The sequence below is a fragment of the Pseudomonas sp. LF020 genome (genome assembly GCF_053456425.1).
In genome coordinates, this window is sequence record NZ_JBRFIX010000009.1 from 111,574 (window position 1) to 224,290 (window position 112,717).

The following is a 112,717-nucleotide window of genomic DNA, read 5'->3' on the forward strand; positions in this document are numbered from 1 at the left end:
CGACATCGTCAAGAAACACGCGACCATCAATGATGAGCGCATCGACGAGCGTCAAAGCAGCAACGGCAAGTACACCACCATCCAGCTGCACATCGTCGCGACAGACCAGGATCAGCTGTACAACATCAACAGCGAACTGCGGGCTTCCGGTTTCGTGCACATGGTGTTGTGATGCCGGGCACGCTGGGCTTTCGCGAACTTGGCCAGATGGCTTACGAGCCGGTCTGGCATGCCATGCAACGCTTCACCAACGAACGCGGCAACGATGCCGCCGACGAGATCTGGCTGGTCGAGCACCCTCCGGTGTTCACCCAGGGCCAGGCCGGCAAGGCCGAACACCTGTTGCTGCCGGGGGATATCCCGGTGGTACAGGTCGATCGCGGCGGGCAGGTGACTTATCATGGCCCCGGCCAATTGGTGGCTTACCTGTTGCTGGACGTACGCAAGCTGGGTTTTGGCGTGCGTGATCTGGTCACGCGCATGGAACACTGCCTGATCGAACTGCTGGCCAGCTACGGCGTGACCGCTGTAGCCAAGCCAGATGCTCCCGGCGTCTACGTCGACGGAGCGAAAATCGCTTCTCTGGGTTTGCGGATTCGCCACGGTTGTTCCTTTCATGGCCTGGCCCTGAACGTGGATATGAACCTGGAGCCGTTTCGACGGATTAATCCCTGCGGCTATGCCGGGCTGGCGATGACCCAGCTGAGCGATCACGCAGGATCGATTGAATTTGCCGAGGTAAGTGCCCGGCTGCGCGCGCAGCTCGTCAAACACCTCGACTATGCTGAGCAGACGACCCTGACGGGCGGAATCGACTGATATGACTACTGATGCAGTGCAAACCATGATCCCGACGCTCGACGTGACCGAGCGCCCGGCCCCGCGTCCCAAGGTTGAAGCCGGCGTCAAGCTGCGCGGCGCCGAGAAGGTTGCACGCATCCCGGTAAAGATCATTCCGACCACCGAACTGCCGAAGAAACCCGACTGGATTCGCGTGCGCATCCCGGTTTCGCCGGAAGTCGACCGGATCAAGAGCCTGCTGCGCAAGCACAAGCTGCACAGCGTCTGCGAAGAAGCGTCCTGCCCGAACCTGGGCGAGTGCTTCTCCGGCGGCACCGCGACCTTCATGATCATGGGCGACATCTGCACCCGTCGTTGCCCGTTCTGCGACGTTGGCCACGGTCGTCCGAAACCACTGGACGTCAACGAGCCGGAAAGCCTGGCGATCGCCATTGCCGACCTCAAGCTCAAGTACGTGGTGATCACTTCGGTTGACCGCGACGACCTGCGTGACGGCGGTGCCCAGCACTTTGCCGATTGCATCCGCGAGATCCGCAAGCTGTCGCCGAATGTGCAGCTGGAAACCCTGGTCCCGGACTACCGTGGCCGCATGGACATCGCCCTGGAAATCACCGCCGCCGAGCCGCCGGATGTGTTCAACCACAACCTGGAGACCGTGCCGCGCCTGTACAAGGCTGCGCGTCCGGGTTCGGACTACCAGTGGTCGCTGACCCTGCTGCAACGCTTCAAGCAGATGATGCCGCACATCCCGACCAAATCCGGCCTGATGCTGGGGCTGGGCGAGACTGACGAAGAAGTCATCGAAGTCATGAAGCGCATGCGCGAACACGACATCGACATGCTGACCCTCGGCCAGTACCTGCAACCGTCCCGCAGCCACTTGCCGGTGCAGCGTTTCGTGCACCCGGACACCTTCGCCTGGTTCGCCGAAGAAGGCTACAAAATGGGCTTCAAGAACGTTGCTTCCGGCCCGCTGGTACGTTCCTCGTATCACGCCGACGAGCAGGCGAAACTGGTCAAGGCCGAGTTGCTCGGTTCCTGATCCGGCGCTGACAGCCTGCAAAAAATACCCGCTTCGGCGGGTATTTTTGTTTCGGCCTGCGAAAACCTGTGGCGAGGGAGCTTGCTTCCGCCAGGGTGCGACTCAGCCTCAAAAAACTTGGGGTCGCTGCGCAACCCGGCGGGAGCAAGCTCCCTCGCCACGGGTTATTGGGTAGTTTCACCTCTTTTGTTTATTGCTGTTCCTGACTACTGTGTCTGCACGACTTCACACAGGGAGACCCATGGATGACCGTTCGACCAACCCACAGCCTTTTTCCGCATAAGCCTGTGCCGGCGCTGCCGTCCGAAGGGCTGATCGGCGTGATCGCCCCCGCCGGCCCCGGCGCGCTGGACACGGAAAAGGCTGTGCAGTGGATGCGCGCCCGCGGCTATGCGCTGAAAGTGTTCCCGGGTGTCTACGCGAAGGACGGCTATCTGGCCGGCAGCGATGACGTACGCCTCAACGACCTGCATGCCGCTTTCGCCGATCCCGAAGTCGACGCGATCATCTGCCTGCGCGGCGGCTACGGTACGCCGCGCCTGCTGGATCGGATCGATTACGACCTGCTGGCCCGTCATGCCAAGCCATTTGTCGGCTACAGCGACATCACCGCACTGCATCTGGCGATCAGTCGCTACGCCGGGTTCGTGACCTTCCACGGCCCGCTGCTCAACGCTGACTTGCTGGGCGACAAGGAGCCGCCGACCGTCAGCTCATTCTTCGCCATGCTGCGCGGTCAGGTGAAGGCCGGCAGCGTGCTTAGCCATCCGATGGCTTATCCATTGACCACGGTCGAACCGGGCATCGCCCATGGGCGGCTGCTGGGCGGCAATCTGGCAATGATTGCCTCGACATTGGGTACGCCTTACGAGATCGACGTGGAAGGCGTAATCCTGTTAATCGAGGATGTCAACGAGCCGCTGTACAGGATCGACCGCTTGCTCACGCAGATGCGTCTGGCCGGCAAACTGGCGAGATTGCGGGGCGTGCTGGTCGGGGATGTGGCGGGAGTGGATGTCGATGCACTGAATCGTTTGCTCAAACAGACCTTCGAACCGTTACGGATTCCGGTGCTGTCGGGATGGCGCAGCGGCCATTGCGACCCGAACCTGACGCTGCCGATGGGCGCGCTGGTGCGGCTGGATGCGGGAAAGAAGGAGTTGATGCTGGAGCAGGATGTAGTCACCCGATAAGAAAGCAAAAAAGATCGCAGCCTGCGGCAGCTCCTACATGGGGTGGGTGTTTACCCTGTAGGAGCTGCCGAAGGCTGCGATCTTTTGATCTTGCTTTATTGAGTACGCAGGCTCTCAAGCAATTTATGCGTCGGATACCCGTCCGCCGGCCAGCCAAACGCTTGCTGCGCGCTGCGAATCGCCTTGCGCGTATTGGCGCCGATAATCCCGTCCGCCGTGCCCGCATCGTAGTTACGCGCGCTCAGCAGGTTCTGCAATTCAATACGCTCGGTGCGGCTCAATGGCAGGTCGTCTTTCGGCCAGGTGCCGTTGATCAGGCCTGCGCCGTTGAAGCGCTCGGACAACAGGCTCACCGCCAGTGCATAGGACGACGAGTTGTTGTACTTGAGGATCGCCCGGAAGTTATCGAGGATCAGGAACGCCGGGCCACGGTAGCCGGCCGGCAGCAGCAGGGCGGCGGACAGTTGATCCGAGCCGACCGGGGCCTGACCGCCATTCGGCAAAATCACCCCCAGTTGACGCCATTCGGCAACGGTCTTGCGCATCGCGCCATCGGCCAGGGTGTAGTTGAAGCCGCTCGGCAGCTGCACTTCAAAGCCCCACGGCTGGCCACGCTGCCAGCCCGAGCTTTGCAGGTAGTGCGCGGTGGAGGCCAAGGCATCGGCCGGGCTGCCCCAGATGTCGCGGCGCCCATCACCGTCGAAGTCTACGGCGTGGGTGTTGTAGGTGGTCGGAATGAACTGGGTCTGGCCCATCGCGCCGGCCCACGAGCCCAGCATCTTCTCAGGCGTGATGTCGCCCTGTTGCAGGATCTGCAGCGCCGCGATCAATTGCGCATGGGCAAAGCCCGGACGCCGGCCTTCGTAGGCCAGGGTCGCCAATGAGTTGATCACCGACTTGGTGCCCTGGAACTGACCGAAGTTGCTTTCCATGCCCCACACCGACACCAAGGCCTGGCGATCCACACCATAACGCTGCTCGATGCTTTGCAGGATGTCGGCGTACTGACTGATCAGCGCCTGACCCTTGCGCACCCGCAGCGGTGACAGGGCGCCATCGAGGTATTCCCACACCGGACGGGAGAACTCCGGCTGGCTGCGGTCGGCTTTGATCACGCTGGCATCGAAGCTGACATTGGCAAACGCGCGGTCGAACAGATCGGCGCGGATCCCGGCTGCCAAGGCATCCTTGCGAAAACCCGCCTGCCATTCGGCAAAGGTCTGGGTGGGCTGAAGATCAAGCGGGTCGGCGGACGGCACTACCGGCGGGATGATTGCCGGGGCTGTTGCGACAGGGGCGGCTTGAAGAGGTTGCGCATCGGCAGCGGTAGGTTTTTCCGCGCAGGCGACAAGCAGAATGAAGCTGGAGGCAGCGATCAGTTGGCGAACGGGCCAACGACGGGAAAGACTGAAGGGCATGCACAGTTCCAGGGGATACGAATCAGGTGCAGACCTTAACATGACCAGGGGGTGCTGTGCTTCAGGCAGCCAGAAAGTAAGAAGCCTCCCAGCTATTAGACTGGAAGGCTTCGCGGCGGTAGCTGCCTTTACCCTTGGTTGGTCGTTCCTGGCGACTGCGGAACAGGGGTTGGGCGATGATGGATTTGGCCTTGTTCGGGCCATGTTTCGATGGCTTTTTGCTCATGATGGATCTCTCGGTGGGTGGGTGTTGCGGGGGCAATAATCTGCCGATGTCGGGCATCTGTCTATAGGACAGTTGGCGAGGCGATGTGTGGGAAAAAAGATCAAAAGATCGCAGCGTGCCGCAGCTCCTACAAGGATCGGTGTAGGAGCTGCGGCACGCTGCGATCTTTTGCTTTTATTCGGCGGGAAGAGTCAGGCGCTGCCCAGCCATCAACAACGCCAATCGGCTCAGGCTCATCCACGGCGAACCGGCGGCCTGGCCTTTGATCTGCGCATCGATGCGCTGGGCTTCGAGCAGCAACTGTGCCCAGCGTTGCGCTGTGTAGCGCTGAAGGGCTTTGCTCATCAACGGTTTGCGCTTGTCCCAGACCGGCGGTTTCGCCTGGCTGAAGCACTTGTCTAGCGGTGTGCCCTGGCTGTACTGCAGCGAGATGTTGGCCAGCAGGCGCAACTCCCGCGCCAGTGCCCAGAGGATCACTGGTGGCTCGACGCCTTCACCACGCAGGCCTTCGAGCATGCGCAGCGCATGAGCCGGTTCGCCGTTGAGCACGGCATCGGTCAGGCCGAACACGTCGAAGCGCGCACTGTCGGCCACGGCGGCCTGCACGGTTTCGACGGTGATCTGCCCGCCTTCGGCCATCAGCTTGAGCTTTTCGATTTCCTGCGCGGCGGCGAGCAGGTTGCCCTCCACGCGTGCGGCGATCAGTTCGACCGCGTCCTGGCTTGCCGACAGCCCGGCCTGTGAGAGACGCTGACGAATCCAGCTTGGCAGCTGGTTGGCATCCACCGGCCAGATCTGGATGAACTGGGTCTGCTGCCCTTCGACCAGCGCCTTGCCCCACTTGGTCTTCTGCGCACTGCCGTCGAGCTTGGGCAAGCTGATCAGCAGTACCGTGTCTTCAGCGGGGCGCGAGCAATATTCGATCAGCGCGGCAGCGCCCTTGTCACCGGGTTTGCCAGAAGGCAACCGCAGTTCCAGCAGGCGCTTTTCAGCGAACAACGACATGCTGGCGCCGGCCTGCAACAAGGTACCCCAATCGAAATTGGCGTCGGCGGCGAACACCTGGCGTTCGTCGAAACCTTGCTGGCGGGCAGCGCTGCGGATAGCGTCGGCGGCTTCCTGGCACAACAGCGGGTCATCGCCGCTGATGATATAGACGGGCGCGAGCGCGCCTTGCAGGTGTTTGCCGAGTTGAGCGGGAGCGAGCTTCATAAGAGAGGGCGAACGGGGCGCCTGAGCGCCCCGTGCGTCTTACTGCTGCGGCAGTTCGAGCGGCGACTGACGCGGGGTTTCCGCTTCAGCCTTCTGTGCCGCCTTCAGCGCGTCGGCTTCAGCCCGGGCACGGTCGTTGGCCGCTTGCTGCAATTGCTGCAGTTGGCCCGGCGTCAGCTGTTGCAGGCGCAGCATCATGCGCTGAACCAGTTCGCGACGGGTTTCGCGACGGGCGTCGTTGGCTTCCTGATCGGAGCCGATGAGGTTGTTGCCGTCGTGAATGAACACTTTCTGTACTTCAAGCTTGTCGCTCAACAGGTTCAGATTGTGTTCGCCTACGATGTCGTAGTTCAGCACGGTGGTCACTTGGTACTCGCCCGTACGACCGGCACCGGCGTAGCTGAGGATGCGCTGGTTTTCCTGCTCGTCAGCCAGATACAGCTTGTACGGTGCACCGCTGTAAACCTTGACGCCGCTGGACTCGAGCACCTGACGCAGCTGGGTGACGGTCTCGCCATAAGCGTTACGGGCGCTCAGATCGAGCTCCTTGATCGACAGTTCGTTGGTGCCGGTGCCACGCAGCTGGAAACCGCAGGCGCTCAGCAGAACGGCGAGGCCCATCACCAGCAGATTGCGTTTGATCATTGTGTTGCTCCCCTTGAAACCATGTGGTCCGACCCTGCGGCCCGAAAGGTTTTACAGGGCGTCAGGCGAACCTGACGCCCAATCCAATTTAGCTGGCGACGATGTTGACCAGTTTCCCCGGTACAACGATCACTTTGCGAATGGTCAGACCGTCGACGAAACGCAGCACGTTTTCGTTGGCGCGGGCAGCCGCTTCGACTTCTTCGCGGGTGGCGCTGGCCGGCATTTCGATCTGGCCACGCAACTTGCCGTTCACTTGAATGACCAGTTGCAGGCTGTCCTGTACCAGTGCGCTCTCATCGACCGCTGGCCAGCCAGCATCGATCACCGGGTCAGCGTGGCCCAATTGGCTCCACAGCTCATGGCTGATGTGCGGCGTGATCGGAGCCAGCAGCAGCGTAACGGCTTCCAGGCCTTCGTGAATCAGTGCGCGATCCTGCTCGGTGCCTTGCGCGGCTTTTTCCAGCACGTTCATCAGCGTCATCACCTGAGCGATGGCGGTGTTGAATTTGTGGTTCTGGCCGACGTCGTGGCTGGCCTGCTTGATGGCCAGGTGGATGGCGCGGCGCACGGCTTTCTGCTCGTCGTTCAGGCCGGCGATGTCCAGTTTGCCCGGCAGGCCCTGGGTGACGTGGGCCTGAGCCAGACGCCAGACGCGCTTGAGGAAGCGGTGCGAGCCTTCTACGCCGGAGTCGGACCATTCGGCGCTCATGTCCGGCGGCGAAGCGAACATCATGAACAGGCGGCAGGTGTCGGCGCCGAACTGATCGATCATCGACTGTGGGTCGACGCCGTTGTTCTTGGACTTGGCCATTTTCTCGGTGCCACCGATTTCCACCGGCAGGCCGTCGGATTTCAACTTGGCGCTGATGACCTTGGCCTTGCTGTCACGCTCCAGTTCCACGTCCGCCGGGTTAAACCAGGTGTAGGCACCATTGGCTTCGCGGCGATAGTAAGTCTCGGCGATCACCATGCCCTGGGTCAGCAGGTTCTTGAACGGCTCGTTGGAGCTGACCAGGCCTTCATCACGCATCAGCTTGTGGAAGAAGCGCGCGTACAGCAGGTGAAGAATGGCGTGTTCGATACCGCCGATGTACTGATCCACCGGCAGCCAGTGGTCGGCCGCGGATTTCTCCACCAGGCCACCTTCGAAGTGCGGCGAGGCGTAACGGGCGTAGTACCACGAGGACTCGACGAAGGTGTCCATGGTGTCGGTTTCACGCTTGGCCGGCTGGCCGCATTTCGGGCAGCTGCATTCGTAGAATTCCGGCATGCGCGCCAGCGGCGAACCGGCGCCGTCCGGCACCACGTCTTCCGGCAGTACCACAGGCAGTTGATCTTCCGGCACCGGCACGTCGCCGCACGTCGCGCAGTGGATGATCGGGATCGGACAGCCCCAGTAGCGTTGACGGCTGATGCCCCAGTCGCGCAGGCGGAACTGGGTGCGCGAGGCACCGAGGTTTTTCTCGATCAGGGCGACTTCCATGGCGTCGAAGGCGCCGCTGAAGTCCAGGCCGTCGAACTCGCCGGAATTGATCAGCGTGCCGTGCTCGCCGTAGGCGTCTTGCCACGGAGCCGGGTTGCTGTCACCGGAGCTGGTGCGCACCACCGATTTGACCGGCAGGTCGTACTTGTGGGCGAATTCGAAATCGCGCTCGTCGTGCGCCGGGACCGCCATTACGGCGCCGTCGCCGTAGTGCATCAGCACGTAGTTGGCGACCCACACCGGGAGTTTTTCGCCGGTCAGCGGGTGCTCGACGAACAGGCCGGTCGGCAGGCCTTTCTTTTCTTGAGTGGCGACGTCGGCTTCAGCCACGCTGCCGCCCTTGCATTCGGCGATGAACGCTTGCAGCTCAGGGTTGTTCTGTGCGGCCTGGGTCGCCAGCGGGTGCTCGGCGGCGACGGCAACGTAGGTCGCGCCCATCAGGGTGTCCGGACGGGTGGTGAAAACCTTGAGGGTGCCTGCTTCGCCGATCGAGTCGACGTTGTACGGGAACTGCACTTCCATGCCGCGGGATTTGCCGATCCAGTTGCGTTGCATGGTCTTGACCTGTTCCGGCCAGCCAGTCAGTTCGTCGAGGCTCTCCAGCAGCTCATCCGCGTAGGCGGTGATCTTGAAGTAGTACATCGGGATTTCGCGCTTTTCGATCAGCGCGCCGGAACGCCAGCCGCGGCCGTCGATCACCTGTTCGTTGGCCAGTACGGTCTGGTCGACCGGGTCCCAGTTCACGGTGCCGTTCTTGCGGTAGATCACGCCTTTTTCGAACAAGCGAGTGAACAGCCATTGTTCCCAGCGGTAGTAGTCCGGCTTGCAGGTGGTCACTTCACGGGACCAGTCCACCGCGAGGCCCAGGCTGCGCAGCTGGGACTTCATGTAGGCGATGTTTTCGTAGGTCCACTTGGCGGGCGCCACGTTGTTCTTCATCGCGGCGTTTTCCGCCGGCATGCCGAAGGCGTCCCAACCCATCGGTTGCAGAACGTTCTTGCCTTGCATGCGCTGGTAGCGGGAGATCACGTCGCCGATGGTGTAGTTGCGCACGTGCCCCATGTGTAGCTTGCCGCTGGGGTAAGGGAACATCGACAGGCAGTAGTAGGTTTCCTTGCCTGGCTGTTCACTGACTTCAAAGGACTTTTGCTCGTCCCAGAACGACTGGGCGGCGGCTTCGATTTCACGGGGCTGATATTGTTCGTGCATGGCTACTTTTGTACTGGATAGGGGTGGCCTAATCCTCTTCAACGCGCCTTCCGGGATGCTCCGGACAAGCTGGAAGTGGAATGACAGGAAGCGCCGTAGCATACATGACCGCGCTTGGCCTAGGGAAACCCTGATTACAGCTGTCTGGCCCCGGAAACCCGTGGCGAGGGCCGTTGGTCGCGGCGTTCAGCCGGTTTGTGCAGCGAAGCTAAGCTCTTATTGGGGAGTGAGTCTTATCTTCAATGAGGTGAGGGATGGTGGAGCAACGGCAGAAAAACGTGACGAAACCCGAGTTGTACGAACGGTTGATGGATCGTCTGGGCATGGCGCTCGACGCTGCAAAAACCGCTGGCCGGCTGCGCGACGAGCGCCCCGTGGAACTGGAATTGCGTGGCTTGAGCCCCGCCGAGTTCAAACTGGTCAAGGCCTATCTGGATCGTAGTGAACGTGAGTCGCATGGCAGCTTGTCACAGGCAGTGAAGCAGCTCGATGCACCACAATCGGCCAAGGTCATCTGGCTCAAGGACAAGGCGCCCGGCAAAGACACCGTCAAGGTTCGCTCTTTGCAGGCCAAATAAGCGCAAGGCGGCAAGAAACGGATCTTTTTCAACAGGATCCGACCCTATCGGTTGTAACGCTCTATTAACACTCTTAGGCTTCGGGCATCTCTGGAGATGCCCCGATGCCTTTGCGTTACTTCATCAAACAACTTCTATTGCCGCCTGGCATTCTTTTACTGCTGTTACTGGTCGCCTGGTGGCTGCGCCGCTCCCGGCCACGGCTGGCCGGTCTGTGTTTTGCCCTTGGCCTGGGTGGTTTCTGGCTGATGAGCTTGCCGGTGGTGGTGCAATGGGGCGCCAAAGCGCTGGAGCGCGAGCCGCCGCTGCCCCGTGACGCCTGGTCGATGCTGGCGCAGCGCGCCGATGCCATTGTGGTGCTGGGTTCCGGGCGCGAGCGCGGTGACCTGGCCTGGGGCGAAGATCAGCCGACCGGCGTGGGGCTGGAGCGTCAGCGCTATGCCGCGCGGCTGGCCAAGGCGTCCGGGTTGCCGATCCTGACCAGCGGCGGCTTGCATTACGGCACACCGCCGACGGAAGCGAAGCTTATGGCTGATTCACTGCGCGATGATTTCGGCGTGACCACGCGCTGGCAGGAAGGCGAAAGCCGTACCACCTGGGAAAACGCCAAACTCAGCGCCGACATTTTGTTGCCGCAAGGCATCAAGCGCGTCGTGGTGGTGACGCAGGCCTGGCACATGCCGCGTGCCGTGTGGTGTTTCGAGCAGGCAGGGTTTGAAGTGGTGCCGGCGCCCGTGGGTTTTCTCGGGACCGACAATGCACGACCGTTTGGTGGCTGGCTGCCGGAATTCAAATCGATCTGGCAGAGCGGGCAGTTGCTGAATGAGGCGGTGGGGCAGGTGGGGTATTCGTTGTTTTACCGCTAAATCACTCAGTGGCAGTGCGGCCTTTTGTGGCGAGGGAGCTTGCTCCCGCTGGCCTGCGCAGCAGGCCTGATCCAGGTAAACGCACTGTCTTGGACAGATCGCGTGCGCTGGATTTACGACTGCTTCGCAGCCGAGCGGGAGCAAGCTCCCTCGCCACAAGGTCAGTGACCTGCTTTTAAAGGGTTTTCGACATCCGGCTCGCCATCAGCGCCCAGCCAAACAGCAGCACACAGACGATGATCAGCGGCCACGAACGCCATTCAAGATAAGGCGTCAGGTTGTGCATCGGCACCACTTCGCCATACAGGATGCCTTGCTCGAACTGCGGAATCTGCTCGGTGATCTGCCCGAACGGGTTGATCAGTCCGGTCACGCCGTTGTTGGTGGCGCGGATCATCCAGCGGCCCGCTTCAAGCGCGCGCATCTGCGCCATTTGCAGGTGTTGCAACGGGCCGATCGAGGTGCCGAACCAGGTGTCGTTGCTGATCGTCAGCAACAGATCGCTGCGCGCCGACAGCCCAGCGGCGAATTCCGGGTACACCACTTCGTAGCAGATGAACGGCGCGATCTGATAACCCTTGGCCTGCAGCAACGCTTGATCCGCCGGCCCACGAGCGAAGTCGGACATTGGCAAGTCAAAGAACGCGATCAAGCCGCGCAACAGATCCTGCAAAGGCACGTACTCACCGAACGGCACCAATTTCTGCTTGAGGTAGGTGCCATCGCCTTCGCCGACCACGGTGATGCCGTTGAAGAAGCGTTTTTCATGGCGGACCGTCTCGCGGATCGGCACGCCGGTGATCAGCGCCGATTTACGCTCGGCGGCGAAGTTGCCCATCATGTTCAGGTAGCCCTCGGCGGACTCCTTGAGCACCGGCACGGCGGTTTCCGGCCAGATCAGCAGATCCACCGGCTTGGAGCGAAAACTCAGATCGCGATACAGCGCCAGTTGCGCATTGAGCTGCGCCGGATCCCATTTCATGCTTTGTTCGACGTTACCCTGAATCGCGGCGACGCTCAGTGCCGGGCCGGACGGACTGGTCCAGGCATGGCCCTTGAGCGCAATACCGGCTACCCAAGGCCCGACCAGTAACACCAAACCGGCCGCGATAAAGCCCTTGCGACCGGATTGCAGCAAGCGCGGCGCGTTATAGATCAGTGCCGCAGTCAGCGCCAGAACGAAGGACACCAACCACATGCCACCGACCGGCGCGAGCCCGGCCAACGGGCCGTCGAGCTGGCTGTAGCCGGAGTAGAGCCACGGAAAACCGGTGAGGAACCAGCCGCGAAACGCTTCCTGACCGACCCACAGCGCGGCGAACGCCAGTGCATCGGCCAGCGGTGCTTCATTTCGGCGCAACCAGCGCGCCCAGACCCAGGCGGGCAGGGCGAAGAAAAACGCGATCGCTGCGGTGAACAGCAGCATCAGGAACCCGGCCAGCAGCACCGAGGCGCCACCGAAGTGGTGAATGCTGTAGTAGATCCAGCTGGTCCCTGCGCCGAACAGGCCGAAACCGAAACACCAGCCACGCCCCAGCGCCTGACGCGGTTTCAGTTCGCGCAGACCAGCATAGAACAGGCCGACCGCGAGCAAAGCCAGCGGCCAGATGTTGAACGGAGCGAGGGCGAAGGTGGTGATTGCACCGGCCGCCACGGCCAGCAGGTTACCGGGCCAGCCGGGGCGGGTTGTCCAGCGCATTTCAGTCCTTAAATTTACCGGGCGATAGGGGTCAGTCGCAGCAAATGAATCCGACGGCTGTCGGCGTTCAGGATGCGGAAACGATAGGCGCCGATTTCAGTGATTTCGTTGCGTTTTGGCAAGTGCCCGAACGCGCTCATCACCAGACCGCCAACGGTGTCGAACTCGTCGTCGGAGAATTCGCTGTCGAAGAACTCGTTGAAGTTCTCGATCGGCGTCAGGGCCTTGATCAGGAAGTCACCGCTGGGCAGCGGCTTGATGTAGCTGTCTTCTTCGACGTCGTGCTCGTCTTCGATGTCGCCGACGATCTGTTCCAGCACGTCTTCGATCGTCACCAGACCGGCCACGCCGCCGTACTCGTCGATGACGATGGCCATGTGGTTGTGGTTGGCGCGAAATTCACGCAGCAACACGTTCAGACGCTTGGACTCCGGCACGAAGGTGGCCGGGCGCAGCAGGTCCTTGATGTTGAAGCTGTCGCCGTTCTCCTTGAGGATCAGCGGCAGCAGATCCTTGGCCAGCAGCACGCCCATCACGTCGTCGTGGCTTTCGCCGATGACCGGGTAGCGCGAGTGGGCCGAGTCGAGCACGGCCGGGAGGAATTCACGAGGGGTCTGGGTCGCCTTGATGCTGATCATCTGCGAGCGCGGGACCATGATGTCGCGCACTTGCAGGTCAGCCACCTGAATGGCGCCTTCGACGATGGCCAGCGCTTCGCTGTCCAGCAGTTTGTTCTGATGTGCATCACGCAGCAGCTCAAGCAGCTCCTGACGGTTCTTCGGCTCGTGGGCAAAAGCCTGGGTCAGTTTACCCAGCCATGACTTCTGCCCGTTGCTCGATCGATCTTCGCTCATAGCGATTACTCTGAATCCTTTGTTGTAACGATAGGGGATGTTTCGGTTTCGTCGTCCGCGTACGGATCGGGATAGCCCAGTTCGGCAAGCAACTCGCGTTCCAGCGCTTCCATTTCTTCGGCTTCGTCGTCATCTATATGGTCGTAACCGAGCAGATGCAAGCAGCCGTGAATGACTAGATGTGCCCAATGGGCCTGGAGTTCCTTGCCTTGTTCGGCAGCTTCGCGCTCGACCACCGCGACGCAGATCACCAGATCGCCGAGCAGCGGGATGTCGAGAAACTCGTCCGGGACTTCCGCCGGGAACGACAGGACGTTGGTCGCGTAATCCTTGTGGCGCCAGGTGTGATTGAGTTCGCGACCTTCTTCCTCGTCGACCAGGCGAATGGTCATTTCCGAGTCGGCGCTGCGCTGGCGCAGAGCCAGTTCGCACCATTGGCGGAAGTCGGCTTCACTCGGGGCGTTCGCTTCGGTAGCGATTTGCAGATCCAGCTCAAGCATCGCGCGAGGTTTCCTTGGCAGCTTCGGCACGGGTCTCGAAGCGCTCGTAGGCCTCGACGATCCGTTGCACCAACGGGTGACGCACAACGTCTTTGGGCTGGAAATGGGTGAAGCTGATGCCCGGAACGTCCTTGAGCACTTCGATCACATGATGCAGGCCGGACTTGGTCCCGCGCGGCAGGTCGACCTGGGTGATGTCGCCAGTGATGACTGCAGTCGAGCCAAAGCCGATCCGGGTCAGGAACATTTTCATCTGCTCGACGGTGGTGTTCTGGCTTTCGTCGAGAATGATGAAGCTGTTGTTCAGCGTACGACCACGCATGTAGGCCAGCGGCGCGACTTCGATCACCTGGCGCTCGATCAGCTTGGCCACGTATTCGAAGCCGAGCATTTCGTAGAGGGCGTCGTACAGCGGGCGCAGGTACGGGTCGATCTTCTGGCTCAGGTCGCCGGGCAGGAAGCCGAGTTTTTCACCCGCTTCGACCGCCGGACGCACCAGCAGGATGCGGCGGATCTGCTCGCGCTCCAGGGCATCGACGGCGCAAGCCACGGCCAGATAGGTCTTGCCGGTACCGGCCGGACCAATGCCGAAGTTGATGTCGTTACCAAGGATTTCCTTCACGTAGCGCAGCTGATTCAGGCCGCGTGGGCGAATCATGCCTTTCTTGGTGCGCAGAGCGACGGAGGCTTCGGCGGGAGCGTGGTTGTCCAGTTCGACGACGGCCGATTCCTGGAGGAACAGGTGCACCATGTCCGGCGACAGCTCGGTACCCTTGGTTTCCCGGTACAGGCGGCGCAGCAGGTTTTCCGCAGACGTGGTGTGCTTGGGGTCGCCGATCAGTTCGAACTGGTTTCCGCGGTTGCGGATCTCGATGGCCAGGCGCTGTTCGATCAAGCGCAGATGCTCGTCGAATTGCCCGCACAGATTGGCGAAGCGGCGAGCCTCAAAGGGCTCGAGGATAAAACGATGTGGTTCTATGGGTGCGTTCAAGGTCGTATTTAGCCGCCCTGGGGCAATTAAGATGAAATCAAGGATAACGCCAGTGGCGTGGGTGCGAAAGCTCTTAAATGGATGAGTACATTCTGAAGAACAATGCTGTCCACTGTGGGAGCTGGCTTGCCAGCGATAGCGGTGCAGCAGGCGACATATTTGTCGGGGCTGATGGCCTCATCGCTGGCAAGCCAGCTCCCACAGGTTTCTCTGTGCTTCTGATATCTATTACTGGACCAGCGAGCCGCGCAGCGAATGCGGTTGCGCCGCGTCGATGTGCACGTCAGCGAACTGGCCGATCAGGATCGGATTATCGCAGCGGAAGTTGACGATACGATTATTCTCGGTGCGCCCTTGCAGCTCGCCCGGGTCTTTCTTCGAGTAATCGGTGACCAGAATGCGCTGGATCGAACCGACCATTTGTCGGCTGATCTCGAACCCTTGCTGATTCAGACGATGTTGCAGCGCGTTCAGGCGTTCTTTCTTCAGCTCTTCCGGGGTGTCGTCGGCCAGATCGGCCGCCGGGGTGCCCGGGCGCTGGCTGTAGACGAACGAGTAGGAGAAGTCGAAGCCGACATCGGCAATCAGCTTCATGGTCTGTTCGAAGTCTTTTTCGGTCTCGCCAGGGAAGCCGACGATGAAGTCCGAACTGATGCAGATGCCCGGCACGGCAGCGCGGAGTTTGCGCAACTTGGATTTGTACTCCAGCGCGGTGTGGTTGCGCTTCATCGCCGCCAGAATCCGGTCAGAACCCGACTGCACCGGCAAGTGCAGGTGTTTGACCAGCTCCGGCACTTCGGCGTGGGCCTGGATCAGGCTGTCGGAGAACTCCAGCGGGTGCGAAGTGGTATAGCGAATACGGTCGATGCCATCGACGGCGGCGACCACGCGGATCAGCTCGGCCAGATCGGCCAGGCGACCGTCATGAGTCGTACCGCGATAACCGTTGACGTTCTGCCCGAGCAAGGTCACTTCACGCACGCCGTTCTCGGCGAGGTGGATGATCTCGGCAATCACGTCATCGAACGGCCGGCTGACCTCTTCGCCACGGGTATAAGGCACTACGCAGAACGTGCAGTACTTGCTGCAACCTTCCATCACCGACACGTAGGCGCTCGGGCCATCGATGCGCGGCTCGGGCAAATGGTCGAATTTTTCGATTTCCGGGAATGAGACATCGACTTGCGGCAGCTTGCTGCTGCGCGCGGCGTCGATCATTTCCGGCAGGCGGTGCAGGGTTTGCGGGCCGAAGACCACATCGACGTACGGCGCGCGATCACGGATCGCCGCGCCTTCCTGGCTGGCCACGCAACCACCGACGGCGATCACCATGTCCGGGTTGGCCAGTTTCAGTTCGCGCCAGCGGCCGAGCTGCGAGTACACCCGGTCCTGAGCGCGTTCGCGGATCGAGCAGGTGTTGAGCAGAATCACGTCGGCGTCTTCGGCGCGGGCGGTGACTTCCAGGGCCTGATGTTCGCCCAGCAGATCGACCATGCGCGAGCTGTCGTACTCGTTCATCTGGCAACCGTGGGTTTCGATGTAAAGCTTCTTGGCCATGGAGTAAGGTCGTCACCTGATTCAAAGAACCGCGCATTATAGGGAACAAGCCCTCAGGTTCCTACCGCTGTGCGTCCGGCGGCTATGCTATAGTTTGCGCCCTCATTTTTATCCCCGATGTTATCCCCCCGCCATGACCAAACGCGAAGCTCCAATCTATAAGGTGATTTTCCTCAACCAGGGCCAGGTGTTCGAAATGTACGCCAAGCAGATCTATCAAAGTGATCTGTGGGGTTTTCTGGAAGTGGAAGAGTTCGTCTTTGGCGAGCGCACGCAAGTGGTGGTCGATCCGAGCGAAGAGAAGCTCAAGGCGCAGTTCGAAGGTGTGGTGCGCAGCTTTGTGCCGATGCATTCGATCGTGCGCATCGACGAGGTGGAGCGTCTGGGCACCCCGAAAATCAGCGAGGCCCGTGGCGCGGTCGGCAATGTGATGCCGTTTCCGATGCCGATGCCTGAGAAGTAACAGCAGATACTGGATAGGAGTGAGTTTGTGGCGAGGGAGCTTGCTCCCGCTCGGCTGCGCAGCAGTCGCAGTATCAGGCTCTGTGGTGTATCAGGAAAAAAGTGCTTGCAGGGTTTAGGGCTGCTTCGCAACCCAGCGGGAGCAAGCTCCCTCGCCACAAAAGCCCTTATGGCAAAGGCGAAAACGGCGTACGCCCATCGGCGCTCTGCAGTTCCATCAAGTATTTACGGAAAATTTGCCCGAGCACCTGAGTCGCGGTTTCGAGGTCTTCGCGGGACATTTTTTCGGAGACTTCGTCAGCGGTGTCCAGCGCATCTTCGGCGCCGTTGACCGCGGCCATCTTCAGCACGATGTAGGCCTGAATGTTGTTGGCCTGCACGCCTTCGCCGTGGAAGAACATGGTGCCGAGCTTGAACTGCGCCTGAGCGTGGCCTTGCAGCGAGGCCTTTTCGAAATAGCTCAGGGCTTGATTGAGGTCGCGTGGCGCATTCTTGCCGTCGTAGTAGAACTCACCCAACTCGTATTGCGCTTGCGCATCGCCTTCGTCCGCCGCTTTCTGGCAGGCGGCCAGTGCCTGCGTGACGTCTTGCGGCTGAGTGTTGAGGGTGCAACGACCCATCGCCGGGATCAACAACGAGTTGCCGCCTGCTTGTGCATGCGCGAGCAGGGGCTGAAGGAGCAACAGGCAGCCCAAGGCAAGGGTGCGGCCGGTGCGGTTCATGGGAATCGACTTACCTCTGAAGGGCACGCGGACCCATCGAGGGATCCAATAAGCGCGCATTATGAAATAAGCAGGGCCAACCTTACAAAGTCTTTACTCGTTTTTCTGCTGCGCGGGGAATATATCGGCCACTTTCCGGCGGATTTTTAGCAGAGGCGTGGGAAAAAGTGCGTAGGTGTAGGTGAAAGCTGACGCTGGCCATGGCCAACGTCAGCGCTACGGCGATTACTTCAGTGCAGCGAAGGCACGTTCGGCAGCGTCCAGGGTGATTTTCAGCTCGGCTTCGCCGTGGGCGATCGAGGTGAAACCGGCTTCGAATGCACTCGGCGCCAGATAAACGCCGCCTTCCAGCATCAGGTGGAAGAAGCGACCGAACAGCGCAGCATCGCTGGCCATCACGTCTTCGAAGGTGACGATGTCGTCGGCACCGCTGAAGTACAGACCGAACATGCCGCCGGCCTGAGTGGTCACGAACGGAATACCCGACGCATCGGCGCGTTGTTGCAGACCGTCGAGCAGGCGCGTGGTGTAGTCGGTCAGCTCGGCGTGAAACCCTGGGCGGCTGATCAGACGCAGGGTGGTCAGACCGGCGGCCATCGCCAGCGGGTTACCCGACAGGGTGCCCGCCTGATACACCGGGCCCAGCGGCGCGATGCGTTCCATGATTTCGCGCTTGCCGCCGAAGCAGCCGACCGGCATGCCGCCGCCGATGATCTTGCCGAAGGTGGTCAGATCCGGGGTTACGCCGTAGTGCGCCTGGGCACCGCCGAGGGCAACACGGAAACCGGTCATCACCTCGTCGAAAATCAGCACCACGCCGTGCTTGTCGCACAGCGCGCGCAGGCCTTCGAGGAAACCCGGCGCCGGCGGTACGCAGTTCATGTTGCCAGCGACTGGCTCGACGATAATGCACGCCACGTCCTGACCGACTTCGGCGAGCATCTTCTCAACCGCGTCGATGTCGTTGAACGGCAGGGTCAGGGTGTGTTTGGCGAATGCTGCCGGTACACCGGCGGAGCTTGGCACGCCCTGGGTCAGCGCGCCGGAGCCGGCCTTGACCAGCAGGCTGTCGGAGTGACCGTGGTAACAGCCTTCGAACTTGATGATGCTGTCACGACCGGTGTAGCCACGGGCCAGACGAATCGCGCTCATGGTCGCTTCGGTGCCGGAGCTGACCATGCGCACCATGTCCATCGACGGCACCAGCGAGCAGACCAGGTCGGCCATCTCGGTTTCCATCGCGGTCGGCGCGCCGTAGGACAGGCCGTGTTGCAGCTGATTGCGAACCGCGTCGAGCACGTCCGGGTGGCTGTGGCCGAGGATCATCGGCCCCCACGAACCGACGTAATCCACATAACGCTTGTCGTCTTCGTCAGTAACGTAAGCGCCTTCGGCATGCTTGAAAAACAGCGGTGTGCCGCCCACGCTCTTGAACGCGCGAACCGGCGAGTTCACGCCACCGGGAATGTGTTTTTGGGCATTGGCAAACAGGGTTTCGGAACGAGACATGATCGGGCTCTCAAATCAGATTTTCAGAAGTTCGTTGAAGGCGCGGGCGCGGCGGGTCACTTCGGCGGTGCTTTCGGCACCGAATAAACCGTGGACCACCGCCAGCAGGTCGACCCCATGGGCCACCAGCGGCGCGGCGTTGTCGAGGGTGATGCCGCCAATCGCGCAGACCGGCAGGTGCAGCTTGCGTTTGGCCTCGTCGAGCAGATCGAGGCTGCAGCTCGGTGCGCCGGGTTTGGTGTTGGAGTTGAAGAAGCGACCGAAGGCGACATAGCTCGCGCCTTCTTTGGCGGCCTGTTCAGCCAGTTCGAGCTGCGCATGGCAGGTCGACCCGATGATGGCTTTGGAGCCGAGCAGGGCGCGGGTCGGCGACAGCGGGCCGTCGGTCTGCCCCAGGTGCACGCCAACGTTGAGGCGCGCGGCCAGTTCGGCGTCATCGTTGATGATCAACTGCGTCTTGTAGCGTTCGCACAGATCACGCAGGGCTTCGGCCTCGCGCAGGCGGCGGGCCTCGTCGCTGCTTTTGTCGCGGTATTGCAGCAGGGTGACGCCGCCTTCCAGCGCCGCTTCCACGTACGACAGAAACTTGCCCGCCAGCAATTGGCTGTCGGTGATGGCGTACAGGCCACGTAGTTTCATCAGGCAGACCTCACGACGTTACGAGCAAAAATCCAGCGGCAGGCGACGCGGCACGAACTGGCCTTTGCCCAGTTGTTCGGCATCGCGCAGGGTGCGCCAGGTGTAATCCAGTGCCGTGCGCACGGCGCTGGCGAGGTTTTCACCCTGGGCCAGCCGACCGGCCAGTACGCTGGCCAGCGTGCAGCCGGAGCCGTGATAACTGCCCGGCAAACGCTGGCAATAGAAGGTTTCACGCAGGCCGTCACGGCTGTACAGGCGATTGTGGATTTCAGTTTCGTCGCCATGGCCGCCGGTGATCAGCAGGTTTTTGACGAACGGCAGGAGTTTTTCCGCGCACTCGTCCGCAGTGCCTTCGGGCAATTCGGCGAGGATTCGGGCTTCGGGAAGGTTGGGGGTGGCAATGATCGACAGCGGCAGCAGACGCTCGCGCATCGCGTAACCGACTTCGTCCTTGCCCAGGCGTCCGCCGCCGCCGGCACGCAGCACCGGGTCGCAGACCACTGGCAGGTGCGGGTGCGCCGAAAGCAGTTCGACCACGGTGTCGACCATTTCCAGCGAACCGAGCATGCCCAGTTTGACCGCTGCGACTTCGGAGTCGTTGAGCACGGCATTGGCCTGGGCCAGTACCCACTCACGGTCGAGGACGCGGAAATCAGTGACGTTGACGGTGTCTTGCACGGTCAGGGCGGTGACGGCCGGAGCCGCATGGCAACCCTGCGCGAGCAAGGCTTCGATATCTGCCTGCAAGCCGGCGCCACCACTGGGGTCGTGGCCGGAGAGACAGAGGACAACGGGGCGGGAGCTGTAGATATTCATGGTGCGCGAGCTTACCACCAAACCTGATTTTGGGGTTCAGTCCTGACGGTGTTTGCGAGCAGATTGTCGGACAACGCTGCAGCTACCATTGTGGCGAGGGAGCTTGCTCCCGCTGGGTTGCGAAGCAGCCCCTGCATTTATTCAGGCACAGCGCATTTACAGGTTTTACGACTGCTGCGCAGCCGAGCGGGAGCAAGGTCCCTCGCCACAAAAGCGGATCGCAATGATTAAGCTGACCAACTCAACAGCTCTAGCCCGCAGCTTTGCTCTGAAACGCCCGTTCTAGAGCCTTTGTGGGAAAAATTTCGATGGTGCTTAATGGCCATCAACGGCTATGCTAGTCTGGATCCAAACCAATAACAGGTAATACCGGTTTTACGTCTACTCAAAGGGAATGGGGGGCTTCCTGACACAACCGGACGAGCCACGCTGGGGCTTCAATGCGCTATTTGCTGATGTTGCTGTTCTGCTTGCCCCTCCTCGCAAGCGCCGTCGAGTTCGACGAAAATACCCAGAGCCTTCCTCTGGGGCGCTCTCTGCAGGTGTTCGAAGACCCGAGCGGTCAGGCGAACATCGCCGACGTCCGCGCTCAAGCGGCGGCGGGCAATTTCAAACCCCACGACAAAGCCACGCTCAATGCCGGTTACTCGCGTTCGGCGTTCTGGCTGAAGATCGACCTGCATTACCGTCCGAACAACCCGGCCGCGCAACGCACCTGGCTGTTGGAGCTGGCGTATCCGCCGCTCGATCACCTCGACCTTTATATGGCCGATGCCAATGGCGACTATCGGCTGATCCGGCAGACCGGCGACGCCTTGCCCTTCGCCAGTCGCGAGATCCGCCAGAACAATTACCTGTTCGACCTGACCTTCACCCCTGACCAGCAAAAAACCGTGTATTTGCGCCTGGCCAGTGAAGGCTCGATCCAGGCACCGGTGACGCTATGGTCGAGCACCGCGTACCTCGAAGACCAGCCGGTGCGCCTGTATGTGCTGGGGATCATTTATGGCGTGCTGCTGGGGATGCTGGTCTACAACCTGTTCATCTACCTGAGCGTGCGCGACACCAGCTACCTCTATTACATCTTCTACATCGCCTCGTTCGGCCTCTATCAACTGTCGGTGAACGGCGCGGCGGTCGAGTATTTCTGGCCGGACAACCCGTGGTGGGCCAATGCCGCCACACCGTTTTTCATCGGTTGCGCGGGGCTGTTCGGCAGTCAGTTCGCGCGCAGTTTCCTGCAGACCCGAACCCACAGCCGCTGGCTCGACTACCTGCTGATCGCCCTGATCGCGTTCGGTGCGCTGGTGGTCGGGTTGTCGCTGATGACTAGTTACGCGTTGTCGCTGCGCCTGGCGACCCTGCTGGCGCTGGTGTTCACAGTGGTGATTTTCGCCGCCGGGATCCTCGCCTGGTGGCGCGGATTGCGGGTGGCGCGTTACTTCATCATTGCCTGGTCGGCGTTCCTGCTCGGCGGCATCGTCAATACGCTGATGGTGCTGGGCCTGCTGCCGAACGTGTTCCTGACCATGTACGCCAGCCAGATCGGTTCGGCGATTGAAGTGGCGCTGCTGTCGCTGGCGCTGGCCGACCGCATCAACGCGATGCGCGAGCAGCAGGCGCAAACCCTGTTCGATGCCGGGCAGAAACTCGAAGTGCTCAACCAGCAACTGGCCCACAGCAACAAGCTCAAGGATGAATTCCTCGCGACCCTGACCCACGAATTGCGCACGCCGATGAACGGGGTGATCGGTTCGCTGGAGCTGATGCAGACCGTCGAGCTGGAGCCTGAACTGGAGCAATACCAGCAAACCGCCGCAGGTTCCGCCCGGGACATGATGCGCATGGTCAACGGCATCCTCACCCTCACCGAATTGCAAGCCGGCAAGCTCAAGGCGACGCCGGGCAGCTTCAGCCTGCGTGCGGTGGTCGAGGCCTTGCGCGTGCAGTTCGACGGCAACGCAGCGAGCAAGTCGCTGGACTTCAAGGTCGAGGTGCTGCCGACCCTGCCGGATCGTTTGCACGGCGACAGCGCCAAACTGGCGCAATGCCTGGAGTGCCTGCTGGACAACGCGATCAAGTTCACCCGGGTCGGCGGCCTGGCGCTGCGGGTGACGGGCAAACCGGCGGCGGACAACCGCTTGGCCCTGTCGTTTGCAGTGATCGACACCGGCATCGGTTTCACCGATCTGGGCGAGGCGACGATGTACCAGCGCTTCTTCCAGCTCGATGGCTCGATGACTCGCGAATACGGTGGGTTGGGCGTGGGTCTGGCGATCTGTCGGCAACTGGTGGAGTTGCTTGGCGGCAAGCTGACTCACCGCTCCCAGCCTGGCAGCGGCAGCCGTTTTCAACTGGATGTCGAGTTTGAGCTGCCGCAGATTGAAGCGGCGCCAACCCCGGACGCGCTGCATGAGCGCAGCCGTGCACCGCAGGACTGCACGGTGTTGCTGGTGGACGACAACAGCGTCAACCAATTGGTGATGCGCGGCATGCTGCTCAAACTGGGATTCCGCGTACGCACTGCGGACAACGGCGCGGCGGCACTCGATTGCCTGCAACGGGAAACCTTCGACGCGGTGCTGATCGATTGCCAGTTGCCCTCTCACGAAGGCGCGTCGCTGTGCTGCCAGATCCATGCCCTGCCGGGCTGCGCCAATCTGCCGGTGTTCATGCTGGCGCTGGGCACGGATCGCGAGCACTGCGCGCCGGGTACGCGCATCGATTACCTGAACAAACCGGTGAAATTCGAAGACCTGCAGACGGCGCTGGAGCGTCGGGTACTTAGCGCCTGACAGGGTGAAAGCGCCGACAGTTCGGCGCATATGACACTTTGATCAGCCACGGGCCGGTGCTTAACTGAATCCCTTGGCTGACCAAAGGAGCCCCGTCATGAACCTGCATCAGTTCGCCGAAACCCACGAAGTCACCAACCAGCCACCGTCGCTGGATGGCGCCAACCTGTACCGCATCGATCTGCCGCTACAGGAGTGGTCGCGCCGCTTTGGTGCTGGGTGGGCCGAGTCGCGGATCGATGTCTACGGTGCGCTGGCCGGCGGGCCGCTGATGGAGGCCGGGTTCCTTGCCAATCAGAACAAACCGCTGTTCAACAGCCACGACCGCTACGGTCATCGCATCGATCTGGTGGAATTCCATCCGGCCTATCACGAGCTGATGCGCACCGCGATCGAACATGGCCTGACTTCATTGCCATGGGCGCATCCGCAGGACGGCGCGCATGTCGCCCGAGCCTCAATGAGCTATTTGCACAGCCAGGCCGAGGCCGGTAGCGGTTGCCCGTTGACCATGACCTTCGCCAGCGTTCCGGCCATGCGTTTGCAACCGGATCTGGCCGAGCTGTGGCTGCCGAAAATACTCGCCACCGAATACGACCCGCGCAACGTCGGCATGGCGCACAAGGCCGGCGTGACCATCGGCATGGCAATGACCGAGAAACAGGGCGGCACCGATGTGCGGGCCAACACCACCAAGGCTTATCCGGTCGGCGCCAGTGGGCCGGGCCAGGCCTATGAACTGGTCGGGCACAAGTGGTTTTGCTCGGCGCCGATGTGCGATGCGTTCCTGACGCTGGCGCAGACCGACAAGGGCCTGACCTGCTTTTTGCTGCCGCGCCATCGCCCCGACGACACACGCAATCAGTTCTACATCCAGCGCCTGAAAAACAAACTCGGCAACCAGTCCAATGCCTCCAGCGAAGTGGAGTTCCGTGGCGCTTTGGCGTGGATGGTCGGCGAAGAGGGGCGCGGTGTACCGACCATCATCGAGATGGTGGCGATGACCCGTTTCGATTGCATGGTCGGCTCCAGTTCGCTGATGCGTCAGGCGCTGACCCAGGCCAGCCATCACTGCGCGCACCGTTCGGTCGGCGGCAAGCTGCTCAGCGAGCAACCGTTGATGCAGAACGTGTTGGCCGATCTGGCGCTGGAAAGCGAGGCCGCGCTGGCGTTGAGCCTGCGCATGGGCAAGGCGCTGGATCATCTGCAGGATTCGCAGGAAGCCAGATTCGCCCGGCTGGTGACCGCGGTGGGCAAATACTGGATCTGCAAACGTGCCCCCGGAATGATCAATGAAGCTGCCGAATGCATGGGCGGTGCCGGGTATGTCGAGGAGAGCATCCTGCCACGGCTGTATCGCGAAGCGCCCGTCAACTCGACGTGGGAAGGCTCGGGGAATGTGCAGTGCCTTGACGTGTTGCGTGCGCTGTCGAAAGAGCCGGGTGTGCTCGACGTGTTGTTCAGCGAGTTGGGCGATGGCCATGGTGACAAGCGTCTGGCTGCGCATATCCAGCAGTTGCAGGCGCAGTTCAAGGACACCAGCGACATTCAGTATCGGGCGCGGCAACTCACCGAAGACATCGCGCTCGGTTTGCAGGCCAAGCTATTGCTGGAAGCCGGTAATTCGGCGGTCAGCGATGCGTTCATTGCCAGTCGTCTGAGCGGTGGCGGCCGGGTCTACGGTGCGTTGCCGCGTGGCCTGGACGTCGAAGCCATCGTCGCCCGCTCAACCCCCCAGGGTTTCTGACCCCGGTCCCTCGAACACTGCAAAACCCGGTGGGAGCTGGCTTGCCAGCGATGGCGACCTGTCAGTCAACATTGATATTGAATGTGCCGGCCTCATCGCTGGCAAGCCAGCTCCCACTGGGATTCGCTTTGTTTGAAAGATTTGGGTACAGCCACAACGCCACTGTTCCCGTGACGCGATGTTGCAGGCAAGATGAAGCTCTGCAAGTCAGAACACAGGAAGCTGATCGTGACCGAAGCGTTTATTGTCGTTCAAACTGCCGAACAAGCCGTGGATCGTCTGGCCGAGCTGCATGAGCGGGCCACCACTGCGCTGAACTCGGCGCTCAAGCGGTATCTCAAGGATCGCGTCGAGCCTGACGCCGAACAGCGTGCCCTGTTTCGTTATCCCGAACTGCGTCTGACCTACCTGTGTCAGGGCGAAGTCCCGCAGACCACCCGCGCCTACGCCAAGGTGCAACTGCCGGGCACCTACAGCGTCACCGTCACCCATCCCAAGGCGTTCCGCAAATACCTGCTGGAACAACTGGTGCCGTTGATGCACGACTTCACGGTGACTGTGGAAGTCGGTGTCAGTCAGCAGAACATTCCATACCCGTACGTGGTCGAGCAGGGCGATGAACTGGCCGGCTCCGGCGTCACCGCGGCGGTGTTGGCGCGGGTGTTCCCGAGTACCGACCTGTCCGCCGCCACCGATGGCATCGCCGACGGTCTCTACGATTGGGAAAACACCGATCCGCTGCCACTGGCGCTGTTCGACGCCGCGCGCGTCGACTTCTCCCTGCGTCGTCTGGTGCACTACACCGGCAGCGACTGGCGCCATGTGCAGCCGTGGATCCTGCTGACCAACTATCACCGCTACGTCGACCAGTTCATCGTTCATGGCCTGGAACAACTGCGCAATGACCCGCGTTTCGTGCGCATGGTCCTGCCGGGCAACGTGATCATCGAGAAGGGCATGGACCACGGCGAAGCTTCGGCGATTGCCGCTGGCGTGGTCTGGCACCGCTACCAGATGCCGGCCTATCACCTGATCGCCAATGACGGCCACGGTGTGACCCTGGTCAATATCGGCGTCGGCCCGTCCAACGCCAAGAACATCACTGACCACCTGGCGGTGTTGCGTCCGCATTGCTGGCTGATGATCGGTCACTGCGGCGGCCTGCGTCAGTCGCAGACCATCGGCGACTACGTGCTGGCTCACGCCTACATGCGTCGCGACGGGATTCTCGACCGCGTGGTGCCGCCGAACATTCCGATCCCGGCGCTGGCCGAGGTGCAACTGGCGCTGCAGCAAGCCGCGGCCAATATCACTGGCGAGAAGGGCGAGGAGCTGAAAAAGCGTCTGCGCACCGGCACCGTGCTGACCTACGACGACCGCAACTGGGAACTGCGCTGGGCGCAGGAACGTCCGCTGATCAACCTGTCCCGCGCCGTGGCGGTGGACATGGAAAGCGGCACCATCGCCGCACAGGGTTATCGCCTGCGGGTGCCGTACGGCACGTTGCTCTGCGTTTCGGACAAACCGCTGCACAGTGAAATCAAGCTGCCGGGCTCGGCCAACGCGTTCTACGAGCGCGCGGTCAGCCAGCACTTGAAGATCGGTATCGAAGCGGTGGACCTGCTGCGCACCGAACTCAACTCGCTGCACTCGCGCAAACTGCGCAGCTTCGACGAGCCGCCGTTCCGTTAACGGTTAGTCGTGGTCATTTGGCGGTCAGGGCACTAGCATTAGCAGTCCTGACCGTTAGATGTTCTTTTCGCCATGTCCCGTCCCCCGCGTCCTCCTTCCCGCCGTCCTGGCGCGAAGCCTCAGTCGTCCTCACCGCGCCGTGTCGCCAAGGCGCCGCCGGCCGAGCCGAAGCTGATCCTGTTCAACAAACCGTTCGATGTGCTGACGCAGTTCAGCGACGAAGGCGGGCGGGCGACGCTCAAGGATTTCATCGAGATACCCGGCATCTATCCGGCCGGACGCCTTGATCGCGACAGCGAAGGTTTGCTGCTGCTGACCAACGACGGCCAGTTGCAGGCGCGGATTGCCGACCCGAAACACAAGTTGCCCAAGACGTACTGGGTGCAGGTCGAGGGCGAGCCGAGTGCTGAACAATTGCAGCGACTGCGCGAGGGCGTCGAGCTGAATGACGGCATGACCCTGCCCGCCGAGGCGCGGCAACTGGACGAGCCGCAACTCTGGTCGCGCAATCCGCCGGTTCGCTTTCGCAAAAGCGTGCCGACCAGTTGGCTGGAGCTGGTGATTCGTGAAGGGCGCAACCGTCAGGTGCGGCGGATGACCGCTGCGGTCGGGCTGCCGACGTTGCGGCTGGTGCGGGTGCGGATTGGCGACTGGACGCTCGAAGGGCTTGATCAGGGCCAGTGGAAGGAAGTGCCGGCGCGGTTATAGAGCGCCGGACTCGATCAGGCCGATCACCACACTCTTGATGATGAACGCGGCCACGCCCAGGCCCAGCACGAAGAACAGAATGAACGAGCCGAAACGCCCGGCCTTGGACTTCTTCGCCAGATCCCAGACGATAAAACCCATGAAAATGATCAGGATGCTGACCAGGCCAGTCATCATCCACTCTTCGAATACTGCAGGATCCATCGGGCATCTCCGGCGCGCACAGGGCTGAAAGGGCTGGGCGATTATACGCCGAGGGGGATTGCGGGCGCATTGACCTGTGTCGGTGTGCCGCACCTCTACCACGCGCCCCCCCCTGTAGGAGCTGCCGAAGGCTGCGATCTTTTGATCTTGATCTTGATCTTGAAAAGCAAAATCAAAAGATCGTCCGATCGCGGCCCGAGCCTTCGGCAGCTCCTACAGAGGGACTGCGGGTTAGCTGCGCAGATGCGTCAGCGGCAGTTCGGTGCTGTTGAGCACCTGATTCAGCACAAAACTGGAGCGCACGCTGGTCACCCCCTCAATTCGGGTCAGATGCCCCAGCAACAGCTTCTGATAGTGATCCATGTCCGGCACCACCACTTTCAACTGATAGTCGGCATCCACACCCGTCACCAGACTGCACTCCAGCACCTGCGGCAGAGTGCGGATGGCCGCTTCGAAGTTCTCGAAACGCTCCGGGGTGTGCCGGTCCATGCCGATCAGTACGTAGGCGGTCAGGCTCAGGCCGAGCATCTTGCGATCGAGCAGGGCGACCTGGCGCGAGATGTAGCCGTCGTCCTCCAGTTGCTTGACCCGGCGTGAGCAGGGGGAGGGCGACAGACCGATGCGCTCGGCCAGTTCCTGGTTGGAGATGCGGGCGTCGCGCTGCAATTCCGCCAAAATGCTCAGGTCGTAACGGTCGAGTTTGCTCATGAATCAGTCCTTGGTTGTAACTATTGCGGCGGATTATCTATCCAGGGTTAAAAATTGCGCAAGCAGTGTTTATTTGAGCAATCTTCGCAATCCTCTGTCGCGCCTTGCGGCCTATTCTTATCACCAGAATCACTGCTCGGTAACACAGTCCACTGCGGCCCGCCCAATCAGGCCCGCCGCGGCCGCCACCCCCACCGGGGATGTGCCGGCCCCCGAGCTGCACACTGTCCAGAAGACGGCGTGAGGTGAGCCGACGTCAAAAGCGTCGAGCCAGGACGAAGTTCTCTGAAGGGAGGCCGACGGGTCTCCCTTTTTCTTGTCTGCGTTTTTTGTGCCTCGATGCACAGCCTTCCTCAATAAATAAGTTTCGTGACTGATAACCTGTCGCAGAACCCGGTGTGCGTATTCCCGGTCTTAGCTACAAGCCCTCTTAATACCCGCAGTGAGGAAAAGCATGAAGTCGCGCATCTGGCGTCTGGCCGGTGTTGGTTTGCTGTGTGTGAGCGTCGGTGCGCAAGCGCTGGCCGACGAGCCACAGAATCGTGGCCCCGAGAACAACGGGCACGGCGGTGAGCATCAGGGCAATCAGGGTCGTGGCGGCGATCATCAGCCCCGCGGGCAGAACAATCCGCCGCCGCAAAATCAGCCGCGGCCGCAGAACAACCAAATCATTCGGGGCGACAACAGCCGCCAGTTCGAACACAACGGCCAGCAGCACAATAACGGCCAGTGGCAGAACCAGAACCGCGCGCCCAATCAGCCTGCACCGGTGCATCAGGCGCCACCGTCGAACAACCTGCCGATCCAGCCACGGCCCGACACCGTGCGCCAGACTCAGGAACCGCGCCAGGGTTACTACCGCGACGAGCGGCCGCAGAATGGTTACCACAACCAGCAATGGCAAACCGGCAACCGGCCCAATGACAATCGCTGGCCGGGTCGCCCGGATGGCCATGGCAACGGTTGGGGCCCAGGCCCGCAATACCGTCCGGGGCATGTGATCGACCGCTTCCCGGATCGCGAATACCGCGTGCCGTATCGCGGCCAGGATTACTTCTATTCCGGCGGCTACTGGTATCGCCCGCAAGGCCCGCGCTACATCGTCGTGCAGCCGCCACGGGGGATTCGCACTCACTACCTGCCGGACTACGCCCGTGAAGTGTGGATCGGCGGTGCGCTGCTGTTCCTCGCTGCCGGTTCCTACTATGCCTACGAGGAAGCCACGCAGGATTACGTCGTGGTCGAGCCGCCGGTGCAGCAACCGCCGCCACCGCAGCCGCAATCCCAGGGCTATGACGTCGAGGCCTACCCGGCCAACGGTCAGTCGCCGGAACAGGTGCAGCAGGACGGTTATCAGTGCTACCAATACGCCGTGCAGCAGAGCGGTTTCGACCCGCGTACCGCGACCTATCAACCGGCGCCCGAAGTGGTGCAGGCTTACCGTCAGGCGCAGGGCAATTGCCTGAGCAGTCGCGGTTATCAGGTGTCTTACTGAATCCGGGTTTGCGCCCGTTCGGTCTTGACCACTTCCTGCGGGTCGGCGTGCACCAGCACTTCGGCTCGCGGGTAGGCGGCGTGAATCGCATCCGCCGCCTGATCGCTGATGCCGTGGGCCACTGACAGGGTCAGCTCTCCCGGCAATTCCAGATGCAGCTGCACAAACCAGTGGTTGCCCGAAATCCGCGTGCGCAGGTCATGCGCGCCCAACACGCCGGGTACAGCGCAGGCCAGTTCGAGCATGTGCTGACTGACATCGGTTGGCAGCTCTTCATCCATCAGCACCGAAAAACTTTCCCGGGCGATCTGGATCGCACTCCACAAAATGTACCCGGCAATCCCCAGGCCGAACCACGCATCGAGCTGATGAAAGCCCATGCCGGCGAGGATCAGCGCAATCAGAATGCTGCCGTTGAGCAGCATGTCCGAACGGTAGTGCAGCGAGTCGGCGCGCACGGCGTTGGAGCCGGTCTGCTTGATCACCCGATGTTGCAGCGTCAGCAACGCGGCGGTCAGCAGCAGCGAGAACACGATCACGCCGATGCTCAGCCACGGTGCGCCGAGCGGCTCCGGTTGCTTGATGCGTTCATACGCCTGGAACGCAATCAGCAGCGCACTGCCACCGATGAACAGCGCCTGCGCCATGCCCGCCAGCGATTCGGCCTTGCCGTGGCCGTAACGGTGATCGTCATCGGCCGGGCGCAGCGCGTAATGCACCGCCAGCAGGTTGAGCAGCGAAGTCACGCCATCCAGCGCCGAGTCGGTGAGGCCGGCGAGCATGCTCACCGAACCGCTCAGCCACCAGGCGATGGCCTTGGCGATGATCAGCGTGCAGGCCACCGCCACCGAAGCGCGGGTTGCCAGCCGCAGCAGGCGGGCGTGTTCGGGGCTGGTGGTCATGTGATTTCCTTAAGCGGCGGGTTGCAGGCCAAACATCGCCAGTTGTTGCGTGCTGCCCTTGTGCTGGATCAGGCGCGGATCGTCCAGCGGCAGGTTGCGGCCCAGTTCAGTTTCGAGAATAGCCTGCAACTTGAGGTTATCGACCTGACCGTCCGGGCCGATGGCTTGTTTGAGTTTGGCCGGATCGACCTGAGCGGTGTGGCCCGGTTCGAAATAGATCGCACCGGTGGTGAAGTCCACGGCAAAGGCGATCAGGCCGGGGATGACGTAGAACAGCAGGCCCACGGCGTCGAGCACGGCAATCGCCGGGTCGATCTTGCCATCGATCTGCCCGCGACGATCGGGGTAGAAAATCGATCCGCAGGCCGTGAGTTGAGTGAGTAGGGTGGCGACCAGTACACCGCCAATCAGGCGAGAAGGTAAGCGCATGGGAAATCTCCTGAGTCATTTGAAAACGAAGCGTCGTCATTTGAAATTAAGACCCTGACAAACGCCCGGCAGTTCGCCGTTATACTCGCGGCTCTGTTTGGGAGCCAGCATGATTTCTTTGCCGATCGATGAAGTTTTACCCGCCCTGCGTGAAGCGTTGGCGACACGCCACGAAGCCGTGCTCGAAGCACCGCCCGGCGCCGGTAAAACCACCCGCGTGCCTTTGGCCTTGCTCGATGAAGCGTGGCTGGCCGGGCAGACCATTCTGATGCTCGAACCGCGCCGTCTCGCCGCGCGTGCAGCGGCTGAGCGACTGGCCAGCGAACTGGGCGAGAAGGTCGGTGAAACCGTCGGCTATCGCATCCGTCTCGACAGCAAGGTCGGCCCCGATACCCGTATCGAAGTGGTCACTGAAGGCATTCTCACCCGGCGTCTGCAGGATGATCCGGCACTGGAAGGCGTCGGTCTGCTGATCTTCGACGAATTCCACGAACGCAGTCTTGATGCCGATCTGGCACTGGCCCTGAGTTTGAACGGTCGTGAACTGTTCCGAGCTGAACAGCCGCTGAAGATTCTGCTGATGTCGGCAACGCTGGAAGGCGAGCGGCTGGCCGGGTTGCTGCATGACGCGCCGATCCTGCGCAGCGAAGGGCGCATGTACCCGGTGACGATGCGCTGGGGCCGGCCATTCCAGCCCGGCGAGTACATCGACCAGCGCGTGACCCAGACCGTCCTCGAAGCCCTGCACGATGAAACCGGCAGCCTGCTGGTGTTCCTTCCGGGGCAGGCGGAAATCCGTCGCGTGCATCAGCAGCTGAGCGATGCCATCGGCGAGCGTAAAGACGTATTGCTCTGCCCGTTGCACGGTGAACTGGACCTGAATGCCCAGCGCGCCGCCATCGACCCGGCACCGGTCGGCCAGCGCAAAGTGGTGCTGGCGACCAACATCGCCGAGACCAGCCTGACCATCAACGGCGTGCGCGTGGTGATCGACGCCGGGCTGGCGCGGGTGCCGCGTTTCGACCCGGGCAGCGGCATGACCCGTCTCGATACTCAGCGCATTTCCAGGGCCAGCGCCACCCAACGTGCGGGCCGGGCGGGGCGACTGGAGCCGGGTGTGTGTTACCGCTTGTGGTCGCAGGATCAGCACGAGCAACTCGCGGCTTATGGCAGTGCGGAAATTCTGTCGGCGGATCTGGCGAGCCTGGCCCTGCAACTCGGACGCTGGGGCGTGACGCCGGGCGAACTGGTGTGGCTCGATGTGCCGCCGGCAGCGGCTTATGCACAGGCGCAGGACTTGTTGCAGCGCCTGGGCGCACTTGAAGGCGAGGCGCTGACCGCGCACGGTCAGGCCATGGCCGAGTTGCCGGCGCATCCGCGCATCGCGCATCTGTTGCTGCGCGGTCAGGCGCTGGGGCTGGCGCACATGGCCTGTGACGTCGCGGCACTGCTCGGCGAGCGCGATATCCTGCGCGGTGTCGGTGCGGATCTGCACAGCCGCCTGGTGCTGCTCTCCGGTGAAGAGCGCGCATCGCGCGGTGCTCAGGGCGGCGTGCAGCGCGCCCGGCAACTGGCGCGGCAATATCGCGGTTACCTGCGTGGCAAGGCCAGCGCGCCGGTCAGCGATCCCGAACACCCGCGCTGGCTCGGTGCGCTGCTGGCGCTGGCTTACCCGGATCGTGTCGCCCAACAGCGGCGTGCCGGTGGCGCCGAATATCGTCTGGCCAATGGTCGCGCTGCGCTGTTCGCCGAAGCCGACAGCCTGATGAAGGAGCCGTGGATCGTTATCGCCGACCTCGGCAGTCGTCAGGGCCAGCGTGAAGAACGGATTTACCTGGCGGCGGATTTCGATCCGGCGCTGTTTGATTCGGTGCTCGCCGAGCAGGTGCATAACGTCGATCAACTAGACTGGGACGAACGCGAAGGCGTGCTGCGCGCCGAGCGTCAGCGCAAGGTCGGCGAACTGATCCTCAGCCGCGAACCGTTGGCCGGTCTCGACGAAGCGGCGCGCAGTCAGGCGCTGGTCAATCTGGTGCGGCGCAAGGGGCTGGAGTTGCTGCCGTGGACGCCGGAGTTGCGTCAGTGGCAGGCGCGTGTCGCGTTGCTGCGACAACTGGATCTGAACGCCCAGGCCGAAAGCCATTGGCCGGATGTCAGCGACGCGACGTTGCTCAAAACCCTGGAAGAATGGTTGATGCCTTACCTGGGTAAAGTCTCGCGACTGAGTCATTTCGCCAATCTAGACCTGTCGAGCATCGTGCGCAATCTGCTGCCGTGGCCGTTGCCGCAGAAGCTTGATGAGCTGGCGCCGCATCACATCAGTGTGCCGTCGGGGTCATCGATACGTCTGGATTACAGCGAGCAGCCGCCGATTCTCGCGGTGCGTCTGCAGGAGTTGTTCGGCCTTGCCGAGACGCCACGGATTGCCGGCGGCCGGCAAGTGGTCAAGCTGCACCTGTTGTCCCCGGCACGGCGGCCGGTGCAGGTGACGCAGGATCTGGCCAACTTCTGGCGCAGCACCTATGCCGAGGTGAAGAAGGATTTGAAGGGGCGATATCCGAAGCATTATTGGCCGGATGATCCGTTGGTGGCCGAGGCCACGGCGCGGGCCAAGCCGCGCGGCACTTGAAGAGCAAAAGATCGCAGCCTGCGGCAGCTCCTACAGGATTTTTGCGCTCCCTCTGTAGGAGCTGCCGCAGGCTGCGATCTTTTGCTTCTAACTACGCGCCTTGCCCGTCAGTTGTTCCCGGCAATAATCGGCGAACAACTGCGCCGGTTTGGTCAGTTGCCCACGTTTGAGCCACGCCGCCACCAGCCCCGAACCGGTGACATCTTCGACAATGTCGACGCACACCACTTTCTTGCCGTCATAGGTGCATTCCGAGTGCGGCTTCGTCACCAGCACCGAGAAGCCGAACCCCTGGCCGACCATGCCGCGCACCATCTCGATCGACGGCGAGCTGAACTCGATGCGCGGGGTCAGGCCGAGTTCTTCGAACAGGCTGACGAAGTAGGTTCGGCTCGGCTGCACGTCGAGCAGAATCATCGGTTCCAGGCACAGATCGCGCAGCGACACTTGCTTGTACTGGGCAAAGCGATGATCGGCCGGCAGTAGCGCATACGGGCGTTGCGCCGGCATCAGCGGTTCGGTCTGGATCGTGGCATCGAGTTCGTGTTCGTAGAGGATCACCAGATCGAAGTTACCCGAGGTCAGGCCTTGCACCAGTTCCTGCTGCTCGCCGTCGCGGATGCGGATTTTCACCCCGGGGTACAGCGCGGAAAATCCGGCAATCAATTGCGGCAGGTACAGCGGCGCGACGGTTTCGAAGCAACCGATGTCGATCTGCCCGGCGACGATGTCGTTGTCGGCGAGGGCGTTCTGCTCGAACTCCCGGGCCATGCGCAACAGCTCCTGCGCCTTGCGAAAAAACCGTGCGCCGCTCGGCGTCAGGGACACGCCCTGGGCGTGATGGCGGATCAGCAGTTGCACGGCGAAGCTGTCTTCCAGACCTTTGATCGCCGTAGAGATCGCCGGTTGCGCGATGTACAGCTTGCGCGAGGCTTCGGCAACGCTGCCGCATTCGACGGTGGTGATGAAGTATTTCAGCTGACGCAAATTGTAGGCGGCCACGGCAAACCTCAGGACGAGCGGACTCGACTTCCAAGCAATTTGTGCGCCGCCGCGTCCGCTGCGCGACGTTGTTTTTATCCTTGAACCTTAGTCATCCACAGCGGTTTTGGGGAAACCGATTGAGCAGTTTTTTCATTGTCTGCGAAGACATTTTTACTGGTTTTCGCCCGTCCGGGCCTGCGCCAACATCGACTGCACAATAACGTCCAAGGAGCATTCGACGTGTTCGAACTTGCAGAGTGGCAGCGCCAGGCCGTTGCCTTGAAGTTTCCCGATCAAGCCGTGATCAACGGCCAGCATTGCGTTGCGCAATCGGGGCAGACCTTCGCCGCGATCAATCCTGCCACCGGCCGGTTGCTGGCCAATGTCGCCGCGTGTGGCGAGGCGGATGTGGACGCGGCGGTGTGCAACGCGCGACAAGTATTCGAGGCCGGCACCTGGGCGCAACGCCCGCCCGCCGAGCGCAAACAGGTGCTGCTGCGTCTGGCCGATCTGCTGATGGAACATCGCGAAGAACTGGCCCTGCTCGATTCGCTGAACATGGGCAAACCGGTGATGGACGCTTACAACATCGACGTGCCGGGCGCCGCCGGGGTGTTTCGCTGGTACGCCGAAAGCATCGACAAACTCTACGACCAGATCGCCCCCGGCGCCGCCAATGTGCTGGCGACCATCACCCGCGAAGCACTGGGCGTGGTGGCTGCCGTGGTGCCGTGGAATTTTCCGTTGGACATGGCCGCGTGGAAGCTCGCGCCTGCGCTGGCGGCGGGTAACTCGGTGATCCTCAAGCCGGCCGAACAATCACCGTTTTCCGCATTGCGTTTGGCCGAGCTGGCGCTGGAAGCAGGACTGCCGGCGGGTGTGCTCAACGTCTTGCCGGGGCTGGGTGAACAGACCGGCAAAGCCTTGGGCCAGCACGCGGATGTCGATTGCCTGGTGTTCACCGGCTCGACCCAGGTCGGCAAATATTTCATGCAGTACTCGGCGCAATCCAACCTGAAACAAGTGTGGCTGGAGTGCGGCGGCAAGAGTGCCAATCTGGTGTTTGCCGATTGCAAGGATCTGGATTTGGCGGCGGAAAAAGCCGCGTTCGGGATCTTCTTCAACCAGGGCGAAGTGTGCTCGGCGAACTCGCGGTTGCTGGTCGAGCGTTCGATTCACGATGAGTTTGTCGAGCGCCTGAAGGCTCAGGCCGAACGCTGGCTGCCGGGTGATCCGCTCGACCCGCAAAGCCGTGCCGGGGCGATCGTCGATCAGCGGCAGACGGCGAGCATCATGCGCGCCATTCGCAGTGCCGAGCAGGCGGGGGCGACCCTGGTGTGTGGCGGCCAGCAACGGCGCTTTAATGGCTCGGACAACTTCATCGAACCGACGATTTTCACCGGCGTCAGTGCCGACATGCCGCTGTTTCGCGAAGAGGTGTTCGGCCCGGTACTGGCGGTGGTGCCATTCGATGATGAAGACGAGGCCGTGCGTCTTGCCAACGACAGTGTCTACGGGCTGGCGGCGTCGCTGTGGACCGATGATCTGCATCGAGCGCATCGCGTGGCGCGGCGGCTGCGGGCCGGCACAGTGTCGGTGAATACCGTCGATGCGCTCGACGTGACCGTGCCGTTTGGTGGTGGCAAGCAATCAGGGTTCGGTCGCGACCTGTCGCTGCACTCGTTCGACAAATACACCCAGTTGAAAACCACCTGGTTTCAATTGCGCTGATACCGCGTAGATCCTATCGCTGGCAAGCCAGCTCCCACAGGTTTTTGTGGTGTCCACCAATTCCGGGTACACCAGCGATTACTGTGGGAGCTGGCTTGCCAGCGATGGCATTCTTCCAGGCAGTGAAAATTCCTGGCTTGCACCGATCGTGAGCATCCCCGCCAACCCCGCGCTTTCACGGTGCGCCCTAAGCAGTTTTTTCATCATTTGCTGCCAACAATTTCCTGATTTTCCTCGGCCCGCACATGGGCCACCATCGATCTCGCCAGCACGATGTTTCACGCCAGAGTCCAGCAGAGACCGCAGCGTGAATTCACATCATCGCGGCCGGCCGTACTGCCCATGACAAAACTAAATCAACAGCGTCGGGAGTGCTCCATGATCAAGTCCTTGTGTATCCGTCTCACCCATCCTCTGGCAATCACCGCCCTGGCCGCCACGGTCGCGACCAGCGCGCAGGCCGGCACCTTGTCCATCGGCCATACCACCTGGGTTGGCTATGGCACGCTGTATCTGGCTCAGGATCTGGGCTACTTCAAGGAAAACGGCCTGACCGTCGAATTGCCGGTGGTCGAAGAAGCTTCGATGTACATGGCCGCCCAGGCCTCCGGACAACTCTCCGGTTCGGCCTCGACCATCGACGAAGTCCTCAAGTACCGGCCGCAGTTCTGCTTCAAGGCCGTGGCAGCACTGGATGACAGCCATGGCGGCGACGGCGTGCTGGTGGGCAAGGACGTGAAGTCGTTGCAGGAACTCAAGGGCCAGGCCGTGGCCGTCAACGAAGGCTCGACCTCGCAGTTCTGGCTGTCGTACTTGCTGAAAAAGAACGGCATGAAAATGAGCGACATCACCGTGCAGAACATGACGGCCGACGATGCCGCCACCGCATTCATCGCCGGTCGGGTGCCAGCCGCCGTGACTTGGGAGCCGCATTTGTCGATGGTCCGCGACAAACAGCAGGGCAAGGTGCTGATCGACAGTAGCAGCACGCCCGGGGTGATCGTCGATGTGGTGGCGCTCAACTGCAGCGTCATCGAAAAACAGCCGCAGGACGTCAAGGCGCTGGTCGCCGGTTTGTACAAGGCGGTCAAGTACACCCAGGAACACCCGGACGAGGCCTACGCGATCATGGCCAAAGGCGTCGGCGGTTATCTCTCCGATCCGAAGGAACTGGCCGCTGCCGCCAAAGGCGTGCGTTTCTATGATCAGGCGATGAGCGAGAAACTGCTCGGCGCGCCGGGCAAACCGGGCGACAGCGCAGCGTTGATCAAGCTCGCCAACGAAACCGCCAGCGAACTGCAAGGCAAGCCTTACAACGTCAGCCACGACGAGCTGGTCGACAACCGTTTCGTCAGCCCGCTCTAGGAGGTCAGCATGTTCAAGCGCAAATCGTGGCTGAGCCGCTGCCTGACGCCCAAGACCGGTTTGCCGGTGCCAGTGGTGTGGAGCGCCAGCGGCCTGGCCTGGGTGTTGTTGGTCGGACTGTGGGCCGGGCTGTCCTACGGCGGCATCGTCCCGGGGATGTTTTTGCCCACGCCCGGCGCGGTGGTTGAAGCGGCGGTGCGTCTGAGTCGCGACGGTACTCTCGGCACCCACGTGTGGGCCAGTGTCGAAGTGGTGATGGTCGGCTTCATCGTGTCGTCGCTGGTGGCGGTGCCGCTGGGCTTGTTGATGGGCAGCTTTCGCATCGTCCAGGCGTTCCTCGAACCGCTGGTCAATTTCATTCGCTACCTGCCGGTGACCTCGTTCGTACCGCTGTTCATTCTGTGGATCGGCATTGGTCTGGAGCAGCGGGTGTCGGTGATCATCTTCGGTGTGTTCTTCCAGCAACTGGTGATGATCGCTGACGTGTCCAAAGGCATTTCCAAGGACCTGATCAACGCCTCCTACACCCTCGGCTCCAATCGCCGCGACGCGGTGTTGCATGTGATCGCCCCGGCCTCGGTGCCCGGTGTGCTCGACACCTTGCGCGTGACCATGGGCTGGGCCTGGACCTATCTGGTGGTGGCCGAACTGGTCGCGGCGTCGAGTGGCCTCGGTTACCTGAGCCTGAAAGCCATGCGCGGTTTCCAGGTTGACGTGATTTTCCTCGCCATCGCGATCATCGGCCTGCTGGGTCTGGTCACCGATCAACTGTTCCGCTTTCTCCGCTTGAGGGTTGCCGCATGGGCTCAGTAACTGCCGCCAATCATCGTTTCGCCGAACCGCGCGCTGCTGCGCCGCAAGCCGCGCCGCGCCTGCAAGTGGACAAGGTCAGCCTGCGCTACAGAAAGCCCGACGGCGGCACGTTTACCGCACTGGAACAGGTGTCGTTCGAGGTGCCGGATCAGCAGTTCGCGGTGCTGGTCGGGCCGTCGGGCTGCGGCAAGTCGAGTCTGTTGTACCTGACTGCCGGCCTCGCCGAGCCGACCTCCGGCGAGATCTACGTCGGCGGTCAGCAAGTGCAGGGTCCGGGTGCTGATCGCGGAATGGTGTTCCAGAGCTACACGCTGTTTCCGTGGCTGACGGTGCGGCAGAACGTCGAGTTCGGCCTCAAGCGGCGCGGCATGCCGGCGGCGCGGCGCAAGGAAATTGTCGATTACTACGTCAATGAGGTCGGCCTCAGCGGCTTCGCCGACAGCTATGCCAAGCAACTCTCGGGCGGCATGATGCAGCGCGTGGCGATTGCCCGGGCGCTGGCCAATGATCCGCAGATCCTGCTGATGGACGAACCGTTCGGCGCGCTCGACAGCCAGACCCGTTTGCAGATGCAGCAGTTGCTGCTGCGGGTCTGGGGCAACAGCAAGAAGACCGTGCTATTCGTCACCCACGATATCGACGAGGCGATCCTGCTTGGCGACCGGGTCTATGTGATGGGCGCCAAACCGGGGAGGATCAAGCAGATCCTCGACGTGCCGATCGAACGTCCGCGCTCACTGGACATGGTCATGGAGCGTTCGTTTATCGAGATGAAGCGCGAGATTTTCGGCTTGCTGCATGACGACCTCGAGGAAGTCCATTGATCACCTGAACCCCTGTAGGAGCTGCCGAAGGCTGCGATCTTTTGATTCTGGTTTTTTAAGATCAAGATCAAAAGATCGCAGTCTTCGGCAGCTCCTACAGGGGGTAATTGGTGATCAGGGGGTGGCGGGCAGCAGGAACCGCGCAATCACCGGCAAGTGATCGGAAATGCGCAAGGTATCGTCCTGGCGCACCCTCGCTTCGACCCGTTTGATCTTCGGGCTGTAGAACAGGTAGTCGACGGTGCGATCCGGGCCATTCAGGCCGGGGTCGTTGGGGTAGTGGGTCAGCCAGTGGGCGCGGTCGATGCCGCTGGCTTCGTTGTTGGTCGGGATCATCGGGTACTTGTCCCACAACAGATGCAGCGCGCTGTCGATCGAGTAGGGCGTGCGCTGCTCGGCGGGCAGGCGCTGATACTGGCCCAGTGGCAACAGGTTGAAGTCACCGCCGATCAGCCATGGCAGGCCCTGGCTTTCGTACTTGTCGAGCACCTTGGCCACCGCCGTCACTTGTGCCTGCAAGGTCTCGTCCGGTTGGCTGGCGCGGTCCAGATGGGTGTTGAACACCGTCAGTTGCCCGCCGTCGCTCAGCGGCAGCTTGGTGGCGAGCAGGGCGTCCTTGGGTTCGAACTGGCGGGCGATGAAATTCGCCGGGGGCACCGGCAATTGCAGGCGTTCGGCGTGTTCGATGCGATAACGGCTGAGGGTCGCCAGTTGCCGGCCAACGCTGCCGAAGATGTGCGGGTCGGGGACAAAATCGGCCTTCCAGTCGAAGGCGTGGGTGCTGCAGGGGTAGAGGTCTGCCACCCGTTCCTGCAGCAATTTGAGCTGATTCTGATAGTCACTGGCCTTGGCACCGTCATCCAGCTCCTGCAACAACACCACGTCGGGCTGCTCGTCGCGAATCACCCGCGCCACTTCGTCGAGGCTGAAGGCCATGTCTTCCGGGGTGGGCGCTTCATCGGTGCCCTGGGCCAGATCGTTCCAGAACACGTAGCGCTTGCCCGCGAGGTACTGCACGTTCCAGGTCATGACTTTCAGCGCTTGCCCGGGCACCAGGGTCGGCGGCGTACCGCTGCAGGTAACGGGCAGGGTTTCCCGCGCGCCGGGGCGCCAGGTCAGGCTGTAGAGCAGCCCGCCAATCAGGGCGATGGCGAGCGCAATCAACAACAGGGTGTAGCGCAGTAGACGGGGCATGGCTCGGCTTATCGCGTTACAAAAGTGGCTCCGAGCATACCTGACCGCAGAGCCTTGGCCCAAGGGCCGTGAAGTCAGACCGCTCCGTCACGTTTGTCAGGCAATTCGCTGATCAGCATGAACAGGCGGAACAGCACCACGCTGGTGAACAGCTGCAGGAAGCTGTGCGCGCTGTCGATCAGTACCGCGATCAGCGGATTCTGCGGGTCGGGGTACGCCGCCAGGGTCGCGCCCTTGAGCAGCCACAACGGCCCCATCACACACAGAATGCACAGCAGGATCCGCCAGAAATGCCCACGAGTCAGGCGCAGACTTTCCTTCATCGCCTGCAACGGCCCCATGCCGCGCAACACCAACAGGTATTCAGCGAATGCGAGCATGACCATCAGCATCAGGCCCGGCAGGAAATACAGCGACAGCCCCAGCAGAATCAGCAAGGTATTGAGCGCCGTGAGCAGGGCGAAACGCGGCCACAGGCGCGCGGACATCGCCAGCAGATCGAGGTTGCGCGGGGCTTCGCCACGGGTGCGAGCATCGAGGAACAGGATCAGCGCGGCGGTGTACAGCGGATACACCAGCAGACCGACGACCACGCTGGCGGCGGAGAAACTGTCCGGGTCGGTGACGTGATCCACCACTTGCTGCAACGCCGCTTCGAAGATCACCAGCGGCAGGCACAACTGCACGATGCTGCCCAGGTGGCGTTTGAAAAAATACACAGAGTCGCGCAGTACATCGAAGGCATTCATCAGTCGGTATCGCAGGTCGAAAACAGTGGCTCACTTTAACCGATGATGGGCGGGCCGACACAAACGTAAACATTCGGTAAAGGTCGTTGAAACATCCTGTCACTGCCTCCATTACAGAGGTGCGCCATGTCCACCGTGGACACGGGCAACGTTATCCCCGGCAATCTACGAGGTCGCCATGAACAGCGAAGAGCAAACCCTGATCGATGGACTGTTTTCCCGGCTGCAACAGGCCGAAACGGAGGCAGCCCCGCGCGACGCCCAGGCCGAGGCGCGGATCAAGGAACACCTGACCCGCCAGCCGGCGGCAGGTTATTTCATGACCCAGGCGATTCTGGTGCAAGAGGCGGCCATCAAGAGCCTCGACGAACAGAACAAGCAACTGACCCAACAAGTCCAGCAATTGCAGGCTGAACTGCAAGCGGCCAAGTCCCAGAGCGCGGCCCCGGCGCCAAGCGGCGGCGGTGGTTTCCTGTCGAGCATCTTCGGCGGCAGTTCGCGCCCGGCGCCGACCCAGAGCGCTCCGGCGTCCACCGGTGGCTGGCGTGAACCCGCACCGCAGCAGAACTTCGGTGCGCCAGCGCCACAACAGAACTATGCCGCGCCACCGCCCAACTATGCGCAGCAAGCAGCCCCGGCCGCGGGCAGCAGCTTCCTCGGCGGCGCCCTGAAAACCGCGGCTGGCGTGGCCGGTGGCGTAATGCTGGCGCAGGGCATCAGCAGCCTGTTCCATCACAACCAGCAGCCTGAAGAAATCGTTGAAGTGATCAAGGAAGAGCCGGCGCAAGTGGCTGACCAGAGCGGCAACGACTGGGGCAATGACCAGCGTGTGGCCGATAACGGTTTCTCTGGCAATGATCAAGGCGGATTCACCGACACTGACTACAGCGATGACAATTCGTCGTTCTTCGATGACGATGATTCGTTCGTCTGACTAACGGTCAGGCATCGAACCTTGTGGCGAGGGAGCTTGCTCCCGCTGGACTGCGCAGCAGGCCCTTCTTTTAAAAGACAGGGTCGCTGCGCAACCCAGCGGGACGGTGCGACGATTCGACAAGCTCCCTCGCCACACTGCTTTTTACTGGCATACTGAGCGCCTTTTTCGGGCCCGGCGCCTGATCCCGCTTCGTGCGCTATGCGCTCACAGGAATCCCGGTGAAAAAAATCGCAGTGTTCGCCGATGTGCAGAACCTCTACTACACCGTGCGTCAGGCCTATGGTTGCCATTTCAACTACGCCGCGCTGTGGGCTGACATCAGCAAGCAGGGGCAGATCGTCGAGGCCTATGCCTACGCCATTGATCGCGGCGACAGCAAACAGCAGCAGTTCCAGCAGATCCTGCGCAACCTCGGTTTCACCGTGAAACTCAAACCCTACATCCAGCGCAGCGATGGCTCGGCCAAGGGCGACTGGGACGTGGGCATCACCCTCGACATCATGGACGCCGCCGACCACGTCGACGAAATCGTCCTGGCCTCCGGTGACGGCGACTTCGACATGCTGCTCGAACGCATCATCAGCAAGCACGGCGTGCAGGCAGTGGCCTATGGCGTGCCCGGCCTGACCGCCAACTCGCTGATCCGCGCCGCCAGCCGTTACGTACCGATCGAAGGCGCACTGTTGCTCAAAAATTGATTTTTGTACGGAGTTGAACCCGGTTTGGAACGCATTGCAGTCATCGACTTTGAAACCACCGGCCTGTCGCCGAACAGCAGCTGCCGCGCCACGGAAATTGCCGTGGTCATGCTGGAAAACGGCCGTATCGTCGAGCGTTACCAGAGCCTGATGAACGCCGGCGTGCGCGTTCCCGCGTTCATCGAACAACTGACCGGCATCAGCAACGCCATGCTGCGCACCGCACCCTCGGCGGAAAAGGTCATGGAAGAGGTCAACGAGTTCGTCGGCTGCACGCCGCTGGTCGCGCACAACGCCTCGTTCGACCAGAAGTTCTGGGACTTCGAACTGGGGCGAATCAAACGCACCCGATTGCAGAACTTCGCCTGTTCGCTGCTGCTGGCCCGCCGCCTGATGCCAGCGGCGCCGAATCACAAGCTCGGCACCCTCACCACGTTCGCCCGCCTGCCGCACACTGGCCAGGCGCACAGGGCGATGGCGGATGCGGAGATGGCGGCGAATTTGCTGGCGCATCTGGCGGATGAGTTGCGGCAGAAGCATGGGGTGCGGGAGCTGAATCACGACCTGCTGTGCAAACTGCAGAAAGTCCCGGCGGCCAAAGTCAGCGAGCACCTGCAGCGCTACCGCTGATCCCGAAAACGCTAAAAATCACTGTAGGAGCTGCCGAAGGCTGCGATCTTTTGACTTTGATTTTTAGAAGCAAGATCAAAAGATCGCAGCCTTCGGCAGCTCCTACAGGGGCGTTTCGGTGGGGCTGATTATTTGCCGTTGCCTTCGATGTGGCTCAACGGCACACGCTTCTCGATCGCGCTCGACAACACAATCGACGTCTTGCTGAAGCCAAACTTCGCCACCCGATTGATCAACTCTTCCAGCTCCGTCATCGACCCCACCGCACCCTTCATCATCACGCACGGATCGCCGGTCACTCGAAAGCACTCGGTGAGTTGCGGGATTTTTACCAGTTCGTCGTAGACCTTCTGGCTGCCGTTCTGGTGCAGGCGCAATTCGATCATGCACTGGATCGGCAAGCCGATTTTCGACAGGTCGATGTTCGCCTGATACCCGGTGATCACCCCGGCCGCTTCAAGCTTGGCCACGCGCTCGGCCACGGCGGGGGCGGACAGGTTCACTTTGCGCGCCAGGTCGGCGTAGGACGCGCGACCGTTTTCCAACAGGGCGCTGAGCAGCATGCGGTCGTATTTGTCCAAGGCCGGACTCCTGAAATTGCCAGACTTTCGAAATCACGGTTTAGCCCGTCGATCTCCGTTGTTTCAAAAGTGTACCGGCGTGATAAACAGGTTTTGTAGCTTATTTTTGCTCGCGGGCCTTTCTAGAATAATTCACACCCTGCCTCTGACTGTCGAGCTGCCCATGCCTGCCTTGCGCCGTTTTTCCTTGCCGTTGATCGCCGCGTTTTTCGCGCTGTATGTGATTTGGGGATCGACTTATCTGGTGATCCGCCTCGGCGTCGAATACTGGCCGCCGCTGATGCTCGGCGGAGTGCGCTTCGTGATTGCCGGCAGCCTGATGTACGCCTTCCTGCGCTGGCGCGGGGCGCCGGCGCCGACCTGGGCACAGTGGAAAGCGGCGGGGATCATCGGGATTCTACTGCTCAGTTTCGGTAACGGCGCGGTCAGTGTCGCCGAGCACACCGGCGTGGCGTCCGGCGTGGCGGCACTGGCGGTGGCGACAGTGCCGTTGTTCACGTTGCTCTTCGGGTATTTCTGGGGCGCGCGCAATACGCGCCTCGAATGGGCCGGGGTGGCGTTGGGAATTGTCGGCATCGCCATGCTCAACATGGGTTCCAATCTGCAATCGAGCCCGCTGGGTGCGGCGCTGCTGATTTTTGCGGCGGCGACCTGGGCGTTCGGTTCGGTGTGGAGCAAACATCTGCCCTTGCCGCAGGGAGCGATGGCCAGTGCCGTGGAGATGCTGGTGGGCGGCGTGGTGCTGCTGATCGGTAGCGCGGTCAGCGGCGAACACCTGCAAGCATTGCCGCCGGTGGAAGGCTGGCTGGCCCTGGGCTACCTGATCTTCTTCGGTTCGATCATTGCCTTCAATTCCTACATGTACCTGCTCAAGCACGTGCGTCCGGCGGCGGCCACCAGTTATGCCTACGTCAACCCGGCGGTGGCGGTGTTGCTGGGGATCGTGTTTGTCGGCGAGACCATTGGCATGGAAGAAGCGCTGGCGATGCTGGTGATCATCAGCGCCGTGGTGCTGATCGGTCTACCGCAATGGCGGCGGCCGGCGCAGCCGCTCGTCGTGGAGCCGGCGAACACCGCCGTCGGAGCAGAACAGCGTGTGAATTAGGGTAAACTGCGCGCCATTGCACCCTTGTTTTGCGCAACCGCGCTGATTTTTCCTACGGTACTCCCATGACTTTCGCCACCCTTGGCCTGATCGAACCCTTGCTGCGCTCCCTTGAGACGCTCGGCTACCAGACTCCAACGCCGGTCCAGGCGCAAGCCATTCCGGCCGTGCTGGCCGGTCGCGACCTGATGGCTGCGGCCCAGACCGGCACCGGCAAGACCGCCGGTTTCGCCTTGCCGCTGCTGCAACTGCTGGCGATGGAAGGGCCGAAAGTCACCGCCAACTCGGTGCGTGCGCTGATTCTGGTGCCGACCCGCGAGCTGGCGGAGCAGGTTCATGAGTCGGTGCGCCAATACGCTGAAAACCTGCCATTACGCACGTATGCGGTGTACGGCGGCGTCAGCATCAACCCGCAGATGATGAAGCTGCGCGGCGGCGTTGATGTGCTGGTCGCCACGCCGGGTCGCCTGATCGACCTGTTCCGCCAGAACGCGTTGAAACTCGATCAGTTACAAACTCTGGTGCTCGACGAAGCCGACCGCATGCTCGACCTGGGCTTCTCCGAAGAACTGGCGAACATTTACCGCATGCTGCCGAAGAAGCGTCAGACGCTGCTGTTCTCCGCGACTTTCTCCGATGACATCCGCCTGCTGGCCGGGCAGATGCTCAACGATCCGCTGAGCGTCGAAGTCAGCCCGCGCAACGTCGCAGCCAACACCGTCAAACAGTGGGTGGTGACGGTGGACAAGAAGCGCAAGCCGGAACTGTTCGTGCACCTGATGCGCAAGAACAAGTGGAAGCAGGTGCTGGTGTTCGCCAAGACCCGCAACGGCGTGGATGCGCTGGTGGAAAAACTCCAGGGCCTCGGTGTAAATGCCGACGGCATCCACGGCGACAAGCCGCAGGCCACCCGTCAGCGTGCACTGGATCGTTTCAAACTCAGCGAAGTGCAGATTCTGGTGGCGACCGACGTCGCGGCTCGGGGGCTGGACATCGAAGACCTGCCGCTGGTGGTCAACTTCGACCTGCCGATCGTCGCCGAGGATTACATTCACCGCATTGGTCGTACCGGCCGTGCCGGTGCGACCGGCGAGGCGATTTCGCTGGTGTGTGCCGATGAAGTGAATCTGCTGTCGGCGATCGAGATGCTCACGCGTCAGACCTTGAAGCGCCACAACGAACCGGACTTCGAACCCGAGCACCGCGTGCCGGATACCGACGCCAGTGGTCAGGTGATCAAGAAGCCGAAGAAACCTAAAAAGCCGAAGACGTCCGGCGGCGGTGGCGGCAAGCGCAATCTGGGCAAGTGGGTCGACAGCGGTGAGACTCAGGCGCCGGAGCCTTCGATCAAGCCTGTGCGTAAAGTGCCGGCGTTCAATACCGGGCCGCGTAAGCGCAAGCCTTAAAGCCAAAAGCCCCTCACCCTAACCCTCTCCCGGAGGGAGAGGGGACTGATTGGGGGATGCTTGAATTCTACGCCGACCTGATTCTGCTGCTGTGAATCCACAATCGACTCGGTCTTTCAGGTCGATGTGTTACGCCAGACACCTCGGTCGGCTCCCTCTCCCTCGGGGAGAGGGTTGGGGTGAGGGTTCAGGCAGGCACCTCGGACTTGAGCCACTGCAACATTCCAATCCCCGCCGCCCGCCCGCTGGCAAAACACCCGGTCAGCAGATAGCCACCGGTCGGCGCTTCCCAATCGAGCATTTCCCCCGCACAGAACACTCCCGGCGACGCCTTGAGCATCAAGCGCTCATCCAGCGCTTCAAATGTCACGCCACCGGCACTGCTGATGGCTTCGTCCAGCGGCCGCGCTTTCACCAACTTCAGCGGTAACGCCTTGATCGCCCGCGCCAGCAACGCCGGATCGGCGAAGGTTGCCGCGTCAGTCAATTCACGCAACAACGCCGCTTTCACCCCATCAATCCCGACCTGACTGTGCAGATGCTTGGCCATCGAACGCGAACCGCGCGGTTTGCTCAACGCTGCCTGCAATTTATCCACAGGTCGGCCGGGCAACAGATCGATGTGCACCGTGGCTGAACCCTGCGTATTGATCGCCTCGCGAATCGGTGCCGACAGCGCATAGATCAGGCTGCCTTCGGCCCCGGTTGCGGTAATCACGCATTCGCCCAAGCGCGGGATATCGTCGTTCAAACCGATGGCGACATTTTTCAGCGGTGAGCCGGCGAATTTGCTGACAAGGAACTCGCTCCAGGCCTGCACTTCGAAGCCACAATTGCTCGGCTGCAACGGCGCCAGTCCTACGCCTTTTTGTTCCAGGGGCAGCATCCACGCGCCATCCGAACCCAGTCGCGACCAACTGCCGCCACCGAGGGCGAGCAGGGTGGCGTCGGGTCTGACGGTGATTTCGCCGTCGGGGCTGGTGATACGCAGTGCGCCGTGTGCATCCCAACCGAGCCAGCGATGGCGGGTGTGGATAACCACGCCGCTGTCGCGCAGGCGTTTGAGCCAGGCGCGCAACAGCGGGGCGGCTTTCATGTCGGTGGGGAACACCCGGCCGGAGCTGCCGATGAAGGTCTCGATGCCCAGCTCATGAATCCAGCGGCACAACGCGTCGGCGTCGAAGCCGCGCAGCAAGGGCGCGATCTGTGGTGCGCGTTCGGCGTAGCGCGCGAGGAACGCCGGGTAAGGCTCGGAATGGGTGATGTTCATGCCGCCGACCCCGGCCAGCAGGAACTTGCGCCCCACCGATGGCATGCCGTCGTACAGATCGACGCGCACGCCGGCCTGGCTCAGCACTTCGGCGGCCATCAGGCCGGCGGGGCCACCGCCGATGATGGCGACGTGAGCGGGGAGGGGGGCGGAGGTCTGGGTCATGGCGTGCGCTGCGGTATGGCGGGATGAGGCGCGCATTCTAACAGCCGGGATCCGTGTAGGAGCTGCCGCAGGCTGCGATCTTTTGATCTTGGCCTTGAGAAAACAAAGATCAAAAGATCGCAGCCTGCGGCAGCTCCTACAAGGTGATCGAAGGTGAATTCCAGAATCTGGTTGAAAATTGATCAGTGCATTGGACGTCATAGCCGGTGTGGGCTGTAGTGCCTTTCGCTCAGGTTATCCACAGGCCGTTCCACAGCCATTGTGGGTAACGCAGCACAGCTTAGTGACAACCGTGTGACGTCCAGACCCGTTGCGCGCTGTGATGCAGGATGCCGTGGCGGCGGGCGAGGGCGTGGCGATCCTTGCTGTAGCCGCCGCCGATCACGCCGACCACCGGGATGTCGCGGCCCAGACAATGGCGCATCACGCTTTCATCGCGGGCGGCGACGCCTTCGTCGGTCAGTTGCAGATAACCGAGGGCGTCGTCCTTGTGCACATCGACCCCGGCGTCGTACAGCACCAGGTCCGGTTGATACAGCGGCAGCAGATAGTTGAGCGTGTCATCCACCACCTTCAGGTAATCGGCATCACCCATGCCGTTGGGCAGCGGAATGTCCCAGTCGCTTTCGGCCTTGCGTGCAGGAAAATTCTTCTCGCAGTGCAGGGAAACGGTAATGGCCTCCGGCGTGTCGTGGAGGATTCGCGCGGTGCCGTCGCCCTGATGCACGTCGCAATCGAAGATCAGCACACGGTTCACCCGACCGCTTTGCAGCAGGTAATGGCTGATGATCGCCAGGTCGTTGAAGATGCAGAACCCGGCGGGGTAGTCGTAGTGGGCGTGATGGGTGCCGCCGGCGAGGTGACAGGCCAGACCATGCTCAAGGGCTTTTTCCGCCGCCAGAATCGAGCCGCCGACCGCCCGCACCGTGCGCCGCGCCAAGGCTTCGTTCCACGGCAGGCCGAGGCGCCGCTGGTCTTCGCGGGACAACTCGCCGCTCATGTAACGTTCGATATAGCGACGGTCATGCGCCAGGGCGAGGATGTCGTTGGGGCAGATTTCGGGACGCAGCAGGTCGGCGTCGCGGGTCAGGCCACTGTCGATCAGGTGGTCGCGCAGCAAACGGAACTTGTCCATCGGAAAGCGGTGATCCGCCGGAAACTCGGGGCTGTAGTCTTCGTGGTAGATCAGCGGCAGGGGCATGGCAACTTCATTCAGGAACGATGGAAAGAGTGAACGATCCTACCAGCGATGTAGACTTGCGGCATGGAAACGGAGGGGCATGATGGAGCCGATACTGCAACTGGAAAGTGCGCGATTACTGATGCGCCAATGGCAGGACGAGGATTTGCCGGCATTTGCGGCGATGTGTGCCGATCCGCAGGTCATGCGTTACTTTCCACAGCCCCTGAGCCGTCTGGAAAGTGCCTCGATGATCGGCCGGGTGCGCGGGCATTTCGCCGAGCACGGTTACGGCCTGTGGGCGCTGGAGCGCAAGGACAGTCGCGAGTTCATCGGTTTTACCGGTCTCGGCGTGGTCGGCTTCGATGCGCCGTTCACCCCGGCGGTGGAAATCGGCTGGCGTCTCGCCAAGGAGCACTGGGGCCTGGGCTATGCCAGTGAAGCGGCGTGGACCGCTCTGCGTTGCGGCTTTGACCGATTGTCGCTGAAGGAAATCGTGTCCTTCACCGCGCAGAGCAATCTGCCGTCGGAGAAAGTCATGCAGGCGATTGGCATGCAGCACGATCCGGCCGATGATTTCGATCACCCCAAACTTGCCGTCGATCACCCGTTGCGTCGGCATCTGTTGTACCGAATTACCAGGGAGCAATGGCTGCAGACCTTGCATGGCTAAGCCGACACGGACGTTTACAATGGCGCGACAATGGCTCGCGCCAGAACCTGAATGGGCCGCCGCAGCCAAGACTGCGCGGCATAGCGTTGTGTGAGGAGAGTCTGAATGAGCCAAGTGTTGGAAGATCTGGTCGACCTGCTGACCCTGGAGCCGATCGAGGAAAACCTGTTCCGTGGCCGCAGCCAGGATTTGGGTTTCCGTCAGTTGTTCGGTGGTCAGGTACTCGGTCAGTCGCTGTCGGCGGCCAGTCAGACGGTTGAAGAGGCGCGCCACGTGCATTCGATGCACGGTTATTTCCTGCGTCCGGGCGACGCCAAGTTGCCAGTGGTGTATTCGGTGGATCGCGTGCGCGATGGCGGCAGTTTCAGTACTCGCCGGGTCACGGCCATCCAGAAGGGCCATCCGATCTTCACCTGCAGCGCTTCGTTTCAATATGACGAGGCAGGCTTCGAGCACCAGAGCCAGATGCCGGTGGTGGTCGGCCCGGAAAACCTGCCGTCGGAACTGGAACTGACCCAGCAGCGCGCGCACCTGATCCCCGAGCACATGCGCGAAAAACTGCTGTGCCCGAAACCGATCGAAGTGCGCCCGGTCACCGAAAAAGATCCGTACAACCCGCAACCGGCCGATCCGGTGAAGTACGTGTGGTTCCGCGCCGACGGTGCGCTGGCCGACATTCCGGCGCTGCACAAATACCTGCTGGCCTACGCTTCGGACTTCGGTTTGCTGACCACGTCGATGCTGCCGCACGGCAAGTCGGTCTGGCAGAAGGACATGCAGGTCGCCAGCCTCGATCACGCGTTGTGGTTCCACAACGATCTGCGCGCCGATGACTGGCTGCTCTATGCGATGGACAGCCCGTGGGCCGGCAATTCCCGGGGTTTCTCCCGTGGCAGCGTGTATAACCGCGCCGGGCAACTGGTGGCGTCGGTGACCCAGGAAGGCCTGATTCGGCACCGCAAGGATTGGGCATGAGCCTGAGCGATGTGAAGCACTGGGTGTTCGACATGGACGGCACCCTGACCGTCGCCGTGCATGATTTTGCGGCGATCCGTGTGGCGTTGGCGATTCCGCCCGAGGACGACATTCTTACGCACCTCGCGGCACTTCCCGCCGAGGAAGCCGCGGCGAAACATGCCTGGCTGCTGGAGCATGAGCGCGATCTGGCGCTGGGTTCAAAACCGGCGACGGGTGCAGTGGAGCTGGTGCGTGATCTGCACGGGCGTGGCTATCGCCTGGGCATCCTGACGCGCAACGCACGGGAGCTGGCGCATGTGACACTTGAAGCCATTGGCTTGGCCGACTGCTTCGCCGTGGACGATGTGTTGGGCCGCGATGAAGCACCGCCGAAGCCGCATCCCGGCGGGTTGCTGAAACTGGCGGAGGCGTGGAACGTGCCGGCAAGTGAGATGGTGATGGTCGGGGATTACCGCTTTGACCTGGATTGCGGGCGAGCGGCCGGGGCGCGGACGGTGCTGGTGAATCTGCCGGACAATCCGTGGCCGGAGCTGACGGATTGGCATGCGCAGGATTGTGTCGAGTTGCGGCGGATGCTTTCGGTCTGAGATCTTCGGTGCCTGTCAGATTGCCTTCGCGAGCAAGCTCGCTCCCACAGGGGAATGCATTCCAACTGTGGGAGCGAGCTTGCTCGCGAAGAGGCCAGAACGGCCACCGCACAACTTACTGCTCAAAAAGAGCTTTCTGCCCCTCCGGCGACGTCAACATCCCATCGCCGTTATGCCCGACCCCGGGCACTTCAACCAGCCGCTGATTGACCCCTTCCGGATGCCGGCGCAGCAGGTAGCCGAAAAACAGCTTGCCGCGCTCCAGCCGATACGCGCCCTGGGCCTCGGCGGCGCAACTCTTGTCCAGCGCCGGATGTTGCGGGTCTATATCCTGCTGCCCCAGCAGATAAATCACTTCGCGTTTGATGTAGCTGCTCTCAAGCTGCAATGGCGTTTGCCCACCGGCGTACACCGGCATGTCTGCCAGACCGTACTTCCAGCGATTGAAACCCGGGCACTGTGCGTGATCGAACGCCACCGGCCGCTGTTCATTGAAATAAGCGTACGACGAGGGATTGGCCACCACATAGCGCAGGCGAATGCCGTTGGCCTTCAGCGCCGGTTGTTCCTTGGCCAGCAGGGCATAGCGCTGCACCACCTGGCCGCCACCGGAATGGCCGAAAATCACGATCTGCTGCACGTCCGGAAACTGCTTGCGATCGCTGACCCGGGCAACGATAGCGTCGAGTGCGGCGTAGGAACTCAGCGGCTTCGGCCCTGTGGATAACCCGCCGCCCATCCACTCGTTACCTTTCCAGCGCAGCAATGTGTTGGGCAGGGAGTACAAAGCGACATCGCTTTCGTTGAGAAACTGTGGCGCGATCACCAGCGTGTGCGCGGTTTGCCCGGCCAGTTCGGTGGCGCGCTCGGCACTCTTGCGATACGTCTCTGCGTTGCGCAGACGACCATGAATGACGATCAGCACCCGTTCGATTTTCTCCGGTGCCGGGCTGATGCCGACGGCCATTTCGCCGGCCTCGAATTGCAGGCGCCCCGGGCTGATCGCATCGACGCCCGCCGCGTGCGCGCTGCCGCCGATGATCAGTAAAGCCAGAAGCCATTTGCGCATTTACAAATTTTTCGCCGCGAAGGTATCGCACTGGCCGACCTGGCCCTGGGCGAAACCGGTTTTGAACCAGCGCACCCTTTGCGCCGACGTGCCATGGGTAAACGAGTCCGGCACCACACGGCCCTGACCCTGTTGTTGCAGGCGATCATCACCGATGGCGTTGGCCGCGTTCAAGGCTTCTTCAATATCGCCCGGCTCCAGCCAGTTCAAACGCTTCTGCGCGTTGTAGGCCCAGACCCCGGCCAGGCAGTCAGCCTGCAGTTCCTGACGCACCAGCAAACCGCCGTCGCCTTCCATCTGCCTGCCCTGCTGACGGGCGGCCTGAATTTTCGCCGAGACGCCGAGCAGCGTCTGCACGTGGTGGCCGACTTCGTGCGCGATCACGTAGGCCTGGGCGAAGTCGCCGGCAGCCTTGAAGCGCTGGGCCATTTCCTGGAAGAAGGCCATGTCCAGATAGACTTTCTGATCCGCCGGGCAGTAGAACGGGCCGGTCGCCGACGTCGCCAGACCGCAGGCGGAATTCACCCGGTTGCTGAACAGCACCAGGGTCGGGTCCTTATATTGGCGGCCAGCCTGTTGGAAAATTGCGCCCCAGGTGTCCTCGGTATCGCCGAGGATCGAACGCACGAATTCGGCCTGCTGGTCGTTGGCCGGAGGCGCCTGCCGGGTTTGCGTCGAGGCAGGTGCCGATTGCTCGGTCATTTGCCCGGTGAGCTGGCCGAGGATCTGCAACGGATCCTGGCCGGTGATCCAGCCGATGCCGACGATCAGCAGGATCGCCCCCAGGCTCAGGCCTTTGCCGCCACCGAACCGCATGCCACCGCCGCCGCCGCTATCATCGCCACGGGCATCGACGACGTTGTCACTGCGTCGGCCTTTTTTCCATAGCATGTGGGAATCCTCTTTCTGTACGTGGTGATGAGTGTTGCCGGTGTGTGAGTGTGGCGCCAGTCCGGTCGTCCGTCTATTGGCGTGCACGCAAACAGGCCCGGCCTCGGGTGACGAGGGCGGGCCTGTTATTGACGAGCGCGTGCGCGACTAATTCAATCCGTTGACGGATTTCTCTCGGCGCGCTGTGCCTTAGCGATCGAAGGCATCCCACACCGGGGCGAAATCCGGGCTGACCTGACGCTGATTCTTCGGCAGGGCGGCGATCAGTGCGCGGTCTTCAGCGTCCAGTTCAACCTGCAGCGAAGCCAGGTTCGCCAGTTGATTGGTGCGGCTGCTGGCCTTGGGAATCGCCGCGACGTTGGGCTGATCCAGCAGCCATTTCAATGCCACCTGAGTCGGCAGCACGCCGTGTTTTTTCGCGATCTGCTGAATCTGCGCAATGTCCGAGACCTTGTTGCGCGCCAGCGGTGTGTAGGCGGTCAGCGCCAGGTCGTGTTGGCGCGCATAGTCGAGCAGGGCGTTCTGGCCGAGCAGGGCGTGGTACTCGACCTGGATCGCTGACAGAGGGATGCCGTATTCCTCGACGACTGTGCGCAGCAGCGGCAGCGGAAAGTTCGCCACGCCGATGTTGCGAGCCAGACCTTGCTCCTTGAAGGAGGCCAACGTGTCGAGGGTGCGCGGCAGGTCCCAGTCAGTGCTCGGCCAATGGATCATGAACAGGTCGACGTACTCGCTGCGCAAAGCCTTGAGGCTTCGTTCCAGCGAGTGACGCATGGCGTCGGGTTGCAACTGGTCCCACCAGACCTTGGTGGTGACATGAATCTGCTCGCGGGGTGTCGGTGTGTTCGCCAATGCTTGTCCGACCGCGTCTTCGTTGTTGTAGGCCGCTGCCGTGTCGATGTGCCGGTAGCCGAGTTCCAGCGCCTGCTCGACGGCACGGGTGCATTCGTCGCCGAGCATCGGCCAGGTGCCGAGGCCCAGTTTCGGCATGTTCAAACCCTGGGCGTTAACGATGTGCTGCATGGTCGATCTCCTGTTCGAAAGCAGTAATGCCGGCGATATGCCGGGCGGCGATGTAGCCGAAAGTCAGCGCCGGGCCGAGGTTGATCCCTCCCGCCGGATAGTGCCCGCCCATGATGCTGGCCATGTCGCCACCAGCCGCGTAGAGCCCGGCGATGGGCTGGGCATGGGCGTCGAGCACTTGCGCCTGCGGGTTGACCTTGAGCCCGGCGAAGGTGCCGAAGCAGCCCGGTTGCACTTTCACGGCATAAAAAGGGCCGGCCTCTATTGGGGCAACGCAAGGGTTGGGAAGGTTCGCCGGATCGCCCTGCTTGCGGTTGTAGGGCGTGGAACCGCGACCGAACAACGGGTCTTCGCCAAGGCCAGCCTGCAGGTTGTAGTGATCCACCGTGTGACGTAATCCAACGGGATCGATGCCGCAGGCGCTGGCCAATTCTTCAAGGGTGTTGCCGGTTTTCAGATAGCCGCTGCGGATAAACCCTGACACCTGAACGGGAAATGGCCGCGACATGCCCAGACCATATCGCCGTTGAAAGGCGCGGCTGCAGATCAGCCATGAGGCGACTTCCTCGCCTTCAGGGGCGGCGGCAACCATGGCGCTGACGTAGTCGTAGTAACCGTTGGCTTCGTTGACGAAGCGCTGGCCGTTGCGCAGTACGCCGATGATCCCCGGTTTGCCGCGTTCGATGATGTGCGGGAAATGGCCGATGCTGCCGTCGGCATGCGGCACTTGCGAGACCGGCGCCCAGGCCACGGGCGACGCCAGGTCGGTGTTGACCGTGGCGCCGACGCTTTCGCCCAGACGCAGGCCGTCGCCGTTCACCGCCAGCGGTGGCAGTGCCCAGTGTTCATGACCCGTGGGCGTGCGCGGAAACAAGGCCTTGCGCCGCTCGATGTCGTTGGCAAAACCGCCGGCGGCGAGCACCACGGCTTTGCGTGCCTGAATACGGATCGGGCCTTTGGCGCTGCTGACCACTGCACCGCAAACCCCTGCTTCATCGCGCAGTAGTTCGGTCACGGGTGCCGACTCCCATAACAAAACGCCAAGGTCCTCGGCGGACTTCGCCAGCCTTGCAACCAGCGCCACACCGTTGACCAATTGCATGGCCCTGCCGTGTACCGCCAGATCGAGCAAGTGTCGGGTAAAACGCCGGGTTACATGCCACGCGGCTTTCAGCGATCGGCTGAGATTGAGGAACGCCGCAAGGTCGGCGCCGGCCATGATTGGCATGCCCATGAAGGACGTTTCGCGCATGGTTGTACGCAGGCGCTTGAGCAGGCGTCCGACTTGTCGTCCGTCGTAAGGCGCCGCGATCACCGAGCGACCGCCCGTGCCGGCGCCGGGTGTATCGCCATGAATGTCGGCAATGGCGTTGCCATCGGCGAATTGCAGGGCGGTGTGCTGTTCGAAGAACGCCACCATGTGTGGCGCGGCAGTGAGGAAAGCGTCGACCATTGCCGGGTCGTAATGCTCGCCAAGTTCATGGCGCAGGTACGTGCGCGGTTGCTCGACGTCTTCGACGATGCCGGCGCGCCGGGCCAGCGGATTGCACGGCACCCATGCCCAGCCCCCGGACCACGCAGTGGCACCACCAAACACCGGGTCTTTCTCGACGACGATGATTTTCAGACCGTGCCAAGCGGCAGTGACCGCTGTGGATAAACCGGCGGCACCGGAGCCGACGACCAGAACGTCGCAGTCGATTTCGGGAAGTTCGGCAGGCATCAGGCAAAGCTCCGGATCTGGTTTTATTGGAATTTGATTCCAGAAATTAACCAATGAGGTGCGAATGCAACAAGGTGTGTTTCAGTAAAGTGGGCGGTTATCGCACGGCCAGTTCCGGATTTCGCTTTGTCTCGGATGTCTTCTAGAATCGGCAAAATTTCACTTGGACCTTCCCATGGCCGGCAGTCAGATCGAACGGGTTTTCAGCGTGCTGGAAAGCCTCACCAGTGAGCCGCGCGGGCTGCCGATGCAGACCCTGGCCGAGCAACTGGATATCCCGAAAAGTGCCACTCATCGCATGCTTGCGGAGCTGATCCGGCTGGGCTACGTGCGGCAGAATGCCGACACTTTGCGCTATCACCTGTCGACCAAACTGGTGGCGATGGGGTTTCAGTACCTGTCGAGCAGCGGTGCCGACATCGTGCAACCGGTGCTGGATCGACTGGCTCAGGAAACCGGCGAGCTGGTGCGTCTGGGGGTGATCGATGGCGAGCGCCAGACCTGGATCGCCAAGGCGCAGGGCGCACGGACAGGCCTGCGTTATGACCCGGACATGGGCCGCGACGCGCCGTTGTTCTACACCGCTTCCGGGCACGCGTGGCTGGCCTGCATGAGCGACGCCGAAGCCTTGTCGCTGGTCGAGCGCCAGGGCGCGGAAGTACCGGTGGGCGTCGGGCCGAATGCGCCGCGCTCCAATATCGAACTGCTGGAGCGTCTGCGTCTGGCGCGGGAGCAGGGTTATGCCTGTGTCGAGGAAAGTTCGGCGGTGGGCACCTCGGCGATTGCCGCGGTGGTCAAGCATCCGGTAGACGGGCGGGTGATCGGTGTACTGAGCATTGCCGGGCCAAGCGCACGGATGCCCGGCGCGCGGCTGCATGAATTGGCGCCGCTGCTGATGAAGTTTACCGAGGAGTTGTCGGCGGCGAGTCTGGCGTCTGAGTTGTTCATCTGACCGATCCCCTGTAGGAGCTGCCGCAGGCTGCGATCTTTTGATCTTGAAAATCAAAGTCAAAAGATCGCAGCCTGCGGCAGCTCCTACAGGTTGAGCGTCAAGTACAAAGTTGTGCGGTGTTCGCACGGTTTTCCCATCACTGGGTGTTTGATTGTGGAACGCGGTTCTAAATTGTTGCTGGAGTGACATTTCCAACAACAATCACAAAAGGATCGCGCCTTGACTCCGCCCCTTCGTATCGCCCTGATCGGCGCTGGCAACATGGGCCAGCAGCATTACCAGCACCTGCAAACCCTCGAAGAAGCCCGGTTGTGCGCAGTGGCCGATCCCGGCCCGCAGGCTCCCGCGCTGGCGGCGCAGTGGGGCGTGGCGTATTTCGCTGATCATCGACAGATGCTGGAGCAGGTACGGCCAGACGCGGTGATCGTGGCCAATCCGAATAGTCAGCACGTCAGCACCGCCCTGGATTGCCTCGCCGCCGGAGTTGCGGTGCTGCTGGAGAAACCGGTGGGCGTGCATCTGGACGAGGCGCGCGAACTGGTGGCGGCCGTCAAACACAGTGGCGTGCCGGTGTTGGTCGGCCATCATCGGCGGCACAATCCGTTGATCGTGCGCGCCCACCAATTGCTGCGCAGCGGCGCGCTCGGGCGCCTGACCACGGTTACCGCGCTGTTCCAGTTACGCAAACCCGACCGTTATTTCGAGGTCCCGTGGCGCCGTGAGCCGGGGGCGGGCCTGTTGCTGACCAATCTGATTCACGACCTTGATCTGCTGCGCCACCTGTGCGGTGAAGTGCAGGCGGTGCAGGCCGTCACCGACAACGCAGTGCGTGGTTTTGCCAACGAAGACAGCGTGGCGCTGTTGCTGCAATTTGCCGACGGTGCACTCGGTACGCTGAGCGGTTCCGATGCAGTCGCCGCGCCGTGGAGCTGGGAGCTGAATTCCGGAGAGAACCCGGTCTATCCGCGTCAGGTCGATCAGCCGTGTTATCTGCTGGCGGGTACCGCCGGGGCGCTGAGCCTTCCGCAACTCAAGCGCTGGCATTACCCTGCCGATCAAGTCGATGCCGGTTGGCACGAACCGTTGATTGCGGTGCAAGAACATTGCGCGACCGGGGATGCTTTGCGGTTGCAGCTGGAGCATTTTGTGCAGGTCGCGCGGCGTGAAGTCGAACCCTTGGTCAGTGCCGCCGATGCCGCGCGAACATTGGCGCTGGTCGAGGCGATTCGCGAGGCGGCGGCCAGCGGTCGTGCCTGTTCCCCGGCAGCGGTCGAGGCGTGAGCATGAACGAACGAATTCTGTCCCTGGCCAGTCTCACCGTACTCGAGTTGTCGCCACCGCAAATGGTCGAGGTGGCGGCGCGTGCCGGTTACAGCCATGTCGGCCTGCGGCTGGAGCCGGCGACGCCGGAGGAATATCACTTTCCATTGGTGGCCGATCGCGGTTTACGGCGTCAGACGCTGGCGCGTTTGCGCGACACTGGCATTGCCGTGCTCGATGTGGAAATCCTGCGTCTGAAACCGCAAACCGTGGTCGCCGATTTCGACAAGCTGCTGGCCGTCGGCGCGGAGTTCGGCGCCAGTGAATTACTGGTCGCCGGCAATGATCCTGACGAGCAACGGCTCACCGACAACTTTGCCGCGCTGTGTGATCTGGCGGCGCCTTACGGTTTGCATCCGCATCTGGAGTTTATGCCCTGGACCGATGCGCGCAATCTCGAGCAGGCGTTGCGCATCGTTGCCAGTGCTGACCGGGAAAATGCCGCGGTGCTGGTCGATGCCTTTCATTTCGATCGCTCCGGTTCACGGCTGGAGGACCTGGCCAGCGTTGCGCCCGCGCGCCTGCGTTATGCGCAATTGTGCGATGTGGCGGGACCGCGACCGGCGGACATGGCCGAGATCTTGCGTCAGGCGCGCAATGAGCGGCGGTTTCCCGGCGAGGGCGATTATGACCTGCACGGTTTGTTGCGCAGTCTGCCAGCTAATATTCCACTGAGCCTGGAGATCCCCACGGTAAAACTGCTGGAGCAGGGCGTAAGCGGATTGCAACGAGCGCAGATGGCGCTCGACAGGACGCGGGAATTGTTGGCGCAGTTGTAAGTCAGTTTTTGTGGCGGGGCGCCAGCGTCCCCGTCACTGTTTATTTTTCCTTCAGAGATATCCAATGACCGTCAGCACCCCGCTCTCCGGTGTCAACCAACCCTTCAAGGGGATCTTGCTGATTGTCGTGGCGACTTTCCTGTTCTCCAGCCATGATGCGCTGTCGAAATACCTCTCGGGTTTCTACCCGATCGTCATGGTGGTGTGGGCGCGGTATCTGGTGCACACCTTGCTGATGGCGGGGATTTTCCTGCCGCAGTCCGGGCTGCGCGTGCTGCGCACCAAACGGCCGTTATGGCAGTTGGCGCGGGCGCTGTGTCTGCTCGGTACCAGTCTGTTTTTCACCACGGCGCTGCTGTACATCCCGCTGGCCGAGGCCACGGCGGTCAACTTTCTTGCGCCGGTGCTGGTGACGGCGTTGTCGGTGCCGTTGCTCAAGGAACGAGTGACGCGCGGGCAGTGGATCGCGGTGATCTGCGGATTCATCGGCGTGCTGATCATCGTCCATCCGGGAGGCGAGTTGTTCACTCCGGCGGTGCTGCTGCCGTTCTGCTCGGCGCTGTTTTTCTGCTTCTATCAACTGCTGACGCGCAAGCTGAGTGAGGTCGACAGTCCGACCACCAGCAACTTCTTCGCCGGTCTGTGCAACACGCTGGTGATGAGTGCGCTGGTGCCGTTCTTCTGGCAAGTGCCGACCTTGTCGCACGCCGTGTTGATGCTGGCGCTGGGCAGCTGCGGGATGACTGCGCATCTTTTTCTGACCCAGGCGTTTCGCCACGCGGCACCGGCCCTGCTGGCGCCGTTCGGTTATTGCCAGATCGTGTTCGCGGGGCTGCTGGGGTGGGTGGTGTTCAACCACACGCCGAGTCTGCTGACGGTGATCGGGATTGCGGTGATCTGCTGCAGCGGCCTGGCGGCGGCTTGGCAACAAAGCCGTCGCTGAAGGATCCACAAATTCCTGTGTAGGAGCTGCGGCACGCTGCGATCTTTTGATCTTCAAAATCAAGATCAAAGGATCGCAGCGTGCCGCAGCTCCTACAGGGGGAGGGGGGAGGCCGGTTACTCGGTGACGTCTGGAATCTTGCGCGGGGCCATGAAGTACATCCAGGTCAGCGCCAGGAAGTACATCGCCGGGATCAGTGTGAACAGCACCGTATAGTTGTTATGGGTGACGGTCAGGATGTGGCCGACGATCTGGGTCATGAACATCCCGCCGATCGCGGCGCACATACCGCCGAAACCGAACACCGTGCTCATCATGTGCTTGGGCGTGTAGTCCATCACCAGGCTCCAGATGTTCGCGGTCCAGGCCTGGTGTGCACCGATGGCCAGAGAGATTGCCGCGACGGCGACCCACAGATTGCTCGAACCGGCGGCCATGACCACGCCGATGATGCAGCAGGCGAACAGGAACATCGACAGTAGTCGCGCCTTGATCGAGTTCATGCCGCGACCGATCAGGAACGAAGACAGAATGCCGCCACCGACGCTGCCGAAGTCGGCCGTCACGTAGATGATGATCAGTGGAATACCCATCTGGGTGACGTTGATGCCCAGGTTGTATTGCTGATTGAGAAACGGCGGCAGCCAATACAGGTAGAACCAGAACACCGGCGCGGTCAGCGAATAGGCGAGGGCGAACGCCCAGGTGCCGCGCATGCGCAAGATGCGTGAGAACGGGACGCGGGCCTGTTCCGGTTCGACTTCCTGCTGGATGTAGTCGAGTTCGGATTTTTTCACCCGTGGATGGTCTTCCGGGTTGAAGTATTTCAGGCCCCAGAACAGCAGCCAGATCCCGCCCAGTGCCGACATGCACAGGAACGCGGCCTGCCAGCCCCACACGTGGAGAATCAGTGGAAGCAGCATCGGCGTGAACATCGCACCGACATTGGTCCCGGCGTTGAAGATGCCGGTGGCCACGGCGCGTTCACCGGCGGGGAACCACAGGCGCGTGGTTTTCACGCAGGCCGGGTAGTTGGCTGCTTCGGTCAGGCCGAGAATGAAGCGGCAGACCATGAAGCCGACCGCCGACGTTGCCAGACCGTGAGCGCCGGTGGCCAGGCTCCAGAGCAGCACCGCGCAGAAGAACACGCGCTTGACGCCGATCCGGTCGATCAAGCGTCCCTGCAGGACGAAGCCGATGGCGTAGCCGACCTGGAACCAGAAGTTGATGTTGGCGTAATCCATCGCCGTCCAGCTCATTTCCTTGGCGAGGATCGGCTGCATGACACCGAGGGCGGCGCGGTCGATGTAGTTCAGGGTCGTGGCGAAAAACACCAGCGCCAGCATGCCCCAACGGGTCTTGCCGACGGCCATGGCGCCGCGGATCTTGTCGCCGATGCCACCCGTGGCAGTGCTCATGGCCGGGGCCATGCGGGAAGTCTGTGAAGGAATCATTGTTCCACCCGTTTTTGAATTTGTTATGTGGTGTTGTTTGCACGCACTGCGACCGAAGGTTCATTTCCGGACTCAATGTGGAGTCGATGGTGGGCAGTGGACGAAAAATCGTCAATTCGCCGAAACGCCATAGTGTTCGATAATCGCACGCAAAACTAACCGGCTGGTACACTTTAAATTGCTGCTGAAGACGATGCAGCCAATAATTTCCTCACGATAAAAAACGGGCCTCTGCAGGAGCTGCCGAAGGCTGCGATCTTTGTTTGTGAAGATCAAAAGATCGCAGCCTTCGGCAGCTCCTACAGGGACGCGTGACAAGACGATCTCCATCGGGAGTAGCAACATGCAGCGTTCCATTGCCACCGTTTCCCTGAGCGGCACCCTGCCGGAAAAGCTTGAAGCCATTGCCGCCGCCGGGTTCGACGGGGTCGAGATCTTTGAAAACGATCTTCTGTATTACGACGGCAGCCCGCGGGAAATCCGGCAGATGTGCGCTGACCTGGGGATCGCCATCACCCTGTTCCAGCCGTTCCGCGATTTTGAAGGCTGCCGCCGTGATCGTCTGGCGCGCAATCTGGAACGGGCCGAGCGCAAATTTGACCTGATGCAGGAACTGGGCACCGATCTGGTGCTGGTGTGCAGCAACGCCTCGGCGGACAGCGTCGGCGACCGGCAGATTCTCGTCGATGACCTGCGGCTGCTGGCTGAACGTGCCGGCGCTCGCGGGTTGCGCATCGGCTATGAAGCGCTGGCCTGGGGCCGGCACGTCAATACTTATCAACAGGTCTGGGACATCGTCCGCCAGGCCGATCACCCGGCACTCGGCGTGCTGCTCGACAGCTTTCACACTTTGTCGCTGAAAGGTGATCCAGGCGCGATCGCCGACATTCCCGGCGACAAGATCTTCTTTGTGCAAATGGCCGACGCGCCGATCCTCGCCATGGATGTCCTGGAGTGGAGCCGGCATTTCCGCTGCTTCCCGGGGCAGGGCGAGTTCGATCTGCCGGGGTTCCTCGCGCCGATTATCCAGAGTGGTTACACCGGGCCGTTGTCGCTGGAAGTCTTCAACGATGGCTTCCGCGCCGCGCCGCCACGGGCCAATGCCGCCGATGGTCTGCGGTCGCTGCTGTATCTGGAGGAGAAAACCCGCCAGCGTCTGGAGCAGCAGGTGACGCCGGTGAGTAACCGCGACATCCTTTTCGAAACGCCAAAGGCCAGCGAGTACAACGGCATCGAGTTTCTCGAATTCGCGGTTGACGAAGCACTCGGCGCCAAACTGACGAACTGGCTGGAACGCCTGGGTTTCGTCAAGGCCGGGCAACACCGCTCCAAGAGTGTGAGCCTGTTGCGTCAGGGCGATATCAACCTGATCCTTAACGCCGAACCCTATTCGTTCGGCCACAGTTTCTTCGAGGCCCATGGCCCGTCGCTGTGCGCCACTGCCGTGCGGGTCAAGGATAGCGCCAGCGCCCTGGCCCGCGCCGTTGCCTACAAGGGGCAGCCCTATCGCGGGCTGGTCGGCCCCAACGAACTGGAACTGGCCGCCGTACGCGCGCCGGACGGCAGCCTGATTTATCTGGTGGATGAAGCGGCGGACGTTTATGGCACCGACTTCAATCTGCTGCCGAACGCCCAGGCCCGTGGCGGCCTCAAGCGCATCGATCACATGGCCATGGCGTTGCCGGCCGACAGCCTCGACAGTTGGGTGCTGTTCTACAAGAGCCTGCTGGACTTCGAGGCCGATGATGAAGTGGTACTGCCCGACCCTTACGGCCTGGTGAAGAGCCGCGCGTTGCGCAGCCGCGACAGTTCGATTCGCTTGCCGCTGAATATCTCGGAGAACCGCAATACCGCGATTTCTCACGCGCTGTCGAGTTATCGCGGTTCCGGTGTGCATCACATCGCCTTCGATTGTGAGGACATCTTCGCCGAAGTCAGTCGCGCCAAGGAGGCCGGCGTGCCGCTGCTGGATATCCCGCTGAACTATTACGACGACCTCGCGGCACGCTTCGATTTCGACGACGAATTCCTCAGCGAGCTGGCGTACTACAACGTGCTCTACGACCGCGACGCGCAGGGCGGCGAGCTGTTCCACGTGTACACCGAGCCGTTCGAGGGACGCTTCTTCTTCGAGATCATCCAGCGTAAAAACGGTTATGCCGGTTATGGTGCGGCGAACGTCGCGGTCCGTCTGGCGGCGATGGCCAAATCACGCAGCGGCGCCGTGCGTCAGGCGAAGTTGTAGGAAATTCGTAAACGCGGGATTAAACACGAGCCGCGTGGCTTCCTTCACTGTGCAGCGCGGCCCATAATCGCCAACCTGTGCAGTGATGGCCGTGAGCCCGCAATGACAATGACTTCAGAACTTCCCGCCGCTCCCGTCGAATCCGGCATCGAGCCGCGCAAGAGTCGCAAGAACAACCCGGAAAAAACCCGCGAGAACATCCTGCAGGAGGCGATCGTCGAGTTCGTCCAGCAGGGCTTGTCCGGCGCGCGCGTTGACGCGATCGCCGAGCGTATTCACACCTCCAAACGCATGATCTATTACTACTTCGGCAGTAAGGAGCAGCTGTACGTCGAAGTGCTGGAGAAGCTTTACGGCGACATCCGCAGCACCGAAAACCGCCTGCACCTGGCCGAGTTGCCGCCGGTGGTGGCGATCCGCCGACTGGTGGAATTCACCTTCGATCACCACGACCGCAACGTCGATTTCGTGCGCATCGTGTGTATCGAAAACATCCACAACGCCGAGTTCGTGAAGCGTTCCGATGCGATCAAGGCAATGAACAACACGATCCTCGATTCGCTGGGCGAGATTTTGCGCCGTGGTGCTGAAGAAGGCGTGTTCCGCGCAGGCCTCGACGCGCTGGACGTGCACCTGTTGATCAGCTCGTTCTGCTTCTATCGCGTCTCGAACCGCCATACGTTCGGTGAGATTTTTCAGATCGATCTGCCGGACGAAAGCATCAAACAGCGTCATCGCGAGATGATCTGCGAGTCGGTGTTGCGCTACTTGCAGCCGTGACAAGCAAAAGATCGCAGCCTTCGGCAGCTCCTACACAAGGCCCTGTAGGAGCTGCCGAAGGCTGCGATCTTTTGATCTTTAAACATTCATGCTTTGAAAATGCGCCAGCATGCGCTGCGCATCCGGCACCACGCCGCTGAACAGCTCAAACGCCTTAACTGCCTGAAACACCGCCATGTTGCCGCCGTCCAGCGTGCGGCAACCCAGCGTGCGGGCGTTGCGCAGCAGCTCGGTTTCCAGCGGGAAGTAAACGATCTCCGCGACCCACAGTTCCTTGCGCAGCAACTCCACCGGCACCGGCACCCCCGGCAGTTTGGTCATGCCCATCGGCGTGGTGTTCACCAGGCCATCGGCCTGATTCAACGTGCCCGGCAGATCACGCCCGGCCAGCGCGCGGCCTGAGCCGAAATGCTGGTTGAGGTTGTTCGCCAGACTCTCGGCGCGTTCGCGGTCGACGTCGAAAATGCTCAACTGCTGTACGCCTTCACTCAACAGCGCGTGGGCCACCGCCGCCCCTGCTCCCCCGGCGCCCATCTGGACCACACGTTCACGCGCAGCGTCCTTCAGGCCCCGACGAAAACCTTCGGCAAAACCCAGGCAATCGGTGTTGTGGCCGATGCGCTTGCCATCCTTGAGCACCACCGTGTTGACCGCGCCGATGCCTTGGGCTTCCGGCGACAGCTCATCGAGCAGCGGGATGATCGCCTGTTTGCACGGAAAAGTGATGTTCAGGCCGGTGTAGTTCATCCTTTCGGCGGCCTGCAGCAAGTCGGGCAGGGCGTTGCTGTCCAGATGCAACTGATCGAGGTCGATCAGCCGATACAGGTAACGCAGGCCTTGGGCATCGCCTTCGTGTTCATGCAGGGCTGGCGTGCGCGAGGCCTGAATGCCCGCACCGATCAGTCCGGCGAGTATTACGTTCTTGCGGATCATGCTGCACGTCCTTTCAGCCGTTGACTGAAATGCTCCAACGCCAGGCGATAGCCATGGCTGCCGAAGCCGCACATCACCGCCGTAGCGATGGCAGAAACGAAGGAGTGATGGCGGAACGGCTCACGCGCATGGACGTTGGACAGATGCACTTCGATCACCGGCAACTCACTGGCGACCAGCGCGTCGCGGATTGCCACCGAGGTGTGCGTCCAGGCTGCCGGGTTGATCACGATCCCGGCGCAACGCCCGCGTGCCGCATGAATCCAGTCGAGCAATTCGCCTTCGTGATTGGTCTGGCGAAACTCCACCGTCAGGCCGAATTCTTCGGCGGCACGCCCGCACAGTGCAGAGATATCAGCCAGGGTTTCGTGACCGTAGGTCGCCGGTTCACGGGTGCCGAGCAGGTTCAGGTTCGGGCCGTTGAGCACGAGAACGATAGGGGGCATGGGGGCAAACTCCACTTATTGTTTTTGGCTTGGGCCGAGGGTTTCAGCCTGTGGAGGTAAAATGTACCAGATGGTTACCGTGGTCAATTGAACGGCGTTGCGTCCGACGTTTTATGTTCGGTGATCGCACAAGAGCCACATTGCATTCGGAATTTTCGAATTGCATCGACAGTTTTGCTTACGTTTTTTCTCGAAGATGCAGCGCTTCCTCATCCGTGCCGACGCTAGTCTGAATGTGGTGAAAGGCGTTGAGGTGCAGTGCAGCACCGGCCGTCGGATTTGAAGGGAAAATCGAATCCTGAAACTTATTAACCTAACGGATGGGTTAGCATGAAAGTATGCAACTACAAGGGATTGTCGATAAGCATCATGTTGCGAGATGAGCATTGCCCGCCACATGTTCACGTTAATGCAGGCGCCTGGAATGCCCGATTTCAGTTCAGTTTCTGGCACAACGACATTGACCTGTGGGATGTCGTGCCGCTTTCACGTCGACCGCCGCTGGCGGTGCTGGAAGGATTGTGTCAATCACTGGGGCAACCTGCTCATCTGCGTCGCGCACGAGGGATCTGGTGGTCAGTCTTGCAGACAGTTTGTCTCGACAATCAGGTGTGGGACTGCGAGTCAAACGAAGTTCCCGTGATGAAACCGGTCACCGCTACGACCTACAGGATCAGTTCGGCGCGTTATGAGCCAGAAGCAGACAAGACTGTTCTGACATTGCTCGGCAAACTGGCAGGAGTTGAAATCGATTTATGAAAGTCATCAAGGCAAAGCCGTCCGAACATCGTCCGCTGACGGAAGAAATGCTTGATGCCGCGATAAAACGTGGCGAAGCGCGCCAAGCTAGCAGCTTGCAGGCTGTTTCTGTGACCTTTGAAAGCCCGTCTCTGGTCATTCGTTTTGAAGACGGCAGCGGTGTGTTGCTACCGGTGAGCCAGTATTCGGAGTTCGACGGGTTTGATTCAGACGATTATGCGAACCTGACAGTCGGCTATGCAGGCACTGCGCTTTGCCACGAGGGCAAAGACCTCGACGTTTCCATCTCCGGAATGATTTCGGCGAGCCCGTCACTCATGAGGATGGCGGCTTCGGTGGTTGCGTCGCGCAACGGTCGTCAAAGCAGTGCGGCAAAATCCGAAGCTGCACGAGCAAATGGCAAGAAGGGCGGGCGTCCACGTAAGACCGACACTGCACCGTAAGCAGGAACAAAAAAGCCGTCAATCACGACGGCTTTCTCGTATCAAGCGTTCAAACTCAACGGCGGGTCAGCAACACCCCGGACTCCATGTGATGTGTCCACGGGAACTGATCGAACATCGCGCAGCGGGTGATGCGGTGCGTGTCGTGCAGTTGGGCGATGTTGGCCGCGAGGGTTTCCGGGTTGCACGAGATGTACAGGATATTGTCGAAGCGCCGGGTCAGCTCGCAGGTGTCCGGGTCCATGCCGGCGCGTGGCGGGTCGACGAATACGCTGCCGAACTCGTAGCTTTTCAGGTCGATGCCTTGCAGGCGACGGAACGGGCGCACTTCGTTGAGCGCTTCGGTCAGCTCTTCGGCGGACAGCCGTACCAGCGTGACGTTATCCACAGCGTTTTCGCTGAGGTTGCTCAGTGCGGCGTTGACCGAAGTCTTGCTGATCTCGGTGGCCAGTACGTTGCGCACACGGGTGGCGAGCGGCAGGGTGAAGTTGCCGTTGCCGCAGTACAGCTCCAGCAGATCATCGCTGCGATCGCCCAGCGCTTCGTATGCCCAGTTGAGCATCTTCTGGTTCACCGTGCCGTTGGGCTGGGTGAACGCACCTTCCGGCTGGCGATAGCTGAACGTGCGGCCGCCGACTTCGAGTTTCTCCACCACGTAATCGTGGCCGATGACTTCGCGTTTTCCCTTGGAGCGCCCGATAACGCTGACGTTGAGATCAGCTGCCAGCTTCGACGCGGCCGCATGCCAGTGCTCGTCCAGCGGACGGTGATAGCACAGGGTAATCATCGCATCGCCAGCCAAGGTGGTGAGGAACTCCACCTGGAACAGCTTGTGGCTCAGCGCCGAACTGGCCTGCCATGCCGCCTTGAGCTGCGGCATCAACTGGTTGATGCGCAGGCTGGCAATCGGGAACTCTTCGATCAGGATTGGCGTGCGTTTGTCGTCCTGGGAGAACATCGCGTAGTGCCGCTCGCCGGCCTCGCGCCACAGGCGAAATTCCGCACGCAGGCGGAAGTTCTGCAGCGGCGAGTCGAATACCGTCGGCTCCGGCGCATCGAACGGGGCCAGCAGGTCACGCAAGCGCGTGACCTTTTCTTCGAGCTGTGTGGCGTAGGCCTGGGAATCGAAAGTCATGCGTTGAACCAACCCAGCTTGATCACGAACAGAATCGACAGAATCACCAGCGCCGGGTTCAGCTCACGGGCGCGGCCCGACAGCAGCTTGATCACGGTCCAGGAAATGAAGCCGAACGCGATGCCGTTGGCGATCGAGTAAGTGAACGGCATCGCCAGCGCAGTGACCACCACCGGCGCGGCGACGGTAATGTCTTCCCAGTCTATTTCCGCCAGGCCCGAGGTCATCAGCACGGCGACGAACAGCAGTGCCGGAGCGGTGGCGAAGGCTGGAACGCTGGCCGCCAGTGGCGAGAAGAACAGCGCCAGCAGGAACAGGATCGCCACGACGATGGCCGTCAGACCGGTGCGACCGCCAGCACTCACGCCGGCAGCCGATTCGATGTAGCTGGTGGTGGTCGAAGTGCCCAGCAGCGAACCGGCCATCGCGGCGGTGCTGTCGGCGATCAGTGCACGACCCATTTTCGGCATATGGCCGTCCTTGCCCATCAGGCCGGCACGCTTGGCGACGCCGATCAGGGTGCCGGAGTTGTCGAACAGGTCGACGAACAGGAAGGCGAAGATCACGCTGACCAGACCGATGTCCAGTGCGCCCTTGATGTCCAGTTGCATGAAGGTCGGCGCCAGCGAAGGTGGCATCGAAGTCACGCCGCCGAACGGGGTGAAGCCCATGGCGATGGAAATGATGGTCACTGCCAGAATGCCGATCAGCACCGCGCCGCGCACTTTCAGCGCTTCGAGGGCGACGATCAGGGCGAAACCAAGGGTGGCGAGGATCGGTGCCGGGGCTTTCAGGTCGCCGAGGCCGACCATGGTCGCCGGGTTGCTGACCACGATGCCGGCGTTGTGCAGGGCGATCAGCGCCAGGAACAGGCCGATACCGGCGGCAATCGCCGAGCGCAGTGGCAGCGGGATGCTGTTGATGATCCATTCGCGGATGCGGAAGATCGACAGCAGGAAGAAGCACACCGCCGAGATGAACACCGCGCCCAGCGCCACTTGCCAGGTGTGGCCCATGTGCAGGACCACGGTGTAGGTAAAGAAGGCGTTCAGGCCCATGCCCGGTGCGAGGGCGATCGGGTAGTTGGCGATCAGGCCCATGATGGTCGAGCCGATGGCGGCTGCCAGACAGGTGGCGACGAACACCGCGCCTTTGTCCATGCCGGTCTCGCCGAGAATGCTCGGGTTGACGAACAGAATGTAGGCCATGGCCAGGAAGGTCGTGACGCCCGCAAGAATCTCGGTGCGCACGTTGGTGTTGTGTGCCTTGAGTTGAAACAGCCTTTCCAGCATGTCTGCTCCCCGTGGCGCGCGTGGCGCCGTGAATGTATCGACCTCAACAGCAAAGCACAGACCGTCGCAAGCGCCTGGAAAATTGTGGTGGGCCGGAAAAAGCCGCGCATCATACCAGCCGCGTGAGGAATATGGCGGATGTTGGTGCCGAACGTCGTCGAAGTTTTGCCACAGGGTTATCTGCGCCATACTGCGCGCTGAATTTTTCGGGGAATTGCGACCACATGGGCAAGTGCTGGATGAAGGCTTTCGGGGTAGTGGCAGGGTTGATGGCCGGGTCGACGGCGGCGCTGGCAGCCTCGGCGCCACCGTTGACGGAAGTGAAGGTGATCAAGGTCCAGTCGCCGGCCTGTGGCCTGGAAGACATTGGCGATGGCCAGTCGCAGACCCAATGCAATCACGCCGGGCCGGGCATCAAGGTGTATGTGCTGGAAGTCGGTTACGGCCAGAACCAGCCACACGCCACGCTGGACGGCTTTGAAGTCAACGGCACCCGCGCCCCGGTGTGTGCTTTCGATAACGGTAATCTGACCGAGTGCACGCCCGGCAGCAAAACTGTCGGCTCGCTGTATACCTTCGATCTGGCGGGCAAGCAGGAAGGCACGTTCAGTTTCAGCAACACCTCGATCAACGCGCCACGCAACACCCTGTCGACCCAGCTTTACATCAAGTAACGGCTGTCACCGAACAGGGCAGGGCAAAGCTGACTACGCTTTAAAGATCACTCAGCGGATGGCGCCCATGACCTTTAGTGCCCTGATTACCCTCGCCGAGGGCATCGATGATCTGCAAAGCGTGACCCTGATCGACGTGCTGCGCCGCGCCGACATCGAAGTCGTCGCGGCCAGTATCGAAGGCCGGCGCATGCTGACCTGCGCGCGCGGTACACGCCTGACGGCCGATGGCATGCTGGTGGATGTATTGGCGCAGCATTTTGACCTGATCGTCCTGCCCGGTGGTGCCATCGGATCACAACATCTGGCGGCGCATCAGCCGCTGCAGCAATTACTCAAGGACCAGGCCAGCGCCGGGCGCCTGTTCGCCGCCATCGCCGAGTCGCCGGCCGTCGCCCTGCAAGCCTTTGGCGTATTGCGCCAGCGGCGCATGACCTGCCTGCCGACCACCAGTCATCAACTGTCAGGCTGTACGTTTGTTGACCAACCGGTGGTGGTCGACGGCAACTGCATCACCGCCCAAGGCTCCGGCGCAGCACTGGTGTTTGCCCTGACGCTGGTGGAGCAGCTTGGTGGCAAGGCGTTGCGGGCGAAAGTGGCGGGGGAGATGTTGGTGTGATGGCTTCAGGCGTGGGCAGCGATAAGCGTAATGGCTGGTTGCTCCCGATGCTCTGCTTGCCACAGATCGTAATCGGTTTGAACGCCTAGCCACACGCGCGCCTTGCCAATGCCTGCTCGCTCCAGCCGTACCGCCAGATCCGGGCTGATCGGTGCATGGCCGTGCAATACGCGGGAAAGGTGAGGGCGGGCGAAGCCCAGATGTCTGGCCAATTCACTCACGCTGATGCTTAACTCCGGCAAGACATCCATGAGCAGTGTTTCACCGGGGTGTGGCGGGTTGTGCATGGGAAGCCTGCAGGATTTGATCATGGCGGCGAGTGTAAGGCGATACATTACACTCTGTGCGGTAACTATGTACCGCACCTTTTCAATCAATTTGTGCCTGGCCTGTTGATTTCACTGATGTGACCTAGACCTTCGCCTCTTCCACCGGCACATGCATCCGGTCGCGGTTGGCCAGCGTCGGAAACAGTTTGATCCACGTTCCGGTGACCACCAGTGTGCCGATCCCGCCCATGACCACGGCCGGTACGGTGCCGAACCAGTGGGCGGTGAGGCCGGATTCGAATTCGCCCAGCTGGTTCGAGGCACCGATGAACAGGCCGTTCACCGCGCTGACCCGGCCGCGCATTTCGTCCGGGGTTTCCAGTTGCACGAAGGAGGCGCGGATGACCATGCTGATCATGTCCGCCGCGCCGAGCACCACCAGCACCGCCAGCGAGAACCAGAACGAGGTCGACAGGCCAAAGGCGATGGTTGCCACGCCGAATACGCCGACCGCGGTGAACATCACCCGGCCAACGTTGCGCTCGACGGCAAATCGCGCCAGAAACAGTGACATCCCCAACGCGCCAACCGCTGGCGCCGAGCGCAGCAGGCCCAGGCCCCACGGCCCGGTGAGCAGGATGTCCTTGGCGAACACCGGCAGCAATGCGGTGGCGCCACCGAGCAACACCGCGAACAGATCCAGCGAGATCGCTCCGAGAATGTCCGGCCGACTGCGAATGAAGCGGATACCCGCCAGCAACGAATCCAGCGTGGCTTTGCCCTTGTTCAGCGGCGTTTGTCGCGCGGGCAGGTTGAGCATCAAGGTGCAGGCGATGACGTAGAGCAATACCGTCGGGCCGTAGACCCAGACGCTGCCGAACGCGTAAAGCAAGCCACCGAGGGCTGGAGCGACAATGGTGGCTGACTGTTGAGCCGATTGCGCGGCGGCGACCGCCCGTGGAAACAGGGCGCTGGGCACGATGCTCGGCAGCAGCGCCTGGGTCGTCGGCATTTCAAAGGAGCGCGCCGCACCGAGCAGGAAGGCGAGGATAAAGATCATTTCCCGGGTGACGTGATCGGTCGCACTGCCGATGGCCAGCGCCAGGGCAATCAACGCCTGCAACGACTGACAGATTGCCGCGACCCGGCGCCGGTCATAACGGTCGGCGACATGCCCGGTGTGCAGCATGAACAGCACCCGAGGCGCGAATTCGACCAGCCCGACCAACCCCAGGTCGAGCACGTTGCCGGTCAACTGGTACAGATTCCAGCCGATCGCCACGGTGAGCATCTGAAAACCGCTGGCGGTGAAGATCCGGGCGAACCAGAACGCGAGAAACGGACGATGGTGACGTAACAGCAGCGGCTCTTGGCTGGGCATCTGAAGGCAGGTCTGGCTCAGGAGGGGAACGGCGAGGTTATCACCAGTCTGTAACAGGAAGTTGCTATGACAGAAAATTTAGTTAGCCAGACATCGATCATCCGGATACCCCTCTCTCTGTGGCGAGGGAGCTTGCTCCCGCCGGGTCGCAAAGTGGCCCCACTCCAGCGCAATCCTGCTTTCAGGCAAGCGCTGGAAAACCTTTTTACGACTGCTGCGCAGCCGAGCGGGAGCAAGCTCCCTCGCCACAGAGGGTTTCTCGGCTCTGGGATATCTGTTTCAGAGCGTTGCCCAGGCAATGAGGCAACTTGTCACGCGGCAAACGACCACGCCGTCCTTCGTCGGAAATGGGACTACTCTTTTAACGTTGCTTGATCCAGATCAAGACCCTCGCGGGCCATGGTCTGGTGGCCCGATGGCCAGACTCCCTGCGTTGCGATGGTTATTAAAAAAGAACGAATCAGAATTCGCCGCACTCGATATCCGTGGGGGCAGTAGGCAGGGGCCACAAGCCCCAATGCCGGTATTACCTGACAGAGGAAGCCATATGTTCGGTTTAGAGGCACTCGATCTCGCCCGAATTCAGTTCGCGTTCACCATCTCTTTCCACATCCTGTTCCCGGCCATCACCATTGGCCTGGCGAGCTACCTGGCGGTGCTCGAAGGGCTGTGGTTGAAAACCCATAACGACACCTACCGAGACCTCTACCACTTCTGGTCGAAGATCTTTGCCGTCAACTTCGGCATGGGTGTGGTCTCCGGTCTGGTCATGGCCTACCAGTTCGGTACCAACTGGAGTCGTTTCTCGGACTTCGCCGGCTCCGTCACCGGACCATTGTTGACCTACGAGGTGCTCACGGCATTCTTCCTCGAAGCCGGTTTCCTCGGGGTGATGCTGTTCGGCTGGAACAAGGTCGGACGCAAACTGCACTTCTTCTCCACAGTGATGGTAGCGATCGGCACGCTGATCTCGACATTCTGGATTCTCGCTTCCAACAGCTGGATGCAGACCCCGCAAGGCTTCGAGATCGTCAACGGTCAAGTGATCCCGACCGACTGGCTGGCCATCGTCTTCAACCCGTCGTTCCCCTATCGCCTGATGCACATGGCCACTGCTGCGTTCGTCGCCACGGCGTTCTTCGTTGGCTCGTCGGCGGCCTGGCACCTGCTGCGCGGCAAGGACAACCCGGCGATCCGCACCATGCTGTCGATGGCGATGTGGATGGCGCTAATCGTCGCGCCGATCCAGGCGGTTATCGGTGACTTCCACGGCCTCAATACCCTTGAGCATCAGCCGGCGAAAATCGCCGCGATCGAAGGTCACTGGGAAAACAAAGGCAACGAAGCGACCCCGTTGATTCTGTTCGGCTGGCCGGACATGAAGGAAGAGAAAACCAAGTTCGCCGTGGAAATCCCCTACCTCGGCAGCCTGATCCTGACCCACTCGCTGGACAAGCAGGTGCCGGCACTCAAGGAGTTCCCGCCTGAAGACCGGCCGAATTCGACCATCGTGTTCTGGTCGTTCCGAGTCATGGTCGGCCTTGGTTTCCTGATGATCTTCACCGGTCTGTGGAGTCTGTGGTTGCGCAAGCGTGACGCGCTCTACACCTCGCGGCCGTTCCTGTATCTGGCGCTGTGGATGGGGCCGTCCGGCCTGGTCGCGATCCTCGCCGGCTGGTTCACCACTGAAATCGGTCGTCAGCCGTGGGTGGTCTACGGGCTGATGCGCACGGCGGATGCTTCGTCCAACCACAGCTTCATGCAGATGAGCATCACCCTGATCATGTTTGTCGTGGTGTATTTCGCGCTGTTCGGTGCGGGGCTCGGCTACATGATGCGTCTGGTGCGCAAAGGACCGAAAACCGACGAAGGCAAGGAAACCAACGACGGTGGTCCTGGCCAGAAACGCACACCGGCTCGGCCGTTGTCCGCCGCCGATGACGAGGGCACTGACGCTGGTTCGCATCGCAGCCTGGAAAAGGAGATTTGACTCATGGGTATTGATCTTCCGCTGATCTGGGCCGTGATCATCATCTTCGGCATCATGATGTACGTGGTCATGGACGGCTTTGACCTGGGGATCGGGATTCTCTTCCCGTTCATCCCGGGCAAGACCGACCGTGACGTGATGATGAACACCGTCGCCCCGGTGTGGGACGGCAATGAAACCTGGCTGGTACTGGGCGGCGCGGCGTTGTTCGGCGCGTTCCCGCTGGCCTATTCGGTAGTGCTGTCGGCGCTGTACCTGCCGCTGATCTTCATGCTGATCGGCCTGATTTTCCGCGGTGTGGCGTTTGAGTTCCGCTTCAAGGCCAAGGACGACAAACGCCACCTGTGGGACAAGGCGTTCATCGGTGGTTCGGTGGCGGCGACGTTCTTCCAGGGCGTGGCGCTCGGTGCCTTCATCGACGGCTTGCCGGTGGTCAATCGGCAATACGCTGGCGGTTCACTGGACTGGCTGACACCGTTCACTCTGTTCTGCGGCGCCGCGCTGGTGGTGGCCTATGCCTTGCTCGGCTGCACCTGGCTGATCATGAAGACCGAAGGCAAGTTGCAGGAGCAGATGCACAACCTCGCGCGACCGCTGGCGTTCGTGCTGCTGGCGGTGATCGGCATCGTCAGTCTGTGGACACCGCTGGCTCACCCGGAAATCGCCACACGCTGGTTCAGCATGCCGAACCTGTTCTGGTTCATGCCGGTACCGATTCTGGTGCTGCTAACGCTGTACGGCTTGATTCGCGCGGTGGCGCGCAACGCCAACTACATGCCGTTCCTGCTGACCCTGGTGCTGATTTTCCTCGGCTACAGCGGTCTGGGCATCAGCCTGTGGCCGAACATCGTGCCGCCGTCGATCTCGATCTGGGACGCCGCCGCACCGCCGCAGAGCCAGGGCTTCATGCTGGTCGGCACACTGTTCATCATCCCGTTCATCCTGGGTTACACCTTCTGGAGCTACTACGTGTTCCGCGGCAAGGTCACCCATGAAGACGGTTACCACTAGAACCGTGTGAAATCTGTGTAGGCGCTGCGGCAGGCTGCGATCTTTTGATTTGAAAATCAGGATCAAAGGATCGCAGCCTCGTTTCACTTGACAGCTCCTACAGCGCGCTTTAACGGAGGAACGCTGCAATGAACGGCAAACATTCCCTGCACGAGATTGAAGAAGCCGAAAAAAAGCCGCTGTGGCAGCGGCTCGGCTGGTTGGCCCTGATCTGGATCGGTAGCGTCGGCGCGCTGTTCATTGCCGCCAGCCTGATGCGCCTGTTCATGAACGCGGCCGGTTTGACCACGCACTGATACATCCTGTCCCGTGGCCCTTGGGCACGGTTTACAACCCTCTGTACCGCGGAGGGTTTTTTTTGCCTGATGTTTTACTTGCGGGCCTTGAGAATCACGAATTTCGGCGTGGCCGCCACTTGCTCGACGCCACGGAACAGCCGCGCCAGTTTGCTGTGATAACCCAGATGACGGTTGCCGACAATGTACAGCGCACCGCCCACCACCAGCGCTTCACGGGCCTGCTGAAACATGCGCCAGGCGAGGAAGTCACCAACCACCTGCTGCTGATGGAACGGCGGATTGCACAGCACCACGTCCAGCGATTGCGGCTCTTGACCGGCCAGGCCATCGCCGGCACGCACGATCACTTCGCGCTCGCCCAGCGCGGCACGCCAGTTCTCGGCGGCCGATTGCACGGCCATGAACGATTCGTCGACCAGCGTGTAATGCGCCTCAGGGTTGTGCAGGGCGCTGGCGATGGCCAGTACGCCGTTACCGCAGCCGAGGTCGGCGACGCGGGCGCTGCCGAGGTTTTTTGGCAGGTGTGGGAGAAAGGCTCGGGTGCCGATGTCCAGACCTTCACGGCAGAACACGTTGGCGTGGTTGAGCAATTCGATGGCCGGCTCGTCGAGCTGGTAGCGCGAAGGATAGGGCGAGGTCGCCGGGGCTTTGGCCTCGGGCGTGGCGATCAGCAGGCGCGCCTTTTTCACCGCCAGTGAGGCCTGTACCGGACCGATGTAACGCTCCAGCAGATCACCGGCAGCACGCGGCAAATGCTTGACCATGGCCGCTGCCACCACTTCGGCGCCAGGTGCCAGTTGCCCTTGCAGGCGAATCAGTTGTTCTTCCAGCAATGCCAGCGTCTTGGGGACGCGGATCAGCACTCGGTCGAACGGTCCGACCAACGGCTCACTGGCCGCAATCCCGCGCACCGCATCAAATGCCAGGCCGTTGCGTACCAGGTTCTTTTCCAGCCCCTGGAATGCGAGAAACGAGTCGCCACTGCTGCTGACCTGTACCTTGCCCGCCAGACTTGCCGCCAACGCTCCGAAGCTGTCATTGAGTACCAATACCCGGGTGTCTGCCGTCGGTTGTTGCGTGGCCAGATGATTGAGCAGGTATTCGTCAGCCGCGTCGAACGCTTGCAGCGGTTCGTTCTGCTGTTCTGGCTGGCGGATCAGGTCGAGTTGGGCGAAGGGCGTATCGAGCAAGGGCATGGTACGGGAACTCTGGTTAATCAACGGGTGGCCCGCAGCCCAGGGTGTCGCGCAGCGGAACCGTCCGAGTGAAATACAACGTCAAGGTTCACGTCATCACTCAGGAAGGTCGCAAATGGTACGTTTTTTTCTGTTGAATTACTCGTGGCTTTAGGCGATCGGGGCATCGAGAAGGCCACAGCGGCTGGCAGCGATGACCGCCGAAATCTTGTTACAGACGTTCAGTTTGATAATCACGTTTTGCACGTGGTAATTCACGGTCCGTTCGCTCAGGCAGAGGATTCTGGCGATTTCATAGGCCGTTTTGCCGAGCGCCGAGAGCTTCAACACTTCCAGTTCACGTGGTGAGAGGTGCGGGTGCTGCGGCTTTTTCGGTGCTCTGGGCAAGGTTCTGGCGAACAGATCGCTCAGATGGCTGGTTGCGTAAAACATGTAGCCAAAATGCTCGTACAACTCCAGCGGGCTCAGTGGGCCATTTTTTCTGACAAGGCTGAGCGTGCTGCACAGGCCGCTGGCTTCATGGTGAAACGACTGCGACCAGCCGTGGCGCAACCCATGTTTCTGTTGGGCACCCCATAGCGGCAGGGTCTGCGAGAACACGTCCTCGGTCCAGACAATCGGCAGCATCGAGTGATTGCAGTGTGCTATTACCGGATCGATTTTGCTGTAGCACTGTTTTTCATAAAGTTGATTCCACTCCATCGGATAGTTATTGATTTGCAAGGCTTTGAAGTCAGCGTTCCGATTCATTGATGTTAATGAGATAGCACAAAAATTGAACCCAATATTTTGAGCGAATCGCAGCAGGATCGGATAAGCGGTCTCTATTTCTCTTGCGAAAGTCAGTTGCTTTAATTGCGACTCCTTCCACATTTCCATCACAAACTCTCCATGAGTTGTTTTCGGGGGTGCTTGCTTGGATCCAATCGGATCCTGCACGCAACGGAGTGTAGGACATGTCCTACAAGAGGCGTTGAATTTTTTTGCTCTTATAGGGGGGTGTTAGTTGCTGGAAAAGTTATGACTCATCAATAACTCATTGTATGTAGCCTGTCATTCAATGTGCTTGTGGATAGTGTTGTATTAACTGTATATGGGTCTACTTCTCATTGAGCTGGGCTCCGTGAATAGGAAGTCATTACAAAATCAGTGGTGTTTTATGCTCTGGGTTTGCGCGAGACTGTAAGGGACTTTTCAGTGGAGTGCCCCATGACTGTCAGCGCAGAGAAGTTTACCGCCCAGACCCTGCTCGACGTGCAGCCCTTGACCCCCAGCCTGTTTACCCTGCGTACCACACGCGATGCGGGTTTCAGGTTTCGCGCAGGACAATTCGCCCGCCTGGGGGTGACCAAGGCTGATGGCAGTACGGTGTGGCGTGCCTACTCGATGGTCTCTTCGCCTCATGACGAGTTTCTCGAGTTCTTCTCCATCGTGGTGCCGGGTGGCGAATTCACCGGTGAACTGAGCCGGCTGCAGGTCGGCGATACCCTGCTGGTGGAGCGCCAGGCGTTTGGTTACCTGACGCTGGATCGGTTTGTCGACGGTCGGGACCTGTGGCTGTTATCCACCGGGACCGGGGTTGCGCCGTTTCTGTCGATTCTGCAGGACTTCGAAGTGTGGGAGCGATTCGAGCGGATCATTCTGGTGTACAGCGTGCGTGAGGCCGGAGAGCTGGCCTACCAGTCATTGATTGCTGAGCTGTCCAGGCGTGATTACCTGGCAGAACATGCCCATAAGCTGCGGTTTATCCCCACGGTTACCCGCGAACAATTGCCGGGCGCCTTGCACGGTCGCATCACCACGCTGATTGAAAACGGCGAGCTGGAGCTTGAAGCCGGCGTTGAACTGACCCCCGAGCACTCGCGCGTCATGCTGTGCGGCAATCCGCAGATGATCGATGACACCCGGGCACTGCTGAAACAACGCCACATGAGCCTGAGCCTGACGCGGCGACCGGGGCAGGTGGCGGTGGAAAACTACTGGTAAAAAGACGGCGCCATCAGGCGCCGTTTTTATTCATAAAGCAGTCAAGGCCGGTTGTTCTGGGCTTTGAGCAGATCGCGGATCTCACCAAGCAACTCTTCTTCCTTGGTCGGAACCGGTGGCAGGGAAGGGGCTACGGCTTCTTCGCGTTTCAGACGGTTGATGGCTTTGACACCCATGAAAATCGCGAAGGCGACGATCACGAAGTCCAGAATGCTCTGGATGAATTTACCGTAAGCCAATACCACGGCAGGGGCGTTGCCCTCGGCGGCTTTTAGCGTAATGGCCAGATCACTGAAGTCCACCCCTCCGATCAGCAGGCCGATTGGCGGCATGATCACGTCGCCGACAAACGACGAAACGATTTTGCCGAAGGCGGCACCGATGATGATACCGACGGCCATGTCGACCACATTGCCTTTGACCGCGAAGGCCTTGAACTCACTTAGCACGCCCATAGGTTATTTCCTTGTTACAGATGAGTTTGGTGTACGCAGTGTAAATCAGCAAAACGCGTCCTGCGCGAAACACCTTCTTACAATGCCCGTTTTTATCGACACATGAATCGACGATTAGTTTGCAAAGTGCCACTAATCGCGCGCGAAATACGCCGTAAATCGCTGATCGCAAAGCCATTTTTTTCAATCGTCGGGTTGTGAACTTTCTATTTATGTTCACCGGCGTAGCCCTCTAGCCTCTGGTTGGCGCACCTGGATGCGCCCAAAAAAACCAGAGGAACCTGATATGAATTCCACTCTTGGACTGGGGGCTTTTCCCCATCGCCGTACGCTCGGCGTGCTTACCGCCAGCTTGCTGACCTTCTCCGTGCACGCCGCGCCCCTGACCCGGGATAACGGCGCGGCGGTCGGCGATAATCAGAATTCGCAGACCGCCGGCGCCACCGGCCCGGTGCTGCTGCAGGATGTGCAATTGATCCAGAAGCTCCAGCGTTTCGACCGTGAGCGCATTCCCGAGCGTGTGGTGCATGCCCGGGGTACCGGTGCCCATGGCTCCTTCACGGTGACTAACGACCTCAGCGACCTGAGCAAGGCCAAGGTATTTGCCGCCGGCCAGGTCACCCCGGTGTTCGTGCGCTTCTCCGCGGTGGTTCACGGCAACCACTCCCCGGAAACCCTGCGCGATCCACGGGGTTTTGCCACCAAGTTCTACACCGCCGATGGCAACTGGGACCTGGTCGGCAACAACTTCCCGACCTTTTTCATCCGCGATGCGATCAAGTTTCCAGACATGGTCCACGCCTTCAAGCCCGATCCACGTACCAACCTGGACGATGACTCGCGTCGTTTCGACTTCTTCTCCCACGTGCCGGAAGCCACTCGCACGCTGACTGAGCTGTATTCCAATTCGGGTACTCCAGCCAGTTATCGGGAGATGGACGGTAATGGCGTGCATGCCTACAAGTTGGTTAACGCCAAAGGCGAAGTGCACTATGTGAAGTTCCACTGGAAAAGTTTGCAGGGCATCAAAAACCTGACACCTGAACAAGTCGAGAAAGTTCAGGGCAAGGATTACAGTCATATGACTAATGATCTGGTCAGCCATATCAACAATGGTGATTTCCCGAAATGGGACTTGTACATCCAGGTGCTGAATCCGCAAGATTTGTCCAAGTTTGATTTCGATCCATTGGACGCTACCAAGATCTGGCCGAATGTTCCTGAGCGAAAAGTTGGACAAATGGTGTTGAACCGTAATCCAGCCAACGTGTTCCAGGAAACCGAACAAGTGGCGATGGCTCCGGCCAATGTTGTGCCGGGTATCGAACCTTCAGAAGATCGTCTGTTGCAAGGCCGAGTGTTTTCTTATGCCGATACGCAAATGTATCGTCTGGGAGCCAATGCCCTGCAGTTGCCGATCAACGCGCCAAAAGTTGCCGTCAACAATGGCAATCAGGACGGTGCGATGAACTTCGCAGCCACGCAGTCTGGCGTGAACTATCAGCCAAGCCGCCTGCAACCGCGTGAAGAGCCGCAAAGCGCGCGTTACAGCCAACTGGCACTGTCGGGCAGCACCCAGCAGGCGAAGATTCAGCGTGAGCAGAACTTCAAACAGGCCGGTGATCTGTATCGCTCGTTCAGCCAGCAGGAACGTCAGGACCTGATCGCCAGTTTCGGCGGCTCGCTGGCGACCACCGATGACGAGAGCAAGCACATCATTCTGTCCTTCCTTTATAAGGCCGATCCGGAATACGGCACTGGCGTAACCAAAGTGGCCAAGGGTGACCTTGGCCGGGTCAAGGCGCTGGCAGCGAAACTGGTCGACTGATCTCGATGCCCTGCCACGCGGGGCCTGACTCAGGCCCCGTTCTGCTCAAGGAGAAGGCTGATGCGATTTTGTCTGTTATTGCTGCTCGGTTTCCTGTCATTTACAGCGCTGGCCGAACAGAACCCCGAGGCGATCAAGGCGCAGTTGCAGGATTACTATTTCGATGCCGCACGACGTGGCGATGTGCCGATGCTCGAGACCTTTATCGAGTCCGGTTATTCCCTCGATACCCGCGACAGCAAGGGCTACACCGCTTTGATTCTGGCGGCGTATCACGGCCAGGGCGCGGCAGTTGACCGGTTACTGGCGGCGGGCGCTGATGCCTGCGCGCAGGACCAGCGTGGTAACACGGCGTTGATGGGCGCGATTTTCAAAGGCGAGATTCAGATCGCCCGACGGTTGATGGCCACCGATTGCAGCCCCGATCAGCGCAACGGCGCAGGCCAGACTGCGGCGATGTACGCCGGGTTGTTCAAGCGTGTCGAACTGCTCGATGCGCTCAAGGCCAAGGGCGCCGACCTCAATGCCGAGGATCCGCTGGGCAACAGCGCCGCGCGTCTGGCCAACGGCGAAATCCGCACCGCCGCGCCGCGCTGAGCGGTGGCTGCGTTATCATCGCGGTTTTTGCCGGGGGATCCAGATGGCCAAGGCCAAGCGCATGTACGGCTGCACCGAGTGCGGCGCAACCTTTCCCAAGTGGGCGGGCCAGTGCGGCGAGTGTGGCGCCTGGAACACCCTGACCGAAACCATGATCGAAAGCGGCGGGGCCACGGCGCCCACCGGACGTACCGGCTGGGCCGGGCAGCAGGCGCAGATCAAGACCCTGGCCGAAGTCAGCATCGAAGAGATTCCGCGTTTCTCTACCGCGTCCGGTGAACTGGACCGGGTATTGGGTGGTGGTCTGGTCGACGGCTCGGTGGTGCTGATCGGTGGCGACCCGGGCATCGGCAAGTCGACGATTCTGTTGCAGACCCTGTGCAACCTCGCCAAGAGCATGCCGGCGCTGTACGTCACCGGCGAAGAATCCCAGCAACAAGTGGCGATGCGCGCCCGGCGCCTGGGTCTGCCCCAGGATCAACTGCGGGTGATGACCGAAACCTGCATCGAAACCATCATCGCCACCGCCCGTCAGGAAAAACCCAAGGTGATGGTGATCGACTCGATCCAGACCATTTTCACCGAACAGCTGCAATCAGCGCCGGGTGGCGTCTCGCAGGTACGTGAGAGTGCGGCGCTGCTGGTGCGTTATGCCAAGCAGAGCGGCACGGCGATTTTCCTCGTCGGTCACGTCACCAAGGAAGGCGCGCTCGCCGGCCCCAGGGTGCTGGAGCACATGGTCGATACCGTGCTCTATTTTGAAGGCGAGTCCGATGGGCGTCTGCGCTTGCTGCGGGCGGTGAAGAACCGTTTCGGTGCGGTCAATGAACTGGGCGTGTTCGGCATGACCGACAAGGGCCTGAAAGAAGTCTCCAACCCTTCGGCGATTTTTCTCACCCGTGCCCAGGAAGAAGTCCCGGGCAGTGTGGTGATGGCGACGTGGGAAGGCACCCGGCCGATGCTGGTGGAAGTGCAGGCGCTGGTGGATGACAGCCATCTGGCCAATCCGCGCCGGGTTACGCTGGGCTTGGATCAGAATCGTCTGGCGATGTTGCTGGCGGTGCTGCACCGCCACGGCGGCATTCCGACCCACGATCAGGATGTGTTCCTCAACGTGGTCGGCGGGGTGAAAGTGCTGGAAACGGCTTCTGACCTGGCGCTGATGGCGGCGGTGATGTCGAGCCTGCGCAACCGGCCGTTGCCGCATGATCTGCTGGTGTTCGGCGAAGTCGGTTTGTCCGGCGAGGTGCGCCCGGTGCCGAGTGGGCAGGAGCGTCTGAAGGAAGCGGCCAAGCATGGCTTCAAACGCGCGATCGTGCCCAAGGGTAATGCGCCGAAAGAGGCGCCGCCGGGGTTGCAGATCATAGCTGTGACGCGGCTGGAACAAGCGCTCGACGCACTCTTCGAGTGACTGCTTACGCTCTCTCCAGCCGCAAATACTGCCCATTCGGCAAAAATAATCTGTGGCGAGGGAGCTTGCTCCCGCTGGACTGCGCAGCAGTCCCTTGCTTTTTTTAGTGAAGAGCAGGGGGCCGCTTCGCGACCCAGCGGGAGCAAGCTCCCTCGCCACAGTGGCAGCGTCACCCGTACCTGAGCAGCATTATTTTAGATTTCGATCAGTGCGCCGAGTTCGCGCTCCAGTTCGGCCTCATCCGCCAGATTCAGCTCGATCAACCGTCGCAAGCGCTGGATCGATTCCAGGCTTATATGCCGGCAGACGAAGCCCAACTGGCCGTTTTCTTCATGAGCCAGATGCACATCCATTTCGATTTCGACGTCCGGACTCAAATGGATCCTGACGAAAAAGTCTTGCGCTGCATCGCCCAACCACGGCTCTGGCATTTCGATCAGCAACCCCTTGAGCGACAGATCGATCAGCTTCACTGGCCAGATGTATTGGCCCTGACTCAGCTCGGTTCTGGCATCGAACGCAATACGTTTGAAGCGACGACGGTTGGCTGGGTGCTCGCTCATGGCGCAATCCTCGGGAGAGTTCGCTGACTATAGACCCGACCATTGGGTGGCTGCCAATCAACAAGCCGTCTAGACCTATGTCGGGGTATGGTCTTTACCGCCAGTAGCGCTAAACTCGAGGTGGCTGTCTTTCTTGTCCACCCTGGCTGGAATAATAAAATGAAAAATAATAATAGCCTGCTACGCCACTTACCCTGGCTAGTGCTGGCAATCGTAGGAGCGTGCGCCCTGGGCGTAGTGGCATTGCGCCGAGGAGAGGCGATCAACGCCTTGTGGATCGTGGTCGCGGCAGTGGCCATCTATCTGGTTGCGTACCGTTACTACAGTCTGTTCATCGCCAACAATGTGATGCAACTCGATCCACGTCGGGCCACCCCCGCCGTGCTCAACAACGACGGTCTGGACTACGTTCCGACCAACAAACACATTCTTTTCGGTCACCACTTCGCGGCAATTGCCGGCGCAGGACCTCTGGTCGGCCCGGTATTGGCGGCGCAGATGGGTTACCTGCCCGGCACGCTGTGGCTGATTGCCGGGGTGGTGCTGGCGGGCGCGGTGCAGGACTTCATGGTTCTGTTCATGTCGACCCGGCGCAACGGCCGTTCCCTGGGCGACATGGTCCGTGAAGAAATGGGCCGTATCCCCGGCACCATCGCGCTGTTCGGCTGCTTCCTGATCATGATCATCATCCTTGCGGTGCTGGCGCTGATCGTGGTCAAGGCACTCGCGGAGAGTCCATGGGGCATCTTCACCGTGATGGCGACCATCCCGATCGCGATGTTCATGGGCATCTACATGCGCTACATCCGTCCGGGCCGCATCGGCGAGATCTCCGTGATCGGCGTGTTGCTGCTGCTCGGTTCGATCTGGCTCGGTGGGCAGATTGCCGCTGATCCGGTGTGGGCCAAGGCCTTCAGCTTCACCGGCGTGCAAATCACCTGGATGCTGATCGGTTATGGCTTCGTTGCCGCCGTGCTGCCGGTGTGGCTGATTCTGGCGCCACGCGACTACCTCTCTACCTTCCTCAAGATCGGCACCATCATCGCCCTGGCGATCGGCATTCTGGTGACCATGCCCGAGCTGAAAATGCCGGCGCTGACCCAGTTCGTCGACGGCACCGGGCCGGTGTGGAAGGGCGGTCTGTTCCCGTTCCTGTTCATCACCATCGCTTGCGGTGCGGTATCGGGTTTCCATGCGCTGATCTCTTCGGGCACCACGCCTAAGCTGCTGGATAACGAAACCAACGCGCGTTACATCGGTTACGGCGGCATGCTGATGGAATCGTTCGTGGCGATCATGGCGATGGTTGCCGCTTCGGTGATCGAGCCAGGCGTGTACTTCGCCATGAACAGCCCGGCTGCCGTGGTCGGCGGTGACGTCGCATCGGTGGCGCAAATGGTCAGCAGCTGGGGCTTTGCGATCACGCCGGAGGCGCTGCAAGCCGTGGCGCATGACATCGGCGAAACCACCATCCTCGCCCGTGCCGGTGGTGCGCCGACCCTGGCGGTCGGTATTGCGCAGATCCTGCACAGTGTCCTGCCGGGTGAAAACACCATGGCGTTCTGGTACCACTTCGCGATCCTGTTCGAAGCGCTGTTCATTTTGACTGCCGTGGACGCCGGCACCCGTGCCGGGCGCTTCATGCTGCAGGACCTGCTCGGCTCCTTCGTTCCGGCGCTCAAGCGCACTGAATCGTGGACCGCCAACCTGATCGCCACCGCCGGTTGTGTGGCGATGTGGGGCTGGTTGCTGTATCAGGGCGTGATCGATCCACTGGGCGGCATCAACACCCTGTGGCCGCTGTTCGGCATCTCCAACCAGATGCTCGCCGGTATCGCGCTGATGCTCGGCACCGTGGTCCTGATCAAGATGAAGCGCCAGCGCTACATCTGGGTCACCCTGCTGCCAGCCGCCTGGCTGTTGATTTGCACCACCACTGCAGGCTTCATCAAGCTGTTCGACGCCAACCCGGCGATCGGCTTCCTGTCGCTGGCCAAGAAGTACAGCGATGCGCTGGCCGCCGGCCAGGTGATTGCCCCGGCCAAGAGCATCGAGCAGATGCAGCATGTGATCTTCAACGCCTACACCAACGCAACGCTCACCGCGCTGTTCCTGTTCGTGGTCTTCAGCATCCTGTTCTATGCGCTCAAGGTCGGCATCGCCGCCTGGGGCAAAAAAGAGCGTACGGATAAAGAATCGCCATTCCAGGCCCTGCCGGACGCGTAACCAGAGGATTGCACCATGTTCAATGACCTGAGTCGCCTCGGTAAATACCTCGGTCAGGCCGCGCGCCTGATGGTCGGCATGCCCGACTACGACACCTACGTCGAGCATATGCAAACCAAACACCCGGACAAACCGGTGATGAGCTACGAGATGTTCTTCCGCGAACGTCAGGAAGCGCGTTACGGTGGCAAGGGTGGGCCGAAGTGCTGTTGAGCTGACAGCACAAGGTTGAGGTCATCCCCTGTGGGAGCGAGCTTGCTCGCGAAAGCGGTGTGTCATCGAGCAATGATGTCGACTGGCACGACCCCTTCGCGAGCAAGCTCGCTCCCACATTTGTTTTGTGTTTGTTTCAGGAGATCGTGTTTTGTCTTCTCCCATACCCGTAACGGTACTCAGCGGTTTCCTCGGTGCCGGCAAGACCACCTTGCTGCGCCATCTGCTTAAAGCCGAGCACGGCCTGAAGATCGCCGTGATCGAAAACGAATTCAGCGACGCCGGCATCGACACCCAGTTGCTGGGCGACGAACCGGTGCAAGTCATGACCCTGGCCAACGGCTGCGTCTGCTGCACCATTCACACCGATCTGACCAAGGCCCTGTACCTGCTGCTCGAACGCCTGGACAGCGGCGAAATCGCCTTCGACCGGCTGGTGATCGAGTGCACCGGGCTGGCCGATCCGGCTCCGGTGGCGCAGACCTTTTTCATCGATGAAGAACTTCGCGAGCGTTATCTGCTCGACGGCATCATCACCCTGGTCGATGCCGCCCACGCCGACCTGCACCTGACCCAGACCATCGCCCAGGCGCAGATCGGTTTCGCCGATCGCCTGCTGGTGAGCAAGACCGATCTGGTGGATGAGACTACGTTCAACGCACTGAGCGAACGCCTGACGCGAATCAACCGGCGCGCGCCGATCCGCGTGGTCGAGCACGGCAACATCGATCTGGCGGAACTGCTCGATGTGCGCGGCTTCAATCTCAACGCCGACCTCGGTGGCGGAGTGAGTCTGCGTCCGGTGAGCAAGGCGCCTTCCATCGACCGTATCTCCAGCCTGGTGCTGCGCACAGACCAGCCGCTGGATATCGATCAGCTCAGCGAGTTCATGAATGAGCTGCTGGAAGAACATGGCAAGCAGTTGTTGCGCTACAAGGGCGTGTTGAACATTGCTGGTGAGGATCGGCGTCTGGTGTTTCAGGGCGTATTGAAACTCTATGGTTTCGACTGGGATACCGAGTGGGCCGAGGGTGAGGCGCGGGAGAGTGTGATTGTGTTTATTGCCGATGATTTGCCGGAAGAGAAGATTCGGACTGGGTTTGCCAAGGTGGCTGCTGCCTGATGGTTCTTCGGTGTCAGGGCTGACGCCATCGCGGGCAAGCCCGCTCCCACAGGTTTACAGGTGTACACACAATCTGTGAACGACAATAACCCTGTGGGAGCGGGCTTGCCCGCGATGGCGATTCAACCGACAACGCAATGCTTGACGGTTGGCTCCAGCAGCGTCTGCTCAAGATGATCCAGATGCCGATTCATCAGCATGCCTGCTTTGGAAACATCCCGAAGCTCCACTGCCTCAACCAACGCCAAATGCTCCTGCCATGCGCAACGGCTATGCGTCTGGCACTCACTTCGCGCAATCGCCAGCGACGTCTGCGGCACCAGGCTGCCAAGAAAATGCGCCAGCGGTGCATTCCCCGCCATCCGTGCCAACTGCAGATGAAACTCGCCGGACAAACGAATCGCCGCCGCACGCCGTTCCTGAGTCACGGCCAGACGTTCGCGTTCGACCAATCCTCGCAAGCGTTTCAAATCCTCCACTGACGCATTCTGACAAGCCAGACGCACCAGCGTCGCTTCCGTCAGGCGCCGGGCGTGCAGGGTTTGCCGGGTCTGCTCGGCATCCGGTGCGGCGACCCGTGGCCGATGATTGGCGCGCAGCACAATCACCTGCTCATGGGACAACTGCGTCAGCACCCGGCGCACATCGGCGCGGCTGACGCCAAACATCTGCTTGAGACTGTCTTCGGTGAAGCGGCTGGTCGGGTCGATTCGCCGGTCCAGAATCGCGTCGAACAGCCGCGGGTACAGATCATCTGCCGGCGCCTGCAGGTGGGAGAAGGGCAGGGGGGGCGACATCTGACGAGTGTGCGGCGATGTGGCAAGACTGTTCATGGCCGGTCTCCAGTGTGAGTTCTTCAGTGGCTGAGGTTGTCATCCGGAATGTTCAATTCAACGCCCATGCGTTGGCCTTCGCGCAAAATGTGCCGACGCATTTCGGCGCTGGCCTGGGCGCTGTTCTTGCTGCGGATTGCGCGCACCACCGCTTCGTTTTCTTCCAGACGCTCAGCCAGGTGCTCAGGCGAATTGCGCAGCACGTCGGCGCTTTGCTTGAGGGCATTGCTGGTTTGCTGCACCACGCTCTGGAAAATCGGGTTCGAAGTCAGAGTGAACAGCTCCTCGTGGAAGTCGATGTAGGCGCTGACCCCGGCTTCGCTGTCGCCCGCTTCAAGGGCTTCGCGCATGTCCATCAGGGTCAGACGCAACTGCCCGACTTCCTTACTGCTGATCGACTGCGCGACCAGACCGACGATGAATGGCTCAAGGGTGTAGCGCAGTTGCAGCACGTCTTCGAGGCTGGCGCCGGCCACCGCGCTGTCGTGGCTCTGGCTGTCGCTGAGTTGGGCGTCGAGCACCACCACGCCTTTGCCCGGCATCGAACGCACCAGGCCAAGGGTTTCGAGGACGATCACTGCTTCGCGCAGGCTTGGGCGGCTGATGCCCAGTTGTTCGGCCAGTTCGCGCTGGCCCGGCAGCATGTCGCCGGAGCGCCACTGGCCGCGGGCGAGGGCGGCGCGGAGTTTTTCTACGACTGAGTTGACGACGGTTGATGTGGTGATCACTTGTCTTGCTCCGTAAGCCCGTTGGGGCTGCCGCAAACAGGATCAAAAGATCGCAGCCTGCGGCAGCTCCTACAGGGTTGAAAATCAGAACTCTTGCTGGTGCGCCGGAGTTCCGGTTTTACGCGGTTGAAAGGTGTAGCCCTGCTGACCGCTGAGTACTTTGTTTGCGCGTTGCACATCGATGTCCTTTTCCCAACGGGCGATGGCCACGGTGGCGACGCAGTTGCCGATCAGGTTGGTCAGCGCCCGGCCGATGCCCATGAACCAGTCCACCGCCAGTACCAACACCAGACCGACCACCGGAATCGCCGGGATCGCCGTCAGCGTCGCCGCCAGAATCACCAGCGCCGAGCCGGGGATGCCGTGCGCCCCCTTGGAGGTGATCAGCGACACCAGCAGAATCGTCAGCAGATCGGTCATCGCCAGTGGTGTGCCGGTGGCGTTGGCGATGAACACGATGGCCAGGGTCAGGTAGATCGAAAAGCCGTCGAGGTTGAACGAGTAGCCGGTGGGAATCACCAGGCCGACCGTCGAGCTGCCGATGCCCAGATGTTCGAGCTTGCGCATGATCTGTGGCAGCACGGCGTCTGAGGATGCGGTGCCCATGACGATCAGCAACTCTTCGCGCAGGTACTTGAGCAGCGGCCACAGGCGCAGGCCGGAAGCGCGCATCACCACGCCGAGGATCACGCTGACGAACGCCATGCAGGTCAGGTAGAACAAACCCACCAGACTGCCCAGGTGTTGCAGCGAATCGAGGCCGTACTTGCTGGTGGTGAAAGCGATGGCGCCGAACACGCCGATCGGCGCCAGACGCACGATCATGCCCATGATCCGGAAAATCACGTGGCTTAGCTCGTTGATCAGTCGTGAGATCCCGGAAGCCGCTTCGCCCACCAGATTCAGCGCGCTGCCGAACAGCACCGAGAACAGCAGCACTTGCAGAATGTTGTTATCGGCGAAGGCACCGAGCACCGAGGTCGGGATCAGGTCCATCAGGAACTGCGTGGTGGTATGCATGTGCTGGCCGCGTTCGGCGATGTCGCCCATGTCGGCGGCGGACAACTGCTCCAGATGGATATTCGCGCCGCTGCCGATCCCGGTGCTGAAAGCGAACACCAGACCGATCACCAGGGCGATGGTGGTCAGCACTTCAAAGTAGATCACCGACTTGAGGCCGATGCGCCCGACCTTCTTCAGGTCGCCCGCACCGCTGATGCCGCTGACCACCACGCAGAACACGATCAGGCCGATGAGCATCTTGATCAGTTTGATGAAGCCGTCGCCCAGCGGTTTGAGTTGAGCGGAATATTCGGGAAGGGTCAGCCCGCAGACGATGCCGAGCACCAGTCCGAGAACCACTTGGAGGAAGATTGAACGCGAGCACCATCTGAGCATGGGAGGAATCCTGGTCGGTGTCCTGGCTGCCGTGCGCCTTTGGGCGCATCAGATTCAGAACTTAATTATTGTGGTCTTACCGGTATGTCCAGTGCGGGTGCAGTCTAGGCGCGGATTTTTGCGGATCGCAAGTGAAAATTGACGAATTGGCATGACCGGTATGACCAGTTGTGCGGTGAGTCCCATTCTTGAGCGGTTCAGGCGTTTGAAAAAATGTGGGCACAAAAAAACCGGCCAATCACTTGGCCGGTTTTTCATGCTGCGGATTTAACGTCGCGATTACGCGCCGTACACCGGCAGTTTCTTGCAGATGGCTTTGACTTTCTCACGAACGGCGTCGATCACCGCTTCGTTGTTCAGGTCAGCCAGGATGTCGCAGATCCAGCCGGCCAGCTCTTTGCACTCGGCTTGCTTGAAGCCGCGAGTGGTCACAGCCGGAGTACCGAAGCGCAGGCCGGAAGTGACAAACGGCGAGCGTGGATCGTTTGGTACCGAGTTTTTGTTCACGGTGATGAACGCTTTGCCCAGAGCAGCGTCGGCGTCTTTACCGGAGATGTCCTGCTTGATCAGCGACAGCAGGAACAGGTGGTTCTTGGTACCGCCGGACACCACGTCGAAACCGCGCTCGATGAACACTTCGGCCATGGCCTGGGCGTTCTTCACCACTTGTTCCTGGTAAGCCTTGAACTCAGGCTGCAGCGCTTCCTTGAAGCAGATCGCTTTAGCGGCGATCACATGCTCCAGCGGGCCACCCTGGGCGCCCGGGAATACCGCGGAGTTCAGCTTCTTCTCGATCTCGGCGTTGGCGCGCGCCAGGATCAGACCGCCACGTGGACCGCGCAGGGTCTTGTGCGTGGTGGTGGTGACCACGTCAGCGAAAGGCACCGGGTTCGGGTAGACGCCAGCGGCGACCAGACCGGCCACGTGCGCCATGTCGACGAACAGGTAGGCACCGACCTTGTCAGCGATGGCGCGGAAGCGCGGGAAGTCGAGAATCTGCGAGTAGGCAGAGAAACCGGCCACGATCATTTTCGGCTTGTGTTCTACAGCCAGACGCTCGACTTCGTCGTAGTCGATCAGACCGTTGGCGTCGATGCCGTACTGCACCGCGTTGTACAGCTTGCCGGAGGAGGAAACGCTGGCGCCGTGGGTCAGGTGACCACCGTGGGCCAGGCTCATGCCCAGGATGGTGTCGCCACCTTGCAGCAGGGCCAGGTAGACAGCGGCGTTGGCTTGCGAACCGGCGTGCGGCTGAACGTTGGCGTAATCGGCGCCGAACAGCTCTTTGGCACGGTCGATGGCCAGTTGCTCGACAACGTCGACGTACTCGCAACCACCGTAGTAGCGCTTGCCCGGGTAGCCTTCGGCGTATTTGTTGGTCAGTACCGAGCCTTGAGCTTCCATCACCGCAGGGCTGGTGTAGTTTTCCGAAGCGATCAGCTCAATGTGCTCTTCCTGGCGCTGAGCTTCTTGCTCCATGGCGGCAAAGAGATCGGCGTCGTACTTGGCAATAGTCAAATCACGGCTGAACATGGCGGTCCTCAAGGATCGGGGGCAGAAAAGGGGGGCATTCTAACCCAATGGGTTTTGGATGGCATATGAAACGACATCATGTCGCAGACAAGTGGCGTTCATGCCAGATGTGCGGTGCTTTTGCCGGCCTGAAAAGATCGCAGCCTTCGGCAGCTCCTACAGTAATCGGGGCTGATTCCCAATGCTGTGACCGACATCAATCCGTGTAGGAGCTGCCGAAGGCTGCGATCTTTTCTTCAGTCGAACATGAAGAGGGCGTCGTTACTGAACTGCGCCTCGAACCGGCTCGCCGGCATCGGTCGCCCGAACAGATAGCCCTGCACTTCATCGCAACCATGCTCGCGCAGGAAGTCCAGTTGCTCATGGGTTTCCACGCCTTCGGCGATCACCGCCAGATTGAGGCTGTGGGCCATGGCGATGATCGCGCGGGCGATCTGCGCGTCCTGCTCGCCGGACGGCAGGCCGTCGACGAAGGTACGGTCGATCTTCAGCACGTCGATCGGGAATTGCTTGAGGTAGTTCAGCGACGAATAACCGGTGCCGAAGTCGTCGACCGCAATGCTCAGGCCGAGGTTCTTCAGCCCGGCGAGGATCTGCATCGCCTCGCTGACTTCGCGCATCAGGATACTTTCGGTCAGTTCCAGCTCCAGGCACGCCGGCGGCAGACCGGTTTCGCGCAGAATGGTGGCGATACGCGTACCGAGCTGGCCATCGGAGAACTGCCGCGCCGAGATGTTCACCGAGACTTTCGGCACGCGCACGCGGTTCTGGTGCCAGGTCTTGAGCTGACGGCAGGCTTCGCTGATCACCCAGTCGCCGACGTCCACTACCAGACCGAGCTCCTCCAGCACCGGAATGAAATCCCCCGGCGGCACCAGTCCACGACGCGGATGACGCCAGCGCAGCAGTGCCTCGGCGCCAGTCAGGCGTTTGCCGTCGCCACTGAATTGCGGCTGGTAATACAGGACGAATTCGTTCTGTTCCAGCGCGTGGCGCAGGTCGCTTTCCAGCTCCAGACGCTCCAGCGCACTGGCGTTCATGTCGGCCTGATAGAACTGGAAGTTGTTCTTGCCGCGCTCCTTGGCGTGGTACATCGCGGTGTCGGCGTTCTTCATCAACTGGCTGAGCTCGTTGCCGTCCTGCGGGCTCAGGGCGATGCCGATACTGGCGGTGACGAAGAATTCGCGACCTTCCAGCACGAACGGACGCACCAGGCTGGCGAGGATCTGCTCGGCCACATGAATCGCCCGGTTCAGCGCCATCTCGCGGCTGGAGCGGTGCTGCAGGAGCAAGGTGAACTCGTCACCGCCCATGCGCGCCACGGTGTCGTCATCGTCGACGCAGGCCAGCAACCGCGTGGCCATGTCTTTCAACATGCGGTCGCCAGCCGCGTGGCCGAGGGAGTCGTTGATCGGCTTGAAGCGGTCGAGGTCGAGGAACATCAGCACCACCCACGACTTTTGCCGTTCGGCCGATTGCAGCGCGGTGTGCAGGCGATCCTGGAACAGTGTCCGGTTCGGCAGGTGGGTCAGGGCGTCGTAGTAAGCGAGGCGATGGATGCGTTGTTCGCTGGCCTTGCGCTCGCTGATGTCGCTGAAGAAACACACGTAACTGGCGAGGTCGCCTTCATCGTCGAGTACCGCCGTGATGCCGACCCACGCCGGGTAATGCTCGCCGTTACGGCGCTTGAGCCAGACTTCGCCTTCCCAGGTGCTGTGCTGGTGCAATTGCTTGAGCACGTAGCGCAGGTGCGCGTCCTGTTGCTCGTCGACGGTGAGCATGTTGGGCAACTGGTCGAGCACTTCCGACACCGCGTAACCGCTGACCCGGCTGAAGGCTTCGTTGGCCTGCACGATGTAACCGGCAGGGTCGGTGATCAGGATCGCCGAAGTCGAGTGCTCGAACACCGTAGCGGCCATGCGCAGGTCTTTCTCGGCGCGGCGCTGCTGGCTGATGTCGCGGCCGACGCCGAGCACGCCTTCGAACGCGCCGTGTTCGTCCCACACCAGCACCAGCCGCAGTTCGATCGGGATCTTGCGGCCGTCGGCGCGCAGGCAGTCGAACAGGAACATCTGCGTCTGCACCTGGCTTCGCAGTTGCGCGAGTTGCTCAGGCTTGTCGAGCGCTTTGCTCACCCGATCCATCAAGGTGTAAATGCCGGATAGCTGTTGCGGGTTGGCAATGGTCGATTGCCAGCCGTTCTGGAAGATCCACTCGGCGTCGTAACCCAGCACCGCCTGCACCGACGGGCTGACGTAGTTCAACGACAGCTTGCTGTCGGTGGAGAAAATCACGTCGCTGATGCTTTCGGCGAGCATCCGGTAGCGCTGCTCGCTGTCGCGCAACGATTCACTGGCCTCGATCTGCTCGGTAATGTCCTTGGCCACACCAATGATTCGCGTGACCTGATCATGCTTGTCGCGGGCCAGCGCCTGCTCACGAATGTCGAAGCGCCGCCACTTGCCGTCGCGATGGCGGAAGCGCAATTGGCACTGCAACAACTGGCTGTAACCGGCGTGCCGCTGCATCTGCCGCGAGCGATGGTAGTAGTCGGCGTCTTCCGGGTGCAGGAGAATTTCCCAGAAATACTCGCCCATCTGATGCAGCTCGGTGCGGTTGTAACCGAGGGTCTGGCCGAGGTGGTGGTTGCTGAAAATCATCCGCTGGCTGATCACGTCCTGCACATACAGATGATCCGGCACGGTGCGCACCACGTCCGACCAGAAACCTTCGCGCTCCAGCAACGACAGTTCGATCAGCTTGCGGCTGGTGATGTCGTTGATGCTCAGAATCACCGCTTTATAGTCGTGCTGCTCCTGCGGCAGGCGCAGGACCATCCACAGGTGCTGATCGCGACCGTTGATGTCCGGCAATCTGATTTCCAGTTCCAGCTGCTTTTGCTGCTGCAGAACGGCGTCGAGCACCTGGTTGCCGATGGCGCACTGCTGGTGCGGATGACCGTCGATCAGCAACTGCCAGGCGTGCTCGCAGGAATTGACATTGAGCAGTTGCAGCGCCACCTGATTGACCTCGGTGACCCGCAGTTCCTGCAGCAGTTGCTGGCGCTGGGCCGGTTGGTCGAGCCAGGCCTTGAGCTGGTCGCTGGTCTGGATCTGCGCCTTGTCGAACACCTGCTTGAGGCCCGACAGATCGAGCACGCACAACGCCACGCCGGTGCCTTCGAAAATGTCCTGATAACGCCGGCGACCTTCATGCAACTGGCGCTGACGGCGGCGCATGTTCAGCAGGGCGATCACCGGCAACATCGAGAACGCCAGGCCCAGCAGGCATTTGCCGATGAACGCTGGCAGCAGCTCTTCGAGCACCCGCTGACGGTCGAACAGCCCGCGCAATTGCCAGTCGCTGCTGCTCAGCGGCACGGTCAGCACGGTGTTGGCCATGTCGTCAGGGCTCAGCACCCCGGGCCTTGCAGAAGACAGTGCTTCGTCGCGGCTGATGATTTGATGGTTGAGACGGTTTTCCACCAGCCACAACGGGCGGATGCCGGTTTCGCCCAGCTTGGTCAGCGAGTCGAAGAAGGTCGGGGTCAGGCGCAATACCCAGTAGCCGCGCGTGCTGCCGCTGGCCTGATGCAATAACAGATGCACCACCGAGCCGTCATCGGCGTTGCTGAAGTAATGCGCCTGGGCGCGGCTGCGGCGCACCAGTTCAGCGAGGTAATCGGCGTCGTGGCTGTCGCTGGCGCTGTCGTTGAGGATTTTCCCGGATGGGCTGAGCAGGGCCAGGCTGCGCAGATCCGGCAGCGATTGCTGGAGCTTGCGCAGCAGCGCCTGCTGTTCGTCGGACGACTGCGGCTGTTCGACGATCGGTAGCAGGTTGAGGGCGATTTGCGCATTCAGCGACATGTTCAGGCTGACCTGCGAGGCGAGGTCGGCGGTGTAGTCGATGGTGTACTGGCGCTGGTTTTTCTGGGTCTCGCGCAATTGATCGAGCAGTTGCCAGAACAGCAGTGCCAGCAGCAAAAGTACCAGTGTCGCCAACGCACCCTTCAATGTTCCGCGCAGGGGCGTGCCGGTCCCCGGATTGGACGCGCTCACAGAAGCTGGCGGGGTAACGTTGGACAAGCTGAAATCCTGCGGTTTGGCTGGACTGGCGCGACGTGCACTATAAGCCGGACGCCCGAAGGGCGGCTAGCATGCCTTGAGTTGTGGCGAAGTGCCAGCCCCACTCGGCTGGACTGCCTTCCGTCATTAAGGTAGCTTTGCCGGTTACGCGGGAGCGTTCCAGCTCCTAGACTCAGGTTTTTTTAGCGCGCACGCCTTGATGGCCATCAAGTGATCAAGTGAACGACGCGCATCGGCCTGGCCGGGCATCGCCTGCGCTCCAATCATTCATCTGTCACTGACCCAAGGTTCTCCATGGCTCAATACGTCTTCACCATGCATCGGCTGGGCAAAGTTGTTCCGCCGAAGCGGGAAATCCTGAAAAACATTTCGTTGTCGTTCTTCCCCGGCGCCAAGATCGGCGTACTCGGCCTCAACGGTTCGGGTAAGTCCACACTGCTGAAAATCATGGCCGGCGTCGACACCGAGTTCGAGGGCGAAGCCCGTCCGATGCCGGACCTGAACATCGGTTATCTGCCGCAAGAGCCACAACTTGATCCGACCAAGACCGTGCGTGAAGTGGTCGAGGAAGCGGTCAGCGTGATCAAGGACGCACAAGCGCGTCTGGACGAGGTCTACGCCGCTTACGCCGATCCGGACGCCGACTTCGACAAGCTGGCTGCCGAGCAGGCCAAGCTCGAAGCGATCCTGCAGGCCAGCGATGGTCACAACCTGGAGCGCCAACTGGAAGTCGCTGCCGACGCCCTGCGTCTGCCGGCGTGGGACGCCAAGGTCGAACACCTGTCCGGTGGTGAAAAACGTCGTGTGGCCCTGTGCCGTCTGCTGCTGTCCGCCCCGGACATGCTGCTGCTCGACGAACCGACCAACCACTTGGACGCTGATTCGGTGGCGTGGCTGGAGCACTTCCTGCACGACTTCCCGGGCACCGTGGTTGCGATCACGCACGACCGTTACTTCCTCGACAACGTCGCTGGCTGGATCCTGGAACTCGACCGCGGCGCGGGCATTCCTTACGAGGGCAACTACTCGGGCTGGCTCGAAGCCAAGTCCGATCGTCTGGCCCAGGAATCCAAGCAGCAATCGGCTCACGAAAAAGCCATGAAGGAAGAGCTGGAGTGGGTGCGCAAAGGCGCGAAAGCCCGCCAGTCGAAATCCAAGGCACGTCTGCAGCGCTTCGAAGAAATGCAGTCGCAGGAATTCCAGAAGCGTTCGGAAACCAACGAGATTTACATCCCGGCCGGTCCGCGTCTGGGCGACAAGGTCATCGAGTTCAAGAACGTCACCAAGGGCTACGGCGATCGCGTGCTGATCGACAACCTGTCGTTCTCCATGCCCAAGGGCGCCATCGTCGGCGTGATCGGTGGTAACGGTGCCGGTAAGTCGACCCTGTTCCGCATGCTGATGGGCAAGGAAACGCCGGATTCGGGCACCATCGAAGTCGGCGAAACCGTGCAACTTGCCTGCGTGGATCAGAGCCGCGAAGACCTCGACGGCAGCAAGACCGTGTTCCAGCAGATCTCCGACGGTTCCGACCAGATCCGCATCGGCAACTACGAGATTCCGTCGCGCACTTACGTCGGTCGCTTCAACTTCAAGGGCGGCGACCAGCAGAAGTTCGTCAAGGACCTGTCCGGTGGTGAGCGCGGTCGTCTGCACCTGGCGCTGACCCTGAAGGAGGGCGGCAACGTCCTGTTGCTCGACGAACCGTCCAACGACCTCGACGTTGAAACCCTGCGTTCCCTGGAAGAAGCCCTGCTGGACTTCCCGGGCGCCGCTATTGTGATCTCTCACGATCGCTGGTTCCTGGACCGCGTCGCGACGCACATCCTGGCGTACGAAGACGACTCGCAAGCGGTGTTCTTCGAAGGCAACTACACCGAGTACGAAGCCGACCGCAAAAAGCGCCTCGGCGAAGCGGCGGCCCAGCCACATCGGGTGCGTCACAAGAAGCTGGCCTGATATCAGGCTGGTTGCATGAAAAAGAGCGGAGCCTTCGGGCTCCGTTTTTTTTTGCCTGGTTTTTTCGGCAATACCGAGTTGAATTCATCGCTGGCAAGCCAGCTCCCACAGGGATTTTTGTTGTACTTGTAATGTGTGAACGCCACGAAAAATGTGGGAGCTGGCTTGCCAGCGATAGCGGTGTAACTGTTGGTGCATTGCTTGAATTCAGACTCCCCATTCAGGTGCAAAACCCGCTCAAAAAACCATCTGATTTATATCCTGTGCACCATTTAATTTCATAACTGCGACATTTTGCGCTGTTCCTGTGCGCAATTCGTTTGTTACAGTCCGGCTCAATCGCTTCCAACGACAATAAATTTGCCGAGACTTTTCCCATGATCGAATCCGTCGAATCCTTCCTCGCCCGCCTGAAAAAACGTGACCCGGATCAACCCGAATTCCACCAGGCCGTCGAAGAAGTCCTGCGCAGCCTGTGGCCGTTTCTTGAAGCCAATCCGCATTACCTGACCTCAGGTATTCTGGAGCGCATCTGCGAGCCGGAGCGGGCGGTAGTGTTCCGGGTGTCGTGGGTCGATGATCAGGGCAAGGTGCAGGTCAATCGCGGTTTCCGCATCCAGATGAACAGCGCCATCGGCCCGTACAAGGGCGGCTTGCGCTTCCATCCTTCGGTGAACCTGGGCGTGCTGAAGTTTCTCGCCTTCGAACAGACCTTCAAGAACTCCCTGACCTCGTTGCCCATGGGCGGCGGTAAGGGCGGTTCGGACTTCGATCCGAAGGGCAAGAGCGACGCCGAAGTCATGCGTTTCTGCCAGGCGTTCATGAGCGAGCTGTACCGCCACATCGGCGCGGACGTTGACGTGCCGGCCGGTGACATCGGGGTCGGGGCGCGGGAGATCGGCTTCCTGTTCGGTCAGTACAAGCGCCTGAGCAACCAGTTCACCAGCGTGCTGACCGGCAAGGGCATGACCTACGGCGGCAGCCTGATTCGTCCGGAAGCCACCGGTTTCGGTTGCGTGTACTTCGCCGAAGAAATGCTCAAGCGCCGCGAGCAGACCGTTGAAGGCAAGCGCGTGGCGATCTCCGGTTCCGGCAACGTCGCCCAGTACGCAGCGCGCAAGGTCATGGACCTGGGCGGCAAGGTGATTTCGCTGTCCGACTCCGAAGGCGCGCTGTACTGCGAATCGGGCCTGAGCGAGGAACAGTGGCAGGCGTTGCTTGAACTGAAAAACGTCAAACGCGGACGCATCAGCGAACTGGCCGCGGCGTTCGGCCTGGAGTTCCGCGCCGGTCAGTTGCCGTGGTCGCTGCCGTGCGACATCGCGCTGCCCTGCGCGACGCAGAACGAGCTCGACGCCGAATCTGCTCGTACGCTGCTGCGCAATGGCTGCGTGTGCGTCGCCGAAGGCGCGAACATGCCGACCACGCTTGCGGCTGTGGATATCTTCATCGAGGCCGGCATCCTGTTTGCCCCGGGCAAGGCATCGAACGCCGGCGGGGTCGCGGTCAGCGGCCTGGAGATGTCGCAGAACGCGATGCGCCTGCTGTGGACGGCGGGTGAGGTGGACAGCAAGCTGCACGCGATCATGCAGTCGATCCACCATGCCTGCGTGCATTACGGCGAAGAGAACGGACGGATCAACTATGTCAAAGGCGCGAACATCGCCGGCTTCGTCAAAGTCGCCGATGCGATGCTCGCGCAGGGTGTGGTTTAAGCCGGTTCGATGCGAATCACTTCAATCAGCTGATCGCCGGCGGGGCGCTGCCATAGCACTTCGTCATTGAGCCGGGCGCCGAGCAGTGCCCGACCCAGCGGCGAAGCCCAGTTGATCAGGCCCTGAGTGGCGTCGGCCTGATCTTCGCCGACCAGTTGCACCCGACTTTCGGTGTTGTGTTCGTCGGCGTAGGTCACCCAGCTGCCGATCTGCACCTTGTCGGTGGAAGTCGCGGGAGCAGCGACCTGTGCACTGGCGAGGCGTTGGTTGAAGTAGCGCAAATCTCTTTCGAGATCGGCCTGACGCTGTTTGTCGGCTTGTTCGCCCTTGGCCGATTGCTCGGCGTGCAGGGCTTGCAGTTCGGCGACTTTGGCCTGCAACTGCGCCAATCCTTGGGGGGTGACGTAATTGGGCTGCGCACTGACCTGCCGTTCGACGGGCTGATCGGCTTGGGCGGCGGCGTTATCTTCGTTGACGAAAGCGCGACTCATGGTGTCCTCCTGTTATAGGAATTGGGCCATGGTCGCCGGCATTTGGTTTCACTGGATGTCTGGAAGCGACCTATTGCGAGCGATAAGCCCGCCCGGCGTCCTGATCTTTCTGTTGCTGCCAGGCGCGCTCGCGTTCGTCCCAGTGCTCATTGCGATACTCTTCGCGATCCTTGTTTTCCAGCATTGCCTGACACTGGCGGAAGCCGTCGGTCCAGCCTTCGGCGTATTGCTTGTCCTTGAGATAGCGCGGCACGTTCTTGCGGAACTCGCCGCTGATCGAACCGGCGGCTTGCCGGCCACTGATGCAGCCATCGTCAAAACCGTCGGCGAAGGCCGGTGGATAACCTTTGGCGATCAAGTCTTCGTGGGTGGTCTGGCAACCCCCGAGCAACAGCAAAACACCCAGCAATCCCGCACACCGCCACATCGCACTCTCCCGCGCCGATTTTCGGCTTATGGGGAAAGTCTAGAAGGTGATTCGTCGGACGTTGGTGAAAGGCATGTAGGTAATTCGTTGAACACCACAAATCCCTGTAGGAGTGAGCCTGCTCGCGATAGCAATTTACCAGTCACTGTTGCTGTGTCTGACCTACCGCTATCGCGAGCAGGCTCACTCCTACATGGGGCTAGGTTCCGGATCAGTAGTGATACCACTTCACCTCAAGCATCACTTCGGTTTCCGGCGTCGCCACATGACTGAACTCACGCTGCGCCGTCAGGCGCAAACCGAGGTTGCGTGACAGCTCCCACTGCTGGTTCAGGCTCAGGCTGCGGCGTACTTCGCCGTTGGTGAAGTAATCGCCCTTGGCTTCGACGCTGAGATTGCCCAACGGGTTTTTCCACAGCACGCCGGTGTTGAAGCCTGCGGCCGGCGTGACGAATCCGGCGAAGTCATTGTTGTGCTCGATACGCACCGTGCCAAGGGCAAAGCCGAGCGTGTCTTCGCCCAGTTGCCAAGTGCCGCCACCACCACCGTTGACGTGGCTGACCAGGTTTTCGTCATCATGCTTGCCCGGTACGCGCTCGAGGCCGCCGGTGACTTGCCAAGACAGTGGTTGCAGCAACTCATTGCGCGGGGTCAGCGAGCGGATGGTCGCCAGGTCCAGTTGCTGGAATTGCCACTGATTGCCTTCATACTGGCGCAGCTTCATCTGCAGGATTTCGATCTGCGCGCCAAGGGGGAAGCTTTCGGCGTTGTCGTTGAGATCGTGATAGGCCATGCGCAAGCCGTACTCGCCGAATGCACGATCGCCCCGCGTGCCGATGCCGGCCTGCCAGGTGCGTGATTCATGGCCGTCTTCAGGCAGGCCCGGTTGTGGGATCTGCAGCTCCGGCGCCGGGTTCTTGTTGATCGCCCGCAGCAGATCGAAGCTGCGCTGTGCGCGTTGCGCATCACGCTCCTGACCGTTGGCGCGGTAGCGCTCGAGACGATAGGCGGCATCGATGATCAACGCCTGACGATCCCGGGGCAGGGCCTTGAAGGTCGGCTCCTGCAACACCTGTTGATCGGCGCTGACTTTCAGCACCCATTGCTGCTCTTCCTTGTTCAACGGCTCGGCGCGGCTGAGCAGTTCACGCTCGCGGGACGGGCGGTATTCGATGCTTTCCACCAGCCCGGCTTCCTTCACCGCTTTGACCGTGTCGGTGGGGATGGCGGTCAGCGGGAATTGCTCGGTCAGGCGCAGGCTCGGGCGCGCCACCTGCAGCAGTTCGAGCAGGCGATAGGAGCAGTTTTCGTCGAAGAAGAAATAGTCGAACTGGATCTGCTTCAGCTCCCACACATGCTCGACCATGCGCGCGGTTTCTGCTTGCGTCAGGTTCAGCCGGTATTCCCACAGGTCGCGGTTTTCCAGGCTGCGGTACTCGGAGAGTTTTTCCTGATACGGCACCAGCGCAAACAGCCCCGGATAGCCACCCATCAAGCCCTTCCAGGCGTAGAGAATGCTGTTGTCGGAGCCTTCGATGTAGGCGCCGAAGTTGATCGCGTAGCTGAGCAGCGAGGTCTTGTCGGCCTGCACGTCGGCCTGATCGATACGCAACAGGGTGTGGCCAAACATTGAAGACGGGCTGTTGAGGTAGGCCGCCGGGAAGATCATCACCGCACTGTGTGGCGAGACGTCCTTGAACCACTTGTTGAATTCGGCGCAATCGGGGGCGGGCAGGTCGCTGAGGTTGAGCTGCGCTTTCAGCCAGCGGGTGCGCGCCGGGTAGACGCATTGCGCATGCTGCTCGCCGAGACTGGCGGGGGCGTACAGTGCCTGCACGGTGGCAGCCAGTTCATGGTCGGGGTGTTCGTTGCCATCGGGCGCAAGAAAGAATTTCCTGTCGCTGACATAGCTGCGCCAGCCACCAAGCTTGGCGGTTTCGTAATGACCGAGGGAAATCCAGAAGCGGTCGTTGGCCAGTTGCTGCAAACGTTGAGGGTCGATGTGAGGCGCGGCGGACAGCGGGGCGCAGACACAGAGCGCCAGCCAGGCAAGGCGTTTGAGCATAAGTGGCAACTTAAGTCGAAAGAAAGACAAAGACCCCAGGCATTAATGCCGATCAGTCAAACCCGCACCAACCCTGTGGCGAGGGAGCTTGCTCCCGCTGGGGCGCGCAGCGGCCCCGCTTTGAAAACCGGGAGCGCTGCGCACTCCAGCGGGAGCAAGCTCCCTCGCCACAGGGCTCGGCACATGTCACAACTGACTTGCATTGCTCAAAAAGGGTGGGCCATAAAAAAACAAAACCCGCTTCCCGAAAGAAGCGGGTGGGGTCGAGCTTAAGCCTGAGTTGCGTACTTGGCCAGACGTGGGTCTGATTTCAGAACGGCCAGGGTGTTGGTATGCACGTCTTCGGCGGTTACGTCAGCCTTGCTGAAGATCTGCTGGAAGTGCTCGTGAGTGACAGCAGCGAAGTGCGCACGGTCTTCCGGCGCAACGCCCAGTACCACGGCATAGGTCGTCAGCGCTTCGCCGTTGCCCTTGGCCATGTCTTCGGACAGCTCGTTCATCATGCCATTCATGGCGAACCAGGATTTACCGCCGTAGGTCAGCGACGCGTTGGTCGAGCAACCGTTGGTGCCGGAAGTCATACCGAACGTAGCGTTACCGGAGGTGCCGTTAGTGGTGGATGCCAGGAAGTGTGCCGGGGTGCCACGCTGACCTTCGAACAGCATGTTGCCCCAACCGCAATCCGGGCCACCCGGGGCTTGCGCCATGGCGTTGATGGAAACAGCGGTGAAGAGAGTACCGAGAAGAATCCGTTTCATAGCTTTGTTCTCTTTGTGTGCATACCAATGGACAGGGTTCTGACCCCCAGGCTCTGTGATAACAGACCCCTGAAGCGCCAGTGGGCCGGTATTAGTTCCAGCCGCGCAGTTTGGAGTTTAGGCACGTTCCGGGGGTTCCGTGATTTTTTACAAAAGATTTGGCGATAACCCCGGATTCACGGGGGGCGAAGCGGGGTGGCCCGGTTGTCTATGCTTTGTCGTGTGGCGCGCCTTGCCAGTGGGGCACGGGCAGCGCCAGAATGCCGCTATCTGCCCCGCCTGATTGTTAAGGAAGCCCGATGCCTGATCCTGTTGCTGCCAGCCTGCGTATAGCGCCCGAAGCGCTGACTCGTCCGTTTTCCGCTGAACAGTTCAGCTTCACTACCACCAATGATCTGGAGCCCTTTCGCGGTGTGCTTGGCCAGGAACGTGCGGTCGAAGCCTTGCAGTTCGGTGTGGCCATGCCACGCCCCGGTTACAACGTCTTTGTCATGGGCGAACCGGGCACCGGCCGGTTTTCGTTCGTCAAACGCTACCTGAAGGCCGAAGGCAAACGCCTGCAGACCCCGGCGGACTGGGTCTACGTCAACAATTTCGATGAGCCGCGCGAACCGCGAGCGCTGGAACTGCCTTCGGGAACGGCCGCTGCGTTCATCGGCGATATCAACGGGCTGATCGACAACCTGCTGGCGACTTTCCCTGCGGTGTTCGAACACCCGTCCTACCAGCAAAAGAAAAGCGCCATCGACCGCGCCTTCAACCAGCGCTACGACAAGGCGCTGGACGTCATCGAGCGTCTGGCCCTTGAGAAAGACGTCGCCCTGTACCGTGACAGCAGCAATATCGCCTTCACCCCGATGCTCGAAGGCAAGGCGCTGGACGAGGCCGAGTTCTCGCAATTGCCGGAAGCCGAGCGTGAGCGTTTCCACGAGGACATCTCCGGCCTCGAAGAGCGCCTGAACGAAGAACTCGCGAGCCTGCCGCAGTGGAAGCGCGAGTCGAACAATCAGCTGCGTCAGCTCAACGAAGAAACCATCACCCTGGCCTTGCAGCCGTTGCTCTCGCCGTTGTCCGAGAAGTACGCGGAGAACGCCGCGGTCTGCGGATACCTGCAAGCGATGCAGGTGTATCTGCTGAAAACCGTGGTCGAGCAACTGGTCGACGACAGCAAGACCGACGCCGTGGCGCGCAAACTGCTGGAAGAGCAGTACGCGCCGAGCCTGGTGGTCGGGCATCCGGCCAGCGGCGGTGCGCCGGTGGTTTTTGAACCGCACCCAACTTACGAGAATCTGTTCGGCCGCATCGAATACACCACCGATCAGGGGGCGCTCTACACGACTTATCGGCAGTTGCGCCCAGGTGCACTGCATCGCGCCAACGGCGGCTTCCTGATCCTTGAAGCGGAAAAAATGCTCAGCGAGCCGTTCGTGTGGGATGCGCTGAAGCGTGCCCTGCAATCGCGCAAGCTGAAGATGGAATCACCGCTGGGCGAGATGGGCCGTTTCGCCACCGTGACCCTCAACCCGCAACACATTCCGTTGCAGGTCAAAGTCATCATCATCGGCGCGCGGCAGCTGTATTACACGCTGCAGGACCTGGATCCGGACTTCCAGGAGATGTTCCGCGTGCTGGTCGACTTCGACGAAGACATTCCGATGGTCGACGAAAGCCTGGAGCAATTTGCCCAGTTGCTGAAAACCCGTACTTCGGAAGAAGGCATGGCGCCGCTGACCGCCGATGCGGTGGCGCGTCTGGCGACCTACAGCGCGCGGCTGGCGGAGCATCAGGGGCGTTTGTCGGCGCGGATCGGCGATCTGTTCCAACTGGTCAGCGAAGCGGATTTCATCCGCCATCTGGCCGGTGATGAAATGACCGATGCCGGGCACATCGAGCGGGCGCTGAAAGCCAAGGCAACCCGCACCGGTCGCGTGTCGGCAAGGATCCTCGACGACATGCTTGCCGGGATCATCCTGATCGACACCGACGGCGCCGCGGTTGGCAAGTGCAACGGGCTGACTGTGCTCGAAGTCGGTGATTCGGCGTTTGGTGTGCCGGCGCGGATTTCCGCCACGGTGTACCCGGGCGGCAGCGGTATCGTCGACATCGAGCGCGAGGTCAACCTTGGGCAACCGATCCACTCCAAGGGCGTGATGATTCTCACCGGGTATCTGGGCAGCCGTTACGCCCAGGAATTCCCGCTGGCGATCTCCGCGAGCATCGCGCTGGAGCAATCCTACGGTTACGTCGATGGCGACAGCGCGTCGCTGGGCGAGGCCTGCACGCTGATTTCGGCGCTGTCGAAAACTCCGCTCAAGCAGTGCTTTGCGATCACCGGTTCGATCAACCAGTTCGGTGAAGTGCAGGCGGTCGGCGGGGTCAACGAGAAGATCGAAGGCTTCTTCCGTCTCTGCGAAGCCCGCGGGCTGACCGGTGAGCAGGGCGCGATCATTCCGCAGGCCAACGTCGCCACGCTGATGCTCGACGAGAAGGTGCTGGCGGCGGTGCGCGCCGGGCAGTTCCACGTGTACGCCGTGCGTCAGGCAGACGAGGCGTTGAGCCTGTTGGTCGGCGAGCCGGCCGGGGAGCCGGATGCTGACGGTCAGTTCCCTGAGGGCAGCGTCAATGCGCGCGTGGTCGAGCGTCTGCGGGTGATTGCCGAGATGATCAGTGAAGACGATCTGAAAGAGGCCGAGAAGGAATTGGCGCAGGAGGCGTTGGCCGAGGCCAAGCCGGCGTAAGCCTCAACGCGGTCAAACTGTAGGAGTGAGCCTGCTCGCGATAGCGGAGTGTCAGTCAACGAATGATTGACCTGACATACCGCTATCGCGAGCAGGCTCACTCCTACATTTGTTTTTGTGTGTAATCGAACGAAAAGTGCCACTACTCTGGCGTCAACATTCACACAATGACCATTCGGCGCCTTCTGGTTCCATCCGGCTTGCGTGGCGGACTTTTCTTCTATTCTCAGCTCAAGGACATCGACAGTATCACTGGATCGAAACAGCCTTCGCGTGAAGGCTGAATACAGGTTTTACCGAGGGTCGCCGCCATGTCGCGCAACCTCTGCCTCACCCGTCAATGCCTGGGTCTTGTGACCCGCATCGAATGCGCCATCAAACCGCTGGCCGGCGATAACGGCATGTGGACCTTGCTCTTCGCTGCCGGCATGGCCGGTGAACAACCTTCCGCCATCAAGGCTCAGGGCCCGTTTCACGGGCCGGTCGCCGCCGAGTCGATTCTCGACACCATTGTTGAAAGCCTGACGATGCACGGTTACGAGCTGGCCGACGATCCGCAGATCTGGAGCCTGCACCTGCAAGCCCAACTGCGCCAGATCAATGGCGGGCGTGGGCGTACGGTCGGCGTGTTCGACCACTAGGCGCAATCATGGCGCGGTGTCGGACTGCTGCGCCTTGTCGAGCTTGACCTCAAAGCCGTATTGCACGGTATTGAGTTCGGTTCTCTGATAGGTCTCCACATGCGTTGGACGGCCATAGAAGTAATGCACGCCGAACAGCGCCGGACCATCCGCACTCGCGTCGTGACTGACCGAAAGAATCTGTTTCAGGTAGTTGCCGCTGTCGTCCTTGACGAAGAATCGCCAGGCGTTGGCCGGGAACAGTTTCAAGTCCACCACCAGCATGTTGTTCTTGATCTCCAGGCCTTTGGGCAAGGACCTGGCGTCGTACGTTTGCTTGTCGACGGTCGCGAGAAACAATGGCATCGAGCCCACGGCAATCGCCGGGGTTTCCGGAAACAGGTTCAAATCGTAAGTGATCGTCGCTTGCAGCGGATCGACCTGATACGCCTCGGGCGGCAGTTCGATCGGCTCATCGAGTTTGCCACTGCGTTTCTCGGTGAAGAAGGTCACGGGACTCTCGCCGGGGCTGAAGTCATCGCCGAGCAGCTCATCGTTGAAGGTTCGACGGTGAGAGAACTCGATGCGTGCAGCGCTCGGATCCTCCACGGACTGATGGATGCGGATGCCGGCCTTCAACGCTTCCTCGGTGAGGCTCGCGCCCTTGAGCCAGTTCGGCGCCAGGTCGTCATAGACGACTACCGCCGGGTCCAGCGGCTGGATGGCTTTTTCGGTGGTGTGCTGACTGAAGGTGCGCACCGGCAGGTCCAGCGCCTTGCGAGTCACGGTTGCCGATGAGAAATCGAGCACGCTGACTTCCAGGGTATCGATGGGGCCATTGAAGTAGACCTTGTTGTAGCGGCGCGGATGCTGCTGCTCGAAGGTCTGCTGTTCGTCCTCAAGCTGTTTTTCCAACGCCTCGCTCCAGGTTTTCTGCTGTTGCAGATGCGCCAGTTGTTTCTCGTAGAAGGCGACTTGTGCCGGGCTCTCATTGATTGAGCCGGCGCGCACCAGGTATTGCCCGCTGGTGTCACGGGCCTGAACGATGACTGGATTGAGCTGCGCACCCTCGACCTCAGGGGCCAGTGGCAGGCTGTTGCTGAATTCGACTTCGGCGTAGTTCTTTTCAAGCTTCAGCAGGGTGACGCTGAGGTTGTCATCGGTGCGGGTCTGGCCGACGTCCTTCTGGCTCAGGTTGAAGCTGAACAGGCGGCGCGGCGCGATGACTTCGACTTTGCCTTGCAGACTCACCGGTTGTGGCTGGTTCTTCTTGTCCACATCCAGCCCTTCGATGAACGGGTAGGTCACGGTCAGGTCATCGGGGTTGGTGACGTTGGAGCTGGACGGGCTCAACTGGATGCCGGGATCGGTTTCCGACCACTCCGGTTGATAGGCGATCACCCGTTTGTTGCTCAGGGTCACCGATTGCCATTCCACGCCATGCGGGAACAGGAAACCGCCGGGAATGTTCAGGTTGAAGGGGAACACCGGTTGCAGGTCAGTAAGGTAGTCGGAACTGGCGTCCTTGTGCAGCACGAACAGCCCGTTGATAAAGGTATCGACCAGCGCCTGCGGCGAAGGGTAGTGCTTGAGGATGCCGAGCGTGTCTTCGCCGTAGACGGTTTTCAGCGGGGTGCTGTCGAGCTTGAGCTGCGCGCGTTCGAGCAGCAGCAGCGAACCGCCGAGTTCTGTTACGGCGTCCTTGAGTTTCGGGTCGGTGATGGCGTCCAGTGAGTGTTCGAACGTTGCCGTCTTCGCGTCGAGGCTGACCGAGGGTTTTTTCTCTTCGCCGGGCGAGCAGCCACCCAGCAGCAGAGCGAGGCAAATTCCGGCAGTCATCATCGGCAATCGCACATCCATTTCCAGTCGTCCTGTCCACTTTCGCTAGGCGGTCAATGGTTTGGACAGTAGCAGAAAAAAAATCACCTACACATGCAGGTTGCAGTGATTGGAGGTGCGAGCCGGGCGGTTTCTGGTCGTCACGGGCGGCTGGTATACTCGCCGCCGATTTCAATCCTTATTGTGTGAGAGTCAATGGAACGCTTTATCGAAAATGCAATGTACGCCACGCGCTGGCTGCTGGCGCCGATCTATATCGGGCTGTCCCTCGGGCTGCTGGCGCTGGCATTGAAATTCTTCCAGGAAGTGTTTCACGTCATTCCCAACGTGTTCTCCATGGCCGAATCGGATCTGATCCTGGTGCTGCTGTCGCTGATCGACATGGCGCTGGTGGGCGGCCTGCTGGTGATGGTGATGATTTCCGGCTACGAGAACTTCGTGTCCGAGCTGAACATCGACGAAGGCAAAGAGAAGCTCAGCTGGCTGGGCACCATGGATTCCTCGTCGCTGAAGATGAAAGTGGCGGCGTCGATCGTGGCGATTTCCTCGATCCATCTGCTGCGGATCTTCATGGATGCCAAGAACGTCGATCCCGAGCACCTGATGTGGTACGTGATTATCCACATGACCTTCGTGATCTCGGCGTTTGCCATGGGCTATCTGGACAAGCTCACCAAGCACTGATCATTGGCTGATCGCTGCAAAAACACCGCCCGTCTGTTGCGAAACAGACGGGCGGTGTCGTTTGTGGCTTGTGCTTTGTTGCGCGCGGGCATATCCCTGTAGAGGTCCTGGCTCGCCACCGCACGAGGTGCGTTCATGAACCTGCAAGAATTGAATGCGTTTGCCATCGCCAGAAAGGTCGATGAGCTGAACCTGATCTCCATGGAGGGCGGACTTTATCTGCTCGAGGCGCGGATGCATGGGGCGGCGTATCCGCTGAGTGATCCCAAGGGCAACATGCTGATGTTGCGTTCGGTGGAACATGCGCGGGATGTGCTGCATAACTTTCCGGTGCTGCCGTTCAACCTTGTGCACACCTCGGTGCACGATGAAATGTGCGGACTGGGTGCCAGTGGCGAAGAAAGCCTGAAAGTGCCGCTGGCCTGGCGCTCGGCCCTGTAGGCCTTGCGTCCCATCCTCTGGGCATCTGTGCTAGTCTGCTCGCCCTTTTTCATGTAGGGCTTTTCGGAGGGGTTTGTAAGAATATTTCCTTCCGGATCGCCCCAGAGCGGAGCATTGTCATGTCCGAAGTAAATCTGTCCACCGACGAAACTCGCGTCAGCTACGGTATTGGCCGTCAGCTGGGTGACCAGCTGCGCGACAACCCGCCACCGGGTGTCAGCCTGGACGCGATCCTGGCCGGTCTGACCGACGCATTCGCCGGTAAGGAAAGCCGTGTTGGCCAGGAAGAAATGTCCGCCAGCTTCAAGGTTATCCGCGAAATCATGCAAGCCGAAGCCGCCGCCAAAGCAGAAGCTGCTGCCGGCGAAGGCCGTGCGTTCCTGGCTGAAAATGCCAAGAAAGAAGGCATCACCACCCTGGCTTCCGGTCTGCAATTCGAAGTGCTGACCCAGGGCGAAGGCGCCAAGCCATCCCGTGAAGACACCGTGCGTACTCACTACCACGGCATGCTGATCGACGGCACTGTGTTCGACAGCTCCTACGATCGTGGCCAGCCAGCGGAATTCCCGGTGGGCGGCGTGATCGCCGGCTGGACCGAAGCCCTGCAACTGATGAATGCCGGCAGCAAATGGCGCCTGTACGTGCCGAGCGAACTGGCTTACGGCGCTCAAGGCGTTGGCAGCATCCCGCCGCACAGCGTTCTGGTATTCGACGTCGAGCTGCTGGACGTTCTGTAAAACCTTTGTGGGAGCGAGCTTGCTCGCGAATGCAGGCGATCCGGTTCAAATCTGTAATCGCGTTGCTGCCTTCGCGAGCAAGCTCGCTCCCACATGTTTTGTGTTGCTGTTCATATTTCGATCTTGTGATGCAGTTCATTGGTCGGGCGCAAGGCCCGGGCATAGCAGAACAGGAACAGATTACGCACCAGTTCCTTGAGCACCAGCGGTTCGCTGGAATTCAGGCTGCTGACATCCAGATCACCCTGATCCTGCAGCTCATGCAGGGCTTCTTCTTCCAGTACTGCACAGACTTCGCCGGTTTCCCGATGCAGGATTCTGAGGTACGGGTGTGGGCGATCCAGCCAGGCGTCGATCAAATAAGTCATGGGTCTCATCTCCTTGAAAGGTTTCAATGAGAATAATTCTTATTCGTCAAGTAGCAAGCGCCTATTGGCGGAATGCGATTTTTTCCGGGTAAAGATTGCGTAAGGTCAAATCGGCTGGCGTCTGGCTATTACGCGAAAATGCGGGAGGGCAAAGCGGGGGAGGGCGAAGCTCCATCCCACGGCGGGCGCGGGATGGATGACAAGCGGATCAGACCTTTCTGACGAACTCGGACTTGAGTTTCATCGGGCCGATGCCATCGATCTTACAGTCGATGTCATGGTCGCCATCGCACAGGCGGATGTTCTTGACCTTGGTGCCGACCTTGACCACCAGCGAGGTGCCCTTGACCTTCAGGTCCTTGATCACGGTGATGGTGTCGCCGTCCTGCAGCACGTTGCCGACCGAATCTTTCTTCACGGCATCATCGGATGCCACTTCGGCTTCGCCGCTGGCCGACCACTCGTGGGCGCACTCTGGGCAGATCAGTTGGGCACCGTCTTCGTAGGTGTATTCGGAATTGCATTTCGGGCAGGGTGGCAACGTGCTCACTAAGGCTCCTTGGGATGTGGATCGCTAAAAGTCGCACATTGTATAAGGTTTTAGCGCGTAGAGGGCAGGCAACAAAAAGCCGCAGGCTTCGGCAGAAGGCTGCGGCTCTTTGGTTGCGCGGTGATCAGTGCGTGCGGGCGACCGCAAACTCGCTCAGTTCTACCAGTGCATCGCGGTATTCGCTGGCCGGCAGCGCGTCGAGGCACTTGATCGCACGGGCCACGTAGTCGCGGGCCAGTTGTGCGGTGTACTCCAGCGAACCCGAGGCTTCCACGGCGATGCGAATGCTTTCGAGGTCTTCGATCCCGCCTTTCTGGATCGCCTGGCGCACCAGAGCAGCCTGCTCCGGCGTGCCTTCACGCATGGTGTAGATCAGCGGCAGGGTCGGCTTGCCTTCGGCCAGATCGTCACCGACGTTCTTGCCCAGGGTCTCGGCGTCGCCCTTGTAGTCCAGCAGGTCGTCGACCAGTTGGAACGCCACGCCCAGGTGATCACCGAAGGTGCGCAGGGCTTCGCTCTGCTCGGCGGTGGCACCGGCCAGTGCGGCAGCGCTGTGGGTCGAAGCTTCGAAGAGCATCGCGGTCTTGCCGCGGATGACTTCCATGTAGGTTTCTTCGGTGGTGCTGGCGTCGCGTACCTTGGACAGCTGCAACACTTCGCCTTCGGCGATGATGCGCGTGGCCTGGGACAGGATCTTCATCACCGGCATCGAACCCAGCTCGACCATCATTTCGAACGAGCGCGAGTACAGGAAGTCGCCGACAAGTACGCTTGGGGCGTTGCCCCACATGGCGTTGGCGGTCGAGCGGCCACGGCGCATGCCGGACATGTCGACCACGTCGTCATGCAGCAGGGTCGCGGTGTGCAGGAATTCGATGGTGGCGGCCAGCAGACGCAGGTCATCGCCTTCGCGGCCCAGCGCCTTGCCACACAGCAGCACCAATAAAGGACGCAGGCGTTTACCGCCGGCCGAGGTGATGTAATCGCCGATTTTCGATACCAGCGGCACTCGGGAAGTCAGCTGCTTCTTGATGATGCCGTCGACGGCGCTAAAATCGTCCGCCACCGCGCGGTAGAAAGCTTGGGGTTGCATCAGCGACAGTTGCTCCAGAA

General features: G+C 61.0%; 105 protein-coding genes (1 of these 105 cut by a window edge). 52 read left to right on the forward strand and 53 right to left on the reverse strand.

The features are described 5' to 3' along the window. The 4 genes from ACU680_RS21025 to ACU680_RS21040 all read left to right on the forward strand — a co-directional run. Nucleotides 1-172 carry the 3' portion of a DUF493 domain-containing protein gene (locus ACU680_RS21025; protein ID WP_027612895.1) on the forward strand. It extends 104 nt beyond the left edge of the window, so the window shows 172 of its 276 coding nt (coding positions 105-276); the start codon falls outside the window, past its left edge; its stop codon occupies nt 170-172. Further along, nucleotides 172-819, forward strand: a complete 648-nt coding sequence (gene lipB / locus ACU680_RS21030) for a lipoyl(octanoyl) transferase LipB (protein ID WP_448180415.1) — start codon at nt 172-174, stop codon at nt 817-819. Before ACU680_RS21025 ends, lipB begins: the two co-directional genes overlap by 1 nt. Nucleotides 820-844: 25 nt before the next feature. After that, nucleotides 845-1,843: a lipoyl synthase gene (gene lipA, locus ACU680_RS21035; protein WP_160768663.1), complete on the forward strand. Its 999-nt coding sequence runs from the start codon at nt 845-847 to the stop codon at nt 1,841-1,843. Between the two features lie 245 nt (nt 1,844-2,088). After that, the gene (locus tag ACU680_RS21040) at nt 2,089-3,036 is read left to right on the forward strand and encodes a S66 peptidase family protein (protein WP_448180416.1); all 948 of its coding nucleotides are present in this window, start codon (nt 2,089-2,091) and stop codon (nt 3,034-3,036) included. A 95-nt stretch (nt 3,037-3,131) separates the two neighbouring features. Here ACU680_RS21040 and ACU680_RS21045 read toward each other — a convergent pair whose 3' ends face one another. From ACU680_RS21045 to leuS, 5 genes are all read right to left on the reverse strand, one after another. Further along, a complete protein-coding gene (locus ACU680_RS21045; protein WP_367085838.1) occupies nt 3,132-4,454 on the reverse strand; it encodes a lytic murein transglycosylase in 1,323 nt (440 codons plus the stop codon). Nucleotides 4,455-4,515: 61 nt separating this feature from the next. Further along, nucleotides 4,516-4,680, reverse strand: coding sequence for an alternative ribosome rescue factor ArfA (gene arfA, locus ACU680_RS21050; protein ID WP_027612891.1), 165 nt, complete (start codon nt 4,678-4,680; stop codon nt 4,516-4,518). A 174-nt stretch (nt 4,681-4,854) separates the two neighbouring features. After that, nucleotides 4,855-5,892, reverse strand: a complete 1,038-nt coding sequence (gene holA, locus ACU680_RS21055) for a DNA polymerase III subunit delta (protein WP_329695780.1) — start codon at nt 5,890-5,892, stop codon at nt 4,855-4,857. 39 nt (nt 5,893-5,931) lie between these two features. Then, nucleotides 5,932-6,537, reverse strand: a complete 606-nt coding sequence (locus ACU680_RS21060) for an LPS-assembly lipoprotein LptE (protein WP_367085835.1) — start codon at nt 6,535-6,537, stop codon at nt 5,932-5,934. 88 nt (nt 6,538-6,625) lie between these two features. Continuing rightward, nucleotides 6,626-9,232: a leucine--tRNA ligase gene (leuS, locus tag ACU680_RS21065; RefSeq protein ID WP_448180417.1), complete on the reverse strand. Its 2,607-nt coding sequence runs from the start codon at nt 9,230-9,232 to the stop codon at nt 6,626-6,628. Between the two features lie 254 nt (nt 9,233-9,486). On the opposite strand from leuS, the gene ACU680_RS21070 reads away from it, so the two are divergent. Continuing rightward, complete coding sequence (locus ACU680_RS21070) at nt 9,487-9,810, forward strand: hypothetical protein (RefSeq protein WP_007960569.1); 324 nt, start codon at nt 9,487-9,489, stop codon at nt 9,808-9,810. Nucleotides 9,811-9,914: 104 nt separating this feature from the next. Beyond that, nucleotides 9,915-10,676 (forward strand): YdcF family protein, encoded by a 762-nt coding sequence (locus tag ACU680_RS21075; protein ID WP_448180418.1) that lies wholly within the window; start codon nt 9,915-9,917, stop codon nt 10,674-10,676. 175 nt (nt 10,677-10,851) lie between these two features. On the opposite strand, the gene lnt is transcribed toward ACU680_RS21075, so the two are convergent. From lnt to miaB, 5 genes are all read right to left on the reverse strand, one after another. Beyond that, nucleotides 10,852-12,375 (reverse strand): apolipoprotein N-acyltransferase, encoded by a 1,524-nt coding sequence (gene lnt / locus ACU680_RS21080; RefSeq protein ID WP_448180419.1) that lies wholly within the window; start codon nt 12,373-12,375, stop codon nt 10,852-10,854. Nucleotides 12,376-12,389: 14 nt separating this feature from the next. Beyond that, nucleotides 12,390-13,229 carry a CorC family transporter gene (locus ACU680_RS21085; protein ID WP_003228526.1) on the reverse strand — a complete coding sequence of 280 codons (840 nt, stop codon included), beginning with the start codon at nt 13,227-13,229 and terminating at the stop codon, nt 12,390-12,392. A 5-nt stretch (nt 13,230-13,234) separates the two neighbouring features. Further along, on the reverse strand, nt 13,235-13,729 hold the full coding sequence (gene ybeY, locus ACU680_RS21090) for an rRNA maturation RNase YbeY (RefSeq protein WP_367085829.1): 495 nt from the start codon (nt 13,727-13,729) through the stop codon (nt 13,235-13,237). Continuing rightward, the gene (locus ACU680_RS21095; RefSeq protein WP_003228522.1) at nt 13,722-14,720 is read right to left on the reverse strand and encodes a PhoH family protein; all 999 of its coding nucleotides are present in this window, start codon (nt 14,718-14,720) and stop codon (nt 13,722-13,724) included. The genes ybeY and ACU680_RS21095 overlap by 8 nt, the downstream gene beginning before the upstream one ends. 228 nt (nt 14,721-14,948) lie before the next feature. After that, complete coding sequence (gene miaB / locus ACU680_RS21100; RefSeq protein WP_448180420.1) at nt 14,949-16,277, reverse strand: tRNA (N6-isopentenyl adenosine(37)-C2)-methylthiotransferase MiaB; 1,329 nt, start codon at nt 16,275-16,277, stop codon at nt 14,949-14,951. A 133-nt stretch (nt 16,278-16,410) separates the two neighbouring features. Here miaB and ACU680_RS21105 point away from each other — a divergent pair, with 133 nt between their 5' ends. Continuing rightward, nucleotides 16,411-16,740, forward strand: coding sequence for a DUF1820 family protein (locus ACU680_RS21105; protein WP_003185742.1), 330 nt, complete (start codon nt 16,411-16,413; stop codon nt 16,738-16,740). A 166-nt stretch (nt 16,741-16,906) separates the two neighbouring features. Here the strand turns inward: ACU680_RS21105 and ACU680_RS21110 are convergent, their stop codons facing one another. The 4 genes from ACU680_RS21110 to ACU680_RS21125 all read right to left on the reverse strand — a co-directional run bounded on the left by ACU680_RS21110 (nt 16,907) and on the right by ACU680_RS21125 (nt 20,425). Beyond that, nucleotides 16,907-17,461 (reverse strand): tetratricopeptide repeat protein, encoded by a 555-nt coding sequence (locus tag ACU680_RS21110; RefSeq protein WP_003228518.1) that lies wholly within the window; start codon nt 17,459-17,461, stop codon nt 16,907-16,909. Nucleotides 17,462-17,686: 225 nt separating this feature from the next. Beyond that, nucleotides 17,687-18,970, reverse strand: coding sequence for a glutamate-1-semialdehyde 2,1-aminomutase (gene hemL, locus ACU680_RS21115; RefSeq protein WP_448180421.1), 1,284 nt, complete (start codon nt 18,968-18,970; stop codon nt 17,687-17,689). Nucleotides 18,971-18,985: 15 nt separating this feature from the next. Continuing rightward, nucleotides 18,986-19,609 carry a thiamine phosphate synthase gene (thiE, locus tag ACU680_RS21120; protein ID WP_007960555.1) on the reverse strand — a complete coding sequence of 208 codons (624 nt, stop codon included), beginning with the start codon at nt 19,607-19,609 and terminating at the stop codon, nt 18,986-18,988. An 18-nt stretch (nt 19,610-19,627) separates the two neighbouring features. Next, entirely contained in the window at nt 19,628-20,425 is a 798-nt protein-coding gene (locus ACU680_RS21125) for a hydroxymethylpyrimidine/phosphomethylpyrimidine kinase (RefSeq protein ID WP_448180422.1), read from the reverse strand. Nucleotides 20,426-20,865: 440 nt separating this feature from the next. Between ACU680_RS21125 and ACU680_RS21130 the strand changes: the two genes are divergently transcribed. The 4 genes from ACU680_RS21130 to ACU680_RS21145 all read left to right on the forward strand — a co-directional run bounded on the left by ACU680_RS21130 (nt 20,866) and on the right by ACU680_RS21145 (nt 27,367). Beyond that, a complete protein-coding gene (locus ACU680_RS21130) occupies nt 20,866-23,220 on the forward strand; it encodes a hybrid sensor histidine kinase/response regulator (protein ID WP_448180423.1) in 2,355 nt (784 codons plus the stop codon). Between the two features lie 97 nt (nt 23,221-23,317). Continuing rightward, a complete protein-coding gene (locus tag ACU680_RS21135) occupies nt 23,318-24,967 on the forward strand; it encodes an acyl-CoA dehydrogenase family protein (protein ID WP_448180424.1) in 1,650 nt (549 codons plus the stop codon). Between the two features lie 192 nt (nt 24,968-25,159). Then, a complete protein-coding gene (amn, locus tag ACU680_RS21140; RefSeq protein ID WP_177434769.1) occupies nt 25,160-26,659 on the forward strand; it encodes an AMP nucleosidase in 1,500 nt (499 codons plus the stop codon). A 72-nt stretch (nt 26,660-26,731) separates the two neighbouring features. Continuing rightward, on the forward strand, nt 26,732-27,367 hold the full coding sequence (locus ACU680_RS21145; RefSeq protein ID WP_448180425.1) for a pseudouridine synthase: 636 nt from the start codon (nt 26,732-26,734) through the stop codon (nt 27,365-27,367). On the opposite strand, the gene ACU680_RS21150 is transcribed toward ACU680_RS21145, so the two are convergent. Both ACU680_RS21150 and ACU680_RS21155 read right to left on the reverse strand, forming a co-directional pair. Next, nucleotides 27,362-27,571, reverse strand: coding sequence for a DUF2788 domain-containing protein (locus tag ACU680_RS21150; RefSeq protein ID WP_003228500.1), 210 nt, complete (start codon nt 27,569-27,571; stop codon nt 27,362-27,364). The two genes, ACU680_RS21145 and ACU680_RS21150, sit on opposite strands and share 6 nt — an antisense overlap. Before the next feature lie 231 nt (nt 27,572-27,802). After that, on the reverse strand, nt 27,803-28,282 hold the full coding sequence (locus tag ACU680_RS21155; protein ID WP_007909658.1) for an Lrp/AsnC family transcriptional regulator: 480 nt from the start codon (nt 28,280-28,282) through the stop codon (nt 27,803-27,805). 454 nt (nt 28,283-28,736) lie between these two features. Between ACU680_RS21155 and ACU680_RS21160 the strand changes: the two genes are divergently transcribed. Further along, entirely contained in the window at nt 28,737-29,777 is a 1,041-nt protein-coding gene (locus ACU680_RS21160) for a DUF6515 family protein (RefSeq protein ID WP_400762156.1), read from the forward strand. On the opposite strand, the gene ACU680_RS21165 is transcribed toward ACU680_RS21160, so the two are convergent. Together ACU680_RS21165 and ACU680_RS21170 are read right to left on the reverse strand one after the other, a co-directional pair. After that, nucleotides 29,771-30,679 (reverse strand): cation diffusion facilitator family transporter, encoded by a 909-nt coding sequence (locus ACU680_RS21165; RefSeq protein WP_448180426.1) that lies wholly within the window; start codon nt 30,677-30,679, stop codon nt 29,771-29,773. The two genes, ACU680_RS21160 and ACU680_RS21165, sit on opposite strands and share 7 nt — an antisense overlap. Nucleotides 30,680-30,688: 9 nt before the next feature. Then, complete coding sequence (locus tag ACU680_RS21170; RefSeq protein ID WP_025108718.1) at nt 30,689-31,108, reverse strand: hypothetical protein; 420 nt, start codon at nt 31,106-31,108, stop codon at nt 30,689-30,691. Between the two features lie 109 nt (nt 31,109-31,217). Between ACU680_RS21170 and hrpB the strand changes: the two genes are divergently transcribed. After that, on the forward strand, nt 31,218-33,737 hold the full coding sequence (gene hrpB, locus ACU680_RS21175) for an ATP-dependent helicase HrpB (protein WP_448180427.1): 2,520 nt from the start codon (nt 31,218-31,220) through the stop codon (nt 33,735-33,737). Between the two features lie 87 nt (nt 33,738-33,824). On the opposite strand, the gene ACU680_RS21180 is transcribed toward hrpB, so the two are convergent. After that, on the reverse strand, nt 33,825-34,739 hold the full coding sequence (locus ACU680_RS21180) for a LysR family transcriptional regulator (RefSeq protein ID WP_448180428.1): 915 nt from the start codon (nt 34,737-34,739) through the stop codon (nt 33,825-33,827). Between the two features lie 222 nt (nt 34,740-34,961). On the opposite strand from ACU680_RS21180, the gene ACU680_RS21185 reads away from it, so the two are divergent. From ACU680_RS21185 to ACU680_RS21200, 4 genes are all read left to right on the forward strand, one after another. Further along, the gene (locus ACU680_RS21185) at nt 34,962-36,452 is read left to right on the forward strand and encodes an aldehyde dehydrogenase (protein ID WP_448180429.1); all 1,491 of its coding nucleotides are present in this window, start codon (nt 34,962-34,964) and stop codon (nt 36,450-36,452) included. Nucleotides 36,453-36,830: 378 nt separating this feature from the next. Further along, entirely contained in the window at nt 36,831-37,817 is a 987-nt protein-coding gene (locus ACU680_RS21190; RefSeq protein WP_448180430.1) for an ABC transporter substrate-binding protein, read from the forward strand. A gap of 9 nt (nt 37,818-37,826) precedes the next feature. Beyond that, nucleotides 37,827-38,630: an ABC transporter permease gene (locus tag ACU680_RS21195; protein WP_108590011.1), complete on the forward strand. Its 804-nt coding sequence runs from the start codon at nt 37,827-37,829 to the stop codon at nt 38,628-38,630. Beyond that, a complete protein-coding gene (locus tag ACU680_RS21200; RefSeq protein ID WP_448180431.1) occupies nt 38,618-39,454 on the forward strand; it encodes an ABC transporter ATP-binding protein in 837 nt (278 codons plus the stop codon). The genes ACU680_RS21195 and ACU680_RS21200 overlap by 13 nt, the downstream gene beginning before the upstream one ends. A 114-nt stretch (nt 39,455-39,568) precedes the next feature. Here the strand turns inward: ACU680_RS21200 and ACU680_RS21205 are convergent, their stop codons facing one another. Together ACU680_RS21205 and ACU680_RS21210 are read right to left on the reverse strand one after the other, a co-directional pair. Further along, nucleotides 39,569-40,648, reverse strand: a complete 1,080-nt coding sequence (locus ACU680_RS21205; RefSeq protein WP_448180432.1) for an endonuclease/exonuclease/phosphatase family protein — start codon at nt 40,646-40,648, stop codon at nt 39,569-39,571. A gap of 74 nt (nt 40,649-40,722) precedes the next feature. Next, nucleotides 40,723-41,397: a YciC family protein gene (locus tag ACU680_RS21210; protein WP_448180433.1), complete on the reverse strand. Its 675-nt coding sequence runs from the start codon at nt 41,395-41,397 to the stop codon at nt 40,723-40,725. 178 nt (nt 41,398-41,575) lie between these two features. On the opposite strand from ACU680_RS21210, the gene ACU680_RS21215 reads away from it, so the two are divergent. The 3 genes from ACU680_RS21215 (at nt 41,576) to ACU680_RS21225 (ending at nt 43,662) form a co-directional block, all read left to right on the forward strand. Beyond that, on the forward strand, nt 41,576-42,331 hold the full coding sequence (locus ACU680_RS21215) for a DUF2076 domain-containing protein (RefSeq protein WP_448180434.1): 756 nt from the start codon (nt 41,576-41,578) through the stop codon (nt 42,329-42,331). A gap of 221 nt (nt 42,332-42,552) precedes the next feature. Beyond that, nucleotides 42,553-43,032, forward strand: a complete 480-nt coding sequence (locus tag ACU680_RS21220; RefSeq protein ID WP_007963710.1) for a LabA-like NYN domain-containing protein — start codon at nt 42,553-42,555, stop codon at nt 43,030-43,032. Nucleotides 43,033-43,056: 24 nt separating this feature from the next. After that, complete coding sequence (locus tag ACU680_RS21225; protein ID WP_448180435.1) at nt 43,057-43,662, forward strand: 3'-5' exonuclease; 606 nt, start codon at nt 43,057-43,059, stop codon at nt 43,660-43,662. A 128-nt stretch (nt 43,663-43,790) separates the two neighbouring features. Here ACU680_RS21225 and ACU680_RS21230 read toward each other — a convergent pair whose 3' ends face one another. Then, a complete protein-coding gene (locus tag ACU680_RS21230; RefSeq protein ID WP_095139246.1) occupies nt 43,791-44,243 on the reverse strand; it encodes an Lrp/AsnC family transcriptional regulator in 453 nt (150 codons plus the stop codon). 163 nt (nt 44,244-44,406) lie between these two features. On the opposite strand from ACU680_RS21230, the gene yedA reads away from it, so the two are divergent. Further along, entirely contained in the window at nt 44,407-45,348 is a 942-nt protein-coding gene (gene yedA / locus ACU680_RS21235; protein ID WP_367085815.1) for a drug/metabolite exporter YedA, read from the forward strand. 65 nt (nt 45,349-45,413) lie between these two features. Continuing rightward, a complete protein-coding gene (gene rhlE1, locus ACU680_RS21240) occupies nt 45,414-46,754 on the forward strand; it encodes an RNA helicase RhlE1 (protein ID WP_448180436.1) in 1,341 nt (446 codons plus the stop codon). Nucleotides 46,755-46,941: 187 nt separating this feature from the next. On the opposite strand, the gene ACU680_RS21245 is transcribed toward rhlE1, so the two are convergent. Further along, entirely contained in the window at nt 46,942-48,189 is a 1,248-nt protein-coding gene (locus ACU680_RS21245; RefSeq protein ID WP_448180437.1) for a TIGR03862 family flavoprotein, read from the reverse strand. Nucleotides 48,190-48,469: 280 nt separating this feature from the next. Next, nucleotides 48,470-49,390 (reverse strand): histone deacetylase family protein, encoded by a 921-nt coding sequence (locus ACU680_RS21250; protein WP_329695815.1) that lies wholly within the window; start codon nt 49,388-49,390, stop codon nt 48,470-48,472. An 82-nt stretch (nt 49,391-49,472) separates the two neighbouring features. Between ACU680_RS21250 and ACU680_RS21255 the strand changes: the two genes are divergently transcribed. The 3 genes from ACU680_RS21255 to ACU680_RS21265 all read left to right on the forward strand — a co-directional run bounded on the left by ACU680_RS21255 (nt 49,473) and on the right by ACU680_RS21265 (nt 51,607). Further along, entirely contained in the window at nt 49,473-50,042 is a 570-nt protein-coding gene (locus ACU680_RS21255; RefSeq protein WP_448180508.1) for a GNAT family N-acetyltransferase, read from the forward strand. 105 nt (nt 50,043-50,147) lie between these two features. Beyond that, the gene (gene tesB, locus ACU680_RS21260) at nt 50,148-51,017 is read left to right on the forward strand and encodes an acyl-CoA thioesterase II (RefSeq protein WP_003228466.1); all 870 of its coding nucleotides are present in this window, start codon (nt 50,148-50,150) and stop codon (nt 51,015-51,017) included. Then, complete coding sequence (locus tag ACU680_RS21265; protein ID WP_448180438.1) at nt 51,014-51,607, forward strand: HAD family hydrolase; 594 nt, start codon at nt 51,014-51,016, stop codon at nt 51,605-51,607. The genes tesB and ACU680_RS21265 overlap by 4 nt, the downstream gene beginning before the upstream one ends. 115 nt (nt 51,608-51,722) lie before the next feature. Here ACU680_RS21265 and ACU680_RS21270 read toward each other — a convergent pair whose 3' ends face one another. The 4 genes from ACU680_RS21270 to ACU680_RS21285 all read right to left on the reverse strand — a co-directional run bounded on the left by ACU680_RS21270 (nt 51,723) and on the right by ACU680_RS21285 (nt 56,313). Continuing rightward, nucleotides 51,723-52,676, reverse strand: coding sequence for an alpha/beta fold hydrolase (locus tag ACU680_RS21270; RefSeq protein WP_448180439.1), 954 nt, complete (start codon nt 52,674-52,676; stop codon nt 51,723-51,725). Then, entirely contained in the window at nt 52,677-53,567 is an 891-nt protein-coding gene (gene ypfJ, locus ACU680_RS21275; RefSeq protein ID WP_448180440.1) for a KPN_02809 family neutral zinc metallopeptidase, read from the reverse strand. It abuts the gene before it with no gap. A 189-nt stretch (nt 53,568-53,756) separates the two neighbouring features. Continuing rightward, on the reverse strand, nt 53,757-54,590 hold the full coding sequence (locus ACU680_RS21280; protein WP_448180441.1) for an aldo/keto reductase: 834 nt from the start codon (nt 54,588-54,590) through the stop codon (nt 53,757-53,759). After that, nucleotides 54,574-56,313 (reverse strand): FAD-dependent oxidoreductase, encoded by a 1,740-nt coding sequence (locus tag ACU680_RS21285; RefSeq protein ID WP_448180442.1) that lies wholly within the window; start codon nt 56,311-56,313, stop codon nt 54,574-54,576. The genes ACU680_RS21280 and ACU680_RS21285 overlap by 17 nt, the downstream gene beginning before the upstream one ends. 175 nt (nt 56,314-56,488) lie before the next feature. On the opposite strand from ACU680_RS21285, the gene ACU680_RS21290 reads away from it, so the two are divergent. The 4 genes from ACU680_RS21290 (at nt 56,489) to ACU680_RS21305 (ending at nt 60,307) form a co-directional block, all read left to right on the forward strand. Next, nucleotides 56,489-57,265, forward strand: coding sequence for an IclR family transcriptional regulator (locus ACU680_RS21290; protein WP_115988842.1), 777 nt, complete (start codon nt 56,489-56,491; stop codon nt 57,263-57,265). 219 nt (nt 57,266-57,484) lie between these two features. Further along, the gene (locus ACU680_RS21295; RefSeq protein WP_448180443.1) at nt 57,485-58,546 is read left to right on the forward strand and encodes a Gfo/Idh/MocA family protein; all 1,062 of its coding nucleotides are present in this window, start codon (nt 57,485-57,487) and stop codon (nt 58,544-58,546) included. A 2-nt stretch (nt 58,547-58,548) separates the two neighbouring features. After that, the gene (locus ACU680_RS21300) at nt 58,549-59,364 is read left to right on the forward strand and encodes a sugar phosphate isomerase/epimerase family protein (RefSeq protein WP_448180444.1); all 816 of its coding nucleotides are present in this window, start codon (nt 58,549-58,551) and stop codon (nt 59,362-59,364) included. Between the two features lie 64 nt (nt 59,365-59,428). Continuing rightward, a complete protein-coding gene (locus ACU680_RS21305; RefSeq protein ID WP_007963736.1) occupies nt 59,429-60,307 on the forward strand; it encodes a DMT family transporter in 879 nt (292 codons plus the stop codon). Nucleotides 60,308-60,423: 116 nt separating this feature from the next. On the opposite strand, the gene ACU680_RS21310 is transcribed toward ACU680_RS21305, so the two are convergent. Both ACU680_RS21310 and ACU680_RS21315 read right to left on the reverse strand, forming a co-directional pair. Beyond that, the gene (locus ACU680_RS21310; protein WP_007963737.1) at nt 60,424-61,761 is read right to left on the reverse strand and encodes an MFS transporter; all 1,338 of its coding nucleotides are present in this window, start codon (nt 61,759-61,761) and stop codon (nt 60,424-60,426) included. A gap of 111 nt (nt 61,762-61,872) precedes the next feature. Beyond that, the gene (locus tag ACU680_RS21315; protein ID WP_448180445.1) at nt 61,873-62,106 is read right to left on the reverse strand and encodes a hypothetical protein; all 234 of its coding nucleotides are present in this window, start codon (nt 62,104-62,106) and stop codon (nt 61,873-61,875) included. Here ACU680_RS21315 and quiC point away from each other — a divergent pair. Together quiC and ACU680_RS21325 are read left to right on the forward strand one after the other, a co-directional pair. After that, nucleotides 62,105-64,006: a 3-dehydroshikimate dehydratase QuiC gene (gene quiC, locus ACU680_RS21320; RefSeq protein ID WP_448180446.1), complete on the forward strand. Its 1,902-nt coding sequence runs from the start codon at nt 62,105-62,107 to the stop codon at nt 64,004-64,006. The genes ACU680_RS21315 and quiC overlap by 2 nt on opposite strands. A gap of 102 nt (nt 64,007-64,108) precedes the next feature. Continuing rightward, nucleotides 64,109-64,786 carry a TetR/AcrR family transcriptional regulator gene (locus ACU680_RS21325; RefSeq protein WP_007963740.1) on the forward strand — a complete coding sequence of 226 codons (678 nt, stop codon included), beginning with the start codon at nt 64,109-64,111 and terminating at the stop codon, nt 64,784-64,786. 78 nt (nt 64,787-64,864) lie between these two features. On the opposite strand, the gene ACU680_RS21330 is transcribed toward ACU680_RS21325, so the two are convergent. Together ACU680_RS21330 and aroQ are read right to left on the reverse strand one after the other, a co-directional pair. Further along, nucleotides 64,865-65,719, reverse strand: a complete 855-nt coding sequence (locus ACU680_RS21330; protein ID WP_448180447.1) for a shikimate dehydrogenase — start codon at nt 65,717-65,719, stop codon at nt 64,865-64,867. After that, the gene (gene aroQ, locus ACU680_RS21335; RefSeq protein WP_003228440.1) at nt 65,716-66,165 is read right to left on the reverse strand and encodes a type II 3-dehydroquinate dehydratase; all 450 of its coding nucleotides are present in this window, start codon (nt 66,163-66,165) and stop codon (nt 65,716-65,718) included. The genes ACU680_RS21330 and aroQ overlap by 4 nt, the downstream gene beginning before the upstream one ends. A 330-nt stretch (nt 66,166-66,495) precedes the next feature. On the opposite strand from aroQ, the gene ACU680_RS21340 reads away from it, so the two are divergent. Together ACU680_RS21340 and ACU680_RS21345 are read left to right on the forward strand one after the other, a co-directional pair. Further along, entirely contained in the window at nt 66,496-66,924 is a 429-nt protein-coding gene (locus ACU680_RS21340) for a DUF4160 domain-containing protein (RefSeq protein ID WP_448180448.1), read from the forward strand. Further along, nucleotides 66,921-67,367 (forward strand): DUF2442 domain-containing protein, encoded by a 447-nt coding sequence (locus tag ACU680_RS21345; protein ID WP_448180449.1) that lies wholly within the window; start codon nt 66,921-66,923, stop codon nt 67,365-67,367. Before ACU680_RS21340 ends, ACU680_RS21345 begins: the two co-directional genes overlap by 4 nt. A 55-nt stretch (nt 67,368-67,422) precedes the next feature. On the opposite strand, the gene trmA is transcribed toward ACU680_RS21345, so the two are convergent. Next, nucleotides 67,423-68,502, reverse strand: a complete 1,080-nt coding sequence (trmA, locus tag ACU680_RS21350) for a tRNA (uridine(54)-C5)-methyltransferase TrmA (RefSeq protein WP_448180450.1) — start codon at nt 68,500-68,502, stop codon at nt 67,423-67,425. Then, nucleotides 68,499-69,794: an NCS2 family permease gene (locus tag ACU680_RS21355; protein WP_007963748.1), complete on the reverse strand. Its 1,296-nt coding sequence runs from the start codon at nt 69,792-69,794 to the stop codon at nt 68,499-68,501. The genes trmA and ACU680_RS21355 overlap by 4 nt, the downstream gene beginning before the upstream one ends. 224 nt (nt 69,795-70,018) lie before the next feature. Between ACU680_RS21355 and ACU680_RS21360 the strand changes: the two genes are divergently transcribed. After that, nucleotides 70,019-70,468, forward strand: coding sequence for a DUF4879 domain-containing protein (locus ACU680_RS21360; protein WP_448180451.1), 450 nt, complete (start codon nt 70,019-70,021; stop codon nt 70,466-70,468). A 67-nt stretch (nt 70,469-70,535) separates the two neighbouring features. After that, nucleotides 70,536-71,087 (forward strand): DJ-1 family glyoxalase III, encoded by a 552-nt coding sequence (locus ACU680_RS21365; protein ID WP_448180452.1) that lies wholly within the window; start codon nt 70,536-70,538, stop codon nt 71,085-71,087. Nucleotides 71,088-71,092: 5 nt separating this feature from the next. On the opposite strand, the gene ACU680_RS21370 is transcribed toward ACU680_RS21365, so the two are convergent. Both ACU680_RS21370 and ACU680_RS21375 read right to left on the reverse strand, forming a co-directional pair. Beyond that, on the reverse strand, nt 71,093-71,374 hold the full coding sequence (locus ACU680_RS21370) for a HigA family addiction module antitoxin (protein WP_448180453.1): 282 nt from the start codon (nt 71,372-71,374) through the stop codon (nt 71,093-71,095). A gap of 124 nt (nt 71,375-71,498) precedes the next feature. Further along, a complete protein-coding gene (locus tag ACU680_RS21375) occupies nt 71,499-72,737 on the reverse strand; it encodes an MFS transporter (RefSeq protein ID WP_007963751.1) in 1,239 nt (412 codons plus the stop codon). Between the two features lie 547 nt (nt 72,738-73,284). Here ACU680_RS21375 and ACU680_RS21380 point away from each other — a divergent pair. From ACU680_RS21380 to ACU680_RS21390, 3 genes are all read left to right on the forward strand, one after another. Further along, nucleotides 73,285-74,727 (forward strand): cytochrome ubiquinol oxidase subunit I, encoded by a 1,443-nt coding sequence (locus ACU680_RS21380; RefSeq protein ID WP_448180454.1) that lies wholly within the window; start codon nt 73,285-73,287, stop codon nt 74,725-74,727. A gap of 3 nt (nt 74,728-74,730) precedes the next feature. Then, complete coding sequence (gene cydB / locus ACU680_RS21385) at nt 74,731-75,738, forward strand: cytochrome d ubiquinol oxidase subunit II (RefSeq protein ID WP_448180455.1); 1,008 nt, start codon at nt 74,731-74,733, stop codon at nt 75,736-75,738. A gap of 128 nt (nt 75,739-75,866) precedes the next feature. Further along, entirely contained in the window at nt 75,867-76,034 is a 168-nt protein-coding gene (locus tag ACU680_RS21390; protein WP_007963754.1) for a DUF2474 domain-containing protein, read from the forward strand. 74 nt (nt 76,035-76,108) lie between these two features. Here ACU680_RS21390 and ACU680_RS21395 read toward each other — a convergent pair whose 3' ends face one another. Both ACU680_RS21395 and ACU680_RS21400 read right to left on the reverse strand, forming a co-directional pair. Further along, nucleotides 76,109-77,233: a methyltransferase gene (locus ACU680_RS21395; protein ID WP_007963755.1), complete on the reverse strand. Its 1,125-nt coding sequence runs from the start codon at nt 77,231-77,233 to the stop codon at nt 76,109-76,111. A gap of 150 nt (nt 77,234-77,383) precedes the next feature. Beyond that, on the reverse strand, nt 77,384-78,112 hold the full coding sequence (locus tag ACU680_RS21400; RefSeq protein WP_400762210.1) for an autoinducer binding domain-containing protein: 729 nt from the start codon (nt 78,110-78,112) through the stop codon (nt 77,384-77,386). A gap of 330 nt (nt 78,113-78,442) precedes the next feature. Between ACU680_RS21400 and ACU680_RS21405 the strand changes: the two genes are divergently transcribed. Continuing rightward, nucleotides 78,443-79,219 (forward strand): ferredoxin--NADP reductase, encoded by a 777-nt coding sequence (locus ACU680_RS21405; protein ID WP_448180456.1) that lies wholly within the window; start codon nt 78,443-78,445, stop codon nt 79,217-79,219. 41 nt (nt 79,220-79,260) lie between these two features. Here ACU680_RS21405 and mscL read toward each other — a convergent pair whose 3' ends face one another. Continuing rightward, a complete protein-coding gene (gene mscL / locus ACU680_RS21410) occupies nt 79,261-79,674 on the reverse strand; it encodes a large-conductance mechanosensitive channel protein MscL (protein WP_007963760.1) in 414 nt (137 codons plus the stop codon). Between the two features lie 286 nt (nt 79,675-79,960). Between mscL and katB the strand changes: the two genes are divergently transcribed. Genes katB through radA form a run of 3 tightly spaced genes read left to right on the forward strand, consistent with a single transcriptional unit; the run spans nt 79,961 to nt 83,510 of the window. Beyond that, complete coding sequence (katB, locus tag ACU680_RS21415; protein ID WP_448180457.1) at nt 79,961-81,502, forward strand: catalase KatB; 1,542 nt, start codon at nt 79,961-79,963, stop codon at nt 81,500-81,502. A gap of 60 nt (nt 81,503-81,562) precedes the next feature. Then, entirely contained in the window at nt 81,563-82,099 is a 537-nt protein-coding gene (locus ACU680_RS21420; protein ID WP_448180458.1) for an ankyrin repeat domain-containing protein, read from the forward strand. A 43-nt stretch (nt 82,100-82,142) separates the two neighbouring features. Continuing rightward, nucleotides 82,143-83,510, forward strand: a complete 1,368-nt coding sequence (radA, locus tag ACU680_RS21425; protein WP_007963764.1) for a DNA repair protein RadA — start codon at nt 82,143-82,145, stop codon at nt 83,508-83,510. Nucleotides 83,511-83,704: 194 nt separating this feature from the next. Here radA and ACU680_RS21430 read toward each other — a convergent pair whose 3' ends face one another. Beyond that, entirely contained in the window at nt 83,705-84,073 is a 369-nt protein-coding gene (locus ACU680_RS21430; RefSeq protein ID WP_123588923.1) for a PilZ domain-containing protein, read from the reverse strand. 159 nt (nt 84,074-84,232) lie between these two features. Between ACU680_RS21430 and ACU680_RS21435 the strand changes: the two genes are divergently transcribed. The 3 genes from ACU680_RS21435 (at nt 84,233) to yjiA (ending at nt 87,635) form a co-directional block, all read left to right on the forward strand. Next, complete coding sequence (locus tag ACU680_RS21435) at nt 84,233-86,299, forward strand: carbon starvation CstA family protein (RefSeq protein WP_007963766.1); 2,067 nt, start codon at nt 84,233-84,235, stop codon at nt 86,297-86,299. A 15-nt stretch (nt 86,300-86,314) separates the two neighbouring features. Continuing rightward, the gene (locus ACU680_RS21440) at nt 86,315-86,512 is read left to right on the forward strand and encodes a YbdD/YjiX family protein (RefSeq protein ID WP_003228401.1); all 198 of its coding nucleotides are present in this window, start codon (nt 86,315-86,317) and stop codon (nt 86,510-86,512) included. Nucleotides 86,513-86,663: 151 nt separating this feature from the next. Next, on the forward strand, nt 86,664-87,635 hold the full coding sequence (yjiA, locus tag ACU680_RS21445; protein WP_448180459.1) for a GTPase: 972 nt from the start codon (nt 86,664-86,666) through the stop codon (nt 87,633-87,635). A 122-nt stretch (nt 87,636-87,757) separates the two neighbouring features. On the opposite strand, the gene ACU680_RS21450 is transcribed toward yjiA, so the two are convergent. From ACU680_RS21450 to morA, 5 genes are all read right to left on the reverse strand, one after another. After that, complete coding sequence (locus ACU680_RS21450; RefSeq protein WP_448180460.1) at nt 87,758-88,468, reverse strand: GntR family transcriptional regulator; 711 nt, start codon at nt 88,466-88,468, stop codon at nt 87,758-87,760. Nucleotides 88,469-88,491: 23 nt separating this feature from the next. Next, nucleotides 88,492-89,196, reverse strand: coding sequence for a FadR/GntR family transcriptional regulator (locus tag ACU680_RS21455; RefSeq protein WP_448180461.1), 705 nt, complete (start codon nt 89,194-89,196; stop codon nt 88,492-88,494). An 84-nt stretch (nt 89,197-89,280) separates the two neighbouring features. Next, nucleotides 89,281-90,594, reverse strand: a complete 1,314-nt coding sequence (locus ACU680_RS21460) for a C4-dicarboxylate transporter DctA (RefSeq protein ID WP_007963773.1) — start codon at nt 90,592-90,594, stop codon at nt 89,281-89,283. A 279-nt stretch (nt 90,595-90,873) separates the two neighbouring features. Next, nucleotides 90,874-92,127, reverse strand: coding sequence for a serine hydroxymethyltransferase (gene glyA, locus ACU680_RS21465; protein ID WP_007963781.1), 1,254 nt, complete (start codon nt 92,125-92,127; stop codon nt 90,874-90,876). A 236-nt stretch (nt 92,128-92,363) separates the two neighbouring features. After that, nucleotides 92,364-96,212 (reverse strand): cyclic di-GMP receptor MorA, encoded by a 3,849-nt coding sequence (morA, locus tag ACU680_RS21470; RefSeq protein ID WP_448180462.1) that lies wholly within the window; start codon nt 96,210-96,212, stop codon nt 92,364-92,366. A gap of 294 nt (nt 96,213-96,506) precedes the next feature. Here morA and ettA point away from each other — a divergent pair, with 294 nt between their 5' ends. Together ettA and gdhA are read left to right on the forward strand one after the other, a co-directional pair. Beyond that, on the forward strand, nt 96,507-98,171 hold the full coding sequence (gene ettA, locus ACU680_RS21475; protein WP_108590534.1) for an energy-dependent translational throttle protein EttA: 1,665 nt from the start codon (nt 96,507-96,509) through the stop codon (nt 98,169-98,171). 377 nt (nt 98,172-98,548) lie between these two features. Continuing rightward, nucleotides 98,549-99,886: an NADP-specific glutamate dehydrogenase gene (gdhA, locus tag ACU680_RS21480; RefSeq protein WP_448180463.1), complete on the forward strand. Its 1,338-nt coding sequence runs from the start codon at nt 98,549-98,551 to the stop codon at nt 99,884-99,886. Here gdhA and ACU680_RS21485 read toward each other — a convergent pair. From ACU680_RS21485 to ACU680_RS21500, 4 genes are all read right to left on the reverse strand, one after another. Then, complete coding sequence (locus ACU680_RS21485) at nt 99,883-100,377, reverse strand: GreA/GreB family elongation factor (protein WP_448180464.1); 495 nt, start codon at nt 100,375-100,377, stop codon at nt 99,883-99,885. The genes gdhA and ACU680_RS21485 overlap by 4 nt on opposite strands. 70 nt (nt 100,378-100,447) lie before the next feature. Further along, nucleotides 100,448-100,804: a hypothetical protein gene (locus tag ACU680_RS21490; RefSeq protein WP_448180465.1), complete on the reverse strand. Its 357-nt coding sequence runs from the start codon at nt 100,802-100,804 to the stop codon at nt 100,448-100,450. A gap of 211 nt (nt 100,805-101,015) precedes the next feature. Beyond that, nucleotides 101,016-102,869 carry an Lnb N-terminal periplasmic domain-containing protein gene (locus tag ACU680_RS21495; RefSeq protein WP_448180466.1) on the reverse strand — a complete coding sequence of 618 codons (1,854 nt, stop codon included), beginning with the start codon at nt 102,867-102,869 and terminating at the stop codon, nt 101,016-101,018. A gap of 269 nt (nt 102,870-103,138) precedes the next feature. After that, entirely contained in the window at nt 103,139-103,627 is a 489-nt protein-coding gene (locus tag ACU680_RS21500) for a DUF3015 domain-containing protein (protein ID WP_007909797.1), read from the reverse strand. 299 nt (nt 103,628-103,926) lie between these two features. On the opposite strand from ACU680_RS21500, the gene ACU680_RS21505 reads away from it, so the two are divergent. Beyond that, on the forward strand, nt 103,927-106,365 hold the full coding sequence (locus ACU680_RS21505; RefSeq protein ID WP_448180467.1) for a Lon protease family protein: 2,439 nt from the start codon (nt 103,927-103,929) through the stop codon (nt 106,363-106,365). A 311-nt stretch (nt 106,366-106,676) separates the two neighbouring features. After that, nucleotides 106,677-107,006 (forward strand): PA4575 family protein, encoded by a 330-nt coding sequence (locus tag ACU680_RS21510; protein WP_007963794.1) that lies wholly within the window; start codon nt 106,677-106,679, stop codon nt 107,004-107,006. 6 nt (nt 107,007-107,012) lie between these two features. Here the strand turns inward: ACU680_RS21510 and ACU680_RS21515 are convergent, their stop codons facing one another. Further along, nucleotides 107,013-108,845, reverse strand: a complete 1,833-nt coding sequence (locus ACU680_RS21515) for a hypothetical protein (RefSeq protein ID WP_448180468.1) — start codon at nt 108,843-108,845, stop codon at nt 107,013-107,015. A gap of 174 nt (nt 108,846-109,019) precedes the next feature. On the opposite strand from ACU680_RS21515, the gene ACU680_RS21520 reads away from it, so the two are divergent. The 3 genes from ACU680_RS21520 (at nt 109,020) to bamJ (ending at nt 110,686) form a co-directional block, all read left to right on the forward strand. After that, complete coding sequence (locus ACU680_RS21520) at nt 109,020-109,508, forward strand: TIGR00645 family protein (RefSeq protein ID WP_007963798.1); 489 nt, start codon at nt 109,020-109,022, stop codon at nt 109,506-109,508. 135 nt (nt 109,509-109,643) lie between these two features. After that, nucleotides 109,644-109,949, forward strand: coding sequence for a DUF6482 family protein (locus ACU680_RS21525; RefSeq protein WP_007963800.1), 306 nt, complete (start codon nt 109,644-109,646; stop codon nt 109,947-109,949). Nucleotides 109,950-110,068: 119 nt separating this feature from the next. Next, a complete protein-coding gene (gene bamJ, locus ACU680_RS21530; protein WP_007963802.1) occupies nt 110,069-110,686 on the forward strand; it encodes a BamJ family beta-barrel-assembly machinery protein in 618 nt (205 codons plus the stop codon). A gap of 110 nt (nt 110,687-110,796) precedes the next feature. Here the strand turns inward: bamJ and ACU680_RS21535 are convergent, their stop codons facing one another. The 3 genes from ACU680_RS21535 to ACU680_RS21545 form a co-directional block, all read right to left on the reverse strand. Further along, complete coding sequence (locus tag ACU680_RS21535; RefSeq protein ID WP_003228365.1) at nt 110,797-111,054, reverse strand: PA4570 family protein; 258 nt, start codon at nt 111,052-111,054, stop codon at nt 110,797-110,799. Nucleotides 111,055-111,262: 208 nt separating this feature from the next. Then, on the reverse strand, nt 111,263-111,604 hold the full coding sequence (locus ACU680_RS21540; RefSeq protein ID WP_025108781.1) for a zinc ribbon domain-containing protein YjdM: 342 nt from the start codon (nt 111,602-111,604) through the stop codon (nt 111,263-111,265). Between the two features lie 124 nt (nt 111,605-111,728). After that, nucleotides 111,729-112,697 carry a polyprenyl synthetase family protein gene (locus ACU680_RS21545; RefSeq protein ID WP_007963807.1) on the reverse strand — a complete coding sequence of 323 codons (969 nt, stop codon included), beginning with the start codon at nt 112,695-112,697 and terminating at the stop codon, nt 111,729-111,731. Nucleotides 112,698-112,717: the final 20 nt, after the last annotated feature.

Excerpts from the sequence above, each read along its gene's own strand:
- glyA (WP_007963781.1), bottom strand. The coding sequence starts at position 92,127 with ATGTTCAGCCGTGATTTGACTATTGCCAAGTACGACGCCGATCTCTTT.
- miaB (WP_448180420.1), bottom strand. The coding sequence starts at position 16,277 with ATGGCCAAGAAGCTTTACATCGAAACCCACGGTTGCCAGATGAACGAG.
- ACU680_RS21430 (WP_123588923.1), bottom strand. The coding sequence starts at position 84,073 with ATGAGCGAGCACCCAGCCAACCGTCGTCGCTTCAAACGTATTGCGTTC.
- ACU680_RS21245 (WP_448180437.1), bottom strand. The coding sequence starts at position 48,189 with ATGACCCAGACCTCCGCCCCCCTCCCCGCTCACGTCGCCATCATCGGC.
- ACU680_RS21255 (WP_448180508.1), top strand. The coding sequence starts at position 49,473 with ATGGAGCCGATACTGCAACTGGAAAGTGCGCGATTACTGATGCGCCAA.
- ACU680_RS21305 (WP_007963736.1), top strand. The coding sequence starts at position 59,429 with ATGACCGTCAGCACCCCGCTCTCCGGTGTCAACCAACCCTTCAAGGGG.
- ACU680_RS21400 (WP_400762210.1), bottom strand. The coding sequence starts at position 78,112 with ATGGAAATGTGGAAGGAGTCGCAATTAAAGCAACTGACTTTCGCAAGA.
- leuS (WP_448180417.1), bottom strand. The coding sequence starts at position 9,232 with ATGCACGAACAATATCAGCCCCGTGAAATCGAAGCCGCCGCCCAGTCG.
- ACU680_RS21280 (WP_448180441.1), bottom strand. The coding sequence starts at position 54,590 with ATGCAGCACATCGTTAACGCCCAGGGTTTGAACATGCCGAAACTGGGC.
- ACU680_RS21195 (WP_108590011.1), top strand. The coding sequence starts at position 37,827 with ATGTTCAAGCGCAAATCGTGGCTGAGCCGCTGCCTGACGCCCAAGACC.
- arfA (WP_027612891.1), bottom strand. The coding sequence starts at position 4,680 with ATGAGCAAAAAGCCATCGAAACATGGCCCGAACAAGGCCAAATCCATC.
- ACU680_RS21110 (WP_003228518.1), bottom strand. The coding sequence starts at position 17,461 with ATGAACCGCACCGGCCGCACCCTTGCCTTGGGCTGCCTGTTGCTCCTT.
- ACU680_RS21070 (WP_007960569.1), top strand. The coding sequence starts at position 9,487 with ATGGTGGAGCAACGGCAGAAAAACGTGACGAAACCCGAGTTGTACGAA.
- lnt (WP_448180419.1), bottom strand. The coding sequence starts at position 12,375 with ATGCGCTGGACAACCCGCCCCGGCTGGCCCGGTAACCTGCTGGCCGTG.
- ACU680_RS21190 (WP_448180430.1), top strand. The coding sequence starts at position 36,831 with ATGATCAAGTCCTTGTGTATCCGTCTCACCCATCCTCTGGCAATCACC.
- ACU680_RS21355 (WP_007963748.1), bottom strand. The coding sequence starts at position 69,794 with ATGCTGGAAAGGCTGTTTCAACTCAAGGCACACAACACCAACGTGCGC.
- aroQ (WP_003228440.1), bottom strand. The coding sequence starts at position 66,165 with ATGCCCCCTATCGTTCTCGTGCTCAACGGCCCGAACCTGAACCTGCTC.
- ACU680_RS21085 (WP_003228526.1), bottom strand. The coding sequence starts at position 13,229 with ATGAGCGAAGATCGATCGAGCAACGGGCAGAAGTCATGGCTGGGTAAA.
- ACU680_RS21290 (WP_115988842.1), top strand. The coding sequence starts at position 56,489 with ATGGCCGGCAGTCAGATCGAACGGGTTTTCAGCGTGCTGGAAAGCCTC.
- ACU680_RS21270 (WP_448180439.1), bottom strand. The coding sequence starts at position 52,676 with ATGCGCAAATGGCTTCTGGCTTTACTGATCATCGGCGGCAGCGCGCAC.
- mscL (WP_007963760.1), bottom strand. The coding sequence starts at position 79,674 with ATGGGCGTGCTAAGTGAGTTCAAGGCCTTCGCGGTCAAAGGCAATGTG.
- ACU680_RS21440 (WP_003228401.1), top strand. The coding sequence starts at position 86,315 with ATGTTCAATGACCTGAGTCGCCTCGGTAAATACCTCGGTCAGGCCGCG.
- ACU680_RS21250 (WP_329695815.1), bottom strand. The coding sequence starts at position 49,390 with ATGCCCCTGCCGCTGATCTACCACGAAGACTACAGCCCCGAGTTTCCG.
- ACU680_RS21265 (WP_448180438.1), top strand. The coding sequence starts at position 51,014 with ATGAGCCTGAGCGATGTGAAGCACTGGGTGTTCGACATGGACGGCACC.
- katB (WP_448180457.1), top strand. The coding sequence starts at position 79,961 with ATGAATTCCACTCTTGGACTGGGGGCTTTTCCCCATCGCCGTACGCTC.
- bamJ (WP_007963802.1), top strand. The coding sequence starts at position 110,069 with ATGTCCGAAGTAAATCTGTCCACCGACGAAACTCGCGTCAGCTACGGT.
- ACU680_RS21450 (WP_448180460.1), bottom strand. The coding sequence starts at position 88,468 with ATGAACAGTCTTGCCACATCGCCGCACACTCGTCAGATGTCGCCCCCC.
- ACU680_RS21495 (WP_448180466.1), bottom strand. The coding sequence starts at position 102,869 with ATGCTCAAACGCCTTGCCTGGCTGGCGCTCTGTGTCTGCGCCCCGCTG.
- ACU680_RS21460 (WP_007963773.1), bottom strand. The coding sequence starts at position 90,594 with ATGCTCAGATGGTGCTCGCGTTCAATCTTCCTCCAAGTGGTTCTCGGA.
- ypfJ (WP_448180440.1), bottom strand. The coding sequence starts at position 53,567 with ATGCTATGGAAAAAAGGCCGACGCAGTGACAACGTCGTCGATGCCCGT.
- ACU680_RS21060 (WP_367085835.1), bottom strand. The coding sequence starts at position 6,537 with ATGATCAAACGCAATCTGCTGGTGATGGGCCTCGCCGTTCTGCTGAGC.
- ACU680_RS21515 (WP_448180468.1), bottom strand. The coding sequence starts at position 108,845 with ATGGATGTGCGATTGCCGATGATGACTGCCGGAATTTGCCTCGCTCTG.
- ACU680_RS21315 (WP_448180445.1), bottom strand. The coding sequence starts at position 62,106 with ATGTTGCTACTCCCGATGGAGATCGTCTTGTCACGCGTCCCTGTAGGA.
- holA (WP_329695780.1), bottom strand. The coding sequence starts at position 5,892 with ATGAAGCTCGCTCCCGCTCAACTCGGCAAACACCTGCAAGGCGCGCTC.
- ACU680_RS21405 (WP_448180456.1), top strand. The coding sequence starts at position 78,443 with ATGACTGTCAGCGCAGAGAAGTTTACCGCCCAGACCCTGCTCGACGTG.
- lipB (WP_448180415.1), top strand. The coding sequence starts at position 172 with ATGCCGGGCACGCTGGGCTTTCGCGAACTTGGCCAGATGGCTTACGAG.
- rhlE1 (WP_448180436.1), top strand. The coding sequence starts at position 45,414 with ATGACTTTCGCCACCCTTGGCCTGATCGAACCCTTGCTGCGCTCCCTT.
- ACU680_RS21420 (WP_448180458.1), top strand. The coding sequence starts at position 81,563 with ATGCGATTTTGTCTGTTATTGCTGCTCGGTTTCCTGTCATTTACAGCG.
- ACU680_RS21330 (WP_448180447.1), bottom strand. The coding sequence starts at position 65,719 with ATGATCCGCAAGAACGTAATACTCGCCGGACTGATCGGTGCGGGCATT.
- ACU680_RS21165 (WP_448180426.1), bottom strand. The coding sequence starts at position 30,679 with ATGACCACCAGCCCCGAACACGCCCGCCTGCTGCGGCTGGCAACCCGC.
- ACU680_RS21505 (WP_448180467.1), top strand. The coding sequence starts at position 103,927 with ATGCCTGATCCTGTTGCTGCCAGCCTGCGTATAGCGCCCGAAGCGCTG.
- ACU680_RS21150 (WP_003228500.1), bottom strand. The coding sequence starts at position 27,571 with ATGGATCCTGCAGTATTCGAAGAGTGGATGATGACTGGCCTGGTCAGC.
- ACU680_RS21370 (WP_448180453.1), bottom strand. The coding sequence starts at position 71,374 with ATGCACAACCCGCCACACCCCGGTGAAACACTGCTCATGGATGTCTTG.
- ACU680_RS21145 (WP_448180425.1), top strand. The coding sequence starts at position 26,732 with ATGTCCCGTCCCCCGCGTCCTCCTTCCCGCCGTCCTGGCGCGAAGCCT.
- ACU680_RS21285 (WP_448180442.1), bottom strand. The coding sequence starts at position 56,313 with ATGCCTGCCGAACTTCCCGAAATCGACTGCGACGTTCTGGTCGTCGGC.
- ACU680_RS21490 (WP_448180465.1), bottom strand. The coding sequence starts at position 100,804 with ATGTGGCGGTGTGCGGGATTGCTGGGTGTTTTGCTGTTGCTCGGGGGT.
- ACU680_RS21040 (WP_448180416.1), top strand. The coding sequence starts at position 2,089 with ATGACCGTTCGACCAACCCACAGCCTTTTTCCGCATAAGCCTGTGCCG.
- ACU680_RS21340 (WP_448180448.1), top strand. The coding sequence starts at position 66,496 with ATGAAAGTATGCAACTACAAGGGATTGTCGATAAGCATCATGTTGCGA.
- ACU680_RS21535 (WP_003228365.1), bottom strand. The coding sequence starts at position 111,054 with ATGACTTATTTGATCGACGCCTGGCTGGATCGCCCACACCCGTACCTC.
- ACU680_RS21200 (WP_448180431.1), top strand. The coding sequence starts at position 38,618 with ATGGGCTCAGTAACTGCCGCCAATCATCGTTTCGCCGAACCGCGCGCT.
- ACU680_RS21395 (WP_007963755.1), bottom strand. The coding sequence starts at position 77,233 with ATGCCCTTGCTCGATACGCCCTTCGCCCAACTCGACCTGATCCGCCAG.
- ACU680_RS21105 (WP_003185742.1), top strand. The coding sequence starts at position 16,411 with ATGACCAAACGCGAAGCTCCAATCTATAAGGTGATTTTCCTCAACCAG.
- thiE (WP_007960555.1), bottom strand. The coding sequence starts at position 19,609 with ATGAAACTACGTGGCCTGTACGCCATCACCGACAGCCAATTGCTGGCG.
- ACU680_RS21075 (WP_448180418.1), top strand. The coding sequence starts at position 9,915 with ATGCCTTTGCGTTACTTCATCAAACAACTTCTATTGCCGCCTGGCATT.
- ACU680_RS21525 (WP_007963800.1), top strand. The coding sequence starts at position 109,644 with ATGAACCTGCAAGAATTGAATGCGTTTGCCATCGCCAGAAAGGTCGAT.
- amn (WP_177434769.1), top strand. The coding sequence starts at position 25,160 with ATGAAGCTCTGCAAGTCAGAACACAGGAAGCTGATCGTGACCGAAGCG.
- ACU680_RS21215 (WP_448180434.1), top strand. The coding sequence starts at position 41,576 with ATGAACAGCGAAGAGCAAACCCTGATCGATGGACTGTTTTCCCGGCTG.
- ACU680_RS21485 (WP_448180464.1), bottom strand. The coding sequence starts at position 100,377 with ATGAGTCGCGCTTTCGTCAACGAAGATAACGCCGCCGCCCAAGCCGAT.
- ACU680_RS21380 (WP_448180454.1), top strand. The coding sequence starts at position 73,285 with ATGTTCGGTTTAGAGGCACTCGATCTCGCCCGAATTCAGTTCGCGTTC.
- tesB (WP_003228466.1), top strand. The coding sequence starts at position 50,148 with ATGAGCCAAGTGTTGGAAGATCTGGTCGACCTGCTGACCCTGGAGCCG.
- ACU680_RS21545 (WP_007963807.1), bottom strand. The coding sequence starts at position 112,697 with ATGCAACCCCAAGCTTTCTACCGCGCGGTGGCGGACGATTTTAGCGCC.
- ACU680_RS21205 (WP_448180432.1), bottom strand. The coding sequence starts at position 40,648 with ATGCCCCGTCTACTGCGCTACACCCTGTTGTTGATTGCGCTCGCCATC.
- radA (WP_007963764.1), top strand. The coding sequence starts at position 82,143 with ATGGCCAAGGCCAAGCGCATGTACGGCTGCACCGAGTGCGGCGCAACC.
- ACU680_RS21435 (WP_007963766.1), top strand. The coding sequence starts at position 84,233 with ATGAAAAATAATAATAGCCTGCTACGCCACTTACCCTGGCTAGTGCTG.
- hrpB (WP_448180427.1), top strand. The coding sequence starts at position 31,218 with ATGATTTCTTTGCCGATCGATGAAGTTTTACCCGCCCTGCGTGAAGCG.
- ACU680_RS21365 (WP_448180452.1), top strand. The coding sequence starts at position 70,536 with ATGACCTTTAGTGCCCTGATTACCCTCGCCGAGGGCATCGATGATCTG.
- ACU680_RS21510 (WP_007963794.1), top strand. The coding sequence starts at position 106,677 with ATGTCGCGCAACCTCTGCCTCACCCGTCAATGCCTGGGTCTTGTGACC.
- ACU680_RS21375 (WP_007963751.1), bottom strand. The coding sequence starts at position 72,737 with ATGCCCAGCCAAGAGCCGCTGCTGTTACGTCACCATCGTCCGTTTCTC.
- ACU680_RS21135 (WP_448180424.1), top strand. The coding sequence starts at position 23,318 with ATGAACCTGCATCAGTTCGCCGAAACCCACGAAGTCACCAACCAGCCA.
- ACU680_RS21045 (WP_367085838.1), bottom strand. The coding sequence starts at position 4,454 with ATGCCCTTCAGTCTTTCCCGTCGTTGGCCCGTTCGCCAACTGATCGCT.
- ACU680_RS21345 (WP_448180449.1), top strand. The coding sequence starts at position 66,921 with ATGAAAGTCATCAAGGCAAAGCCGTCCGAACATCGTCCGCTGACGGAA.
- hemL (WP_448180421.1), bottom strand. The coding sequence starts at position 18,970 with ATGTCTCGTTCCGAAACCCTGTTTGCCAATGCCCAAAAACACATTCCC.
- quiC (WP_448180446.1), top strand. The coding sequence starts at position 62,105 with ATGCAGCGTTCCATTGCCACCGTTTCCCTGAGCGGCACCCTGCCGGAA.
- ACU680_RS21125 (WP_448180422.1), bottom strand. The coding sequence starts at position 20,425 with ATGAATATCTACAGCTCCCGCCCCGTTGTCCTCTGTCTCTCCGGCCAC.
- ACU680_RS21160 (WP_400762156.1), top strand. The coding sequence starts at position 28,737 with ATGAAGTCGCGCATCTGGCGTCTGGCCGGTGTTGGTTTGCTGTGTGTG.
- cydB (WP_448180455.1), top strand. The coding sequence starts at position 74,731 with ATGGGTATTGATCTTCCGCTGATCTGGGCCGTGATCATCATCTTCGGC.
- ACU680_RS21155 (WP_007909658.1), bottom strand. The coding sequence starts at position 28,282 with ATGAGCAAACTCGACCGTTACGACCTGAGCATTTTGGCGGAATTGCAG.
- ACU680_RS21300 (WP_448180444.1), top strand. The coding sequence starts at position 58,549 with ATGAACGAACGAATTCTGTCCCTGGCCAGTCTCACCGTACTCGAGTTG.
- ACU680_RS21325 (WP_007963740.1), top strand. The coding sequence starts at position 64,109 with ATGACAATGACTTCAGAACTTCCCGCCGCTCCCGTCGAATCCGGCATC.
- ACU680_RS21360 (WP_448180451.1), top strand. The coding sequence starts at position 70,019 with ATGGGCAAGTGCTGGATGAAGGCTTTCGGGGTAGTGGCAGGGTTGATG.
- ACU680_RS21170 (WP_025108718.1), bottom strand. The coding sequence starts at position 31,108 with ATGCGCTTACCTTCTCGCCTGATTGGCGGTGTACTGGTCGCCACCCTA.
- ACU680_RS21500 (WP_007909797.1), bottom strand. The coding sequence starts at position 103,627 with ATGAAACGGATTCTTCTCGGTACTCTCTTCACCGCTGTTTCCATCAAC.
- lipA (WP_160768663.1), top strand. The coding sequence starts at position 845 with ATGATCCCGACGCTCGACGTGACCGAGCGCCCGGCCCCGCGTCCCAAG.
- ybeY (WP_367085829.1), bottom strand. The coding sequence starts at position 13,729 with ATGCTTGAGCTGGATCTGCAAATCGCTACCGAAGCGAACGCCCCGAGT.
- trmA (WP_448180450.1), bottom strand. The coding sequence starts at position 68,502 with ATGACTTTCGATTCCCAGGCCTACGCCACACAGCTCGAAGAAAAGGTC.
- gdhA (WP_448180463.1), top strand. The coding sequence starts at position 98,549 with ATGATCGAATCCGTCGAATCCTTCCTCGCCCGCCTGAAAAAACGTGAC.
- ettA (WP_108590534.1), top strand. The coding sequence starts at position 96,507 with ATGGCTCAATACGTCTTCACCATGCATCGGCTGGGCAAAGTTGTTCCG.
- ACU680_RS21210 (WP_448180433.1), bottom strand. The coding sequence starts at position 41,397 with ATGAATGCCTTCGATGTACTGCGCGACTCTGTGTATTTTTTCAAACGC.
- ACU680_RS21130 (WP_448180423.1), top strand. The coding sequence starts at position 20,866 with ATGCGCTATTTGCTGATGTTGCTGTTCTGCTTGCCCCTCCTCGCAAGC.
- yedA (WP_367085815.1), top strand. The coding sequence starts at position 44,407 with ATGCCTGCCTTGCGCCGTTTTTCCTTGCCGTTGATCGCCGCGTTTTTC.
- ACU680_RS21310 (WP_007963737.1), bottom strand. The coding sequence starts at position 61,761 with ATGATTCCTTCACAGACTTCCCGCATGGCCCCGGCCATGAGCACTGCC.
- ACU680_RS21520 (WP_007963798.1), top strand. The coding sequence starts at position 109,020 with ATGGAACGCTTTATCGAAAATGCAATGTACGCCACGCGCTGGCTGCTG.
- ACU680_RS21390 (WP_007963754.1), top strand. The coding sequence starts at position 75,867 with ATGAACGGCAAACATTCCCTGCACGAGATTGAAGAAGCCGAAAAAAAG.